Annotated in this window: 82 protein-coding genes and 2 pseudogenes (2 of these 84 cut by a window edge); 53 read left to right on the plus strand and 31 right to left on the minus strand. The window is 67.3% G+C overall.

The window, feature by feature from the left end; all coding sequences use genetic code 11:
• From AC0KTM_RS09040 to AC0KTM_RS09100, 13 genes are all read left to right on the plus strand, one after another.
• Positions 1–19: the 3' portion of a helix-turn-helix transcriptional regulator gene (locus AC0KTM_RS09040; RefSeq protein WP_472415460.1), read on the plus strand. Its footprint begins 2,690 nt before the window's first position; 19 of the gene's 2,709 nt are visible here — the last part of the coding sequence; its start codon lies beyond the left edge, outside the window; the stop codon is at positions 17–19.
• Between the two features lie 117 nt (positions 20–136).
• A complete protein-coding gene (locus AC0KTM_RS09045) occupies positions 137–331 on the plus strand; it encodes a hypothetical protein (RefSeq protein WP_472415461.1) in 195 nt (64 codons plus the stop codon).
• Between the two features lie 173 nt (positions 332–504).
• Complete coding sequence (locus tag AC0KTM_RS09050; protein WP_238958044.1) at positions 505–3,090, plus strand: helix-turn-helix transcriptional regulator; 2,586 nt, start codon at positions 505–507, stop codon at positions 3,088–3,090.
• A 575-nt stretch (positions 3,091–3,665) separates the two neighbouring features.
• On the plus strand, positions 3,666–3,899 hold the full coding sequence (locus AC0KTM_RS09055) for an MbtH family protein (RefSeq protein ID WP_225330361.1): 234 nt from the start codon (positions 3,666–3,668) through the stop codon (positions 3,897–3,899).
• Between the two features lie 17 nt (positions 3,900–3,916).
• On the plus strand, positions 3,917–21,757 hold the full coding sequence (locus AC0KTM_RS09060; RefSeq protein ID WP_472415462.1) for an amino acid adenylation domain-containing protein: 17,841 nt from the start codon (positions 3,917–3,919) through the stop codon (positions 21,755–21,757).
• Positions 21,741–22,025: a hypothetical protein gene (locus AC0KTM_RS09065; RefSeq protein ID WP_225341279.1), complete on the plus strand. Its 285-nt coding sequence runs from the start codon at positions 21,741–21,743 to the stop codon at positions 22,023–22,025. The genes AC0KTM_RS09060 and AC0KTM_RS09065 overlap by 17 nt, the downstream gene beginning before the upstream one ends.
• Positions 22,026–22,034: 9 nt before the next feature.
• A complete protein-coding gene (locus AC0KTM_RS09070) occupies positions 22,035–23,543 on the plus strand; it encodes an MFS transporter (protein WP_225326889.1) in 1,509 nt (502 codons plus the stop codon).
• A gap of 491 nt (positions 23,544–24,034) precedes the next feature.
• Positions 24,035–30,385: a sulfolipid-1 biosynthesis phthioceranic/hydroxyphthioceranic acid synthase gene (gene pks2, locus AC0KTM_RS09075; protein WP_472415463.1), complete on the plus strand. Its 6,351-nt coding sequence runs from the start codon at positions 24,035–24,037 to the stop codon at positions 30,383–30,385.
• Between the two features lie 19 nt (positions 30,386–30,404).
• Positions 30,405–31,718 carry a cytochrome P450 gene (locus AC0KTM_RS09080; RefSeq protein WP_238957912.1) on the plus strand — a complete coding sequence of 438 codons (1,314 nt, stop codon included), beginning with the start codon at positions 30,405–30,407 and terminating at the stop codon, positions 31,716–31,718.
• Positions 31,700–32,038, plus strand: coding sequence for a hemophore-related protein (locus tag AC0KTM_RS09085; protein ID WP_238957913.1), 339 nt, complete (start codon positions 31,700–31,702; stop codon positions 32,036–32,038). Before AC0KTM_RS09080 ends, AC0KTM_RS09085 begins: the two co-directional genes overlap by 19 nt.
• A 49-nt stretch (positions 32,039–32,087) precedes the next feature.
• Positions 32,088–32,855, plus strand: coding sequence for a siderophore-interacting protein (locus tag AC0KTM_RS09090; RefSeq protein WP_238957914.1), 768 nt, complete (start codon positions 32,088–32,090; stop codon positions 32,853–32,855).
• A 2-nt stretch (positions 32,856–32,857) separates the two neighbouring features.
• Positions 32,858–34,597 carry an AMP-binding protein gene (locus tag AC0KTM_RS09095; RefSeq protein ID WP_238957915.1) on the plus strand — a complete coding sequence of 580 codons (1,740 nt, stop codon included), beginning with the start codon at positions 32,858–32,860 and terminating at the stop codon, positions 34,595–34,597.
• 970 nt (positions 34,598–35,567) lie between these two features.
• Positions 35,568–36,443, plus strand: a complete 876-nt coding sequence (locus tag AC0KTM_RS09100; RefSeq protein ID WP_238957916.1) for an SDR family oxidoreductase — start codon at positions 35,568–35,570, stop codon at positions 36,441–36,443.
• Here AC0KTM_RS09100 and AC0KTM_RS09105 read toward each other — a convergent pair.
• Both AC0KTM_RS09105 and AC0KTM_RS09110 read right to left on the minus strand, forming a co-directional pair.
• Positions 36,440–37,885, minus strand: coding sequence for an amino acid permease (locus tag AC0KTM_RS09105; RefSeq protein WP_238957917.1), 1,446 nt, complete (start codon positions 37,883–37,885; stop codon positions 36,440–36,442). The two genes, AC0KTM_RS09100 and AC0KTM_RS09105, sit on opposite strands and share 4 nt — an antisense overlap.
• 131 nt (positions 37,886–38,016) lie before the next feature.
• Positions 38,017–38,919, minus strand: coding sequence for a PAC2 family protein (locus AC0KTM_RS09110; RefSeq protein ID WP_225326882.1), 903 nt, complete (start codon positions 38,917–38,919; stop codon positions 38,017–38,019).
• Positions 38,920–39,346: 427 nt separating this feature from the next.
• Here AC0KTM_RS09110 and metH point away from each other — a divergent pair, with 427 nt between their 5' ends.
• Positions 39,347–43,120 carry a methionine synthase gene (gene metH / locus AC0KTM_RS09115; RefSeq protein WP_225326881.1) on the plus strand — a complete coding sequence of 1,258 codons (3,774 nt, stop codon included), beginning with the start codon at positions 39,347–39,349 and terminating at the stop codon, positions 43,118–43,120.
• A 79-nt stretch (positions 43,121–43,199) separates the two neighbouring features.
• Here the strand turns inward: metH and AC0KTM_RS09120 are convergent, their stop codons facing one another.
• From AC0KTM_RS09120 to AC0KTM_RS09170, 11 genes are read right to left on the minus strand one after another with little or no spacing between them, the layout of a single operon-like run.
• Positions 43,200–43,493: a hypothetical protein gene (locus AC0KTM_RS09120; RefSeq protein ID WP_238957918.1), complete on the minus strand. Its 294-nt coding sequence runs from the start codon at positions 43,491–43,493 to the stop codon at positions 43,200–43,202.
• Between the two features lie 18 nt (positions 43,494–43,511).
• A complete protein-coding gene (locus tag AC0KTM_RS09125; RefSeq protein ID WP_275254687.1) occupies positions 43,512–44,276 on the minus strand; it encodes a mannan-binding family protein in 765 nt (254 codons plus the stop codon).
• The gene (locus tag AC0KTM_RS09130) at positions 44,276–44,947 is read right to left on the minus strand and encodes a tetratricopeptide repeat protein (RefSeq protein WP_472415464.1); all 672 of its coding nucleotides are present in this window, start codon (positions 44,945–44,947) and stop codon (positions 44,276–44,278) included. Before AC0KTM_RS09130 ends, AC0KTM_RS09125 begins: the two co-directional genes overlap by 1 nt.
• 30 nt (positions 44,948–44,977) lie before the next feature.
• Complete coding sequence (locus AC0KTM_RS09135; protein WP_238957921.1) at positions 44,978–46,237, minus strand: MlaD family protein; 1,260 nt, start codon at positions 46,235–46,237, stop codon at positions 44,978–44,980.
• Positions 46,234–47,472, minus strand: a complete 1,239-nt coding sequence (locus tag AC0KTM_RS09140) for an MlaD family protein (protein WP_238957922.1) — start codon at positions 47,470–47,472, stop codon at positions 46,234–46,236. Before AC0KTM_RS09140 ends, AC0KTM_RS09135 begins: the two co-directional genes overlap by 4 nt.
• Positions 47,469–48,584, minus strand: a complete 1,116-nt coding sequence (locus tag AC0KTM_RS09145; protein WP_472415465.1) for an MCE family protein — start codon at positions 48,582–48,584, stop codon at positions 47,469–47,471. The genes AC0KTM_RS09140 and AC0KTM_RS09145 overlap by 4 nt, the downstream gene beginning before the upstream one ends.
• Entirely contained in the window at positions 48,581–49,636 is a 1,056-nt protein-coding gene (locus AC0KTM_RS09150; RefSeq protein ID WP_472415466.1) for an MCE family protein, read from the minus strand. The genes AC0KTM_RS09145 and AC0KTM_RS09150 overlap by 4 nt, the downstream gene beginning before the upstream one ends.
• Positions 49,629–50,684, minus strand: coding sequence for an MCE family protein (locus tag AC0KTM_RS09155; protein ID WP_472415467.1), 1,056 nt, complete (start codon positions 50,682–50,684; stop codon positions 49,629–49,631). Before AC0KTM_RS09155 ends, AC0KTM_RS09150 begins: the two co-directional genes overlap by 8 nt.
• Positions 50,681–52,264 carry an MlaD family protein gene (locus AC0KTM_RS09160; protein ID WP_472415468.1) on the minus strand — a complete coding sequence of 528 codons (1,584 nt, stop codon included), beginning with the start codon at positions 52,262–52,264 and terminating at the stop codon, positions 50,681–50,683. The genes AC0KTM_RS09155 and AC0KTM_RS09160 overlap by 4 nt, the downstream gene beginning before the upstream one ends.
• Positions 52,265–52,287: 23 nt before the next feature.
• Positions 52,288–53,151 (minus strand): ABC transporter permease, encoded by an 864-nt coding sequence (locus AC0KTM_RS09165; RefSeq protein ID WP_014711536.1) that lies wholly within the window; start codon positions 53,149–53,151, stop codon positions 52,288–52,290.
• A 1-nt stretch (position 53,152) separates the two neighbouring features.
• Positions 53,153–53,995 carry an MlaE family ABC transporter permease gene (locus AC0KTM_RS09170; RefSeq protein ID WP_225326870.1) on the minus strand — a complete coding sequence of 281 codons (843 nt, stop codon included), beginning with the start codon at positions 53,993–53,995 and terminating at the stop codon, positions 53,153–53,155.
• Between the two features lie 304 nt (positions 53,996–54,299).
• On the opposite strand from AC0KTM_RS09170, the gene AC0KTM_RS09175 reads away from it, so the two are divergent.
• The 5 genes from AC0KTM_RS09175 to AC0KTM_RS09195 all read left to right on the plus strand — a co-directional run bounded on the left by AC0KTM_RS09175 (position 54,300) and on the right by AC0KTM_RS09195 (position 58,092).
• Positions 54,300–54,902 (plus strand): TetR family transcriptional regulator, encoded by a 603-nt coding sequence (locus AC0KTM_RS09175; protein ID WP_472415469.1) that lies wholly within the window; start codon positions 54,300–54,302, stop codon positions 54,900–54,902.
• A 46-nt stretch (positions 54,903–54,948) separates the two neighbouring features.
• Positions 54,949–55,230, plus strand: a complete 282-nt coding sequence (locus AC0KTM_RS09180; RefSeq protein ID WP_009953388.1) for a phosphoribosyl-ATP diphosphatase — start codon at positions 54,949–54,951, stop codon at positions 55,228–55,230.
• A gap of 2 nt (positions 55,231–55,232) precedes the next feature.
• Positions 55,233–56,087 carry an ATP phosphoribosyltransferase gene (gene hisG / locus AC0KTM_RS09185; protein ID WP_225326867.1) on the plus strand — a complete coding sequence of 285 codons (855 nt, stop codon included), beginning with the start codon at positions 55,233–55,235 and terminating at the stop codon, positions 56,085–56,087.
• A gap of 119 nt (positions 56,088–56,206) precedes the next feature.
• Positions 56,207–56,725, plus strand: coding sequence for a DUF4126 domain-containing protein (locus tag AC0KTM_RS09190; RefSeq protein ID WP_238957926.1), 519 nt, complete (start codon positions 56,207–56,209; stop codon positions 56,723–56,725).
• Positions 56,722–58,092 (plus strand): FAD-containing oxidoreductase, encoded by a 1,371-nt coding sequence (locus AC0KTM_RS09195; protein ID WP_472415470.1) that lies wholly within the window; start codon positions 56,722–56,724, stop codon positions 58,090–58,092. Before AC0KTM_RS09190 ends, AC0KTM_RS09195 begins: the two co-directional genes overlap by 4 nt.
• Positions 58,093–58,096: 4 nt before the next feature.
• Here AC0KTM_RS09195 and AC0KTM_RS09200 read toward each other — a convergent pair whose 3' ends face one another.
• Positions 58,097–58,993 carry a RecB family exonuclease gene (locus AC0KTM_RS09200; RefSeq protein ID WP_225326864.1) on the minus strand — a complete coding sequence of 299 codons (897 nt, stop codon included), beginning with the start codon at positions 58,991–58,993 and terminating at the stop codon, positions 58,097–58,099.
• Between the two features lie 74 nt (positions 58,994–59,067).
• Here AC0KTM_RS09200 and trmI point away from each other — a divergent pair, with 74 nt between their 5' ends.
• On the plus strand, positions 59,068–59,913 hold the full coding sequence (gene trmI / locus AC0KTM_RS09205; protein WP_472415471.1) for a tRNA (adenine(58)-N(1))-methyltransferase TrmI: 846 nt from the start codon (positions 59,068–59,070) through the stop codon (positions 59,911–59,913).
• Here the strand turns inward: trmI and AC0KTM_RS09210 are convergent.
• On the minus strand, positions 59,910–60,209 hold the full coding sequence (locus AC0KTM_RS09210; protein ID WP_225326862.1) for a DUF503 domain-containing protein: 300 nt from the start codon (positions 60,207–60,209) through the stop codon (positions 59,910–59,912). The genes trmI and AC0KTM_RS09210 overlap by 4 nt on opposite strands.
• Before the next feature lie 8 nt (positions 60,210–60,217).
• Entirely contained in the window at positions 60,218–60,856 is a 639-nt protein-coding gene (lppK, locus tag AC0KTM_RS09215) for a lipoprotein LppK (protein WP_225326861.1), read from the minus strand.
• Positions 60,857–61,174: 318 nt separating this feature from the next.
• Here lppK and arc point away from each other — a divergent pair, with 318 nt between their 5' ends.
• Together arc and AC0KTM_RS09225 are read left to right on the plus strand one after the other, a co-directional pair.
• Positions 61,175–63,004: a proteasome ATPase gene (arc, locus tag AC0KTM_RS09220; RefSeq protein ID WP_225326860.1), complete on the plus strand. Its 1,830-nt coding sequence runs from the start codon at positions 61,175–61,177 to the stop codon at positions 63,002–63,004.
• Positions 63,005–63,038: 34 nt separating this feature from the next.
• Entirely contained in the window at positions 63,039–64,844 is a 1,806-nt protein-coding gene (locus AC0KTM_RS09225; RefSeq protein WP_225326859.1) for a hypothetical protein, read from the plus strand.
• A 7-nt stretch (positions 64,845–64,851) separates the two neighbouring features.
• Here AC0KTM_RS09225 and AC0KTM_RS09230 read toward each other — a convergent pair whose 3' ends face one another.
• The gene (locus AC0KTM_RS09230) at positions 64,852–65,457 is read right to left on the minus strand and encodes a hypothetical protein (protein WP_225326858.1); all 606 of its coding nucleotides are present in this window, start codon (positions 65,455–65,457) and stop codon (positions 64,852–64,854) included.
• A 123-nt stretch (positions 65,458–65,580) separates the two neighbouring features.
• Between AC0KTM_RS09230 and dop the strand changes: the two genes are divergently transcribed.
• The 11 genes from dop to AC0KTM_RS09285 all read left to right on the plus strand — a co-directional run bounded on the left by dop (position 65,581) and on the right by AC0KTM_RS09285 (position 77,691).
• The gene (gene dop, locus AC0KTM_RS09235; protein ID WP_225326857.1) at positions 65,581–67,089 is read left to right on the plus strand and encodes a pup deamidase/depupylase; all 1,509 of its coding nucleotides are present in this window, start codon (positions 65,581–65,583) and stop codon (positions 67,087–67,089) included.
• Between the two features lie 118 nt (positions 67,090–67,207).
• Complete coding sequence (locus tag AC0KTM_RS09240; RefSeq protein WP_009953377.1) at positions 67,208–67,402, plus strand: ubiquitin-like protein Pup; 195 nt, start codon at positions 67,208–67,210, stop codon at positions 67,400–67,402.
• Positions 67,399–68,274, plus strand: a complete 876-nt coding sequence (gene prcB / locus AC0KTM_RS09245; RefSeq protein WP_238957931.1) for a proteasome subunit beta — start codon at positions 67,399–67,401, stop codon at positions 68,272–68,274. Before AC0KTM_RS09240 ends, prcB begins: the two co-directional genes overlap by 4 nt.
• On the plus strand, positions 68,271–69,044 hold the full coding sequence (prcA, locus tag AC0KTM_RS09250; RefSeq protein WP_225326855.1) for a proteasome subunit alpha: 774 nt from the start codon (positions 68,271–68,273) through the stop codon (positions 69,042–69,044). Before prcB ends, prcA begins: the two co-directional genes overlap by 4 nt.
• A 203-nt stretch (positions 69,045–69,247) precedes the next feature.
• Entirely contained in the window at positions 69,248–70,606 is a 1,359-nt protein-coding gene (gene pafA, locus AC0KTM_RS09255; protein WP_225326854.1) for a Pup--protein ligase, read from the plus strand.
• Between the two features lie 108 nt (positions 70,607–70,714).
• Positions 70,715–71,713 carry a helix-turn-helix transcriptional regulator gene (locus tag AC0KTM_RS09260; RefSeq protein ID WP_238957932.1) on the plus strand — a complete coding sequence of 333 codons (999 nt, stop codon included), beginning with the start codon at positions 70,715–70,717 and terminating at the stop codon, positions 71,711–71,713.
• Positions 71,710–72,681: a helix-turn-helix transcriptional regulator gene (locus AC0KTM_RS09265; protein ID WP_472415472.1), complete on the plus strand. Its 972-nt coding sequence runs from the start codon at positions 71,710–71,712 to the stop codon at positions 72,679–72,681. The genes AC0KTM_RS09260 and AC0KTM_RS09265 overlap by 4 nt, the downstream gene beginning before the upstream one ends.
• Before the next feature lie 95 nt (positions 72,682–72,776).
• The gene (gene tatA / locus AC0KTM_RS09270; RefSeq protein ID WP_238957934.1) at positions 72,777–73,055 is read left to right on the plus strand and encodes a Sec-independent protein translocase subunit TatA; all 279 of its coding nucleotides are present in this window, start codon (positions 72,777–72,779) and stop codon (positions 73,053–73,055) included.
• 55 nt (positions 73,056–73,110) lie between these two features.
• Positions 73,111–74,067: a twin-arginine translocase subunit TatC gene (gene tatC, locus AC0KTM_RS09275; RefSeq protein WP_225326850.1), complete on the plus strand. Its 957-nt coding sequence runs from the start codon at positions 73,111–73,113 to the stop codon at positions 74,065–74,067.
• Positions 74,057–76,855: a DEAD/DEAH box helicase gene (locus AC0KTM_RS09280; RefSeq protein WP_238957935.1), complete on the plus strand. Its 2,799-nt coding sequence runs from the start codon at positions 74,057–74,059 to the stop codon at positions 76,853–76,855. Before tatC ends, AC0KTM_RS09280 begins: the two co-directional genes overlap by 11 nt.
• 65 nt (positions 76,856–76,920) lie before the next feature.
• Positions 76,921–77,691, plus strand: a complete 771-nt coding sequence (locus tag AC0KTM_RS09285; RefSeq protein ID WP_238957936.1) for a DUF4333 domain-containing protein — start codon at positions 76,921–76,923, stop codon at positions 77,689–77,691.
• Here the strand turns inward: AC0KTM_RS09285 and AC0KTM_RS09290 are convergent, their stop codons facing one another.
• A complete protein-coding gene (locus tag AC0KTM_RS09290; RefSeq protein ID WP_225326847.1) occupies positions 77,692–78,648 on the minus strand; it encodes a 5'-3' exonuclease in 957 nt (318 codons plus the stop codon).
• Positions 78,649–78,767: 119 nt separating this feature from the next.
• Between AC0KTM_RS09290 and AC0KTM_RS09295 the strand changes: the two genes are divergently transcribed.
• The 4 genes from AC0KTM_RS09295 to AC0KTM_RS09310 all read left to right on the plus strand — a co-directional run bounded on the left by AC0KTM_RS09295 (position 78,768) and on the right by AC0KTM_RS09310 (position 84,170).
• A complete protein-coding gene (locus AC0KTM_RS09295) occupies positions 78,768–79,895 on the plus strand; it encodes a M24 family metallopeptidase (protein ID WP_238957937.1) in 1,128 nt (375 codons plus the stop codon).
• Positions 79,896–80,001: 106 nt separating this feature from the next.
• Entirely contained in the window at positions 80,002–83,046 is a 3,045-nt protein-coding gene (locus AC0KTM_RS09300; RefSeq protein WP_308193099.1) for a glycohydrolase toxin TNT-related protein, read from the plus strand.
• Positions 83,043–83,576 carry a TNT antitoxin family protein gene (locus AC0KTM_RS09305; protein WP_225326845.1) on the plus strand — a complete coding sequence of 178 codons (534 nt, stop codon included), beginning with the start codon at positions 83,043–83,045 and terminating at the stop codon, positions 83,574–83,576. The genes AC0KTM_RS09300 and AC0KTM_RS09305 overlap by 4 nt, the downstream gene beginning before the upstream one ends.
• Before the next feature lie 57 nt (positions 83,577–83,633).
• A complete protein-coding gene (locus tag AC0KTM_RS09310; protein ID WP_225326844.1) occupies positions 83,634–84,170 on the plus strand; it encodes a TNT antitoxin family protein in 537 nt (178 codons plus the stop codon).
• Positions 84,171–84,203: 33 nt separating this feature from the next.
• Here the strand turns inward: AC0KTM_RS09310 and AC0KTM_RS09315 are convergent, their stop codons facing one another.
• Complete coding sequence (locus tag AC0KTM_RS09315) at positions 84,204–84,614, minus strand: F420-dependent biliverdin reductase (protein WP_225326843.1); 411 nt, start codon at positions 84,612–84,614, stop codon at positions 84,204–84,206.
• Between the two features lie 35 nt (positions 84,615–84,649).
• Between AC0KTM_RS09315 and AC0KTM_RS09320 the strand changes: the two genes are divergently transcribed.
• Genes AC0KTM_RS09320 through AC0KTM_RS09335 form a run of 4 tightly spaced genes read left to right on the plus strand, consistent with a single transcriptional unit; the run spans position 84,650 to position 88,071 of the window.
• Positions 84,650–85,399 (plus strand): SDR family NAD(P)-dependent oxidoreductase, encoded by a 750-nt coding sequence (locus AC0KTM_RS09320; RefSeq protein ID WP_238957939.1) that lies wholly within the window; start codon positions 84,650–84,652, stop codon positions 85,397–85,399.
• A 25-nt stretch (positions 85,400–85,424) separates the two neighbouring features.
• Entirely contained in the window at positions 85,425–86,591 is a 1,167-nt protein-coding gene (gene cbiE / locus AC0KTM_RS09325; RefSeq protein ID WP_238957940.1) for a precorrin-6y C5,15-methyltransferase (decarboxylating) subunit CbiE, read from the plus strand.
• Entirely contained in the window at positions 86,588–87,343 is a 756-nt protein-coding gene (gene cobM / locus AC0KTM_RS09330; RefSeq protein WP_238958047.1) for a precorrin-4 C(11)-methyltransferase, read from the plus strand. The genes cbiE and cobM overlap by 4 nt, the downstream gene beginning before the upstream one ends.
• Complete coding sequence (locus AC0KTM_RS09335) at positions 87,343–88,071, plus strand: cobalt-precorrin-6A reductase (RefSeq protein WP_238957941.1); 729 nt, start codon at positions 87,343–87,345, stop codon at positions 88,069–88,071. Before cobM ends, AC0KTM_RS09335 begins: the two co-directional genes overlap by 1 nt.
• On the opposite strand, the gene sigC is transcribed toward AC0KTM_RS09335, so the two are convergent.
• Entirely contained in the window at positions 88,060–88,614 is a 555-nt protein-coding gene (gene sigC, locus AC0KTM_RS09340; RefSeq protein WP_225323297.1) for an RNA polymerase sigma factor SigC, read from the minus strand. The genes AC0KTM_RS09335 and sigC overlap by 12 nt on opposite strands.
• A 129-nt stretch (positions 88,615–88,743) precedes the next feature.
• Positions 88,744–89,535: pseudogene (locus tag AC0KTM_RS09345) on the minus strand (DUF2275 domain-containing protein); the annotation flags it as partial.
• 64 nt (positions 89,536–89,599) lie between these two features.
• Between AC0KTM_RS09345 and AC0KTM_RS09350 the strand changes: the two are divergent.
• Entirely contained in the window at positions 89,600–91,249 is a 1,650-nt protein-coding gene (locus tag AC0KTM_RS09350; protein ID WP_238957942.1) for a PPE family protein, read from the plus strand.
• Here the strand turns inward: AC0KTM_RS09350 and AC0KTM_RS09355 are convergent.
• From AC0KTM_RS09355 to cobG, 3 genes are read right to left on the minus strand one after another with little or no spacing between them, the layout of a single operon-like run.
• Positions 91,246–92,766 carry a precorrin-2 C(20)-methyltransferase gene (locus tag AC0KTM_RS09355; protein WP_238957943.1) on the minus strand — a complete coding sequence of 507 codons (1,521 nt, stop codon included), beginning with the start codon at positions 92,764–92,766 and terminating at the stop codon, positions 91,246–91,248. The genes AC0KTM_RS09350 and AC0KTM_RS09355 overlap by 4 nt on opposite strands.
• A complete protein-coding gene (locus tag AC0KTM_RS09360) occupies positions 92,763–93,389 on the minus strand; it encodes a precorrin-8X methylmutase (RefSeq protein WP_238957944.1) in 627 nt (208 codons plus the stop codon). Before AC0KTM_RS09360 ends, AC0KTM_RS09355 begins: the two co-directional genes overlap by 4 nt.
• A gap of 19 nt (positions 93,390–93,408) precedes the next feature.
• On the minus strand, positions 93,409–94,509 hold the full coding sequence (gene cobG / locus AC0KTM_RS09365) for a precorrin-3B synthase (protein WP_238957945.1): 1,101 nt from the start codon (positions 94,507–94,509) through the stop codon (positions 93,409–93,411).
• A 102-nt stretch (positions 94,510–94,611) separates the two neighbouring features.
• Between cobG and AC0KTM_RS09370 the strand changes: the two genes are divergently transcribed.
• The 4 genes from AC0KTM_RS09370 (at position 94,612) to AC0KTM_RS09385 (ending at position 98,649) form a co-directional block, all read left to right on the plus strand.
• Positions 94,612–95,439, plus strand: a complete 828-nt coding sequence (locus AC0KTM_RS09370) for an ABC transporter permease (protein ID WP_238957946.1) — start codon at positions 94,612–94,614, stop codon at positions 95,437–95,439.
• Positions 95,440–95,451: 12 nt separating this feature from the next.
• Positions 95,452–96,210 (plus strand): ABC transporter ATP-binding protein, encoded by a 759-nt coding sequence (locus tag AC0KTM_RS09375; RefSeq protein ID WP_238957947.1) that lies wholly within the window; start codon positions 95,452–95,454, stop codon positions 96,208–96,210.
• Positions 96,211–96,308: 98 nt separating this feature from the next.
• Positions 96,309–96,983: an alpha/beta hydrolase family protein gene (locus tag AC0KTM_RS09380; RefSeq protein WP_238957948.1), complete on the plus strand. Its 675-nt coding sequence runs from the start codon at positions 96,309–96,311 to the stop codon at positions 96,981–96,983.
• 151 nt (positions 96,984–97,134) lie between these two features.
• Positions 97,135–98,649 (plus strand): molybdopterin-dependent oxidoreductase, encoded by a 1,515-nt coding sequence (locus tag AC0KTM_RS09385; RefSeq protein ID WP_238958048.1) that lies wholly within the window; start codon positions 97,135–97,137, stop codon positions 98,647–98,649.
• A gap of 4 nt (positions 98,650–98,653) precedes the next feature.
• On the opposite strand, the gene AC0KTM_RS09390 is transcribed toward AC0KTM_RS09385, so the two are convergent.
• Positions 98,654–98,854, minus strand: a complete 201-nt coding sequence (locus AC0KTM_RS09390; RefSeq protein ID WP_238957949.1) for a hypothetical protein — start codon at positions 98,852–98,854, stop codon at positions 98,654–98,656.
• A 56-nt stretch (positions 98,855–98,910) separates the two neighbouring features.
• Between AC0KTM_RS09390 and cobN the strand changes: the two genes are divergently transcribed.
• Positions 98,911–102,486 carry a cobaltochelatase subunit CobN gene (gene cobN / locus AC0KTM_RS09395; RefSeq protein ID WP_238957950.1) on the plus strand — a complete coding sequence of 1,192 codons (3,576 nt, stop codon included), beginning with the start codon at positions 98,911–98,913 and terminating at the stop codon, positions 102,484–102,486.
• 82 nt (positions 102,487–102,568) lie between these two features.
• Here the strand turns inward: cobN and AC0KTM_RS09400 are convergent, their stop codons facing one another.
• The 4 genes from AC0KTM_RS09400 to AC0KTM_RS09415 are packed head-to-tail and all read right to left on the minus strand — an operon-like array spanning position 102,569 to position 106,412.
• Positions 102,569–103,372 (minus strand): SDR family NAD(P)-dependent oxidoreductase, encoded by an 804-nt coding sequence (locus AC0KTM_RS09400; RefSeq protein ID WP_472415473.1) that lies wholly within the window; start codon positions 103,370–103,372, stop codon positions 102,569–102,571.
• Positions 103,373–103,388: 16 nt separating this feature from the next.
• A complete protein-coding gene (locus tag AC0KTM_RS09405; RefSeq protein ID WP_238957952.1) occupies positions 103,389–104,036 on the minus strand; it encodes a TetR/AcrR family transcriptional regulator in 648 nt (215 codons plus the stop codon).
• 4 nt (positions 104,037–104,040) lie between these two features.
• Positions 104,041–105,186 (minus strand): sulfotransferase family protein, encoded by a 1,146-nt coding sequence (locus tag AC0KTM_RS09410; protein ID WP_238957953.1) that lies wholly within the window; start codon positions 105,184–105,186, stop codon positions 104,041–104,043.
• Positions 105,183–106,412 carry a DUF1214 domain-containing protein gene (locus AC0KTM_RS09415; protein WP_238957954.1) on the minus strand — a complete coding sequence of 410 codons (1,230 nt, stop codon included), beginning with the start codon at positions 106,410–106,412 and terminating at the stop codon, positions 105,183–105,185. The genes AC0KTM_RS09410 and AC0KTM_RS09415 overlap by 4 nt, the downstream gene beginning before the upstream one ends.
• Before the next feature lie 128 nt (positions 106,413–106,540).
• Between AC0KTM_RS09415 and AC0KTM_RS09420 the strand changes: the two genes are divergently transcribed.
• The gene (locus AC0KTM_RS09420) at positions 106,541–106,921 is read left to right on the plus strand and encodes a PPOX class F420-dependent oxidoreductase (protein WP_238957955.1); all 381 of its coding nucleotides are present in this window, start codon (positions 106,541–106,543) and stop codon (positions 106,919–106,921) included.
• Between the two features lie 3 nt (positions 106,922–106,924).
• Here AC0KTM_RS09420 and AC0KTM_RS09425 read toward each other — a convergent pair whose 3' ends face one another.
• On the minus strand, positions 106,925–107,632 hold the full coding sequence (locus AC0KTM_RS09425) for a dienelactone hydrolase family protein (protein ID WP_225326827.1): 708 nt from the start codon (positions 107,630–107,632) through the stop codon (positions 106,925–106,927).
• 73 nt (positions 107,633–107,705) lie between these two features.
• Here AC0KTM_RS09425 and AC0KTM_RS09430 point away from each other — a divergent pair, with 73 nt between their 5' ends.
• The 3 genes and pseudogenes from AC0KTM_RS09430 (at position 107,706) to lnt (ending at position 112,978) form a co-directional block, all read left to right on the plus strand.
• Positions 107,706–108,227, plus strand: coding sequence for an FxsA family protein (locus AC0KTM_RS09430; protein WP_238957956.1), 522 nt, complete (start codon positions 107,706–107,708; stop codon positions 108,225–108,227).
• A gap of 354 nt (positions 108,228–108,581) precedes the next feature.
• On the plus strand, positions 108,582–110,114 hold the full coding sequence (locus AC0KTM_RS09435) for an amidohydrolase (RefSeq protein ID WP_472417432.1): 1,533 nt from the start codon (positions 108,582–108,584) through the stop codon (positions 110,112–110,114).
• 268 nt (positions 110,115–110,382) lie between these two features.
• Positions 110,383–112,978: pseudogene (gene lnt / locus AC0KTM_RS09440) on the plus strand (apolipoprotein N-acyltransferase).
• 9 nt (positions 112,979–112,987) lie between these two features.
• Here lnt and AC0KTM_RS09445 read toward each other — a convergent pair.
• Positions 112,988–113,323, minus strand: a complete 336-nt coding sequence (locus AC0KTM_RS09445; RefSeq protein WP_007770897.1) for an RNA polymerase-binding protein RbpA — start codon at positions 113,321–113,323, stop codon at positions 112,988–112,990.
• Positions 113,324–113,495: 172 nt separating this feature from the next.
• Between AC0KTM_RS09445 and AC0KTM_RS09450 the strand changes: the two genes are divergently transcribed.
• Positions 113,496–113,846, plus strand: coding sequence for a hypothetical protein (locus tag AC0KTM_RS09450; RefSeq protein ID WP_225326825.1), 351 nt, complete (start codon positions 113,496–113,498; stop codon positions 113,844–113,846).
• Between the two features lie 362 nt (positions 113,847–114,208).
• On the plus strand, positions 114,209–115,343 hold the start of the coding sequence (locus AC0KTM_RS09455; protein ID WP_472415474.1) for a type I polyketide synthase. The gene runs 11,375 nt beyond the window's last position; the window shows 1,135 of its 12,510 coding nt (coding positions 1–1,135); its start codon is at positions 114,209–114,211; the stop codon falls past the right edge of the window.

Raw genomic sequence — 115,343 nt, forward strand, 5'->3', positions numbered from 1 at the left:
TCACCCTCGGACCGGCTGAGCTTTCATCGGCGACCTATGGAGTTCACGGGGCCGCCACTCTAACTCCGCGGGCACACCACTCGACTTGCGAGCGGATTCCGACGATGCCTGCTTGAGCGGCCATACGCTCCCGCACATGATTCGCAGTCGCAAGCGCACGGTCGCGATCGTCAACGACGAGGCCGACCCTCCCGGACCTGCAGAGACGATCCCGCCGGGGGAGTCGCTGATCGTCGAGGGCCGACACGCATCGGGCCGCTCGGGCACGACCTCGATCGCGTGTGACCCCTTCAGGCTTTATCTGGCGGCCGCGAATTCGGGGTTCATGTAGCGGCAGCGCGCTCAGGGCGTCTCGTCCGGCGCGTCACTGGCTCGCGGCCGCCGGTACGCGACCCAGCAACATTCTGGTCGCCGTGTCGGCGGCTTGGTGGGAGTGGGGAGACAGATCATTTGACACAGAGGGTCAATGGGTCGACATGGCCCATTGTGGGGCGCGATGTGGAGTTGCGGCGATCGCTGGCGGCGCTGAACAACGGCGAGTTCCACGGGGTGGCGCTGGTCGGCGACAGCGGTATGGGTAAGTCGACACTGGCGCGCATGCTCGCGAAGGCGGTGGAATCGGCGGGGCGAACGGTGCGATTTGCGCTGGGCACCCAAACGGGTTCGGCCGTGCCCCTGGGCGCCTTTTCTCGCGCGGTGAGCCTAGGGGTGGGCCACGAGCCGGCGATCATGCTGGCCGCCGCGCATCAGACCCTGAGTCAGGACAAGAACCTGGTGGTGGTAGTCGACGAGGCCCAGTTGCTGGATCCGTTGTCGGCCACCTTGGTCAATCAGCTTGCGGCCGGAAGCAGTACGCGGTTGATCGTGACGATCCGGTCCGGTGAGCCGGTGCTGGACGCGCTGACCGTGTTGTTGAAGGAGCGCCTGTTGTTGACCGTTCACGTCGACCCGTTCACCCACGAGCAGACCGAGCTGTTGGCGGGCACAGTCCTGGGGGGTCCGGTCAATCCGCGATTGGTTGACGAGTTGTACGAGTGCAGCGCGGGAAATCCGTTGCTACTGCGGGGCTTTCTGACCGCGGCCCGCGAAAGTGGGACCTTGGTTCAAACCGAGCAGGGCTGGCAACTTCAGGGTCCGCTGCGCGCGGATCGCGAACTTCACGACGCTTTGGAGTTCCGGTTGCAATCGCTGACTCCAGAGGAGTTGGAGGTGGTGGAGATCTTGGCCACCGCCGAGGTGCTGGAGTGCGAGATCCTGCGTGACGTCTGCGATGCCGACGCGATGGCACACCTCGAGCGTCGTGGCCTGATCCAGTTGGTCGTCGACGGATCCCACACCCTGGCGCAACTCAATCACCCCATGCTCGGTGAAGCGGCGACCCGCCATGCAGGGATAGTGCGTTCGCGGCAACTCAACGGAATCTTGGCGAAAACTCTTCGAAGGCACCTACGGGCAAGCGGGCGGCGCTCACATTTCTCCGATCCGCGCGGCCGAATCCGGTTGGCCCAGTTCATGATGCGAAGCGACCTGGAGCCCGACCTCGACGTGGCAATCAACGCGGCGGCCAGTGCCCTGGCGATGTCGAATGTGGTGCTGGGTGAGGAACTGGCCAAGTTCGCGGTCGATCGCGGTGGTGGTCTGCCGGCCGCTCTGGTGCTTGCCGAGGCGGTGAGTTGGCAGGGGCGCGGGGAGGAGGCCGAGTCAATCCTTCTGGGCGTCGACCTCAGTGACGCCGACGACTGGCTGATCGCGCGATGGGGCTGTCTGCGCGCCGCCAACTTGGCGTGGGGTTGCGGTGACGCCGAAATCGCGACACGCGTACTAGCCGAGGTGAAACCGCGTCTCGTGACCGAGGGCGCCCTCCAGCTGATCACCGCGCTGGAGATGTCGATCGGGTTCTTCCGCGGCGACGTTGAGACGACGCTCGAGCTCGGGCCCCGTCTGTGCGAGGCCGACGTAGCGCCGATCGCGACCGTGTGGGCGGCCGTCGCGACATGCGGCGCCCTGCTGGCGGCCGGGCGCTTTTCCGAAGTCAGCCGCATTGCCGCCGCCGGCGTCCGCGCGACGGCACTCTGCCGGGCGGGTGCACAGCGGTTCGCCATCGGATTGGCTGAGGTCATGGTGGCGACCGCCGCCGGTGACTATCCGGCGGCCGACCGAATCCAGAGGCGTTACGCCGCGCTGGCAACCGGTCTTCCCGCGGCGGAGGCCATGGTTGACGCGATGCTCGGGCTCCTGCAGGTAACCCGCGGCGAGCTGCCGTCGGCGTGCACCACACTTGCCCGGTCTATTTCCCTGCTGTCCCAGGGCTTTCCGTCGCCGTGGTTGCTCGTGGTGGCTGCCCTGCTGACGCAGGCCGAGGGGGCGCGGGGCGACGGCGCGGCGGCCGCCGCGGCGTTGCGGCGCGCGGAGGAAACGTATGGACCCCACGTTGCAGTCTTCTTGCCCGAACTCGAGCTGGCCCGGGCCTGGGAGCGGGCAGCTGCCGGTGACACGGCGGCCGCCCGTGCGCATGCGATGCAGGCGGCGGAAGTCGCGGGGGCGGCCAAGATGTACGTGGCGGAGATGCGGGCGCGCCATGCCGCCGTGCGCTTCGGGGACGGTTCGCAGGCCAAGCGAGTGGAGGAGCTCGCCCGAATGTTGAACTCGCCATCGGCCCAGGCGGTCGCCGACCATGCCCGCGGTCTGGCGGAACACGACGGCGATGTGCTGGATGTCGCCGCACACAAATTCGCCGATCTCGGCGCATTGGCTTTTGCCGCCGATGCGTCGGCCCAAGCGGCCACCGAGCACGCCCGCCGAGGGGAGCGGCGCAAGGAGGTCGAATCGTCGAGCTGGGCGCACGTTTTGGCCGGCCAGTGCGGAGTGCGTACTCCGGCGCTCGAGGCCGCGGCGCGCCCCCTTCCGTTCAGTGGCCGTGAACGTCAGATCGTGCTGCTGGTCGCTGCCGGACTGTCTAACCGTCAGATCGCCGACCGGCTGGTCATTTCGGTGCGCACGGTGGAGGGGCACCTCTACCGTCTGTTCACCAAACTCGGCGTCAACCACCGCGACGAACTCATCCGTCTGATCAGCCGAGATGCGTCGTGAAGCAACAGGTTGTCGGTGAGGCTGCCAGCAGGCAGCCTCACCACCGTGGTTCGTCCACCACCCGGTAGCCGCGACCAATTGAACAACGAAAACTCCTCCTGCGCAGGCGAATAGCGAGGTGTGGCTGTGTCACGCGCGCGTGTCACCAGCTCGTCCCGATGCCCATCTGGCACAGACCGGGACATAAGACGAGGTCAGCACGCCGCGCGAGTGTTCGGCACGAACCCGCACCGTCGTCTCGGGAGGTACCAGGGTTGCCTAGTCGGAGCCAAAGCCGACGGCGTCACGAAAATCGCTGTCACAGAATGTAATCCGTGCGAATGCGCCAATTTTCGGTTGCGTAATTTTCTGTATACGCCACAGCCACCACTCTGTCGGCTTGCGCCTACCACTCGATGTGCGGGCTCCTACTACGCTACCGACTTGATAAGCCTGACAACAGGATTGAAACCCACGACGCTCTGGATCATGCACTCCGTCGAGACCGGTTCCGTGGCAAGCCCCTGAGCGCCCGGTCGGAAACAGTTAGTGCACCGAACTGTTCGGCTCATGCCACAACGAAATTTGGAGGACCGGTGAGTATCAATCCGTTCGACGACGACACTGGCAGCTTTTTCGTCTTGATCAACGACGAAGAACAGCACAGCCTATGGCCGGCATTCGCCGAGGTACCAGCCGGCTGGGAGATGGTTTACGGCGAAGCGGATCGCGCCGCGTGCCTCGAGTACATCGAACAGAACTGGCCCGATATCCGGCCGAAGACTCTACGCAGCAGGCTGGCGGCACAGCGCCAGGCTTCCGGCACGTAAACCGCAAAGGCTATCCGATGACGATCGATGACCGGGCGCTGCCGCTTGGGCGCGAACAACTGACGGAACCTGATGGTGGGCCATTCCCGCTGACGCGCGGGCAACTGGATATATGGCTTGCGCAGGAAACGGATCGCCGCGGTGCGAGGTGGCAGCTGGGCTACCTTCTGCGAATCGCGGGCACCATAGACCCTTGGTTGCTCGAGCACACGATCCGTCAAGTGGTGCGCGAGGCCGAACCGCTTAGAGCCGCCTTTTTCCAGGTGGATGCCCAGGTTTTTCAAACGACGGTTGATTACCCAGATGTTGAGCTTGCTCGCTATGAGCTCATGGGCTCGCAGGATCCTGTCCAGGAAGCCTATCGGCTGGCATCCTCGATTCAGGGCGCGGTAATGCCGCTCAGTGGGCCCCTGTTCAAATTTGCGTTGATGCAGACGCGGCCAGATGAATTTTATCTCTACGTATGCTGCCACCATATAGTGGCCGACGGAATCGGCCTCGCTCTTGTCTGCCATCGGATCGGAGATGTCTACAATGCCATGGCTTCGGGCGCGCCGATTCCCCCCGCTTTTTTTGGGTCGCTAAGTGATCTCATTGCGTGCGAAGCAGAATACGAAGCGTCCACCGATTATCTCGATGATCAGGCCTACTGGACCAAGAACCTGCCGGCCGAAAGCGAACCGAGCTATCAGTTGGCGTCCGCCGCGGACGGACGTGATCCCTATGAACCATCTGCACCGGTGGAATTGGATCCTGTTGCCGTCGCCGGGATCCGAGAGTTGTCGCAGGCGTTGGGGGTGCGTCGCTCGTCGGTGATCGCTGCGGCATGCGCGCTGCTGGTGGGCGGGTGCGGCGTCGAGAGTTCGGACGTGGTGTTCGATTTTCCGGTAAGCAGGCGGGTGCGTCCGGAGACACAGACGGTGCCCGGAATGATTACCGGGTTCGTCCCACTGGCGCTGAAAGCCTCGCCGGGGTCCACGGTTGCCAGTTTTTGTGAACATGTCGACACGCGACTGCGAGAAGCGCTGGACCATCAGCGGTTCCCGGTCCACCTTATTGACTACAAGCGGCCCCGCGGCTCCGCCCAGGGCTCGAATCGCGTAATTCTCAATTTCATTCCGACCACAAATCTGGCGAATATTGCCGGTGCTACGATTTCGGGCACCCTGACCCATACGAATCTCGTCGATCAATGTGGGCTGGACTTTTTCAGCGACCATGATCGGCTGTTTCTCGGCCTGCAGCCGGGCGCGAAGACGAGTGGGTTCGGGGGCGCCGGGCAATGGCTTTCTCATTGTGACGTCCGCGATTTGACCGGCCGGTTGGAGCGGGTGTTGGTGGCGATGGCGGCCGATCCCGCCGGGCGGTTGTCGTCGCTGGATGTGCTCGGTGAGGGTGAGTGTGTCCGGTTGGGTGAGATCGGTAACCGGGCGGTGCTGACCGAGTCGGCGATCGCGCCGGTGTCGATTCCCGAGTTGTTCGCCGTCCACGTGACGCGCGCGCCGGATGCTGTGGCGTTGGTGGGCGAGGGTCTGTCGGTGACTTATCGGGAGTTGGATGAGGTATCGAATCGGTTGGCGCATGTGTTGGTGGGCCGGGGAGCGTGCCCGGGACAGGCTGTGGCGCTGCTGTTTTCGCGTTCGGTCGAGGCGGTGGTGGCGATCTTGGCGGTGCTCAAGACGGGGGCGGCGTATCTGCCGATCGACCCGGGAGTGCCGGCCGAGCGGATGGGGTTTGTGCTGGCCGATGCCGCACCGATCGCTGTGGTCACCGCCGGTGAGCTCGTCGAGCGTCTCGATGGGTATGACGTGGTGGTCATCGACGTGGGTGATCCCGCTGTTGCGGCCCAGCCCAGCACGGGGTTGGCGGGGCCGGATCCCGACGATGTCGCGTATCTGATTTACACCTCGGGCACCACCGGGGTGCCCAAAGGTGTTGCGGTTACTCATCGTAATGTGACGCAGTTGTTGGGGTCGTTGGATGCCGGCCTGCCTGGGGCGGGGGTGTGGGCGCTGTGTCATTCGTTGGCGTTCGATGTGTCGGTGTGGGAGATCTTCGGTGCGTTGTTGCGCGGTGGGCGGCTGGTGGTGGTGCCCGAGCCGGTGACCGCTTCCCCGCAAGAGCTGCACCGGGTGCTCGTTGAGCAGCGGGTCAGTGTGTTGACGCAGACCCCGTCGGCGGTGGCCGCGTTGCCGGTTGAGGGGTTGGAGTCGGTGGCGTTGGCGGTGGTCGGTGAGGCGTGCCCGGTGGAGGTGGTGGATCGGTGGGCGCCAAATCGGGTGATGGTCAACGCCTATGGTCCGACCGAGACCACGATGTGTGTGGCGATCAGCGCACCGCTGAAGGCCGGCTCGGGTGCGGTGCCGATCGGTGCGCCGGTTTCGGGGGCGGCGTTGTTTGTGCTCGACGGGTGGCTGCGCCCGGTGCCCGTCGGGGTGGTCGGGGAGTTGTATGTGGCCGGCGCCGGCGTGGCCACCGGCTATGTGGGCCGACCCGCACTGACCGCCTCGCGCTTTGTGGCGTGTCCGTTCGGGGCGCCGGGGCTACGCATGTATCGCACCGGGGATTTGGTGTGTTGGCGCGCCGATGGGCAGCTGGATTACCTCGGGCGTGCCGATGAGCAGGTCAAAATCCGCGGCTATCGCATCGAACTCGGGGAGATTCAGTCCGCATTGGCCGCCCTGGATGGCGTGGAGCAAGCAGTCGTCATCGCCCGCGAGGACCGCCCCGGCGACAAACGCCTCGTCGGCTACATCACCGGGACCGCGGACCCGACCGAGATCCGCCCCCAGCTGACCGAGCGGTTGCCGGAATACATGGTGCCGGTTGCGGTGGTGGTGTTGGACGCGCTGCCACTCACCCCCAACGGCAAACTCGACACCCGCGCTCTCCCCGCACCCGAATACCAGAATGCCGTTTATCGCCCTCCGGCCAGCGCGGTCGAGGAAATCCTGGCCGGCATCTACGGCGACGTGCTCGGCATCGAGCGCGTCGGGGTCGACCAGTCGTTCTTCGATTTGGGTGGCGACTCGCTGCTCGCGACGCGCCTGGTTGCCGCAATCAACACCAGCCTGGACGCCGATCTTTCGGTACCCACCCTGTTCGAGGCGCCCACGGTAGCCCAGTTGGCGCTCCGCATCGGTGGCGATGGGGGCCGACGCGAGCCGTTGGTGGCGGTGGAGCGGCCCGAGCTGATTCCGTTGTCGTTTGCCCAGCAACGGTTGTGGTTTATCGACCAATTGCAGGGGCCTTCTCCGATCTACAACATCCCGGCGGCGTTGCGGCTCAGCGGAAACCTGGATGCCGAGGCGTTGGGGGCGGCGCTGGCCGATGTGGTCGCCCGCCATGAGAGCCTCCGTACGCTGTTTGCGGCGCCTAACGGAACACCGCAGCAGGTGGTTATCCCAAGCGAACAAGTCGATTTCGGCTGGCAGATCAGTGATGCCACCGGCTGGTCGGCAGGGCGGCTGAGTGAGGCGGTTAACGCCGCAGCGTGTTACACGTTCGATCTGGCCACCGAAATCCCCTTGCGGGCAAGGCTTTTCCGCGTCGCCGACGACGAGCACGTGCTGGTGGCGGTGGTGCACCACATCGCTTCGGATGGCTGGTCGATCACCGCGCTGGTGCGTGATCTGGGACTGGCCTATGCCAGCCGGTGTGCCGGGCAGGCGCCGGGTTGGGCGCCGTTGCCGGTGCAGTATGCCGATTACACGCTGTGGCAGCGCGCGCAGCTGGGTGACGTGGCCGTCAGCGACAGCCCGATCGCTGCGCAGCTCGCTTATTGGGAGCACGAGCTGGCCGGGCTGCCCGAGCGCCTGGCGTTGCCCACCGACCGACCTTATCCGCCGGTGGCCGATTACCGCGGCGCCAGCGTGGTCGTGGATTTGCCAGCCGAGCTGCAGCAGCGGATTGCACAGGTGGCCCGCGAGCACAACGCGACCAAGTTCATGGTGATCCAGGCCGCCCTGGCGGTGCTGCTGGCCAAGCTCAGCGCCAGCAGTGATGTGGCGGTCGGATTCGCGATCGCCGGGCGGCGCGACCCAGCGCTCGACGAGCTGGTCGGGTTTTTCATCAACACCCTGGTGCTGCGCGTCGATGTGGCCGGCGATCCCACCGTGGCCGATGTGCTCGCGCACGTGCGGGCGCGCAGCGTCGCCGCCTACGAGCACCAGGACGTGCCCTTCGAGGTGCTGGTGGAGCGGCTCAACCCGACCCGAAGCCTGGCCCATCACCCGTTGGTGCAGGTGGTGTTGGCCTGGCAGAACTTCCCCGGGCACACCAGCGACCCCGCCGCCGGGCTGGACCTGGGCGATCTACAGGTCACGCGTTTGCCAGTGGCCACTCAGTCGGCACGCATGGATCTGACATTCACGCTGGCCGAACGGTTCACCGAGGCCGGTGACCCCGCCGGGATCGCCGGGGATGTCGAGTTTCGCACCGATGTGTTCGACGCGGCCAGCATCGAGGCGTTGATCGAGCGCCTGCAGCGGGTATTGGCGGCCATGACCGCCGATCCCACCCGGCGGTTGTCGTCGATGGATGTGCTGGATGCCGCCGAGCACGCCCACCTGGACAAGACCGGTAACCGGGCGGTGTTGGCCCGGACGGTCCCAACCGCGGCGTCCATTCCGGCGGTGTTCGCCGCTCAGGTCGCGCGCGCGCCCGAAGCGCTGGCGGTGACCTTCGAAGGTCACTCGAGCACCTACCGAGAGCTCGATGAGGCGTCGAACCGGTTGGCGCATCTGCTGGTCGCCCTGGGCGCCGGCCCGGGGGAGTGTGTGGCGCTGCTGTTGCCGCGGTCGGCCGAGGCGGTCCTGGCGGTGATGGCGGTGCTCAAGACCGGGGCGGCGTATCTGCCGATCGATCCGGCGCATCCGACCGAGCGGATGGAGTTCATGGTCGCCGACTCCGCACCGATCGCCGCGATCACCACCAATGGACTGGCCGACCGGTTCGACGGCTGTGGCCTGCCGGTTGTCGACGTCGGAGACCCGCGCATTTCCGGTTGCTCGTGCACGAGCCTGCCGGCGCCGGCCCCCGACGAGATCGCTTACCTGATTTACACCTCCGGCACCACCGGGGTGCCCAAGGGGGTGGCCGTCGCCCATCACAACGTGACCCGGCTGCTGACGGCGCTGAGCGCCGACCTGGAACTGTCGCCAGAGCAGGTGTGGACGCAGTGCCATTCGCTGGCCTTCGACTACTCGGTGTGGGAGATCTTCGGTGCGCTGTTGCACGGTGGGCGGCTGGTGGTGGTGCCCGAGTCCGTGACACGCTCACCCGAAGACCTGCACGCGTTGCTGATCGCCGAACAGGTCAGCGTATTGAGTCAGACGCCGTCGGCGTTTTATGCGCTGCAAACCGCCGAAGCGCGCGCACCCGAGCTGGGACCTCAGCTGAGGCTGGAGACGGTGGTGTTCGGCGGCGAGGCGCTCGAACCCCAGCGCCTGGGAACCTGGTTGGACCGCCACCGCCGATCACCGCGGCTTATCAACATGTATGGCATCACCGAAACGACGGTGCATGCCTCGTTCCGCGAGATCAGCGTCGTCGACGTCGACCGCAGTGTCAGCCCCATCGGGGTGCCGTTGGTGCATCTTGGCTTCTTTGTGCTGGATGCGTCGTTGCGTCCGGTGCCGGTCGGGGTGGTCGGGGAGTTGTATGTGGCCGGCGGCGGGCTGGCGTACGGATACTTGGGCCGGGCGGGTCTGACCGCGTCGCGGTTCGTGGCCTGCCCGTTCGGCGGCGCCGGAGCGCCGGGCCAACGGATGTATCGCACCGGGGACCTGGTGTGTTGGGGCGCCGACGGGCAGCTGGATTACCTGGGGCGTGCCGACGAGCAGGTCAAGGTCCGCGGGTACCGCATCGAACTCGGCGAAATCCGCACGGCGCTGGCCGCACTCGACGGGGTGGAGCAGGCGGCCGTGATCGCCCGCGAGGACCGCCCCGGTGACAAGCGCCTGATCGGCTATATCACTGGAGCCGCTGACCCGGCCGTTGTTCGGGCCCGGTTGGGTCAGCGGCTCCCCGCCTACATGGTTCCGGCGGCGGTGGTGGTGATCGACGCGCTGCCGCTGACGGTCAACGGCAAACTGGACACCCGGGCCCTGCCGGCACCCGAATACACCGAGGGCGATCGCTACCGCGCCCCGAGCACCCCCACCGAGGAGATCCTGGCCAACATCTACGCCCAGGTACTCGGCCTCGAGCGGGTCGGGATCGACGACTCCTTCTTTGATTTGGGCGGCGATTCGCTCTCGGCGATGCGGGTCATCGCCGCGATCAACAAGACCCTCGACGCCGGCCTTGCGGTGCGCACCGTGTTCGAATCGCCCACCGTCGCCCAGTTGGCGCCCCGTATCGGCTTGGACGGGGAAGGGCGCAAGCCGTTGGTGGCCGGCGCGCGGCCGACGATGGTGCCGTTGTCGTATGCGCAGAGCCGGTTGTGGTTCCTTGACCGGTTCGAGGGCGGGGTGGCGACCTACAACATGCCGACCGCGTTCCGGATCAGCGGGGCGCTGGATGTCGAGGCGTTGACGGCGGCCGTCGATGATGTGATCGCCCGCCACGAGGCGCTGCGCACCATATTTCCCGACATCGACGGTGTGCCGTTCCAGCAGGTGCTGCCGGCCGAGGCCGGGATGTGGCGGCGCGGGGGCCCAGCAGTGGTGTCATTGCCGGAGCAGGATCTGATCGGCGAATTGGTGGCGCTGGCGGGGTACCGGTTCGATCTGGCGACCGAGATCCCGATTCGTGCGCAGATCTATGCGGTGGGCCCCGGACAGCATGTCGTGGGGATTGTGGTGCACCACATCGCTTTTGACGGGTGGTCACTGGCGCCGATGGCCAGGGACATCGGCCAGGCCTATCTGGCGCGGCGGCGGGGCCAGGCCCCGCAGTGGGCGCCATTGCCGGTGCAGTACGCCGATTACACGCTCTGGCAACGGGATTGGTTGGGCGTCGAGTCTGATCCCGACAGCGTGATCGCCGGGCAGTTGGCTTATTGGCGGCAGGAGTTGGCTGATCTGCCCGAGGTGGTGTCGCTGCCGGCGGACCGGGCGCGCCCGCCGGTGCCCAGCTACCGCGGTGATGCCGTGGACATGCACCTCGACCCGAGACTGTGGGCGGGGATCAAGGCGTTGGCGGCGGCGCATAACGCGACCGCCTCGATGGTGTTGCAGGCGGCCATGGTGGTGGTGTTGCACCGGGCCGGGGCCGGCGAGGGCGTGACGATGGGCACCCCGATCGCCGGACGGATGGATGCGGCGCTCGATGAGCTGGTCGGGTTCTTCGTCAACACCTGGGTGCTGCGGGTCGGTGTCAACTCTGCACAGCGGTTCAGCGATGTGCTCGAGCAGGTGCGCCAGAAGGCGCTGGACGCCTACAGCAACCAGGATGTGCCGTTCGAGCGGCTGGTCGAGCAACTCAACCCCGTGCGCTCCACGGCGCATCATCCGCTATTCCAGGTGGCCCTGGCGTTCCAGAACAATGTGCGCCCCGAGGTGGCGCTCGACGGGGTCACCGTCGAGCCACTGGCGGTGGACAGCCGCACCGCCAAATTCGATCTGGATGTCGATCTGCGGGAGGTGCCCTCCGAGGACCCGACCGCGCCGATGGCCGCCGGGGTCGTCACCTATGCCACGGACCTGTATGACCGGGCCACCATCGAGCGCTTCGTCACCTGGTTCACACGGGTGATCGAAGCCGTCGTGACGGATGCGTCGGCGGTGGTGGGTGATCTGGCGTTACTGGATCCCGACGAGCGTGATCTGGTGCTGTCGCGGTGGTCTGGCGCCGGGGTCGGGGCACCGGCGGGGGTGGCGCCGGAGTTGTTGGACGCGGCGGTGGCCGCCGACCCGGACGCGGTGGCGGTCGTCGATCGCGCCCGGAGCTTGTCCTATCGCGAACTCGACACGTGGTCGACGCGGCTGGCGCGGGTGCTGATCGAGGCGGGGGTCGGCCCGGAACGCGCGGTGGGCGTGGCGATCGGCCGGTCCGCGGAGCTGGTGGTGGCGTGCTGGGCGGTCCTGAAAGCCGGCGGCGTGTATGTCCCGGTGGACCCCGCTCACCCGGTCGAGCGGATCGCCACGGTGCTGGACTCGGTGGGCGCGGTGTGCGTGTTGACCGGCGATGCCGACACCGTGGCCGGCGCCGGGGCGCGCCCGGTGCTGCGCATCGACGGCCTGGACCTGTCCGGGCGATGCGCCGAGCCGATCACCGACACCGACCGACTGGCGGCGTTGGGACCGGAGAACACCGCCTATGTGATCTTCACGTCGGGGTCCACCGGCACCCCGAAGGGGGTGGCGGTCACCCACGGCGGTCTGCCCGGGGTAGCCGCGGCGCACCGCGAACCGTTTGGGCTGGGCCCGGATACCCGCATGCTGGCTGTGCTCTCCCCGACATTTGACGCCGCGCTCGGTGAGTTATTGGTCGCGGTGGGATCGCGGGGAGCGTTGGTGGTTGCGCCGCCGGAGGTGTACGCCGGCGAGGCTTTGACCGCATTGCTGCAGGAGCAACGGGTCAACGCGGCGGTGATGACCCCGACGTTGCTGTCGTCGCTGGATCGGAGCCGGTTAGATGTGTTGTCCACCTTGATCGTCGGCGGTGAGGCCTGCCCCGACGAGTTGGTGGCCGCGTGGGCGCCGGGGCGCCGCATGTTCAACGGCTACGGCCCCACCGAGGCCACTATCTGGGCCACCACGGCGCCGCTGTCGGCGGGGCAGCCGGTCCGCATCGGCACCCCGCTCCCCGGGATGCGCGCACTGGTGCTCGACGCGCGGCTGAACCCGACCCCGATCGGGGTGGTCGGCGAGTTGTATCTGGGCGGACCGGCGGTGGCATGCGGCTATCTGGGCCGGGCGGGTCTGACCGCGGAACGGTTCGTGGCCGATCCCTACGGGCCCGCGGGCGCGCGGCTGTATCGCACCGGCGACCTGGTGCGCTGGGCGCTCGACGGAACCCTGGACTATCTCGGCCGTGCCGACGCACAAATCAAGCTGCGCGGACACCGCATCGAACTGGGCGAAATCGAAAACACCCTGCTGGGCTGCCCGCAGGTTGCCCGGGCGGCCGCCACCGTGCATGAGAGCGGAACCGGCTCGCATCTGGTCGCCTATGTCACCCTCGAGCAGACCACCACCGCCGAACACGACGCCGAAACCGTCGAAGCGTGGCAACACCTGTATGACGAGGCGTATGCCGCTGACGTGGACGCGCCGGAATTCGGCATGGATTTCCGCGGCTGGAACAGCAGCTACACCGACGATCCGATCCCGCTCGAACAGATGAGGGAGTGGCGTTCGGCCACGGTGGATCGGATCCTTCAGTTGCATCCCGCGCGGGTGCTGGAGATCGGCGTCGGTTCGGGGCTGTTGCTTTCCCAGTTGGCCCCGGTCTGCGCCGAGTACTGGGCTACGGACTTCTCCGCGCCGACGATCCAGAGGCTGCAGGCCGACGTGGCCGGGCAGTCGTGGGGGGATCGGGTGCGGTTGCGGGTGCAGCCCGCCGATGTCGCCGATGGGTTGCCGGAGGGCCATTTCGATCTGGTGGTGCTCAACTCCGTGGTGCAGTACTTCCCGAGCGCGCGGTATCTGAGCGATGTGCTGGCGGTCGCGATGCGGTTACTGGCAGCGGGCGGGGCACTGTTCATCGGCGATGTGCGCAACCACAGCCTGCAGGGCGCTTTTCAAACCGGCATCGCGCTCGCCCGCACCGCCGACGGCGACGCCGACGCCGACGAGATTCGCCAACGAGTTCAGCGCGCCATGCTCGGCGAAGCCGAATTGCTTTTGGCCCCAGAGTATTTCACTAACTGGGCTGCCGGCCATGCATCGGTGGCCGGGCTGGATATCGAAGTCAAGCGCGGGATGGCCGACAACGAACTCAACCGGTATCGCTACGACCTCGTCATCTATAAATCCCCCGCACCGGTGCGCTCACTGGCCGGCGCAGACAGCTGGGCGTGGGCCCAGTGCGCCGGCCTGCGCGGGCTGCACGACCGGTTGGTAGCCCAGCGTCCCCACACTGTCCGCATTACCGAGATCCCCCGCGCGGGACTGATCAGCGACGTCCACATCGAACACGCCCTTGTCGACGGACTGGCGCTTGCCGACGCATTGGCCCTCGCCGACGGTGCCGATGCCGTTGTCCCAGAACAACTGCACGGCCTTGGTGAGAGCGCCGGATATCACGTCGCGGTCACCTGGGGCGCCCAGCCGGGCACCGTGGACGCGGTGTTCATCACTGCGGCTGACGCTGAGCAGACCTCGGCGCTGACCGATCTGTATCTGCCGCCTGACGGGCCCCACCGAGTCACGAGTTGCGCCAATGACCCGCAGACCAACACCAAAATCACCGCGGTGCGTCAGCAGTTGAGCGCGTGGTTGCCCGAATACATGGTGCCGACGCACATTGTGGTGCTCGACGAGTTCCCGATGACATCCTCGGGCAAGATCGACCGAAAGGCCTTGCCGGCACCGGTGTTTGCCACCACGGCATTCCGGGCGCCGCAGACCCAGACCGAAAAAATCGTCGCCGGAATCTATGCCGAGGTGCTGGGGATCGACAAGGTCGGGGTCGACGACTCGTTCTTCGACCTGGGTGGGGATTCGCTGTCCGCGATGCGCCTGATCGCCGCCGTGAACACCAATCTGGATGCCGATCTTTCGGTGCGTGCCGTATTCGAGGCGCCGACGGTCGCCCAGTTGGCGCCCCTCATCGGTAAGGGAGGAGGACTGGAGCCGCTGCTGCCGGTTGAGCGGCCGCCGGTGATTCCGTTGTCGTTTGCCCAAAGCCGGTTGTGGTTCATCGACCAGTTGCAGGGGCCGTCACCGCTTTACAACGTCGTGCTGCCGTTGCGGCTCAGTGGGCACCTCGATGCCGACGCGCTGGGTGCGGCGCTGGTCGATGTCGTGGGCCGCCACGAGAGCCTGCGCACCATGTTCCGGGCGGCCGAGGGGATCCCGCAGCAGCTGGTGGTGCCCGCCGAGCAGGCCAACTTCGGCTGGGAGGTCATCGATGCCGCCGAGTGGCCGGCCGCCCGCCTGGAGGAAGCCCTCCGCGCCGCGGTGCGCTACCGGTTTGACCTGGCCACCGAAATCCCGTCGCGGGCATGGCTTTTCCGCGTCGCCGACGACGAACACGTGCTGGTGGCGGTCGTGCACGAAATCGCCGCGGATGGCTGGTCGACGACCCGGCTGGTGCGTGACATGAGTGTGGCCTATGCGAGCCGGTGCGCGGGGCGCGCGCCGGATTGGGCGCCATTGCCGGTGCAGTATGTCGATTACACGCTGTGGCAGCGCGCGCAGTTCGGTGATCTCGATGACACCGAAAGCCGCATCGCTGCGCAGCTCGCCTACTGGGAGCAGACGCTGGCCGGGATGCCTGAGCGGCTGCAGCTGCCCACCGACCGGCCCTACCCGCCGGTGGCCGATCAGCGCGGCGCCAGGGTGACCGTCGAGTGGCCGGCGTTGTTGCAGCAGCAGATCGCGCGGATGGCCCGCGAGCACAACGCGACCGGATTCATGGTGACGCAGGCCGCCCTGGCGGTGCTGCTGTCGAAGCTCAGCGCCAGCAGCGATGTGGCGGTCGGGTTCGCGATCGCCGGGCGCCGCGATCCCGCGCTGGATGAGCTGGTGGGTTTTTTCGTCAACACCTTGGTGCTGCGCGTCGATCTGGCCGGTGACCCCACCGTGGCCGAGCTGCTGGCCCAGGTGCGAGCACGCGGCCTGGCCGCCTACGAGCACCAGGATGTGCCTTTCGAGGTGCTCGTGGAGCGGCTCAACCCCACCCGATCGTTGGCCCATCACCCGCTGGTTCAGGTGATGTTGGGCTGGAACAACTTCCCTGGGCAAGTCAACGTCCCCGCGGCCGGGCTGACTTTGGGTGATCTTCAGGTCACGCCGCTGCTCGAGGATACCCAGACCGCGAAAATGGACCTGGTCTTCTTCCTCAAAGAATGCTGGACCGACACCGGCGAGCCCGCCGGGATTTCGGGGCAGGTCGAATTTCGCACCGACGTGTTCGACGCGGACACCATCCAGGCGTTGATCGCGCGGTTGGAGCGGGTGTTGGTGGCGATGGCGGCCGATCCCGCCGGGCGGCTCTCGTCGGTGGATGTGCTCGACGCGGGTGAGCATGCCCGGCTGGAAGAGCTTGGTAATACAGCGGTTTTAGCCAGCCCGCAGAGCGTTCCGATGTCGGTGCCGGCATTGTTCGCCGCCCACGTGACACGGACGCCGGATGCTGTGGCGTTGGTGGGCGAGGGTCTGTCGGTGACTTATCGGGAGTTGGATGAGGTATCGAATCGGTTGGCGCAGGTGTTGGTGGGCCGGGGTGCGGGGCCGGGACAGGCTGTGGCGCTGCTGTTTTCGCGTTCGGTCGAGGCGGTGGTGGCGATCGTGGCGGTGCTCAAGACGGGGGCGGCGTATCTGCCGATCGACCCGGGAGTGCCGGCCGAGCGGATGGGGTTTGTGCTGGCCGATGCCGCACCGATCGCCGTGGTCACCACCGGCGAGCTCGTCGAGCGTCTCGATGGGTATGACGTGGTGGTCATCGACGTGGGTGATCCCGCTGTTGCGGCCCAGCCCAGCACGGGGTTGGCGGGGCCGGATCCCGACGATGTCGCGTATCTGATTTACACCTCGGGCACCACCGGGGTGCCCAAAGGTGTTGCGGTTACTCATCGTAATGTGACGCAGTTGTTGGGGTCGTTGGATGCCGGCCTGCCTGGGGCGGGGGTGTGGGCGCTGTGTCATTCGTTGGCGTTCGATGTGTCGGTGTGGGAGATCTTCGGTGCGTTGTTGCGCGGTGGGCGGCTGGTGGTGGTGCCCGAGCCGGTGACCGCTTCCCCGCAAGAGCTGCACCGGGTGCTCGTTGAGCAGCGGGTCAGTGTGTTGACGCAGACGCCGTCGGCGGTGGCCGCGTTGCCGGTTGAGGGGTTGGAGTCGGTGGCGTTGGCGGTGGTCGGTGAGGCGTGCCCGGTGGAGGTGGTGGATCGGTGGGCGCCAAATCGGGTGATGGTCAACGCCTATGGTCCGACCGAGACCACGATGTGTGTGGCGATCAGCGCACCGCTGAAGGCCGGCTCGGGTGCGGTGCCGATCGGTGCGCCGGTTTCGGGGGCGGCGTTGTTTGTGCTCGATGGGTGGCTGCGGCCGGTGCCCGTCGGGGTGGTCGGGGAGTTGTATGTGGCCGGCGCCGGCGTGGCCACCGGCTATGTGGGCCGACCCGCACTGACCGCCTCGCGCTTTGTGACGTGTCCGTTCGGGGCGCCGGGGCTACGCATGTATCGCACAGGGGATTTGGTGTGTTGGCGCGCCGATGGGCAGCTGGATTACCTCGGGCGTGCCGATGAGCAGGTCAAAATCCGCGGCTATCGCATCGAACTCGGGGAGATTCAGTCCGCATTGGCCGCCCTGGATGGGGTGGAGCAAGCAGTCGTCATCGCCCGCGAGGACCGCCCCGGCGACAAACGCCTCGTCGGCTACATCACCGAATCGAGCACCGGGACAGTCGATTCCGGCGGGCTACGTACCGCGCTGATCGAGCGGTTGCCGGAATACATGGTGCCGGTTGCGGTGGTGGTGTTGGACGCGCTGCCACTCACCCCCAACGGCAAACTCGACACCCGCGCCCTGCCGGCCCCCGGGTATCAGAATGCCAGTTATCGCGCTCCGGTTAGCCCGGTCGAGGAAATCTTGACCGGCGTGTTCGCCGAGGTGCTGGGGTTGGAACGCGTCGGCGTCGACGACTCCTTCTTTGATTTGGGTGGGGATTCGCTGCTGGCGATGCGGGTGATCGCCGCGATTGAGATGGGTCTGAATGCCGATCTTTCGGTGCGCACCGTGTTCGAGGCGCCCACGGTAGCCCAGTTGGCGCTCCGCATCGGTGGCGATGGGGACCGACGCGAGCCGTTGGTGGCGGTGGAGCGGCCCGAGCTGATTCCGTTGTCGTTTGCCCAGCAACGGTTGTGGTTTATCGACCAGCTGCTGGGGCCTTCTCCGATCTACAACATCCCGGCGGCGTTGCGGCTCAGCGGAAACCTGGATGCCGAGGCGTTGGGGGCGGCGCTGGCCGATGTGGTGGCCCGCCACGAGAGCCTGCGCACCCTGTTCCCGGCGGTCGACGGGATACCCCAACAGGTGGTCATCCCGGCGGATCGCGCCGACTTCCGTTGGGACGTCGTCGATGCCACTGGCTGGCCGCCGGCCCGGCTGCAGGAGGCCATCGATCCCACGGTGCGTCACTCGTTTGATCTCGCCACTGAGATTCCGTTGCGGGCAAGGCTTTTCCGCGTCGCCGATGACGAACACGTGCTGGTGGCCGTGGTACACCATATCGCCGCCGACGGATTGTCGATGTCCCCGCTGGTGGCTGATCTGGGGGTGGCCTATGCCAGCCGGTGTGCCGGGCAGGCGCCGGGTTGGGCGCCGTTGCCGGTGCAGTATGCCGATTACACGCTGTGGCAGCGCGCGCAGCTGGGTGACGTGGCCGTCAGCGACAGCCCGATCGCTGCGCAGCTCGCTTATTGGGAGCACGAGCTGGCCGGGCTGCCCGAGCGCCTGGCGTTGCCGACCGACCGACCTTATCCGCCGGTGGCCGATTACCGCGGCGCCAGTGTGGTCGTGGATTGGCCAGCCGAGCTGCAGCAGCGGGTGCGCAGTGTGGCCCGCGAGCACAACGCGACCAGCTTCATGGTGATCCAGGCTGCCCTGGCGGTGCTGCTGGCCAAGCTCAGCGCCAGCAGTGATGTGGCGGTCGGATTCGCGATCGCCGGCCGTGATGATCCCGCACTCGATGGGTTGGTGGGCTTTTTCGTCAACACTTTGGTGTTGCGGGTCGACTTGGCCGGCGATCCCAGCTTCACCGAAACGTTGGATCAGGTGCGGGCGCGGAGCCTGGCCGCCTACGAGCACCAAGATGTGCCCTTCGAGGTGCTCGTGGAGCGGCTCAACCCGACCCGAAGCCTGGCCCATCAGCCGCTGGTGCAGGTGGTGTTGGCCTGGCAGAACATCGCGCGGGAGGATGGGGTCCCCGCCGGGTTGGCCTTGGGTGATCTGCAGGTCACACCGCTGGCGGCGGACACCCAGGTCGCCCGCATGGACCTGACATTCACGGTGGGCGAACGCTGGAATTCCGGCGGTGAGCCCGCCGGAATCGGCGGGTCGGTGGAGTTTCGCACCGATGTGTTCGACGCGGCCAGCATCGAGGCGCTGATCGAACGGCTGCAGCGGGTGTTGATGGCCATGACCGCCGATCCCAGCCAGCGGTTGTCGTCGGTTGACCTGTTGGATGCCGCCGAGCACGCCCACCTGGACAAGACCGGTAACCGGGAGGTGTTGACCCAGCCGGCGACGGGGCTGTCGATTCCGGCGGTGTTCGCCGCTCAGGTCGCGCGCGCGCCCGAAGCGCTGGCGGTGACCTTCGAAGGCCACTCGATGACCTATCGAGAGCTCGATGAGGCGTCGAACCGATTGGCGCACTTGTTGGCCCGTCATGGGGTGGGCCCGGGGCAGTGTGTGGCGCTCATGTTCAACCGTTGCGCCGAGGCGGTCGTGGCGATACTGGCGGTGCTCAAGGCCGGGGCGGCCTACCTGCCCATCGATCCCGCGCATCCCGACGCGCGCATCGAATTCGTCGTGGCCGACGCCGCGCCGATCGCTGCGATCACCACCACCGAGCTGGCAGACCGGCTTGACGGGTACGACCTGCGGGTCATCGACATCAACGACGCCGCTGTCGACGCCCAGCCCAGCACGGCACTGCCGGCGCCGGCTCCCGACCACATCGCCTACCTCATCTACACGTCTGGCACCACCGGTGTGCCCAAAGGCGTGGCCATCACCCACCACAACGTCACCCAGCTGTTCGGGTCGCCGGATATCCACCTGCAGGCACACTCGTGGGCGCAGTCGCATTCCTTGGCCTTCGACGCCTCGGTGGAAGAGATCTGGTGTTCGTTGTTGCACGGCGGGCGGCTGGTGATCGTGCCCGAGTCGGCTACACGCTCGCCGGAAGACTTGCACGCCTTGCTGGTTGCTGAACAGGTCGGTGTATTAAGCCAGTCGCCGTCTGCGGTGGCGATGCTCCCCCATGAGGGGTTGGAGTCGATGGCGTTGCTGGTGGCCGGTGAAGCGTGCCCGGCCGAGGTGGTGGCGCGGTGGGCGCCGGGGCGGGTGATGGTCAATGAGTACGGCCCAACCGAAACCACGGTGTGTGTGTCCAGGAGTGCGCCGTTGGCCGCGGGTTCGGGGGTGCCGCCGATCGGCTCGCCGTTACCGGGCGCGGCGTTGTTCGTGCTGGACCAGTGGTTGCGTCCGGTGCCGGTCGGGGTGGTCGGGGAGTTGTATGTGGCCGGCGCCGGGGTCGGTATTGGCTATGTGGGCCGGGCCGGGTTGACGTCGTCGCGGTTTGTGGCCTGCCCGTTCGGGCCGCCAGGGACACGGATGTATCGCACCGGGGACCTCGTGCGTTGGGGCGCCGACGGGCAGCTGCAGTATCTGGGACGCGCCGATGAGCAGGTCAAGGTCCGCGGGTTCCGCATCGAACTCGGTGAAGTGCGCGCGGCGCTGGCCGCACTCGACGGGGTGGAGCAGGCGGCCGTGATCGCCCGCGAGGACCGCCCCGGTGACAAGCGCCTGATCGGCTATATCACCGGGACCGCCGACCCGGCCGATGTTCGTGCCCGGTTGGGTCAGCGGCTCCCCGCCTACATGGTGCCAGCGGCGGTGGTGGGGATCGACGCGCTGCCGTTGACGGTCAACGGCAAACTGGACTGGCGCGCCCTGCCGGCACCGGAATACACCGATGTTGATCGGTATCGTGCCCCGGCCACCCTCACCGAGGAGATCCTGGCCGCCATCTATGCCCAAGTCCTCGGGCTCGAGCGGGTCGGTGTCGATGACTCGTTCTTCGATTTGGGCGGAGACTCACTATCGGCAATGCGCCTGATTGCCGCGATCAACGCCAGCCTGGATGCGAACCTCGCAGTGCGCACATTGTTCCACGCGCCGTCCGTTAGGAGCTTGAGCCAGCAGTTAGGTCAAGGTGCCACCGAGGTGGAAGTAGTCCCGGTTGAGTTCCTCAAGGAGGGTACCGGTGATCCGCTGTTCTGCATTCATCCCGGTAGTGGCCTGGTCTGGCCGTACTATGCGCTCGGTAATTATTTGGACTGCCCGATCATTGGAATTCAACAAAACCCGCAAAATGGCGAGGCTAGAGCTGCGTCAATCTGCGATATGGCGAAAAACTATGCCGATCGGATCCAAGCGGTTGATCCTACCGGGCCCTACAACCTTCTCGGCTGGTCGTTTGGAGGCGTTGTCGCCCATGAGATTGCCACCGAGCTCCAGCGACGTGGATGCTCGATCGCAAACCTTATCCTTCTCGACGCTTTACTCTTCATCGATAGCGGTGCCACTCTGCCAATCCTGAACGAGCAGGACGTGCTAGCAGAGGTTTTGCGGTTCTGTCGTATAGACCTTCCCGATCAGGATGAGCCGCTTACTTATGACCGGGTTGAAGAACTACTTCGCGAACAAGGAATAGTCGAATTTGCTCGGTACAAACCGCTTCTGGATTTGGGCGTTCAGAACATTGAGAATAATCGGGCGTTGTCTGAAGGCCACGAACCCGGTGTCTTCGATGGCGATATAACCATATTTTCCGCTGTGGGGGACGAGGGCGATCAGAGTTCGCCTCCTCTTCTGCAAAGTTGGCGTCCTTATGTCACGGGCGACATAAACAGATACCCGGTCGACTGTAGGCACCAAGAAATGATGGACCCCGCATCGCTCGTCCTGTATGGCCAACAACTCAAGATTCTCTTAGAACCTGAAGGTGCGCGCGCAGAATGATTGCACCGAAAGCGCTTTCCAGGATTCGGACAAGTCGGCATCACAAAGAGGGCCAGGTTCCATGCAAAGAATCGATTATGATTTGCTCGGCAACGTGGCAATGAGCGATGCGCAGCGGCGGGGATCCGTTGTGGGAGCGTGCATTTGGCTCTTTCAAACCGTACGAAACCTGCTCTTCCGGCTCGAAAACTTTTTCGGCCGGGCCTCGACGTACCGCGACAAAGAGCGTTTCGGCGCCATCCTCAGTCAAAGCGCCGCAGCGAAGTAGCGGTTCGAGATGTCCGTCGAACCGACCACGCTGCGCCCCACGAAAAGGCATTTGCCGGCTTTGCTGCGGTCTCGCCGGTTCGTCGCCCTGGTTGTCGCGATCGGCGGCATGCAGCTGATGGTGGCGATGGACGGCCCCGTCGCGATCTTCGCGCTGCCCAGGATCCAGAACGAGCTGGGCTTGTCGGACGCCGGGCGGAGCTGGGTGATCACCGCCTACATGCTGACCTTCGGTGGCCTGATGCTGTTGGGTGGCCGCCTGGGTGACACCATCGGCCGCAAGCGCGCTTTCATCCTCGGGGTTGCGCTGTTCACTTTCGCCTCGACCTTGTGCGGCATCGCCTGGGACGGGGGCACCCTGATATCGGCACGGCTGCTGCACGGCGCGGCTTCGGCGATCATGGCACCGACCAATTTGGCGCTGATCGCGACCACGTTCCCGAGGGGATCGGCACGTAACGTCGCAACGGGGGTGTTCGGCGCGATGTCGGGTCTCGGCGGGGTGCTGGGCCTGGTGGTGGGCGGGGCGCTGACCGACGTGTCGTGGCGGCTGGCGTTTTTGGTGAACGTGCCGATCGGGCTGGCGGTGATCTGCCTGGCCGCCATCATGCTGGAGGAAACCCAGAAGGAGCGGATGAAGCTCGACGCCACCGGGGCCGTCCTGGCCACGTTGACCTGTACCGCCGCGGTGTTCGGTCTGTCGATGGGCCCGGAGGAGGGGTGGCTGTCGACCATCACGATCGGTTCAGGCTTGGTGGCTGTGGCCGCTCTTGTGGCGTTCGTCGTGGCGGAGCGCACCGCCGAGAGCCCCATCGTGCCGTTCGGCCTGTTCTTCGACCGCAACCGGCTGGCCGCGTTCGCGGCCATGTTCCTCAGCGGTGGCGTCCTTTTCAGCCTGACCGTGCTGGTCGGCATGTATGTGCAGACCATCATGGGCTACAGTCCGCTGCGCGCCGGTGTGGCCTTCATCCCGTTCGGTATCGGGGTGGCCATCGGGGTGGGTGTGGCGTCGAAGCTGGTGATGTGGTTCCCGCCGCGTGTGGTGGTACTCGCCAGCGGCAGCCTGATCCTGATCGCGACGCTGTACGGTTCGACCTTCAACCGCGGCATGCCGTACTTTCCGAATCTTGTTTTGCCGCTCATCGTTTGCGCTATTGGTGTCGGCGCGATCTTCGTCCCGCTCACGCTGTCGGTGATCGCCAGCGTCGGCGTCGACCGGATCGGGCCGACCTCGGCGATTGCAGTAATGCTGCAGACCTTGGGCGGACCGCTGGTGCTGGTCATCATCCAGGCCGCCATCACGTCGCGCACACTGCGGCTGGGCGGCGCCGTAGGTCCGGTGAAGTCCATGAACGCCGCGCAGTTGCATGCGCTGGACCGCGGCTACACCTACGGCCTGTTGTGGTTGGCCGGGGTGGTCTTGCTGCTCGGTGGGGTGGCGCTGCTGATCGGGTACACCGCCGCGCAGGTGGCCCGCGCGCAGGAAGTCAAGGAGTCCATCGACGCAGGGGAGAGGTAGCTCTACGCCGGCTACATCTGCTGAACGCTGAGCGGCTGCTGCACGGCAGAGCCGCCTAGCCGGCGCGTTCGACGAAAACCACTGTTGCAGAACGCAATCCTCGCTAGCACCTTATTTTCGGTTGCGTAAACGTCTACGGCAGACACGGCCACCACTCGGTCGCCTTACGCCCGCCACTCTATGTGTCGGCCCTGACTACGCTACCGACTTAATAAGCCTGACAACAGGATTGAAACCCACGACGCTCTGATCATGCACATCGTCGAGTCCTTCCGGGCCATGCCTTAGAGCGCCCGGCCAGCAATAGCGAGTGCACCGATCTGTTCGGCTCATGCAAAAGCGAACTTTGGAGGACTGGTGAGTATCAATACGTTCGACGACTCTGGCAGCCGATCGCTCATCCTGCATGGCCGCCGTCTCCGAGTTCCATTTGCACCTGACGGTGTGCGCGCAACGGACAAGCCGCTCGGCCGTCGCTGTGAGGAGGCGAAATGACTACATACCCGATCGACGACGTCATGCAGCGCTCGCCCGCGGCCGAATCTCCGCCCGCGATCGGCACCGTTCCTGTCACTCCTGTTGCCGTGATCGGCATGGCGTGCCGCCTACCCGGAGCTATCGACTCGCCGGAGCAGTTGTGGGCGGCGTTGTTGCGCGGCGACGACCTGGTTACCGAAATCCCGCCCGACCGTTGGGATGCCGATGAGTACTACGATCCCGAGCCGGGTGTGCCGGGCCGGTCGGTATCGCGGTGGGGCGCATTCATCGACGACGTCGCCGGCTTCGATCCCGAGTTCTTCGGGATCAACGAGCGGGAGGCGACCGCGATGGATCCGCAACACCGGCTGCTTTTGGAGACCTCATGGGAGGCCATGGAACACGCCGGTCTTACGCGGGAGCGAATCGCCGACTCGCTGACCGGTGTGTTCATGGGATTGACGCATGGCGACTACCAATTGCTGGCCGCCGACGCCCACTCCGTGGAGGGCGCGTACGGCTTTTCCGGCAGCAACTTCAGCCTGGCGTCCGGGCGCATCGCCTACGCGCTGGGGGTCCACGGCCCCGCATTGACTGTGGACACCGCGTGTTCGTCCGGCCTGACGGCGATACACCTGGCCTGCCGCAGCCTGCACGAGGGCGAAAGCGACCTCGCCCTGGCGGGTGGCGCCACGCTGGCGTTGGACCCGCGGAAGTTCGCCGCGGGGTCAGCCGAGGGCATGCTGTCGCCGACCGGACGCTGCCACGCGTTTGACGTCGCGGCCGACGGGTTCGTGGGCGGCGAGGGCAGCGTGATGCTGCTACTCAAGCGGTTGTCCGACGCGCTACGAGACGGTGATCGGATCCTTGCCGTGGTGCGCGGGACGGCCGCAAATCAGGACGGTCATACGGTGAACATCGCCACCCCGTCGAAGACCGCGCAGACCGCGGTGTATCAGGCGGCTTTGGCCGCCGCCGGTGTGGACGCCGGCACGGTTGGCATGGTCGAGGCGCACGGGCCCGGCACCCCGGTGGGTGACCCGATCGAATACGCCAGCCTGGCCACCGTTTACGGCGTCGAGGGCCCCTGCGCGCTGGCGTCGGTGAAGACCAACTTCGGCCATGCGCAGGCGGCCTCCGGAGCGCTCGGGATGATGAAGGCGATCCTCGCGCTGCAGCATGGTGTGGTTCCCCGGAATCTGCACTTCACCCGGTTACCCGATGACCTAGCCAAAATCGATACGAAACTCTTTGTGCCGCAGGAGACTACACCCTGGGTCACCAACGGGCACCACCCACGAAGGGCGGCGGTGTCGTCGTATGGCCTGTCGGGAACCAACGTGCACGCCATCGTCGAACAAGCACCCGAACAGGCTGTGAAAACCGGTGTATCCCAGGCCGAATCGTCGACGACGGAACCGCTGATATTCCCGCTGTCGTCCACCTCGGCCGATGAACTGCGCCACACCGCCGGCCGGCTCGCCGACTGGGTGCGAGCACATGACGATCTGGCGTTGCCCGACCTGGCCTACACCCTGGCGCGCCGCCGCGCGCACCGCCCGGTACGCACCGCGGTCATCGCGGATAGCCGCGCCGGGCTCGTCGTGGCTCTGCGCGAGGTTGCCGACGGCGATGCTCCGTATCCGGCCGCGGTCGGACAGGACGACCGCGGGCCGGTTTGGGTGTTCTCCGGGCAGGGTTCGCAATGGGCGGCGATGGGTGCAGACCTGCTGGCGACCGAACCGGTGTTTGCCGCCACCGTCGCGCAAGCCGAGCCACTGATCGCCCGGGAGTCGGGATTCTCGGTGACCGAGGCGATTTCGGCGCCGCGGGTCGTGACGGGTCAAGACCGGGTCCAGCCGACGCTGTTCACCATGCAGGTCGCGCTGGCCGCGACGATGAAGGCATACGGAGTGCGCCCGGGCGCGGTGATCGGGCACTCCCTCGGCGAGGCCGCGGCAGCTGTCGTCGCGGGTGCGATATCGCTGGAAGACGGGGTGCGGGTGATCTGCCGCCGCTCGCGGCTGATGTCCCGCGTTGCCGGTTCCGGAGCCACGGCATCGGTGGAATTGCCCGCGCAGCAAGTGCTTTCGGAACTGACGGCACGCGGTATCAACGACGTGGTGGTGGCGGTGGTGGCCTCGCCGCAGTCCACGGTGATTGCCGGCGCCGCGCCAACGGTTCGCGACCTGGTCGCGGCCTGGGAGCAGCGTGATGTGATGGCGCGCGAGGTCCCCACCGATGTCGCCTTCCATTCGCCCCAGGTCGATCCGATCATGGGCGAGCTGACCGACGTACTCGCAGAGATCAGCCCGATGACGCCGGAAGTTCCCTACTACTCGGCGACATTGTTCGACCCGCGCGAGCAGCCAATCTGCGACGCCCGCTACTGGGCGAACAATATGCGCCGGATGGTGCGATTCGCCACGGCCGTGCAGGCGGCTTTGGAGGACGGCTACCGGGTCTTCGCCGAGCTGGCGCCACACCCCCTGCTGGTCCGCGCCCTCGAGCAGACCGCCCGCAGTCGCGAGATGCCGATCGCCGCACTGGCCGGTATGCGTCGCGAACAAGCGCTTCCGCACGGGCTGCTGGGCTTTGTGGCGGATCTGCACGGGGCGGGCGCCGCGGTCGATTTCTCCGTGCTCTATTCGACCGGGCGGCTCGTCGACGCGCCGCTGCCGACCTGGACGCACCGCCGGCTGTGGTTGAGCGGCGACGGTCAGGACTCCCCACCACATGGTGGTTGCACCGTTTCGGTACATCCACTGCTGGGCTCGCACGTGCACCTGCAGGAGGAGCCCGAGCGCCACTTGTGGCAGGCCGAGGTCGGCACCGCCGCCCAGCCCTGGCTCGCCGACCACCAGATCCGCAATGTGGTCGTGCTTCCGGGGGCCGCCTACTGCGAGATGGCGTTAGCCGCCGCGCGTACCGTGCTGGGCGAGACGGTCGAGGTTCGTGACATCCGCTTCGAGCAGGCGCTCCTGCTCGATGAGCAGACCACGATCGGCGCCTCGGCGTCGTTGTCCTCCCCGGGCGTCGTCGAATTCACCGTCGAGTCGAATCAGGGCGGCGAACACACGCGGCATGCTGCCGCAGTCCTCCGGGCCGCAGCGGATGAGCAGCCGCCCGCGTATGACGTGCCCGCGCTGCTCGCCGAGCATGGAAGTTGCGATGACGGCGCCGAGGTACGCAGGCGCATGGACCAACGCGGAGTTCAGTACGGTCCCGCGTTCGCCGGTCTGGGAGACGTCCACACCGGCGAGGAGGCGACCGGCACCGTCCTGGCCGAGGTGGCGCTACCCCGCCAAATCCGCTCGCAACAAGCGGCTTACGGCGTGCACCCCGCACTGCTGGACGCCTGTTTCCAGTCCGTTGAAGCTCATCCGGACGTCCAGGCCCTGGGCGAAGGTGCGCTGGGGTTGGTGTTGGGTATCCGTCGACTCCGCTCCTACAGCGCTGCCCGCAACGCTCACTACTGCTACACCCGCGTGACCAAAGCCGATACCTCCGGCGTCGAGGCCGACATCGACGTGCTCGACGAGCACGGGGCAGTCCTGGTAACCGTGCGGGGGCTGCGAGTGGGCGCCAGCGCGTCCGAGAGCGGCAATAAGGATCGCGTTATGGCCGAGCGGCTGCTGACCATCGAATGGCGGCAACGAGAATTGCCCGAGCCGGACCACACCGACGCCGGAAGCTGGCTGCTGATCAGCACTACCACCACCGCGGATGTGGGGGCCAGCACGTTAGCCGACGCCCTGAAAAACCATGGGGTGCACTGCACCACGATGTCGTGGCCGCAGCAGATCGACCACATCTCAAATGCGGAGCAGCTCGGAAATCATTTGCGCGCCGATGGATTCACCGGTGTGGTGATTCTCACCGGGCCGAAAAACGGCGACGCTGACGACCAGGGTGCGCTTCTGGGCCGGGACTACGTGCAACATCTGGTGCGCATCGCCCGTGAGTTGGCGGACCTTCCTGGCGAACCGCCGCGCTTGTATGTCGTGACCCGCAACGCCCAAACCGTGGTGTCCAACGACGAGCCCAACCTCGGGCAGGCCGGGCTGCGCGGCCTGGTCCGCGTGATCGGCATGGAACACCCGCATCTGGGCGCCAGCCAGATCGATGTGGACGAATCCACCGATGCCGAGCAACTGGCCCAGCAACTGCTCTGCGGGTCGGAGGAGGACGAGACCGCCTGGCGCAACGGCGCGTGGTACCACGCGCGATTGTGCCCTGCTCCACTGCTCCCCGAGGAGCGACAAACCGCCGTCGCCAACCACGAGTGCGACCGGATGCGGCTGCAGATCCGCACCCCCGGCGATCTGGAGTCACTCGAACTCGTTGCCTGCGACCGCGTTCCACCGGGACCGGGACAGATCGAGGTCGCGGTCAGCGCGTCCAGCATCAACTTCGCCGACGTTCTCGTCGCGTTCGGCCGTTACCCCGCTTTCGAGGGTCGGCTACCGCAGCTGGGCACCGACTTCGCCGGCGTGGTGACCGCGGTCGGACCGGACGTGACCGGCCACAAGGTGGGTGATCACGTCGGGGGCCTGAGCGCCGACGGTTGCTGGGGTACCTTCCTCACCTGCGACGCGCGCCTGGCTGTCACGCTGCCGGCCGGCCTGGCCGATGACCAGGCGGCGGCGGTGACGACCGCGCACGCCACCGCCTATTACGGGCTGCACGAGTTGGCCCGAATCGGGTCCGGTGACCGGGTGCTGATCCACTCCGCGACCGGCGGGGTCGGACAGGCGGCAATCGCCATCGCCCGGGCCGCGGGTGCCGAGATCTTCGCCACCGCCGGCACTGAGCAACGTCGACAATTACTGCGCGACATGGGCATTGAGCACGTCTACGACTCGCGAAGCGTAGAGTTCGCCGACCTGATACGCCGTGACACCGACGGCTATGGCGTGGACATCGTGCTCAACTCGCTCATCGGCGCCGCCCAGCGCGCGGGCATCGAATTGCTGGCATTCGGTGGACGATTCGTCGAGATCGGCAAACGCGACATCTACGGCGACACCCGATTGGGGCTCTTCCCGTTCCGGCGCAACCTGACGTTCTACGCCCTTGACCTGGCGTTGATGTCATTCAGCCACCCGGACCGGCTGCGAGACTTGCTGAACACGGTGTGCCGGCTCACCGCGGACGGCTCGTTGCCGATGCCGCAAAGCACGCACTACCCGCTTGCCGACGCCGCCACCGCGATTCGGGCGATGAGCGGCGCCCAGCACACCGGCAAGCTCGTGCTCGATGTCCCGCACACCGGCCGCAGCCGCGTCGTGGTGCCGCCGGAGCGGGTCGGGGTCTTCCGCCGCGATGGCGCCTACATCATCACCGGCGGGCTTGGCGGCCTGGGGCTGTTCTTGGCCGAGAAGATGGCTTCGCCTGGTTCGGGGGCCGGCTGCGGGCGTATCGTGCTGTCCTCGCGCTCGCAACCAACTCCCCAGGCGTGGGAGACGATCGAGCGCATCCGCGCGATCGGTGCCGACGTCGCGGTGGAGTGCGGCGACATAGTCGAGGCCGGCACGGCTGAGCGTTTGGTGGCCACGGCGACCGCCACCGGGCTTCCGGTGCGCGGCGTACTGCATCTGGCGGCGGTGATCGAGGATGCCACGCTGACCAACATCACCGACGAGCTCATCGAGCGTGACTGGGCGCCAAAGGTTTACGGTGCATGGAATTTGCACACCGCGACCGCTTCGCAGCCATTGGACTGGTTCTGCTCGTTCTCCTCGGCCGCCGCGCTGGTGGGGTCGCCCGGGCAGGGTGCCTACGCCGCGGCCAACAGCTGGCTGGACGCCTTCACCCGCTGGCGCCGGGCTCGGGGTCTGCCGGCCACCGCGATCGCGTGGGGTGCCTGGGCGCAGATAGGGCGCGGCACCGCCTTGGCCGAAGGCGCCGCCGCCATAGCTCCCGACGAAGGCGCTTATGCGTTGGAAGCGCTGCTGCGCCACGACCGCGCGTGCACGGGCTATGCCCCGATAACGGGCACACCGTGGTTGACCGCTTTCGCCCAGCGCAGTCCCTTCGCCGAAGCGTTCCGCTCCAACGGGCAAAGCGCAACGGGCACAAGCAAACTGCGTGCCGAGCTCGAGGAGCTGGCCTTGGACGAGTGGCCTACCCGGCTGCGGCGCCTGATTTCCGACCAGGTCAGCCTGATCCTGCGTCGCAACATCGACCCCGACCGTCCGCTGTCCGAGTACGGCCTCGACTCGCTGGGCGGCCTCGAACTACTTACCCGCATCCAGAACGAAACGGGCATCCGCGTGACGCCCGCCGACATCGCCGCCATTGGCACCATTCGCGGTCTGGCGGAACTGCTGTGCGAAAAGCTGGCGCCCGCGGACGCGGCGTGAGGCTGAAAGGGTTTGAATCATGGCTACTGATCACACGATCACAGGAAAGTCCGCTCGGAGCGGACTCGAGAACGTCGACTTCTTCACCGACAAGTCGGTCGTCGACGACCCGTACGACTACTACGACGCGATCCGTCGTTGCCCGGTATGGCGTGAGCCGGCGCACGGCGTGGTGATGGTGTCGGGATACGACGAGGCCCTCGCGGTGCAGCGCGACGCCGAGAAGACCTTCTCGGTATGCAATATCGTCAGCGGACCATGGTCGGGGATTCCGACCAAAACCGACAGCGACGACATCTCGGATGTGATCGAGCGGCACCGCAAGAGGGTTACGTTCGGCGACTACTTCATTACGTTCGATCCACCGAAGCACACCGCGCACCGGTCGCTGTTGAGCCGGTTGTTCACGCCGAAGCAGCTCAAGAACAACGAGGACTTCCTGTGGCGTCTTGCCGACGAACAACTCAACCGCTTCGTCGCGAAGGGCAAGTGCGAGATCGTCTTCGACTACAACTTCCCGTTCACGCTCGACGCGATCACCGACCTGCTGGACGTACCCGAGGCCGACCGCGAGCGATTCCGCAGCGCTGCGCGAGCCAGCAGACTCGAAGGCGATCGCAGCGGTTTTGTTGGCGTGAAAGAGGAGTGGTTCGTCGAGTACGTCGAGGAACGGCGACGCAATCCGCGCGACGACATCCTCACCGAGCTTGCGCTGGCAAAGTTTCCCGACGGCACGACACCCGACGCGATAGACGTCGCCCGCGTTGCCACCTTCATGTACGCCGCCGGCCACGGCACGACGATCGACCTGCTGAGTCTGTCGATGCTCACGCTGGCGGAGCGACCGGACTTGCAAGAGCAGCTGCGCGAAGACAATTCAAAGATTCCCGCCTTTATCGAGGAGATGCTGCGCTTCGAAAGTCCGATCAAATCGAATTTCCGCCTGGCGCGGCGCACCACCAGGATCGGCGACCTCGATGTGCAAGCCGGCACCAGCGTACTGGTGATGAACGGTGCGGCAAACCGCGATCCACGGCGGTTCGACGATCCTGACGAATTCCGCCTCGACCGCCCCAACATATTGCATCACATGGCGTTCGGCCGTGGTGTTCACACGTGCCCGGGCGCCCCCATTGCGCGCGCCGAAGTGCGCGTGAGCCTGGAACGAATCCTGGCCCGGACGCGCGACATTCGGCTTTCAGAGGCCGAGCACGGTCCCCCCGGCGCTCGTCGGCTCAATTGGGACCGCACCCTGTTGTTCAGGCGCCTCAAGGAATTGCACCTCGAGTTCACTCCAGTTCAGGAGGTGTCCAATTGGCCACGCCATCGTTGACCCGATTCGCTGTCGGGGTTTGCGGCCTGGCATTGTCGTTGACCGCCGGGGCCGGCCTCGCGACCGCCGATCGGGACCTGACTCCTTTCGTCAACACCACTTGCAATTACGGGCAGGTGATCTCGGCGCTGCAGGCGGCGGACCCGCAAGCCGCCGCGCAATTCAACTCTTCGCCGGAGAGCGTCTCCTTCTTGCGTCAGTTCCTCGCCTCGCCGCCGAGTCAACGCCAGCAGATGGCCCAGATGCTGGCCGGCCAGCCAGGCGCTGACCAGCAGTTTGACCTCGTCCAGCGCGTCTTCAGCACCTGCAACAACTACTGAGCGGACCGGCGCCCAACCGTCGACCACCGAAAACCTTTTGGAGTGCTTCGTGGCCACACTCATCGAACGTTTCCCGCTCATCAGTACGCTGCGAGACGCTGTTTTCCTCTCTGCAATCGTCAGCGAGATCGAAAGGCTGACACCAATAATGCGCCGCATCCGGTTCAGCGCCCCGCGGCTGCAGGGACTGACCTGGACGCCGGGTCAGCATGTCCGGCTGCAGGTCGCGAGTCTGCGTGATTCCGTTCTGCGGCTGCGCCCCTACCCGGTGCTACGCGCGTATTCCATCTACAACGTCGACCCCGACCTCGGCGCGCTCGACATCGTGATGGTCGACCACGACGGTCACCCGAAGGGCGCGACACCCGCCAGACGCTGGGCGACGGCCACCTCCGTCGGAGACCACGCCGAGTTCACCCGGCCCCAGGGCAAATTCGTCATCCGCCGCGACGCGCCCTACCACGTTTTCTCCGGCGAAGAAACCGCGTCGGTCGCGTTCGCCGCGATGCTTCGATCTCTGCACCCAACCGCCGAGGTTTACGGCGTGATCGAGGCCGCGACCGACACCGACCACCTTCCCCTGGCCGCCCCCCTGACCCGGGTCGAGCGCGGTGACGCCCCAGCCGCGAACTCTGCCGTGCTCGCCGACGCCCTACGTAGCCTCCCGCTGCCCGCCTATCCCGGTGTCGCCTACCTCGCCGGCGAGGCGCGCACCGTCCAGACCTTGCGCAAAATCCTGACCACCGAACGTGGTTGGGACCGACGCCAAATACGCACCAAACCCTTTTGGACCCCCGGCCGAGCCGGGATGGAGTGATCATGGTTGAAACGTCAATTTCGAACCTGCTGTGTGAACGCGCCAGCTTGCAGCCCAACGACACGGCGTTCACCTTCATTGATTACGAGCAGGACTGGAACGGGATTGCCGAAAGCCTGACGTGGTCTCAGCTGCATCGGCGAACGATGAATGTTGCACGGGGACTTCAGCATTACGGGTCGACGGGCGACCGTGCTGTGATAATGGCCCCGCAGGGGCTGGATTACATCGTGGCTTTCCTCGGCGCATTGCACGCGGGACAGGTCGCGGTTCCGCTTGCGCTTCCGCTGGGGGGCGTCAGCGATGAGCGCGTCGGTTCGGTGCTGCGCGACGCGTCGCCGACTGTCATTCTCACAACGTCCTCAGCCGCGGAAACCGTTGCCGGATACGTCAAGTCGCAATCCGGCGGACCCGTTCCATCCGTCGTTCAGGTCGACCGGCTGGGCCTGGACGCCCGGACAGGGTCCGGCGCCGGGGGCTCTGATCACCTAGGGCTGGCGTATTTGCAGTACACGTCCGGATCGACCCGTCAACCCGCCGGGGTGATGGTCTCGCATAGGAACTTGCTGGCAAATTTCGGGCAGGTCATGTCCGACTTCTGCGCGGAGTACGGAGGCGTCGCCCCACCAGACACGACCATTGTCTCGTGGCTGCCGTTTTATCACGACATGGGTTTGATACTGGGAGTGTGCGCACCGGTTTTGGGCGGAATTCGCGCTGTGCTGACGAGTCCGGTGTCGTTCCTGCAGCGACCAGCCCGGTGGATGCAATCGCTTGCCACGGAACGTCACGCATTTTCGGCGGCGCCGAACTTCGCTTTCGAATTGGCGGCACGCAAAACATCGGGCGAGGATATGGCCGGACTGGATCTGGGCGATGTGCTGGTCATCCTCAGCGGCAGCGAACGTGTGCATCCTGCGACGTTGCGGCGGTTCACCGAGCGGTTCGCGCGCTTCAATTTGCCCGACAAAGCGGTACGGCCGGCCTATGGACTCGCAGAGGCGACGGTGTACGCGTTGACCCGCACGCCGGCGCAGCCGCCGAAAATGGTGCACTTCGATTCCGAGAAGCTGGCCACCGGCACCGCGGCGCGCTGCGAACGCGCAACCGGGACAACGCTGATCAGCTACGGGGCGCCGCGGTCACCGATGATTCGCATCGTCGACCCCGACACCAGGATGGAGTGCCCGGAGGGAACCGTCGGCGAAATCTGGATTCACGGTGACAACGTTGCCATGGGCTACTGGCAGAAGGCCCGCGCGACTGAACGCACGTTCGGCGATCGACTGGCCGCACCGTTGGCCGGCGTACCCGAAGCGCCGTGGCTGCGAACCGGCGACTCGGGATTCTTTTTCGACGGCGAGCTGTTCATCATCGGCCGCATCAAGGATCTGTTGATCGTCTACGGGCGTAACCACTCACCCGACGACATCGAGGCGACGGTCCAGGAGATCACCCGGGGCCGGTGCGCGGCGATAGCGGTTCCGCAGGGGGGCATGGAAAAGCTTGTCGTCATCATCGAAGTCAAGAACCAGGGCGCGTCCCACGAAAAGGGGGCGGACAAGCTCACCGTCGTCGAGCGCGAAGTCACCTCGGCGGTCTCCAACTCGCACGGCATCGGCGTCGCGGATCTGGTTCTGGTGACGCCCGGTTCGATACCGATCACCACGAGTGGCAAGGTTCGGCGGGCGGCGTGCGTGGAGCAATACCGGCAAGGTCAGTTCGCCCGCCTGAACGCGTAGGCGGACGTCTCTTTATCGAGGGGATGGATGCTCGGCGGCTCCGCAGACCGTCTGGTCGGGGCGCGTAGAAATTTGGTGTGCTCCGCCCGCGCTGCCGATGTAGCTACGATTGCGTTGTTTTCTTCGTCTTTTAGCCGGCGAATTCAGTTACGTCCGTCATCCCGCAACGTTCTTCTTTGTCGCTGCATTCCACGTCTTTCCCACCGGGCGCCAGCAGAATAGGTTGCTGCCCTGACGATGCCAGAGATAGGTGTCAAGATCACCCAAGTTCGTATGGGACACAAATTTCCACACGGGAAGATTAGATGGAGTCGATTTTCTGGGCATCATCCCTCCCTTTACGAACTCAAGCCGACCAGGCGGATGCGTTGTTTAATCCGGCGCGCGGTGACTGGGTTGGCGGGGCCACCGCGCGCCGGTGGCTTAGGGGATATGGCCGAATTCGACTTAGTTTCGGTAACGTTCGGCGTTGCCGCCTGAACGGTCTACCGAGGTCGCTGGCGGTGGGGCCACGACGTCGATCGTGATCCAGCAGCCCCCGCCGACATGCGCAATTGCGTGTCATGCCGGGAGCCTACGGTCGGCTCTGGTGTCGTCGGGCAAGGTGAGAGCGAAATAGAGTAGTGGAAGCGCCGAGTTAGCGTAGTGGTTAACCCGGAAAACCGCCGCTGCGAAAGACTGGCCCCACCACTGGCCGGAGATCGGCATCGTCCATTGCAACACTGCGCGGCATTTGTAAGACGCGCGCTAAATAGAACGTGCTTTCGGTGGAGTCAATTTAATTGGGCGCTAATTCCATTCGTGCGTAATTTATCCGTCTGCTGATCCATGGCGGGCGGTGGCCGTGGGCGCAAATCTGTCGGCGCCGACCTTGGCCCACCCCGGTAGAGCCGGACCGAGGATGCCTCGCAGTTGGTCGAGAGCCCCGCGGGGGCCTTCACACGGACCACCGCGCGGTACGTTGGCGGTCATGACGTCGCTGGGGGACAAAGTCGTTTTCATCACCGGCGGTGCCCGGGGGATCGGGGCCGAGGTCGCGCGCCGGCTGTGCGCCAAGGGCGCCAAGCTCGTCCTGACCGATCTCAACGAAGCCGACCTGAAGGCGCTCGCCGCCGACCTCGGCGAAGACCGGGTGCTGACCGCGGTCGCCGACGTGCGCGACCTGTCAGCGATGCAGGCCGCCGCCGCTCGCGCCGTCGAGCGGTTCGGCGGCATCGACGTCGTGGTGGCCAACGCCGGCATCATGAGTTACGGGTCGGTGGCCCAGGTCGACCCCGACGCGTTCAAGCGGGTGCTCGACATCAACGTGCTCGGTGTCTTTCACACGGTCCGCGCCACCTTGCCCGCGGTGATCGAGCGTCGCGGCTATGTGCTGATCGTCTCCTCGCTGGCCGCGTACACGGCGGCTCCCGGGCTGGCGCCCTACAACGCCTCCAAGGCCGGCGTCGAGATGTTCGCCAATGCGCTGCGGCTGGAGGTGGCCCGCCACGGCGTGAGCGTCGGCTCGGCGCATATGTCCTGGATCGACACCGCGCTGGTCCGTGACACCCAGACCGACCTGTCCGCGTTCAACCAACTGCTGGCCAGCTTCCCGTGGCCGCTGAACAAGACGACGACCGTCGACAAATGCGCGGCCGCGTTCGTCAAGGGCATCCAGCACCGGCGCACCCGCGTGTACTGCCCGCGCTGGGTGGCCCTGTTCCGCTGGGTCAAGCCGGTGCTGTCCAGTTCGGTCGGCGAACTGCCCCTGCACAAATCCACCGCCGAGCTGTTGCCCCAACTGGACGCCCAGGTCGCCGCGCTCGGCCGCTCCACGAGCGCCTATAACCAAGGCCTCGGTAACTAGCCGGTCTGTGCCGCGCGCTGCGACGCGACGGCCGCCACCCGGTTGCGCACCAGGAACCATCCGGCGCTCAGCGCCGGGATGACCACCACCACCGTGCCGATGGTCCAGGTGCCGGTCTGTTTGTCGAAGGCCATCATGACCAGGACGGCGGCCAGGAACGCCAGTGTGAGGTAGCCCGAATACGGCGCCCACGGCATGCGAAACCGTGGTCGTTGCAACAGCCCGGCCTTGGCCAGCCGGTAGGCGCGCAGTTGACACAACACGATGGTCGCCCAGCACGCGATGATGCCCGGCGCCACGATGTTGAGCACGATCTCGAAGGCTTCGCCGGGATTGACCGCATTCAGGGCAATGCCGAACAGGCAGATGGCGGCCGCCATCGTGATGCCGACGTACGGCACACCGTTCTTGGACATCCGGGTCGCGAACCTGGGGGCGCTGCCACTCGAGGCCATCGAGTGCATGATGCGGCCGGTGGAATACAGCCCCGCATTCAGGCTCGACAGGGCTGCGGTGAGCACGACCACGTTCATCAGGTCCCCGGCGCCGTGGAAGCCGATCGTGGAAAAGAAAGTGACAAAAGGGCTTTCGGTGGCCTTGTAGGAGGTGTACGGCAGCAGCAACGCCAGCAGCGCAACCGATCCGACGTAAAAGATCGCTATGCGAACGATCACCGAATTGATCGCGCGCGGCATGACCTTTTCCGGTTCGGCGGTCTCCCCGGCGGCCGTGCCCACCAATTCGACGGCGGCATAGGCGAATACCACACCCGAGGTGGTCAGCAGCGTCGCGAGTACGCCTGAGGGAAAGAGGCCGCCGTGGTCGGCCCACACGCTCAGCCCGGTGCTGTGGCCGTCGACCCGATAGCGCCCCGCCACGAAGACGATGCCCACGACCAGGAAGGCGATGAGCGCGAAAACCTTGATCAGCGCCGCCCAGAATTCCAGCTCACCGAACCATTCCACCGAGATCAGGTTCATCGACAGCACGACGACGAGGGCCAGCAGCGCCAACACCCATTGCGGGATCGATTCGAATGTCGTCCACCGCCGCAGATAGGTGGCGATCGCGGTGGTGTCGACGATGGCGGTCATCGACCAGCCGAGGAAATACATCCAGCCGATGGCGTAGGCGGCCTTCTCGCCGAAGAATTCGCGCGCATACGACACGAACGAGCCCGACGACGGGCGATGTAGGACCAGCTCGCCCAGTGCTCGCAGGATGAAAAACACGAATATCCCGCAGACGGCGTACACCAGGAACATCCCGGGTCCCGCCTTGGCCAGCCGGCCGCCCGCGCCCAGGAACAGCCCGGAGCCGATCGCGCCGCCGATGCCGATCATCTGCACTTGCCGGGGCTTGAGCCCCTTGCGGTAACCGGCGTCTTCGCCGAAGTCCCCGACTACTTCGTGGGGGTTGCCGTCACCAGGCGACGCGGCCATGAAACGTCCAATCGGTAGGTCGCGAAGCGATGCTTCCGTAGTTGATCGGTCGCCGGCAAGTTCGCCGGCGCACCGTCAGTGTCGATGGTGGCGACCCGCTGCGCCCGGCTCCGCCGCGCTCGCGATCGCCACTAGCGCCCGTAGCCGGGGCGGCGGCGGCGCAGATAGCGCTCGAACTCGGCGGCCAGGGCGTCGCCGTCGATCTTGCCCAACGCGTCGTTCATGTCCACCTCGGCGTCGCCGCGCTGTTCCAGCGATTGCACGTATTCGGCGAGGTCCTCGTCCTCGGCGGCCATCTCGGTGACGGCCTGCTCCCATTCCTCGGCGTCCGACGGCAAGTCCGCCAGCGGAACCTCGATGTCGAGCACGTCTTCGACCCGGCGCAGCAGGGCCACCGTCGCCTTCGGGTTCGGCGGCTGGGACACGTAATGCGGCACGGCGGCCCAGAACGTCACCGCCGGGATCCCGGCGGCCACGCAGGCATCCTGAAACACCCCGGCGATGCCGGTGGGGCCCTCGTAGCGGCTTTCCTCGAGCCCGAAGCGCTTCGCGGACTCGGGGGAGTAGGCCGCGCCCGATACCGGAACCGGCCGGGTGTGCGGGGTGTCGGCCAGCAGGGCGCCCAGGATCACCACGGTGTCCACGTTGAGCTTGTCGGCGATGGCCACCAACTCGGCGCAGAAGGTGCGCCAGCGCATGTTGGGTTCGACCCCGTGCATCAGCACGACGTCGCGGTCACTGCCCGGGGGCCGGCAGTGCGAGATCCGCATCGCCGGCCACACCAGCTCGCGGGTCACCCCATCCACCTGCCGGATCACCGGCCGATTCACCTGGTAGTCGTAGTACGCCTCGTCGTCGATCTCCAAGATCGGGTCCGCTTCCCAGATGGCCTCGAGGTGTTCGAGCGCGTCGCTGGCCGCATCACCGGCGTCGTTCCAGCCCTCGAACGCGGCCACGACGACGGTCTGGTGCAGTTCGGGTAATGCGGCCTTGCCACTAGGGAGGCCAAAGGGGGGGCCGTCGGGCGGGGTCACAGAATTAGCGTACGGCCTTCCGCCCCGATCTTCGGGGCGCGGTGGCCGCGAATTGAGCCCCGCCGGGCGTTTTACCGGGAGCTTTACATAGGACGACTATTCTTATGGCGTGACTGCCGCTGACGAACACCGCTCCGACACCGACGCTGCGACGGGCATCCACAACGGCGTCGCGGCGGTCGAGGCGAAATACGTGCGGCTGCAATCTCGTTAACCTTGGTAACTACGACATTGCCGACACGATCCGCGAGCTGGGGATCGAGGGGCTCGTGGCCCCACGTGGATCGGGTCGAGCTGGGGGCGTCCAGACGTCGGGTGACGACGTAGACTTTCCACCGTCGAGAGGCGTTGCAACGGATCCGGGTACTGCCGGTTTCCGCCACGCTCGGCAGAGTCAAGGACGCCTTCCGCTACGGAAGGATTACACGTGACCGCCTTGGACACCTCCGCATCGAGCACCTTCGCGCCGAACGTCCGCCCCGACTGCACCGCCGCACTGACGGCTGCTCTGCGCCAGCGGATCATGGTGATCGACGGCGCGATGGGGACGGCGATCCAACGGGACCGGCCGGACGAGGCCGGCTACCGCGGCGATCGGTTCACGGAGTGGCCGACCGCTCTTCAGGGCAACAACGACCTGCTCAACCTCACGCAGCCGCAGATCATCGAGGGGATCCACCGCGAGTACCTCGAGGCGGGCGCCGACATTCTGGAAACCAACACGTTCAACGCGAACGCGATCTCGCTCTCCGACTACGACATGGCTGACCTGAGCTACGAGCTCAACTACGCCGGCGCCGCCCTGGCCCGCAAGGCCGCCGACGAGTACAGCACCCCCGAGAAGCCCCGCTACGTCGCCGGCGCCATCGGGCCGACGACGCGGACCGCGTCGATCTCGCCGGACGTCAACGACCCCGGCGCCCGCAACGTCTCCTACGACCAGCTGGTCGCCGCCTACCTCGAAGCCGCCAACGGCCTGGTCGACGGCGGCGCCGACCTCCTCATCATCGAGACGATCTTCGACTCGCTGAACGCCAAGGCGGCGGTGTTCGCCGTCGAGACACTGTTCGAGGACCGCGGACGCCGCTGGCCGGTGATCGTCTCGGGCACCATCACCGACGCGTCCGGGCGGACGTTGTCCGGTCAGGTCACCGAAGCATTCTGGAACGCGATCAGGCACGCGAAGCCGATCGCGGTGGGCCTCAACTGCGCCCTGGGCGCGCCGGAGATGAGGCCCTACATCGCCGAGATGTCCCGCATCGCGGACACCTTCGTCTCCTGCTACCCGAACGCCGGCCTGCCCAACGCCTTCGGCGAGTACGACGAGACCCCGGAGCGTCAGGCCGGCTACATCGCCGACTTCGCCGAGGCCGGCCTGGTCAACCTGGTCGGCGGGTGCTGCGGGACGGCGCCGCCGCACATCGCGGAGATCGCCAAGGTCGTCGAGGGCAAACCGCCGCGCGAGGTGCCGCAGATCGAGGTGGCCACCCGGCTCTCGGGCCTGGAGCCGCTCAACATCACCGACGACTCCCTGTTCGTGAACATCGGTGAACGCACCAACATCACCGGCTCCGCGCGGTTCCGCAACCTGATCAAGGCCGAGGACTACGACACCGCGCTGTCGGTGGCCCTGCAGCAGGTCGAGGTCGGCGCGCAGGTCATCGACATCAACATGGACGAGGGCATGATCGACGGCGTCGCCGCGATGGACCGGTTCACCAAGCTGATCGCGGCCGAGCCGGACATCAGCCGCGTCCCGGTGATGATCGACTCCTCCAAGTGGGAGGTCATCGAGGCGGGCCTGAAGAACGTGCAGGGCAAGCCGATCGTCAACTCGATCTCCATGAAGGAGGGCGAGGAGAAGTTCATCCGCGAGGCACGGCTGTGCCGCAAGTACGGCGCCGCCGTCGTCGTGATGGCCTTCGACGAGCAGGGTCAGGCCGACAACCTGGAGCGCCGCAAGGAGATCTGCGGGCGCGCCTACCGGATCCTGACCGAAGAGGTCGGCTTTCCGCCCGAGGACATCATCTTCGACCCGAACTGCTTCGCGCTGGCAACCGGTATCGAGGAGCACGCGACGTACGGGATCGACTTCATCGAGGCCTGCGCCTGGATCAAGGAGAACCTTCCGGGGGTGCACATCTCCGGCGGCATCTCGAACGTGTCGTTCTCGTTCCGGGGCAACAACCCCGTCCGCGAGGCGATCCACGCGGTGTTTTTGTTCCACGCCATCAAGGCCGGCCTGGACATGGGCATCGTCAACGCCGGCGCGCTGGTGCCCTACGACTCGATCGACCCCGAGTTGCGGGACCGCATCGAGGACGTCGTCCTGAACCGTCGCGAGGACGCGGCCGAACGGCTCCTGGAGATCGCCGAACGGTTCAACAGCACGGACCAGTCCGGGAAAGACGCCGCGGCGGAAGCCGAGTGGCGCAGCCTCCCGGTTCGCGAGCGGATCACGCACGCGTTGGTCAAGGGCATCGACGCACACGTCGATGCCGACACCGAGGAATTGCGCGCCGAGATCGCCGACGCGGGCGGTCGCCCGATCGAGGTGATCGAGGGCCCGCTGATGGACGGCATGAACGTCGTCGGTGACCTCTTCGGCTCGGGCAAGATGTTTTTGCCCCAGGTGGTGAAGTCGGCCCGGGTGATGAAGAAGGCCGTGGCGTACCTGTTGCCGTTCATCGAGGCGGAGAAGGAAGAGTCCGGCGCCGGGGCAGGCAAGGACACCAACGGCACGATCGTGATGGCGACCGTCAAGGGCGACGTCCACGACATCGGCAAGAACATCGTCGGGGTTGTCTTGCAGTGCAACAACTTCGAAGTGATCGACCTCGGTGTGATGGTGCCCGCCGAGAAGATCCTGGCCGCGGCGAGGGAGCACGACGCCGACATCATCGGGTTGTCCGGACTGATCACCCCGTCACTGGACGAGATGTCCAACTTCGCCGTCGAGATGGAACGTGAAGGCCTCGAGATCCCGCTGCTGATCGGTGGCGCGACCACCTCCCGCGCTCACACGGCGGTGAAGATATCGCCGCGCCGGACCGGTCCGGTGGTGTGGGTCAAGGACGCGTCCCGCTCGGTTCCGGTCGCCGCGGCCCTCCTCGACGACAAACAGCGGCCGGGCCTGCTGGAGGCCACCGAGAAGGATTACGCATCGCTGCGCGAGCGGCACGCGCAGAAGAACGAGCGCCCGATGCTCACGCTGGAGAAGGCCCGCGCCAACCGGACCCCGATCGAGTGGGACGGCTACACGCCGCCGGTGCCCGCCCAGGGTCTCGGGGTGCGGGAGTTCAAGGACTACGACCTCGCGGAGTTGCGCGAGTACATCGACTGGCAGCCGTTTTTCAACGCCTGGGAGATGAAGGGCCGCTTCCCCGACATCCTCAACAACCCGGCCTCGGGCGAGGCTGCCCGCAAGCTGTACGACGACGCCCAAGAGATGCTCGACACCCTGATCAAGGAGAAGTGGCTGACCGCCAACGCGGTGATCGGGTTCTTCCCGGCCAACGCGGTCGGCTCGGGTGTGGAAGACGTCGAGGTCTACACCGACGACACCCGCACCGAGGTGCTGACCACGCTGCACCACCTGCGTCAGCAGGGTGAGCACCGGGAGGGCATCCCCAACCGGTCGCTGGGCGACTACATCGCGCCCAAGGACACCGGCCTGGCCGACTACATCGGCGCCTTCGCCGTCACCGCCGGGCTCGGCAGCGGAGAAAAGATCGCGGAGTTCAAGGCAGCCCTGGACGACTACAGCGCGATCCTGCTGGAGTCGCTCGCCGACCGGCTGGCGGAGGCGTTCGCCGAACGGATGCACCAGCGGGTCCGCAAGGAGTTCTGGGGATTCCAGCCCGACGAGCACTTGGACAACGAGGCACTCATCGCCGAGAAGTACCAGGGAATCCGGCCCGCCCCGGGTTACCCGGCCTGCCCGGAGCACACCGAGAAGGCGACGCTCTGGAAGTTGATGGACGTTACGGAGCGGACCGGCATCGAGTTGACCGAGTCGATGGCGATGTGGCCCGGGGCCGCCGTCAGCGGCTGGTATTTCTCACACCCGCAGTCGCAGTACTTCGTGGTCGGCCGGATGGCCCAGGATCAGGTCGCCGACTACGCGAGGCGCAAGGGCTGGACCCTGAAGGAAGGTGAGCGCTGGCTCAGCTCCAACCTCGCCTACAACCCGGAGGACTGAGCCCGCCGCGGTCCACGAGCCCGGCGTGAGGCGAGCTCACCTATCGCGCTGACGGGCGGTGGCGTTCGGGGCCGAGTCATCAGTTGTCGTGCGCCGGAGAAACGCGCGCTTTCATCGCGGCGGCCAGGGAGCGTTCGGCGCGCCGGCGGGTGTCGCCGAGACCCACCATCAGGTTGACCGCCATCGGGGCCATCACGTCTTGCAGCCCTTGGGTGTCGATGAATCCGCCCATAGTCAGCAGGACGAATCCGTGTGTAGCACTGAGGATTTGGGTGGCCGCGGCGGTCGGATCCTGCGATCGGATCCGCCCGGCTTCGATGACCCGCTCGACCGCGGCCACCAGAACGGACAGCGCGTCGACACCTATCGACACGAGCGAGCCGACGCGCGCTTAGACGCGCAGCACGGAAGCCAAGGCGGACAGCGGAATATGCGCTTGCACGGTGCCCCCGTCCATGTACCACTGCGGCAGGCCGGGTGAGAAGTTGATCGGGCTGTCGTGGCCCACCGGGTAGTCCGGCATGTAGAGGATCAGCTCGTCGGGCGTCACCGCCCACGCCTTGTACGCCCCCGAATAGACCTCGTCCGGCGTCCAGCGGTCGACGACGAACGGGTAGGTTCCCGGGTCGTGCGGCGGCGGCGCCTGGTCGAGCGCGGTCTGGACAAACGGCTGGGCCAGTGGGGGAATGGCGGTCAGCGGGTCTGACGTCGTCAGGTCCGCCAGCTGCACCCGTCTTCCGCTTGCCATGTCGAATGTGAAGGTCCGATAGGCGTTGTTCGGCTGGGGGCCGTCGGCATGATAGTCCTCATGAAACACCGCGCTGAGCAGGTTGGCGTGCCGGAAGACTTCGAAGTTCTCCTCGCCGTAGCTGTCGGCGGCCATGCTGGAGTTGGCGTTTCGCCAATTGTTGACCAGGGTGTGCAGGTAGTCGCGGATCACCGGACCCGTGGTCGGATTGTCGACCAGATCCTCGGGCACCGCGACCTTGATGTCGCGCACGGCGTTGCGTTCCGAGGTCACCGAGGTGTGGCAATATTGGCCGTCCCAGTTCCCGCCGAGCTCGCCACAGAACGACGGGGCCGATGCGTGCGCAGCGGGGAAGGTGGGAAGCGTTGCGGCGGCTGCCAATACGGACGCCGCTATGAGCCGGCGCATCACAGCAGCTGCACTTTGCTTGCCCGCCAGCGGCCGTCGACCTTTTCCATGGTCATCTTGATCCTGCTGCGGTCGATGCGCGGGTCGGGAGCGGCCGTGTTGGTGACGGTCTGGTCGATGAACACCAGCACGACGACCTTGTTGGTGGATGCGGACTGGATGGCCGAGTCCACCACCACCCCATGCGCGGTGGCTTTGTTGTCGATCAGTAGCTGCCGAAGTTTCACACTGGACTGGGTGTACATGTCCTTGAACTCGCCGGTCGCGCCGTCGAGCACCTGCCTGAAGTTCTCGTCGACCTTATTCGAGTCAATGCTCGTCAGCACCTGCGCGTAAGCGATGGCCGCCTGCTGGGCCTGTTCGCCGGCCACCTTGACCTGATGGTCTTGCCACTGCCGCCATCCCAGGAACCCCGAAACCGCAAGCGAGGCAACGAGTAACAGCGGCAGTACGCTGCGGCGCAGGTATTGCTTCCAGGGCCGTTTGCCGCGTTCGGAGTCGGGACGCTTGCGTGTGAGAAGACCACCCTCGTCGGCCTGCTCCTCCGCCTCGGTCTCCCCGGCGGTCACGTCGTCGACATCGTCGGGGGCGGCTTCCGTCGATCCGACGTCCGGCTCCGTTTTGACGGCCTCGGACTTCGGATTCTTTTGGGAGGTCACGATCACGGTCATCTCCTAGGGATCGGCTCGGACGGTTCAGGCCTAGTGCGGCGGTTCGATCGGCAGCTGCGGGCCGCCGTAGGGGGTGGGAATGGTGTAGCGGCCCTTGGGGGTCGGATCGGTTCGCTGGCCCAGGTTCGCGCCCATCGGCGGGCCGGCGGTGTCGTCGCCGCCCGGGCGCGGTGCGTTCTTGGCGCCGCGGATCGAGACCGCGGGGTCGTCGTCGCGGCAGTAGGTGTACATGAACGGCTCGTAGTAGTCGGCGGCCGACGGTGGGTGCGAGGGAGTTCCGTAGTCGCACACGTAGCGGGGGTAGAGGTCGGCAATCGCCCAGACTCCGTTGTCGTGAAACGCGCTCGTCACCGCGTCCAGTACCGACCCACGATAGTCCGGGAACAGCGCGTTGAGCGCCGGGACCCGCAGATATAAAAGCTGCGACATGGTGGCCATGCTGCCCAGCAACTGCACCATCGTGTCGGAATTGTCGGCGAACAGATTGTCGACGGCCGAAAGTGTGCGCGGTGTCTGCTGGGTTAAACGGCGATAGCCAGCCTGCATCCGGGCGACGCCGGTCAGCGTTTGGTTGAGTTCTGTTGCGGCAGCGCCCAAGCCGGAGTTCTTGTCGCTCGCCAGGGTGAGCACGACCCGGCTGGTCTTGATGATGCTGGTGGTTTGCGGCAGCACCGAATCCAGCGTCGAAAGCAGGAAAGTGCCGCCGTCGACGATGGCGGTCAGCTTCGCCGGACCTTCCTTGCTCAGGCTCAGTTCCTTCTTGATCAACTCGATCTTGTGCGGGTCCACCTGGGCCAGCAGCCCGTCGGCGTCGCCCAGCAACTGCGCCAAGCTGACCGGGACCGTGGTGTGGTCCAGGGCGATGCGGCTGCCGTCGTGCAAATACGGGCCGGCGTCGGACGCGGCTTCGAAGTTGACGTACTGCTCACCGGCCGGCGAGAGCGCCGACACGTGCACGACGCTGTTCGCCGGGATCCGCACCTTCGACGTGATGGTGGCGACGGCGTTCACCCCGTGGTCGGTGATCTCCAGCGACTCGACCCGGCCGATGCGCACCCCCCGCAGCGCGACGTCCTGGTTGGGGAGGAGCCCGCCCGAATCGGCCAACTGTATGGTGACCCGGTAGGACGCGGCGAAGGGCTTCACCCGCAAGGCGCCGATCAGCAGGTAGGCAGTGGCCACGACCAGGATGAGCGCCAACCCGGCCACCGACAGCCACACCTGTTGCCGGTGGCCCGTACGCACCGCCCGGACAACGAGATTGGCGAAGTCGGCGATGGCGCGGATCATGAGTGCGGCCCCGGCGGCGGTTCGGCCGACCCCGGTGGCGGGACCGGTCCCGGCGGGGGTCCGGGGGCGACATCGATTTGGCCCGGGATGGTCGGGTCCGGGATGACGGGAACCTGCGGCGAATCCGGTCCCCGGCCGACCACCCGCTCCTGTAGCCGCCACAGGGTGTACTTGAGGGTGCCCACGAGCAGGTTCACGTTGTAGTGGTGGGGTCCGTGCAGCCCGATGTCACCGGGGTATCCGATATCGGGCAGCGAACCGAGCATGATCTTGTCCACGCCCACGTGCACCGAAATCGAGTTCCCCGCCGTCGATTTGACCAACGGAGGGATCAGCCGGTTCACCGACAGCCAGCTGGTGTCCGGGCTCACCGCGACGTCGTTGGCGGCCCCGGCGATGGTGTTCAGGTCGCGGATCACGCTGCGGCCGCTGGTGTCGGTCCCGCCGATCGACGGGAACCTGGCCAGCAACCGCGTGGTGTCGCCCACCTGGACGGCCAAATTGGAAAGCTGGGTGGTGTTGGCGGCCAGGGCCGACGTCGCGGGCCTGGCCGCCGCCATCAGGTCGCTGATCGTTTGATTCTTGGCGTCGAGTTGGTCGGCCAGCCGCGACAATTGGCTCAACGCGTTCTTGATCTGATCGGATCGCGAATCCAGCGTCCCGAGCAACTCGTTGGACTTGCGGATCATGTCTCCGAACGCCTGTCCCTGGTCACCGGTCGCCTTGCCGAAACCGTTGATGATGTTAGTGAAATTGCGTACCGCGCCACCGTTTACGAGAATCGCCGCCGAGCTCAGCACCGACTCGACGGTCGCGGCGGCCGCGGTGGAGTCCAGGCCGATGGTGTCGCCGTTCTTCAATAGCGGCCCGTCCCCCTCACCCGCGCCGGGCGGCTTCAACGCGACGAACACGTCGCCCAGTGGCGTCGCGGTGCGCAATTCGGCGGTGCTGCCGCGGGGCAGTTGCACGCCCTCCCTGATCCGCAGCCTGGTGAGGGCGGTGTAGTTGCGCGCAACCATCGACTCGAGTTGCCCGACGTCGGCCCCGGCGAGCTTGACCTTGGCGTTCATCGGCAGGTTGAGCGCGTTGGAGAACACGGCGTTCAGCGAATACCCTCCCGAACCCAGCCCCGGTGCCGGAAGGGGCAGGCTGGCAAGGCCGTTCGTGGCGCATCCTGCGGTGACCATGGCCGCGGCCAGCACCGCCGGCATTCCCCGCGTGCGCGCCGTCATCATTTCTGCCCCATGGCGGCCATGCCGTCGAGCACGTAGGTCAACCCGAAATCGGGGCCGAAGTCCTGGATGGTCCCGGTGCTGCAGCCCAGTTGACGAAGGCCCATCAGGTTGCAGATCTCTTTGGTGTACTGGCTGTCGAAGAGCAATCGGTCCGTCAAAAAGCGGGCGCGCACGGCACCGTTGGCCCGGTCGATCATGTTGTAGGCGTTGTCGGCCACCAGTGGAGCGAGATCCAGGAGCTCGGCCAGGTCGCGCCTCTGCTCGGTCACCGTCTTCAGCGCGGCATTGCCGTTGACGACCGTCTGCTTGATGTTGTCGCGGTTGGCGTCAAGCAGGTCGCCGGCCCGCTGGATGAGTTGGTCGAGTTTGCGTCCGGTGCTGCCACTGCCGAGATTTTCGTCCGCCATGATCTGGCTGACTTGGTGGATGGTGGAGGCGAATTCGCGCAATTTCGTGTCATTGGCGGCCACGGCGTCGAACAGCGTACTGATGTTTTTGACGATCGTGGTGATCTGCTCACGGGTCGTCGCGCCGCCGTCGCTGGACAGGCGCAGCGCCTTGGACAGTTCGCCCAGCGCCGCTTTGATCTTTTCGCCGTTGCCGTTGATCACCTCGGTCCCGCCATTGAGCACGTCGGCGATCGGGCCGCCGCCGCGGCCGTCGCCCTCGAGCGACTTGGTCACCTTGTCCAAGACGTTGAGGACGCTGCTGAATTCGACCGGTGTCTTGGTCCGGGGCAGCCCGATGGTGTCGTGGTTCTGCAGGGTCGGCCCGTCGTGGTAGGGCGGTGTGAGTTCGATCTGGCGGTCGGTGAGGATGGAGGTCGACACCGTGACCGCCTGCGCGGTGGCGGGAACCTTGACGTGGCGGTCGACGGTGAAGTCAACTTCGACGTAGCCGCCCTTGGCGTTGATCTTGGTGACCTTGCCCACCGGCATGCCGAGCACCGCCACCACGTTGCCCTCGTAAAGTCCTGAGGCGCTGTCGAATTGGGCGGTCACCGTGATCGTGTCCTCGTCGGAACGCAGGTACCACCAACCGACGCCGACCACCGCGCCGATGACCGCGGCCGCGGCGACGATGGCCAGCGCCCTGGCGCCGAATCCCCTCATTTGCAGTCCTTGAAGTACTGGATCATGCCGAACTGCTTGGCGCGGCCGCTGATCGCGCACATCCAGGAGTCGATCAGGGGCACGTTGGGCGCGTTGAAGTTGATCGCGTTGCCGTCACCGGTGAGGTTGGCCGCCTCGCGAAAGAAGATCGGGCTGGTTTGCAGCATGCTGTGCAGCAGGTCGTCGTGCGCGGACATCAGGTTGGTGAAGTCGCGCATGTCTTTGATCAGCGCGTCCAGACCCGAGCGGTCGTTGACCACGACCTGGCTCATGGTGTCGACAAGACTCGAGAGGGATTGCATCATCGCGTGGAAAACGGCGCGCCGCGCGACGAATTGGCCCAGCAGGTCCTGCCCCTGGTCGACCAGCGCGCCGATACCGGCCTGCTGGCGCCGCAGCGTGTTCGTCACCTGCTCGGTGCTGCGCAGCAGCTGTCCAAGCTGGTCGCGGCGCACCGCGATGATCGACGAAAGGGTGTTGATGTTCGTAATTGCCTGCGGCACCACGGAGGGCAGTCCCTCGAGTTGCTTGCCGAGCACCGCCAGCGACTGTGCGAACCTGTCGGAGTCGACCTGTTCGAAAGTGGTGGTGGCATCCTGCAACGCGGCCTGCAGGTCGTAGGGCACCTCGGTGTGCGCCAGGTCGAATGTGTTGTTGGGCAGGTGCGCCGGCCCGTTGGGTTCCAGCGCGAGGTAGCGCGACCCCAGGATCGTGGTGACCCTGATCTGCGCCCGGGAGTCCTTGCCCAGCTTGATGTCGTCCCGGACCTTCAGCCCCGCCTCGACGTGGTCGCCGACGAGTTTCATGCTCGTGACGTTGCCCACCGGAATGCCCGCGACCACGATGGGGTTGCCCGCCCGCAGCGAAGCCGCTTGCAGGAACTCGGCGGTGTAGTGCAGATAGCCGGCGCCGATGGCATGCACCAGCAGCATGACCCCGATGACCACCGCTACCACCGCGACCGCGATGAACCCCAGCCAGGTCTTGTTGTAGCTTTCCAGCGGCCGCTTCTTCATCCCCGAAAGCCGTTGCCGCACAGTCTTGTCAGCCATCGACCGTGCTCCTGCACCTCGGGGTGTGCCACGCCCTGTTTCCCGGCGTGGCGGCATTGATGATGATCGGCACGACATCGTTGAGCCCGGGGAAGAACCCCATGAAGTTCACGTCACACACGTAGGCGTTGCCGTAGGCGCCCTGATTGCCGACCCGGGTAAGGCCTTTCAGCAGCAGCGGGATGTTGTCGCCGAAGAACGCCACCTGCGGTTCGACGTCCATGATGTGTCTGGCGACACCGGGCTTGCGATCGATGAATTCGCGCAATGCCGGGTACACGTCGGTCGCCGACGTCGACAGTCGACCCGTCACCCGCGCCAGCGAACCCACCGAGGCGACCAGGTCGGGGCGCCGCTGGTCGAGCTCACCGACGACGCTGCGGGTCTGTGTGATGACCCCGTCGAGGTCGTCGTTTTGGGCCGCGAGGTTGCCCACCACCTTGTTGAGGTTGGTGATCACGCTGCCCAGGGCCTGATCCCGCCCCGCGAATGTCTCTGTGAGCGTGGAGGTCTGGCCGACCAGCGTGGCCAGCGATGACGTGTCACCTTGCAGCGAGGCGATGATGCCTTTGGTGAGGTTGTCGGCGTCGTGGGGGTTCAGCAGGCTGAACAACGGTTCGTAGCCATTGAGCAGCGTGGTGACGTCGAAAGAGGGTTCGGTGCGTTCCAGCGGGATGGTGCTGCCCGGCGGAAGCAGCTCGGGGCTGCCTTCCTTGCCCAACGACAGTCCCAGGTAGCGCTGCCCGACGATGTTCTGATACGTCACCGAGGCGAGGGTGTTGCCGAACAGCCGTTGTTCCTGCTGCACCACGAACGAGACTTTCGCCAGTTTCCCGTCCAGTTCCACCTTTTCGACCCGGCCCATGCGCACTCCCGCCATGCGGACGTCGTCGCCCTCGCGAAGCCCGTACACGTCGCTGAACACCGCCGAATACCTGGCCGTGTCACCGGCGACGTCACGCCGCAAGCTCACATACACCAGCCAGGTCACCGTCAGCGAGACGATCATGAACAGGGTCAGCGCGATGAGCGGGCCGCGAAATTTCATTTGGCCTCCCCGGACGGATGGGCTACCGACACCGTGGTGCCACGGGCGACCGGACCGAGCAGCAGCTCCGTGGCCGGCGTGGCGGGGCCGCCGGTGATCACACCCAACATGTTTCGTTCATACTGGCTCCCAACGGGTCCCACGTTCCCCCCGAAACGCGAGGGGCCAAACGACGCCTGCGGAATCCACGGCGCCTTGGGCGCCACCGGCGCGACCCACGGCTGATGCGGTTGTGGTGTCGCCGGCGCCCCCGGCGACGGGTTGTCGGGATTCGCGCTGCCGGGAACGGGCGGTGACGGCGTAATCCCTGGGGCCAGCGGGGGATTCGGATCGGTCAAATTCGGAGTCGGGTTGATCAGCGGCGGACCCACGGCAACCAGGTTTCCGTCCGGACCGATCACGGTGCCCGGCGGCGGAGCCAGATCCTTGGGGGGATGATAGTTCTGCGGCAGCAGCACCTCGGGCAGATCGGGGCGCACCGGGATCAGCGGCGCGGTAAAGCAGCTCGGCCCCTTCAGCTCGCCGTAGTGTGGACAGTCGGCGCGGGTGTAGGTGGAACTGGGCGTGAACGTCAGCATCGCGCGCATGTTGCCCAGATTCGTGTCCGGGTTCCAGACCTGCTCCATGAACTGGTTGGCAAGGTTGTCCAATTTCGTCACCGCGGGCACGAAATTGTTCGACTTCTGCGCCAACACACCGAACACCGGCGTGAAATCGGTGGTGATCCTGATGAGTTGGTCGATGTGGTTGTCGAACGATTGGCGCGTCGTGCCGACCGTGTCGTCGGCGCCCGACAGCAGCGAGCTCAGCTGTCCGCGCGTCTCGGCGAACGCCCGCATCGGCTCGACGGCCTGATGCAATGCGTCGAGAAGGTCGGGGGCCGTCTGCGCGAGCCCCGTCGTCGCATCGAGCAGCGCGGACACCGTCGACGGACCGGTGTCGGTGCTGACGATCGAATTGAGCTGGTCGAGAAGGCGATTCAACTGCGCACCGGCGTTGAGCAGGCTGACGCGGCGGTGGTCGGTCGCCGCACCCAGGGCGGCCAGGATCCCCACCGACCTGTCGTCACGGCCGCGCCCCGCGGCGGCCAGCAGGTCGCGCAACTTGCTGACCGTCGTCTGGAACAACACGGTCGGCAACCGCTTGTCCTCCGGAATATGCGCGCCCTGGCGGATTTTCGCCCCCGGGCCCTTTTGGTTTGGGGAGCCCACCAACTGCACCGACGACACGGCGAACACATTGCTCGGCACCACGCGCGCGGTCACTGCGGCCGGAATCGACTTGGCGTATTCGGGTTTGAGGTCGATGTGGACATAGTTGGGTTTGCCGTGCGCGGCCGGGACGACGTCGTCGACCATTCCGACGAGCACGCCGTGATATTTGACGTCCGATTTTTGCGGAAGGCCATCGCCCACGTTGACCAGATCGGCAACCACCCGCACGTAATTGTCCAGCCTGCCAGTGGATTTGACCAACATCGCGGCGGTGACCAGGGCGCTGACCACCACGACGGCGATGCCGACGCCGAACAGCTGGCGTTCGGAGGGGCCACGTCCGTCCAGCTCAAGGGAATTGGGCATCTTCCACCGACCTAGCCACGGGCCTAACCGCCAAACCTTGCGCCGGAGTCGACGCCCCACAGCGCCATGGTGAGCAGCATGTTCACGATGATCACGACCGTGATGCTGGCCCGCATGCCGTGCCCCGCGGCGACGCCGACGCCTTCGGGTCCGCCGCTCGCGTAATACCCGTAGTAGCACTGGATCGTCGAGGCGATCCACACGAAGATGACGGCCTTGATCAACGAGTAGACGATGTCCTGGCCGGCCAGCATCAGCGTGAAGTAGTGCAGGTAGGACCCGGTCGAGCCACCGCTGCCGATCCCCACCACCACTTGCGTGCTCAGGTAGCCGATCGCCAGGCACGCGGCGTACAGCGGGATGATCGCCACCACCGAGGCGATCAGCCGGGTGGTCACCAGGTAGGGGATCGGGCGGATCGCGATCGACTCCAATGCGTCGATCTCCTCGGCGATGCGCATGGATCCCAGCTGGGCGGTGAAGCGGCAACCGCCCTGCATGGCGAAGGCCAGCGATGCCATCAACGGCGCCAGTTCGCGGGTGTTGACCAACGAGGAGACGAACCCGGTGGCCGGGCCGAGGCCGAGCAGGTCGAGGAAGTTATAGCCCTCGATGCCGACGAGTGCGCCGACCGTCATGCCGAGCACCACCGCCACGCCGGCGGTGCCGCCACCGACCACGATCGAGCCGTTGCCCCAGGTGATGTTCGACAGGAGCCGCAGAAATTCGCCGCTGTACTGGCGCACGGCGAGCGGCACGGCGACCGCCGCCCGGACGAAGAAGACCAGCAGATGGCCGAGCCGGATGATCGGCACCTTGCCCCTGCGGTAGAGCCGGACGAGCGGCGTCGAAATCGGTGCGAAAGGCTCATACGCCGAGGCCGTCACGTCAGAGCCCCGTCCTGGGCGACAACAGGATGTAGAGCTGGCTGATGGCGACGTTGACGATCATCAGCAGCAGGATCGCCTCGACGACGGCGGCGTTCACCGAGTTCGCGACGCCCGTCGGTCCGCCCTTGGTGGACAAGCCTTTTTGGCTGGACACGACGGCCACGATCGCGCCGAACACGATCGCCTTCAGCAGCGCGAGAATCATGTCGCCGGTCGTCGCGAACGACGCGAACGTCGACACGAAGCTGCCCGGCGCGCCGTTCTGGAAGTACACGTTGAACATGTAGCTCGCGAAGAATCCGGCGAAGCACACGACGCCGGTGAGGGCCACACCGATCATCACCGCCGCGGCGAAGCGGGGGACAACCAGGCGCCGGATCACCGAGACCCCCATCACCTCCATCGCGTCGGTTTCCTCGCGCATGGTGCGCGAACCGAGATCGGCGGTGATGGCCGACCCGACGGCCGACGCCATGAGCACCGCCGCCACCAACGACGCGCCCTGCCGAATGACCGCGAGCCCGCTCGCCGCGCCGGCCAGCGAGGTGGCGCCGACCTGGCCGGCCAGCAGCGCGAATTGGATGGACAGGGTGACGCTGATCGGCAGCGAGACCAGGATCGTCGGTAGCACCGCGGTGCCGGCCATGAACGCGCCCTGCCGGACGAATTCGTGCCATTGAAATCGCCCGGTGATCAGGTCGACGAAGAAATATTGAACGGTGCGCACGCCCAGGACGAACTGTTCGCCCACCGTCGTCAGCGAGGCGACCGGATGACGTCTGACGTACCCGACCGACCAGTTCCGGATGGCGACAACGCCGTCAAGCTGTGCCGTCGTCATAGCGGCGCGACCCGCGGTCGGTCTAGCAAACCCGTGGCACAGGTCATCGCGTACCAGCTACCGCTCATCGGCCCTCTTCCCACCCCTAAGTCCTGAGCGCCGAGCAGAGGCCGTTGGGTAGCCGTTGGAACCCTATTTTTATTAAAATAGTGTCAACAAGCGCCAAGACTCTGCAGTTCATCGGTGTGTGCTGCATCACACTAGCCTATTTGATAGGGACTTTCAATAGTGTAGAGTCCCTCATCTGAGATCGTCGCTGGACGGCATCGCGGGGTTCTAATGTCGGATTGACGAAGGTGATGGCATGCCCTCAGCAAACACCGGTTCGTTGCGGGACCGACGCCGTGCTGAGCTGCTTTCCCAGATCCAGCAGACCGCGCACCAGCTCTTCGCCGAGCGGGGCTTCGAGGCGGTGACGACCGAGGACATCGCGTCGGCCGCCGGGGTCTCCATCAGCACGTATTTCCGGTATGCGCCCACCAAGGAGGGCCTGCTCGTCGATCCCGTTCGGGAGGCGGCCGCCGAGATCGTGGGTTCGTACAGCGCCCGGCCGCCACACGAGTCACCGGTCGAAGCATTGATCCAGCTGTTCGTCACGCACGCCAGGGATGTCAGCAACGTCGCCAACCTCGATACCTGGCGTCACGCCGTCGCCACCGCGCCCCACCTGTTGAGCAAATCCGTCTTGGTCAGCGAAACCGATCACGGCACGCTGATCGAGCAAGTCGCTCACCGGATGGGTGTCGATGCGGGGGTCGACATTCGACCCGCGTTGTTGGTCCACACCAGTTTGGCCACAGTCCAATTCGTCCTCGACGGGTGGCTGTCCTCGGATATCGGCGAAAGCCCGGCTTTTCACGAACAATTGGAACAAGCGCTGCGGCTCACTCTCGCCGGATTCGACTGAACCGGGCGGCCCCGACCGAAACCGCCGTGACTTTGCCGACCGCCGCGTGAAACAATCGCTGGCCGTGAAGACCTTCGAGGATCTGTTCGCCGAACTCGGCGAGCGTGCCCGCACCCGGCCGGCCGGCAGCGCGACGGTCGCCGCGCTCGACGGCGGCATCCACGGGCTGGGTAAAAAGATCCTCGAGGAAGCCGGCGAGGTGTGGCTGGCCGCCGAACACGAACCCGACGACGCGCTGGCCGAGGAGATCAGCCAGTTGCTCTACTGGACGCAAGTGCTGATGGTCGCGCGCGGGCTGTCCCTCGACGACGTGTATCGGAAGCTGTGACCATGCTGCGGGTTGCGGTTCCCAACAAAGGCACGCTGAGCGAGCCGGCCACCGAGATCTTGGCGGAGGCCGGCTACCGGCGCCGCACCGACTCCAAGGACCTGACCGTCATCGACCCGGCCAATCAGGTCGAGTTCTTCTTCCTGCGGCCCAAAGACATTGCCATCTATGTGGGTTCGGGCGAGCTGGATTTCGGCATCACCGGGCGCGACCTGGTGGGCGATTCCGACGCCCCGGTGCGGGAACGTCTGGCGCTGGGATTCGGGTCGTCGAGTTTTCGCTACGCCGCCCCGGCCGGGCGGGACTGGAAGATCGCCGATCTGGCCGGCAAGCGGGTGGCCACGGCGTACCCCAACTTGGTGCGAAAAGACTTGGCGGGGCGCGGTATTGAGGCGACCGTCATCCGACTGGACGGCGCGGTGGAGATCTCGGTGCAACTCGGTGTCGCCGACGCCATCGCCGACGTGGTCGGGTCCGGGCGCACCCTGAGCCTGCACAACCTGGTGGCGTTCGGTGATCCGCTGTGCGATTCGGAAGCCGTGCTGATCGAGAGCGACCACAGCAGCCGGTCCGGGACGCAGGCCGCGCGCGATCAGCTGGTGGCGCGCATCCAGGGTGTGGTCTTCGGCCAGCAGTATCTGATGCTCGACTACGACTGCCCGCGCTCGGTGCTGGACAAGGCCACCGCGATCACGCCGGGCCTGGAGTCGCCGACCATTGCGCCCCTGGCCGATCCGGATTGGGTTGCCATCCGGGCGCTGGTCCCGCGCCGGGGCGTGAACGAAATCATGGATGAGCTGGCCGCCATCGGCGCCAAGGCGATTCTGGCGTCCGATATCAGGTTTTGCCGGTTCTGATTGCACACGCGGTGCGACCGCCGCGGCTGTGTTAGCGTCCGCCTCGGGGGATTGCCCGGGTTGGCGTGTGGGCCGTCCCTGAAAAGGTCGCCGGCTGTTTCGTCCTCCAGGAGGTCTTCGTGACTCACGCGCTTGTTGTGTTGCTGGCTTTGTTGATTGGCGTCGTTGCCGGGTTGCGTTCGCTGACGGCGCCCGCCCTGGTCGCCTGGGCCGCCGCCCCCGCTCTTCTTGGTTGGATCGACCTGCACGGCACCTGGGCGTCGTGGATGGGAAGCATCGTCGCGGTGGTGGTCTTCACCGTCCTCGCCGTCGGCGAACTGATCAACGACAAGCTGCCCAAGACCCCGGCCCGCACGGCGGCGCCGATCTTCGCGGCCCGCATCGTCACGGGCGGTCTCGCGGGGGCGGCGCTGGGCGCCTGGCCGCACTGGACGTTTACCGCGCTCGGCGCCGGCGTCATCGGCGCGGTGCTCGGCACCCTCGGCGGCTACCAGGCGCGCAAGCGGCTGGCCGCGGTGGCGGGCAAGGATCTGCCCATCGCGCTGCTCGAGGACGTGGTCGCGATCGTCGGGGGATTCGTCATCGTGGCGGTGACGGGCCACGTGCTGACGGAGTACCTGCTGACGGCGGTTAAGTGACAGAACATTTCGACGCGATCATCGTCGGTGCGGGCCAGGCGGGCCCGCCGTTGGCGGGGCGGCTGACGGCAGCCGGGCAGCGCGTCGCGATCGTCGAACGCAAACTGATCGGCGGCACCTGCGTCAACACCGGATGCATCCCGACCAAGACGCTGGTGGCCTCCGCGCGCGCCGCGCACCTGGCGCGGCGCGGCGCGGACTACGGCGTCGGCACCGGCGAGATCAGCGTGGACATGGCGAAAGTCAAGGCCCGCAAGGACGAGATCATGCTGGGCGATCGCAAGGGCGTCGAAGATTGGCTCGAGGGCATGGACGGCTGCACCGTCGTCCGCGGGCACGCGGTATTCACCGATCCGCACACCGTGCGGGTCGGTGACGACGTGCTGCGCGCCGAGCGCATCTTCCTCAACGTCGGCGGCCGCGCCGTGGTGCCCGACATCCCGGGCCTGGACGAGGTCGAGTTCCTCACCAACGTGTCCATCCTCGAACTCGACACGCTGCCAACGCATCTCGTCATCGTGGGCGGCAGCTACATCGCGCTGGAGTTCGCGCAGATGTACCGGCGCTTCGGGGCGCGGGTGACGGTGGTGGAGCGTGGCCCGCGGTTGGCGTCCCGCGAAGACGAGGACGTCTCGGCCACCATCGAAGACATCTTGCGAGCCGAGGGCATCGACATCATCGTCGGTGCTGATGACATGCGAATCACCAAGACCGACAACGGGTTTGAGATCACCCCCCGCGACGGCGCCGCTCCCGTCCGGGGGAGTCACCTGCTGCTGGCGGTCGGCCGGCGCCCCAACACCGACGACCTGGGCCTGGAAGCCGCCGGTGTGCGGACCGACGCCCACGGCTACATCGTGGTCGACGACCAGCTCAAGACCAGCGTCGAGCACATCTGGGCGATGGGCGACTGCAACGGCAGGGGCGCGGTCACCCACACGTCATACAACGACTTCGAGATCGTCGCCGCCAATCTGCTCGATGACGACCCGCGGCGGGTGAGCGACCGCATCACCACCTATGCGCTCTACATCGACCCGCCGCTGGGCCGCGCCGGCCTGACCGTCGATCAGGTTCGCGCGTCGGGACGCAAGGCGCTCGTCGGCAAGCGGCCGATGACCAGGGTCGGCCGGGCGGTCGAAAAGGGTGAGACACAAGGCTTCATGAAAGTCGTGGTCGACGCCGAAACCGAGGAGATCCTGGGGGCCGCCATCTTTGGGGTCGGCGGCGACGAGGCCATTCACTGCATCCTGGACGTCATGTCGGCCAACGCGCCCTACACCACGCTCTCACGCACCATGCACATCCATCCCACGGTCAGCGAGCTCATTCCGACCGTGCTGCAGGAGATGTCGGCGCTCGACTAGACTGCTACGCCGCCGGCTCGCTCGAGCGTGAATCACTGTGCGCGTCAAATGATTCCGGCCAACCCGGGTAGGGCGGCGGTGTTCCACCGAAAAGCGGGCAGAGCTGCTGGTGGGGACACCAGTCGCACAATCGCGACTGGGTGGGACGGAAATCGCCGGTCTGGCCGGCGGATTGGATGGCGCGCCAGATCGCGATCAGGGTCTTCTCGAAGCGCAGCAACTCGTCGTGATCCGGCGAATAGTCCAGCACCTGGCCGTCGGCCAGGTAAATCAGCCGCAGCCGGGTGGGCGGCACACCGCGCGACCGCAACAGCGCCACCGCGTAGAACTTCATCTGAAACATGGCCTTGAACTCGGCCAGGGCCCGCGCCTCCGGTGGCGCCTTGCCGGTCTTGTAGTCGACCACCCGGAGTTCTCCGGTGGCCGCGACGTCGATGCGGTCGATGAAGCCCCGCAGCAGCGTGCCGTCGGCGAGTTCGACCTCCACGCGTTCTTCGCAGCATTGCGGGTCGAAACGGGTCGGGTCTTCGAGGCGGTAGTAGCCGGCGAGCAGCGCCTGGGCCTCGGCCAGCAGCTGGGTGCGCTGGGCCGGGTCCAGGTCGGCGGTGAGCTCCGGCGTCGCGGCCATCACCTGCTCCCACGCGGGCTGCACCAGCGACAGGGCGGTGTCGGGACCGCGCTGCGCGGCGGGCAGGCCGTAGAGCTGCTGGAGGGCGGCGTGAACGAGCGATCCGCGCAGCTGCGCCGGCGACGGGGCCTCGGGCAGGCGGTCGATGGCCCGGAACCGGTACAGCAGGGGGCATTGCTTGAAGTCCGCGGCGCGCGACGGTGACAGCGCGGGGCGGGACACCTGCCGCGCCCGGCCCGTCACCGACTGCAGGGCCTCCGGCTGGACGATCATGTCGGAAGCCTATGACCGGGCGCGGACAACCCCCAAGCACCCGAGGGGGCGAGTCGGCTGGCACGCTATACCGCGTGTCCGCAACCGGCCCGTTCACCGTGGGCGAGCGTGTTCAGCTCACCGACGCCAAGGGTCGGCACTACACGATGGTGCTCGCCGAGGGCGCCGAGTTCCACACCCATCGCGGGTCGATCCCGCACGACGCGGTCATCGGGCTCGAGCAGGGCAGCGTGATCAAGTCCAGCAACGGCGCCGCGTACTTGGTGCTACGGCCCCTGCTGATCGACTACGTGATGTCGATGCCCCGCGGGCCGCAGGTGATCTACCCGAAGGACGCGGCTCAGATCGTCCACGAGGGCGACATCTTCCCCGGAGCCCGGGTGCTGGAGGCCGGCGCCGGTTCGGGCGCGCTGACTTGTTCGCTGCTGCGCGCGGTCGGGCCCGGCGGGCGGGTGGTCTCCTACGAGCAGCGCGCCGACCACGCCGAACACGCCGAACGCAACGTGTCGGTGTTCTCCGGCGGCGCCGTGCCGGACAACTGGGAATTGATCGTCAGCGATGTGGCCGCCTCCGAGCTGCCGGACGGATCCTTCGATCGCGCCGTGCTCGACATGCTCGCGCCGTGGGATGTGCTGGAGTCGGTCGCGCGGCTGCTGACACCCGGTGGGGTGCTGATGATCTATGTGGCCACCGTCACCCAACTGTCACGCGCCGTCGAGGCGCTGCGGGCGCAGCAGTGCTGGACCGAGCCGCGGTCCTGGGAGACGTTGCAACGCGGTTGGAACGTCGTCGGGCTGGCGGTGCGGCCGCAGCATTCGATGCGGGGGCACACGGCTTTCCTGATCTTCACGCGACGGCTTGCGCCCGGGGTGGTTGCGCCCGCGCCGCTGGGGCGCAAGCGCGTGGGCCGCGACGGTTAGTCCATATCGTCGCTGCGCAGCAGGGAGCGTCGCACCGACAGCAGTTCGAACTCGGGATGCGCGGCCACCAGCCGCTCGGCCGCATCCAGGACGTCGACCGCGTGGCCGCGATCACCGGAGACCAGGGCGACGCCGATGCCGGCCCGTCGATACAGATCATGCGAACCGGTCTCGGCCGCCGACATGCTGAACCTGCGCTGCAATTCGGCGACGACGGGACGGATCACCGATCGCTTCTGTTTGAGTGAGCGAACGTCGCCCAGCAAGACGTCGAACTCGAGCCAGCCGATCCACATTCCGCGGGTCAACCTGGCGGGTTCTGGGAGGGAGCGGGTTCGGGCGGGGGCGGCGGCGGGGCCGGTGGCGCGGGGGATTCCGGTGGCGGCGGTGCGGGTTCGGGCGGGCCCGCGGGAGCTCCGGACGTCGGGGCCGCCGACGACTTGCCCAGGGCCAGCAGCATTTCGGCGGTGCGCCGGGAGAGCTGCCAGCCGCCTTGGAAGGGTGCGAACTCCATCGGGAAGGTGAAGTTGGCGTTGTTGGCCTGGGCGGTGTGGACGGCGATGCTGGCCTTCACATTCGACGGGTTCTTGTCCGACCACGCGATGTCGTTCGCGGCGAATGTCATGGGCAGGTAGCCGTTGTCCCGCAAGGCGTTGGTGAATTTGTCCAGCGTGGCCGCGCTCTCCGGCGTGGCGCCCTCCACCAGGCTCACCTTGGCGTCGCCGGGGACGTTCGGATCGGCCAGCCGGGCGAGGACGTCGGTGAGTGCTTCGGGGGGTGGTAGGGGAGCCGTGACGGGCGCGGCAACTGGACTGGACGTGGCCGGTGGCAGCGAAGAGACGGTCGACGACTCGCTCGCAGGGTGCTTCGACGAACACGCGGCGAGCCCGACCGCCGCCAGGACGGTGGCGGTGCTGAGCGCTACGGACAGTGGTCGGTGCATCCAGTCGGTCGGCCGGCTAGGCGGCGCTGGCCGCTTCGGGTGGGAGCGATGTCGCTAAGGTCGGGCCGATGGGTGCAACTGAAGTCACACCGGCGGCGCCGACGGTGACTGCGACGCGAGGCGAGCCTGTGGCGAGGCTCTTTGCGGTCACTCTGCCACCTCCCAAGGCCCTTTCGATCATCACGATTAGTGGCCGAGATTACCAGCGTGACGAAAATCTTAACTTTTCGTGGGTATTTGACTACGCACATCAATCGTCAATCGCCGGTAGCGTTGAAGTATCCGCCGCGCCAATTCGGGGTGGGAAAGGAGCGCAAGATGGGTAGCTCAGAGCGTTCTGAAGCATTCGGAACCCCCCACGAATCAGACATGTCCAGCGCCGACGAGGCCGAGTTGGAGCAATTACGCCGTGAGGCCGCGATGTTGCGCGAGCAACTCGATCATGCGGTCGGCACGCAAGGCGGCGCCCGCTCTGCCCGCGATGTGCATCAGCTTGAAGCGCGCATCGACTCCCTCGCCTCCCGCAACTCGAAGTTGATGGAGACCCTCAAAGAGGCCCGCCAGCAACTGCTGGCGTTGCGTGAGGAAGTCGACCGGCTGGGGCAGCCGCCCAGCGGCTACGGTGTGCTGCTCGGGGCGCACGAGGACGACACGGTCGACGTGTTCACGTCCGGCCGCAAGATGCGCCTGACGTGCTCGCCGAACATCGAAGTCGGGCTGCTGCGCAAGGGCCAGACCGTTCGCCTCAACGAGGCTCTCACCGTCGTGGAAGCGGGCACGTTCGAGTCGGTCGGCGAGATCTCCACGCTGCGTGAGCTCTTGGCCGACGGGCACCGGGCACTGGTCGTCGGCCACGCCGACGAGGAACGCATCGTCTGGCTCGCCGAGCCGCTGGTCGCCGAGAACCTGCCCGACGGTCATCCCGACGCTCTCAACGACGACACCCGGCCCCGCAAGCTGCGCCCGGGCGACTCGCTGCTGGTCGACACCAAGGCCGGCTACGCCTTCGAGCGCATCCCCAAGGCCGAGGTCGAGGACCTGGTGCTCGAAGAGGTGCCCGATGTCAGCTACCTGGACATCGGCGGCCTGACCCGCCAGATCGAGCAGATCCGCGACGCCGTGGAGCTGCCCTTCCTGCACAAGGAGCTGTACCGGGAGTACGCGCTGCGTCCGCCCAAGGGTGTGCTGCTCTACGGTCCGCCCGGTTGCGGTAAGACGCTGATCGCCAAGGCGGTCGCGAACTCGTTGGCCAAAAAGATGGCCGAGGTGCGCGGCGACGACGCCCGCGAGGCCAAGTCGTACTTCTTGAACATCAAGGGCCCCGAGCTGCTGAACAAGTTCGTCGGCGAGACCGAGCGCCACATCCGGCTGATTTTCCAGCGCGCCCGCGAGAAGGCGTCGGAAGGCACACCGGTGATCGTGTTCTTCGACGAGATGGACTCGATCTTCCGCACCCGTGGCACGGGGGTGTCCTCGGACGTCGAGACGACGGTGGTCCCGCAGCTGCTCAGCGAGATCGACGGTGTGGAGGGACTGGAGAACGTCATCGTGATCGGCGCCTCCAACCGCGAGGACATGATCGACCCCGCCATCCTGCGGCCCGGGCGCCTCGACGTGAAGATCAAGATCGAGCGGCCGGATGCCGAAGCGGCGCAAGACATCTTCTCGAAGTACCTGACCGAGGCGCTGCCGCTGCACGCCGACGACCTCGCCGAGTTCGGTGGTGACCGCACCACCTGCATCAAGGCGATGATCGAAAAGGTCGTCGAGCGGATGTACGCCGAGATCGACGACAACCGGTTCCTGGAGGTCACCTACGCCAACGGTGACAAGGAAGTCATGTACTTCAAGGACTTCAACTCCGGGGCGATGATCCAGAACGTCGTCGACCGGGCGAAGAAGAACGCGATCAAGTCGGTGCTGGAAACCGGTCAACCGGGCCTGCGCATCCAGCATCTGCTCGACTCGATCGTCGACGAGTTCGCCGAGAACGAGGACCTGCCCAACACCACCAACCCCGATGACTGGGCGCGGATTTCGGGCAAGAAGGGCGAGCGGATCGTCTACATCCGCACGCTGGTCACCGGCAAGAGCTCGAGCGCGTCGCGGGCCATCGACACCGAGTCGAACCTGGGTCAGTACTTGTAAACATTTGTCGGCGCCACCGGCTAGCGTCGCACCCGTGCGGCTCCGCTTTGAGGCTCCGGGTGACGACGACGCCTACGACCAGGTTCGTGGCGTGCTATTGGACGAGCTCGACGGTTGGTGGGCCGGACTCGACTCGGACCGGGAGGCGGTCGTCTCCGACGTCGCCGTCCTTCTGGACTGGCGTTACTTCGACTCCACCGGTGTTCTCGACGATTTCGCGCCCGGCGATATCGCGGAATTTTTGCTGGAGTGGTGTCCGCGACGGTTCGAAGGCCGGCCGGAGGACGCCGTCAGCCTGTGCTTCGCGGTCGGCGTATACGTCGACTTCATGGAGGCAACGGGGCGTCTGGTCGGCGGTGCCGACCGCGCCGCGAGGTTGCGCAGGCTGGCCGACGACCTTGCACCGACCCTGCTGGCCGAAGCACGCGACCCTACCGTTGTCGAGGATCTTCCGGACCCGGGCGACGCGCCGGAGCCCTTCGAACTGCCGTTCCTCTACGTTCCGCCGTCCGCGACCGACCTGGCGGCCGCCGCGACGGCGGTCCCGCTGCTCGCCAAACTCGATGCCTTGCGCGACTATCTCGGGCCGGACGGCAAGCCGCTCACCGACAAGGGCGAACTCGAACTTGCTGATGGTCGCGCGCTGGTGGAGCGCCTCGACACCGGCGACGTGTTGGATTTCGAGTTGGGCGAGCTGAAATATCCGGCCCGGTCGACGGCGGCGCTGCGGCGCCTGAATTTCCTCATCCAAGTGGCTATCGAGGCGGGCGCGGTGGACGTGCATCGCCACCGGGTGCTGCCGGGGCAGGAGTGGGGGACGCGCTCGCCCGTGGAGCGGGCGGAGTCGCTGTTCGCGGCGATCCTCTTGTCACGTCCGTTGCGGTCGTTGCATTGGGCGCAGCTCTATCCCGAGCAGAACGTCATGCACGACCTGCTCGACGACGGGATCGCGTGTTGGCTGGCGCCGCTGCTGCAAGACGGCGCGAAACTTCCCTTCGAATCCTTGCTGGAGTGGGTGCACGCGCTGGTTGCCGCGCAACGGCCGTCGCCGCGCTGGTATGCCGACGAGGAGGACACGCTGGAGGCATACGTCGAGGACGACATGGGCCGACTCTTCGACGTTCTGCGGCAGGCCGGTGTGGTGCACTGGACCGACGCCCTCGAACGGCGGCAGCCGCTTGGGCCTAGCAATTGGACCGGTGGGACTGTGGCACTGACCGCGCTGGGGCGTCACGTCGTGCCGGAATACCTGGAGGACGCCGGGTTCGCGCTGCGCCGTCTCGACCGAATCAACGACTGGGATGCGACGGACCTGATCGGCGCAATGTTGTTGGTGGGCAAGGACACTCAAGTGCCGTTGATAGCAAACTGGCGGTCCGACCGGCCGGCCGCCGAGCGGGTGCAGATGGTCACCGAGGCGGCCGCGACCATGGAGACCGCGGCCGGCCGGACGATGGGCTTCGTCGCCCTGAACGAGTTCGACCTCGACGTCGCCGAACCCTTCGTTCGTCAGCTGCTGGACAGCCCGGTCGCCGGCCACGCCGCGCTCTGGCTGATCCAGCGGGACCGCGCCGACGCCGAGACGCTCGCGAGCTTCGTCGACGTTGCCGTGCTCGTCGACGTCCTCGCGGAGTCGTTGGAGTCGCCCGAGGAGTTGTGCAGCCTCTTCGCTGGTTTATCCGACCCGTCCCAGTTGCTGGACGACATCTGGCGTCATCCGGCGCCGGAGACCGCGCTGGTCCTCGACGCGCTCGGCCGTCACCTGCCGGACCGAGCGCTGGCCAAGACCGCGCGCAAAGCGGCGGTGCGGCACCAGAGTTGGATGGCAAACCGCCTGTGACGCGGCGTCAGTCCAACTGGAGCGAGTAGCTGTTCGTCAAGTCGTCCTGCGTGACGTGAGCGGTACGGGTCCGGGTGTCCACCCGCAACTCCTCGGTCAACCGGCGCGGCTGGTAGGCCCACCCGTGCGGCAGGTTGAGCCGGGCGGCCAAGCCGGGCAGGTCGGCGCGCGACAGTGTGGGATCGGCGACCTGGCTCCAGGTCTGCATCACCCAGCGCTGCCCGCCGGGATCGAGGAGTTCGTAGACCTCTTCACCCGGGTTGAAGACGAAGACCGTGTGGCGGTTGACCTGATTGGCGGTATAGGGCGCGGGGTTCATCGACGACAGCAGGACCGTGGCCTGCTGAATCATCTCGATTCCGCCGAAGGTCTTGGTGATCTGCGGCCCCTGCTGCTGCTTCTCGATGGCGTTCATCAGCCAGTAGCGCGGACCGTTGAGCAACGCCGTGGCCGCCCCGTGTTCTTTTGCGATGGCCTGGGCGTCGAGCTTCGACCACAGCTCGGCCGGACAGTCGTTGAGCGGGAAGCTGTTGTAAACCGTGGCCTGCGGTCCGGCCTCCCCGGGGGTCACGAGAAGCACTTCGCCGTAACGCTTCCCGGATAGGTCGGTCATCCCGTGAAGCTAATCACCGCCGTCAGCGACGTCAACAGCAAACGCGATCACCGATGACCGGCGGCTGCAGGGCGCCGACGCCCGGGAGAAGGTCAATTCCGCACCTCGCCTAGTCTTTGAAGCATGCAAAGGATTATCGGGACGGAGGTCGAATACGGCATATCCTCGCCATCGGACCCGACGGCCAACCCGATCCTCACGTCGACGCAAGCGGTTTTGGCCTATGCGGCCGCGGCCGGCATTCAGCGCGCCAAGCGCACCCGTTGGGACTACGAGGTGGAATCGCCGCTGCGGGACGCCCGCGGCTTCGACCTGAGCCGCTCGGCCGGCCCGCCCCCGGTGGTCGACGCCGACGAGGTCGGCGCGGCCAACATGATCCTGACCAACGGGGCGCGGCTCTACGTCGACCACGCGCACCCCGAATACTCCGCCCCCGAATGCACCGACCCGCTGGACGCCGTGATCTGGGACAAGGCCGGCGAGCGGGTGATGGAGGCCGCCGCCCGGCACGTCGCCAGCGTGCCCGGGGCCGCGAAATTGCAGCTCTACAAGAACAACGTCGACGGCAAGGGCGCCTCCTACGGGTCGCACGAAAACTATTTGATGTCGCGGCAGACGCCGTTCTCGTCGATCATCGCCGGGCTGACCCCGTTCCTGGTCTCGCGGCAGGTGGTCACCGGCTCCGGACGCGTCGGCATCGGACCCTCCGGTGACGAGCCCGGCTTTCAGCTGTCGCAGCGCTCGGACTACATCGAGGTCGAGGTCGGCCTGGAGACCACCCTCAAACGCGGCATCATCAACACGCGCGACGAGCCGCACGCCGACGCCGACCGGTACCGGCGGCTGCACGTCATCATCGGCGACGCCAACCTCGCGGAGACGTCGACCTATCTCAAGCTGGGCACCACGTCGCTGGTGCTGGACTTGATCGAAGAGGGCCCCGCCCACGGAATCGACCTGAGCGATTTGGTTTTGGCGCGGCCGGTGCACGCGGTCCACGCGATCAGCCGCGACCCGTCGCTGCGCACCGCGGTGGCCCTGGCCGACGGTCGAGAGCTGACCGGGCTTGCGCTGCAACGGGTTTACCTCGATCGGGTGGCGAAGCTGGTCGACAGCCGCGACCCCGACCCGCGCGCGGCCGACATCGTCGAAACGTGGGCGCACGTGCTCGATCAACTGGAGCGCGATCCGATGGAATGCGCGGAGCTGCTGGACTGGCCCGCGAAACTGCGCCTGCTCGAAGGGTTCCGGCAGCGAGAAAACCTGAGCTGGTCGGCACCGCGGCTGCACCTGGTCGACCTGCAATATTCCGACGTCCGGCTGGACAAGGGCCTGTACAACCGGTTGGTCGCGCGGGGCTCGATGAAGCGCCTGGTGTCCGAGCACCAGGTGCTCGAAGCGGTGGACAGTCCGCCGACGGACACCCGCGCGTACTTCCGCGGCGAATGCCTGCGCCGGTTCGGCGCCGACATCGCCGCGGCCAGTTGGGACTCCGTGATCTTCGACCTGGGGGGCGATTCCCTGGTTCGCATTCCGACGTTGGAGCCGCTGCGGGGCAGCAAAGCGCACGTGGGGGCGCTGCTGGACTCGGTGAACAGCGCCGCGGAACTGGTCGAACAACTCACCAGCTAGACGCCGGTTCAGCCGGGGAACGTCGGGGTTGACCGGTAGGGTAGGAAAGACCAACGGGCAGCGTGGCTGGACAATTGAAAAAGCCATTCAACAAGCCCAGACAACGCAGGAGGCGGCGATGGCTCAGGAGCAGACCAAGCGTGGCGGCGGTGGCGGCGACGAGGACGACTTCGCCGGCAGCACGGCCGCGGGCCAAGAACGCCGGGAGAAGCTGGCCGAGGAGACCGACGACTTGCTCGACGAGATCGATGACGTTCTCGAGGAGAACGCCGAGGACTTCGTGCGGGCGTACGTCCAAAAGGGCGGCCAGTGACCTGGCAGTTCTCTGATCGCCTACCCATCAACTCCGCACTTCCGGGAAACCCCGCCATAGACCTCTCGTCGTTCGCCGACTTCCTGCGCCGTCAGGCGCCGGAGTTGCTGCCGGCCAGCCTCGGGGCATCCCAGTCGGAAGGCGCGGCGTCGCAGCTGCCCCACGGGACCACCATCGTCGCGCTGAAATACCCCGGAGGCGTGGTGCTCGCCGGCGACCGGCGCTCGACGCAGGGCAACATGATCGCCGGGCGCGACGTCAAGAAGGTGTACATCACCGATGACTACACCGCGACCGGCATCGCCGGCACCGCCGCCATCGCCGTGGAATTCGCCCGCCTGTACGCGGTGGAGCTGGAGCACTACGAGAAACTCGAAGGCGTGCCGCTGACGTTTGCCGGCAAGGTCAACCGGCTGGCGATCATGGTGCGCGGCAACCTGGCTGCGGCCATGCAGGGGCTGGTTGCGTTGCCGCTGCTGGGGGGCTACGACATCGACGCGGCCGATCCGGAAGGCGCCGGCCGCATCGTGTCGTTCGACGCGGCCGGCGGCTGGAACCTGGAGGAGGAGGGGTACCAGTCGGTGGGCTCGGGCTCGATTTTCGCCAAGTCGTCCATGAAGAAGCTGTACTCGCAGGTCACCGACGCCGATTCGGCGGTGCGGGTCGCGATCGAGGCGCTCTACGACGCGGCTGACGACGACTCCGCGACCGGCGGTCCGGATCTGGTCCGCGGCATCTATCCCACGGCGGTCACGATCGGCGCCGAGGGGGCGCTGGAAGTGCCCGAGGGCCGCATCGCCGAACTGGCTCGCGAGGTGATCCAAAGCCGTTCGCGCGCTGACACTTTCGGCCCCGATGGCGGTGAAAAGTGAGCTTCCCGTATTTCATCTCGCCCGAACAGGCGATGCGCGAGCGCAGCGAGCTCGCGCGCAAGGGCATCGCCCGGGGCAAGAGCGTGGTCGCCCTGGTCTACGCCGGCGGTGTGCTCTTCGTCGCGGAGAACCCGTCGCGGTCGCTGCAGAAGATCAGCGAACTCTACGATCGCGTGGGCTTCGCCGCCGCGGGCAAGTTCAACGAATTCGACAATTTGCGCCGGGGCGGAATCCAATTCGCCGATACCCGTGGCTACGCCTACGACCGTCGCGACGTCACCGGCCGACAGCTGGCCAACGTCTACGCGCAGACGCTGGGCACCATCTTCACCGAACAGGCCAAGCCCTACGAGGTGGAATTGTGCGTCGCTGAGGTGGCGCACTACGGCGAGACGAAACCGCCTGAGTTGTACCGCATTACCTATGACGGATCGATCGCCGACGAGCCCCATTTCGTCGTGATGGGTGGCACCACCGAGCCGATCACCACCGCGCTCAAGGACTCGTACGCCGAGAACGCCAACCTGCGCGAGGCCACGCGCATCGCCGTGAAAGCGTTGCGGGCCGGCAGTGAATCCTCCAACGGCGACCAGTCCACCCTGGACGTGGCGAGCCTGGAGGTCGCGATCTTGGATGTCAACCGGCCGCGACGGGCGTTTCGGCGGATCAACCGCGCCACCCTGGAAAATTTGCTGCGCGAGATGGATTCGAACGGGTCCGCCGAAGGCGACGGCGACGAGCCGGACTCGAACGGCGAATCGTCGGAGTAGACCGCGCGACCGGCGGCTTCCCACCCGCCGGTACTGGTGTGGCTGCTGGTGCTCAAGGTGCTGATGAGTCCTCTGGTCAGCACCGCGGCGTCGATCGCCCAGGCGCCCCGGCGTGGCCAGGAAACGGGCGTGCGACAAACTTCGTGGATCGATAGGCGCGGCTTGCCCACCGTCGCGCTCGGACAACCAGTACGCTCGATTACGTGCAGCGGCGAATCATGGGCATCGAGACCGAGTTCGGGGTCACCTGCACATTCCACGGCCACCGTCGGCTCAGCCCGGACGAGGTGGCCCGGTACTTGTTCCGGCGGGTCGTGTCGTGGGGTCGCAGCTCCAACGTCTTCCTGCGCAACGGCGCCCGGCTCTACCTCGACGTGGGCAGCCACCCCGAGTACGCCACCGCCGAATGCGACAGCCTGGTGCAGCTGGTCACCCACGACCGCGCCGGGGAATGGGTGCTCGAAGACCTGCTCGTCGACGCCGAGCAGCGGCTCGCGGACGAGGGCATCGGCGGCGACATCTACCTGTTCAAGAACAACACCGATTCGGCGGGCAATTCCTACGGGTGCCACGAGAACTACCTGATCGTGCGGGCCGGCGAGTTTTCCCGGATCTCCGACGTGCTGCTGCCGTTCCTGGTCACGCGCCAGCTGATCTGCGGCGCCGGCAAGGTGCTGCAGACCCCGAAGGCCGCCACGTTCTGCCTTTCTCAACGCGCCGAGCACATTTGGGAGGGCGTCTCCTCGGCCACCACCCGCAGCCGGCCGATCATCAACACCCGCGACGAGCCGCACGCCGACGCCGAGAAGTATCGGCGGCTGCACGTGATCGTCGGCGACTCCAACATGTGCGAGACCACCACCATGCTCAAGGTGGGCACTGCCGCGCTGGTGCTGGAGATGATCGAAGCCGGCGTGCCGTTCCGGGACTTCTCGCTGGACAACCCCATCCGCGCCATCCGCGAGGTCAGCCACGACGTCACCGGCCGGCGGCCGGTGCGGCTGGCGGGCGGGCGTCAGGCCAGCGCGCTGGACATCCAGCGCGAGTACTACAGCCGCGCGGTCGAACACCTGCAGACCCGCGAACCCAACGCCCAGATCGAGCAGATCGTCGACCTGTGGGGCCGCCAGCTCGACGCTGTCGAGAGCCAGGACTTCGCCAAGGTGGACACCGAGATCGACTGGGTGATCAAGCGCAAGCTGTTCCAGCGCTACCAGGACCGCTACAGCATGGAGCTGTCCGACCCGAAGATCGCCCAGCTGGACCTGGCCTACCACGACATCAAGCGCGGGCGCGGCGTGTTCGATCTGCTGCAGCGCAAGGGACTTGCGGCCCGCGTCACCACCGACGAGGACATCGCCGAGGCGGTCGACAATCCGCCGCAGACCACCCGGGCGCGGCTGCGCGGCGAGTTCATCAGCGCCGCCCAGGCGGCCGGCCGCGACTTCACCGTCGACTGGGTGCACCTCAAGCTCAACGATCAGGCGCAGCGGACCGTGCTGTGCAAAGACCCCTTCCGTGCGGTCGACGAGCGGGTCAAGCGGCTGATCGCCAGCATGTAGCCGCCGTCGGCGCACCGCCTGCCACGGACTGACGCGGCTCCTGCGAATTGCGCGACGCGGTGCGCGGCTGGAAGCGCCGGGCGGCGACCATCGAATAATCTGGTGCCAATGGCGACGTCAAAAGTCGAACGGCTGGTGAACCTGGTCATCGCCCTGCTGTCCACCCGCGGGTACATCACGGCGGAAAAGATCAGGTCGAGCGTGGCGGGTTATTCGGACAACGCCAGCGCCGAGGCGTTCTCCCGCATGTTCGAGCGCGACAAGAACGAGCTGCGCGACCTCGGCATCCCGCTCGAGGTCGGCAGGGTGTCGGCCTGGGACCCCACCGAGGGCTACCGAATCAACCGCGACGCCTATGCGCTCGCGCCGGTCGACCTCACCCCGGACGAGGCGGCCGCGGTGGCCGTCGCGACCCAGCTGTGGGAGTCGCCCGAACTCATCACCGCCACCCAGGGCGCGCTCCTCAAGCTGCGCGCGGCCGGCGTCGACGTCGATCCGGACGCGCCGGTCGCCATCGCGTCGCCGGCCGGAGTGCCGGGCCTGCGTGGCTCGGAGGACGTCCTCGGAATCCTGTTGTCCGCCATCGGCTCCCGGCAGGTCGTCCAGTTTCCGCACCGGTCGTCGCGGGCCGAGCCCTACGCCACCCGCACCGTCGAGCCCTGGGGCGTCGTCACCGAGAAGGGCCGGTGGTATCTGGTGGGCCACGACCGCGACCGCGACGCCACCCGCACCTTCCGGCTCTCCCGGATCGGCCCCGACGTCACGCCGGTCGGCCCGACGGGCGCGGTCACGGTGCCGGAGGGCATCGACCTGCGCAGGATCGTGGCCCAGACGGTCACGGACATTTCCGCGGCGCCGGCCGGCGGGCTGGCCCGCGTATGGGTGGCCGGCGGGCGGGCCACCGCGCTGCGCCGGGCCGGCAGGCCCGTCGGCGAACGGCGACTGGGTGAGCGCGACGGCGAGGTGATCGAACTCGACATCCGATCCACCGACCAGCTGGCCCGTGACATCGCCGGCTACGGCGCCGACGCCCTGGTGCTCGAGCCGCAATCGCTGCGCGACGAGGTGCTGGCCCGGCTGCGGGCGCATGCGGGCGTGTCCGCATGACCCCCATCTCCACCCGCCTGGTCCGGCTGCTGAACATGGTCCCGTACTTTCAGGCCAACCCGCGGGTCACCCGGGCCAAGGCCGCCGCCGACCTCGGGGTATCGGCCAAGCAGCTGGAAGAGGACCTCAACCAGCTCTGGATGTGCGGCCTTCCCGGCTACTTCCCGGGTGACCTCATCGATTTCCAGTTCTCCGGGGACACCATCGAGGTGACGTTCTCCGCCGGCATCGACCGGCCGCTCAAGCTCACCTCGCCGGAGGCCACCGGCCTGCTGGTGGCGCTGCGGGCGCTGGCCGACATCCCCGGCGTCGTCGACCCCGAAGCCGCGCGCAGCGCGATCGCCAAGATCGAGGATGCCGCCGGGGCCCTCGGCCACGAGGCCACCCACGCGGCGACCGCCGTCGACGAGCCCGCACCCGTCGAAAGCCGGGCCGCCGCCGCGGTGCGCGCGGCCGTGCAGTCCAAACACGCGCTGGCCATCGATTACTACTCCGCCTCGCACGACACACTCACCAGCCGGGTCGTCGACCCCATCCGGGTGCTGCTGATCGGCGGCCACAGCTACCTGGAGGCCTGGTCGCGGGACGCCGAAGGGGTCCGGCTGTTCCGCTTCGACCGGATCGTGGAGGCCAGCGAACTCGACGAGCCCGCCGCGCCGCCCGAGCCGGTGCTGCACGCGCCACCCGACACCTCGCTGTTCGACGGCGATCCCTCGCTTCCGTTCGCCAAGCTACGGGTGGCCCCCGCGGCGTCCTGGATGTTCGAGTACTACCCGATGCGCGACGTGCGCGAGTTGCCCGACGGATCCTGCGAGGCCGTGATGACCTACGCCTCCGAGGATTGGATGACGCGGCTGGTGCTGGGCTTGGGGCCCGCCGTGCAGGTGCTGGAACCGGAGTCGCTGACGCAGGGGGTCCGGGATGCCGCGGCGGCCGCCGTGACGGCCTACGACGCCCTGAGCTCATAAAAGTCCAGGCAATGTGGCCCGGGCGGCGCGGCGCGGGCCCACCGCCACGTGGCGCTACTGCGGTAGCATCGGGTCAACGTCTGGAGGTAATCAAAGTGGGCAGTCTCAGTCCGTGGCACTGGGCGATCCTTGCGGTCGTGGTGATCTTGCTTTTTGGTGCCAAGAAGCTCCCCGATGCGGCGCGTTCGTTGGGTAAGTCGATGCGGATCTTCAAGTCCGAGATCCGGGAAATGCAGAGCGAGAACAAGGCGGAGACGTCGGCTCTGGGGACCCAAGGCGACGCCGCTGCGGCGAACCCCACCCCCGTGCAATCGCAGCGGGTCGACGCCCCGAAGCCCAGCGAACAGGGGCACAGCGAAGCACGTCCGGCGTAGCCGCCGTCATCGTCGCGGTGCCCGAGCGCCCCTCACCGAGCCCTAGACGAGCATCGTGAAAGCATTCAAGGTTTCAGCGCGCACATCCGGCCTGCTGAAGCGCCTCAACCCGCGCAACAGACGCAGTCGCACCAACCCGGACGCGACCATGTCGCTGGTCGACCACCTCACCGAACTGCGCACACGGCTGCTCATCTCCCTGGCCGCGATCGTGCTGACCACGATTTTCGGGTTCATCTGGTACTCGCATCCGATCTTCGGGCTGGAAAGCCTCGGCGAATGGTTGCGCCATCCCTACTGTTCGCTGCCGCAGTCGGCGCGCGCTGACATCAGCGCCGACGGGCAATGCCGGCTGCTGGCCACCGCGCCGTTCGACCAGTTCATGCTGCGGCTCAAGGTGGGGCTGACGGCGGGGGTGGTGCTGGCCTGCCCGGTGTGGTTTTACCAGCTGTGGGCGTTCATCACCCCCGGGCTCTACCAGAAGGAGCGCCGTTTCGCCGTCGCGTTCGTGGTCCCGGCGGTGGTGCTGTTCGCCGCGGGTGGGGCGCTGGCCTACTTCGTGCTGTCCAAGGCGCTGGGGTTCCTGCTGACGGTCGGCAGCGACGTGCAGGTGACCGCCCTGTCCGGCGACCGCTACTTCGGGTTCCTGATCAATCTGCTGGTGGTGTTCGGCGTCAGCTTCGAATTCCCGCTGCTGATCGTCATGCTCAACACGGTCGGGCTGCTGACCTACCAACGGCTCAAGTCATGGCGGCGCGGTCTGATCTTCGCGATGTTCGTGTTCGCGGCAATATTCACGCCCGGCTCCGACCCGTTTTCGATGACCGCGCTCGGACTGGCGCTGTCCGTGCTCCTCGAGTTCGCCATCCAGATCGCCCGCATCCACGACAAGCGCAAGGCCAAACGCGAAGCCCAGGCGGAGATCCCCGACGACGAAGCGTCGGTCATCGATCGGCCCACCGCGATACCGGAGCCGTCGGTCACCGCCGGGCAACACGACGATGTCACCTGAACCGTCGGCGCCCCGTGAGGTCGCGGAGCTGGTCGAGCTCACCCGCTTCGCCGCGGAACTGCCCTTCGCGCTCGACGGCTTTCAGCATCGGGCGTGTGCGGCGCTCGAACGCGGCCACGGCGTGCTGGTCTGCGCGCCGACCGGGGCCGGCAAGACGGTGGTCGGCGAATTCGCGGTGCACCTGGCGCTGGCGGCCGGCGGCAAGTGCTTCTACACCACGCCGCTCAAAGCGCTGAGCAACCAGAAGCACACCGACCTGACCGCGCGCTACGGCCGCGACCGCATCGGCCTGCTCACCGGGGACATGTCGGTCAACGCCGACGCACCCGTCGTCGTCATGACGACCGAAGTGCTGCGCAACATGCTCTACGCGGATTCGCCTGCGCTGCAAGGACTTTCACACGTGGTGATGGACGAAGTGCATTTCCTGGCCGACCGGATGCGGGGCCCGGTGTGGGAAGAGGTGATCCTGCACCTGCCCGATGAGGTCCGCGTGGTCAGCCTGTCGGCGACGGTGAGCAACGCCGAGGAGTTCGGTGGCTGGATCCAGACCGTGCGCGGCGATACGACGGTCGTGGTCGACGAGCACCGGCCGGTGCCGCTCTGGCAACACGTGCTGGTGGGCAAGCGGCTGCTGGATCTGTTCGATTACGACAACGAGAAACCGGCCGCGGAGCGTCAACCGCGGGTCAATCCCGAACTGCTGCGCCACATTGCGCACCGCCGCGAGGCGGACCGCATGACCGACTGGCGTGGTCCCCGCCGGCAGGCGGGAAGGGGAGGCGCGGTACGGCCGTCGCGGCCCCGCTTCTACCGCACACCGGGGCGCCCGGACGTGATCGCGACCCTGGATTCCGAGGGGCTGCTGCCGGCGATCACGTTCGTGTTCTCGCGGGCGGGCTGTGACGCCGCCGTCCAGCAATGCCTGCGTTCGCCCTTGCAGCTGACCACTCAGGAGGAGCGCGCGCAGATCGCCGAGGTGATCGAGCACCGCTGCGGCGATCTCGCCGACGCCGACCTGGCCGTGCTCGGCTACTACGAGTGGCGGGAGGGGCTGCTGCGGGGTCTGGCCGCCCACCACGCCGGCATGTTGCCGGCCTTCCGGCACACGGTCGAAGAGCTCTTCACCGCCGGGCTGGTGCGGGCCGTGTTCGCCACCGAGACCTTGGCGCTCGGGATCAACATGCCCGCCCGCACCGTCGTGCTCGAGCGGCTCGTCAAGTTCAACGGCGAGCAGCATATGGCCCTGACGCCGGGGGAGTACACCCAGTTGACGGGGCGCGCCGGGCGGCGCGGCATCGATGTCGAGGGCCACGCGGTGGTGCTCTGGAATCCCACCGAAGAAACCACCGAACCCTCCGCGGTTGCCGGGCTGGCCTCAACCCGTACCTTCCCGCTGCGCAGTTCGTTCGCCCCGTCGTACAACATGACGATCAACCTGGTGCAGCAGATGGGCCCCGAGCAGGCACATCGCTTGCTAGAGCAGTCATTCGCGCAGTATCAGGCCGACCGTTCCGTCGTCGGGCTGGTGCGTGGCATCGAGCGGGGCACCGCGATGCTGGGCGAGATCGCTACCGGGCTGGGCGGCCCCAAGGCGCCGATCCTCGAGTACGCCCGGATGCGCGCGCGCATCTCCGAGATGGAGCGCGCGCAGTCGCGCGCCTCGCGACTGCAACGGCGGCAGGCGGCCAGCGACGCGCTGGCCGCGCTGCGCCGGGGTGACATCATCAACATCACCCACGGCCGGCGCGGTGGCCTGGCCGTGGTGCTGGAATCGGCACGCGACAGCTCCGACCCGCGGCCGTTGGTGCTCACCGAAAACCGCTGGGCGGGAAGGATTTCCTCGGCCGACTATTCGGGCGTGTCCGCGCCGGTCGGTTCGATGCCACTGCCGAAGCGGGTCGAGCACCGGCAGCCACGGGTCCGCCGCGATCTGGCGTCGGCGCTCCGCTCGGCGGCCGCCGAGCTGACCACTCCGGCCAGGCGCCGCGGCCGTGGGGACGGCGACGGCGAGTTTCATGACCCGGAGCTGGCGAAGTTGCGCGAACAGCTGCGCCGTCACCCGTCGCACAACACGCCGGGCCTGGAAGCCCAGGTCCGCGAGGCCGAGCGCTATCTGCGGATCGAACGCGACAACGCGCAACTGGAGAAAAAGGTTGCGGCAGCGACGAATTCGCTGGCCCGAACCTTCGATCGAATCGTCGGACTGCTCACCGAGCGCGGCTTCATCGAAGGCCGCGACGGCGATCCCCGCGTCACCGACGCCGGGCGGTTGCTGGCGCGCATCTACAGCGAAAGCGACCTGCTGGTCGCCGAATGCCTGCGCACCGGCGCGTGGTCGGGCTTGAAGCCCGCGGAGCTGGCGGCGGTGGTCTCGTCGGTGCTGTACGAGACCCGAGGTGGGGACGGGCCGGGCGCGGCGTTTGCGGCCGATGCCCCCACCCAGCAACTGCGGCAGGCGCTGCAGCAGACGTCGAGGCTGTCGATGGCCTTGCGCGCCGACGAGCAGTCGCACCGGATCGCCCCGAGCCGCGAGCCCGACGACGGCTTCGTCACCGTCATCTACCGTTGGGCCCGGACGGGCGATCTGGCCGCCGCGCTGGCGGCGGCCGACCCGGCGGGCACCGGCTCGCCGCTGTTGGCGGGCGATTTCGTGCGGTGGTGCCGGCAGGCGCTCGACCTGCTGGATCAGGTGCGCAACGCCGCCCCGGACGCCGAGGTCCGGACCACCGCGAAGCGGGCCATCAACGACATTCGGCGCGGCGTCGTCGCAGTTGACGCCGGGTAGGCTAGGCCGGAGCTACCGTTAAACGCCGATAGTTCATGCCGAGACACAAGGGGCTGAGGAGAAAGATGAGCGGACCGCAGGGATCGGACCAGCAGTGGCAACCGCCTGGCCAAGGTCAAGGCAGCGACCACTCGTCGGACCCGACCCAGGTGGCGCCGAGTTGGCAGGATCAGTCGACCCAGGAAGCCTCGTGGCAGGCCCCCGCCTACACGCCGCCCGCCGACTACCCGCAGTACCAGCAGCCGGCCGAACAGGCCTATCCCCAGCAGTACCCCCAGCAGCCGGGCTACGCCCAGCCCGGGCAGTACGGCCAGCCCGGCCAATACGGCCAGCCGGGTCAGTACGGGCAGCCGGGCCAGTACCCGCAGCCCGGCCAGTACCCGCAGCCGGGCCAGTACCCGCAGCCGGGCCAATACGGTCAATACGGCCAGCCGGGTCAGTACGGCCAGCCGGGCCAGTACCCGCAGCAGTACCCGCCATATGAGCAGCCCGGCAAGAAGCGACCGGTCGGGCTGATCGCCGGTGTGGGCGGCGGGATCGCGTTGCTGCTCGTCGTCGTCGTGCTGGTGCTGGGCTTCTGGCAGCCGGGCTTCTTCGTCACCACCAAGCTGGACGTCAGCAAGGCGCAGGCCGGGGTCCAGCAGGTCCTCAGCGACGAGACCAACGGCTACGGCGCCAAGAACGTCAAAGACGTCAAGTGCAACCACGGCCAAAACCCGACCGTCAAGAAGGGCGCCACGTTCGACTGCGACGTCAGCATCGACGGCGCCCCGAAGCACGTCACGGTGACCTTCCAGGACAACAAGGGCACCTACGAGGTCGGCCGCCCGCAGTAGTTACGTCGGCAGGGCGTCCAGCGCTTTCTGCAAGCGCGCGATCGACGAGCCGACACCCAGTTCGGTCGCCAGCGTGGCGGTTCGGCGGGGATCGGCGGCGACCAGCGGAAGTTTGTCGCTGGCGGTCGAGAAGGTGACGGGCGCGTCGGTGGCCACCCGCACCACGTGGCCGGCCGCCTCGATGTAGTCCAGCGCGCCCAGCAGTTTCGCCCGCAGACCCTTGGGCATCTTCGACTTCGGGTCGTGGGCGGCGGCCAGGATCTGTTCCAGCGACCCGTGCTGGGCGAGCAGCGCCGCCGCCGTCTTCTCACCGACGCCCGGAACGCCCGGCAAGCCGTCGGACGGGTCGCCGCGCAGCAGCGCGAGTTCGGCGTAGGCGGGCCCGGCACGCTCGACCGGCACACCATAGTGTTCGGCCACCTCGGCGGGCCCGAGCAGCGTGGCTTTGCTCAGCCCGCGACCGAGGTAGAGCACCCGCACCGGAACGGGATCGTCCGCCACCACCTGCATCAGGTCGCGGTCGCCGCTCACCACGACGACCGGGTCGTCGCGTTCCCGCGCGGCCAGCGTGCCCAGCACGTCGTCGGCCTCAAAGCCCTCCGCGCCCGCCGTGGGGATCCCGAAGGCGTCAAGCAGTTCGGCGATCATGTCGATCTGGGGTGTCAGGTCGTCGGGAACCTCCTCGACGTCCGGTTCGCCCGGCGGCTCGGGCTCGGCCACGCGGTGGGCCTTGTAGGACGGCACGAGGTCGACCCGGAACTGCGGCCGCCAATCTAGGTCGAGGCAGACCACCAGCCGGCTGGGGCGCTGCTGGGTGATCACAAATGCGACGGAATCGATGAATCCGCGAACGGCGTTGACGGGCCGGCCGTCTGGGGCGGTGATCGACGACGGCACGCCGAAATACGAACGGAACCACATGCTGGCGCCATCGAGCAGCACTAGTGGTCCTGGCATGCCCGCTATGGTCTCACGCCGCCCGCGGTCTCCCGCCGCCGAACGTCGACTCGCTGTCGACCCACGGGCGAAATCGGCGCAACGAGTCGACGTTCGGCGGGCGGGTTAGCCTGGCTGCCATGGAGTCACACCGCTTCGACGCAGCTGTGTATGCCCGCCGACTGGGCGCGGCCGCCGCCGCGGCCGCCGACGCGGGTCTGGCCGGGCTGGTCATCACACCCGGGTATGACCTGCGCTACCTCGTCGGGTCGCGCGCCCAGACCATGGAGCGGTTCACCGCGCTGGTGTTGCCCGCGTCCGGTGACCCCACGGTGGTGGTGCCGCGGCTGGAGCTGGCCTCGCTCAAAGGGTCGGCCATCGCCGAACTCGGGCTGGCTGTGCGCGATTGGGTCGACGGTGACAATCCCTACGACTTGGTGTGCGCCGCGCTGGGCGCTGCCCCCGCCGCGACCGCAGTGACCGATTCCATGCCGGCGCTGCATCTTCTGCCGCTGGCCGATGTGCTCGGCGTGCTGCCGGTTCTGGCCACCGATGTGCTGCGCACGCTGCGAATGGTCAAGGAGGAGTGCGAAGTCGACGCGTTGCGCAAAGCCGGAGCGGCCATCGATCGGGTCCACGCCCGGGTGCCCGAGTTTCTGGTGCCCGGCCGCACCGAGGCCGACGTCGCCGCCGACATCGCGGACGCCATTGTGGCCGAAGGGCATTCGGAGGTGGCGTTCATCATCGTCGGATCGGGGCCGCACGGTGCCGACCCGCACCACGGATATTCGGATCGCGAACTGCAGGCCGGCGACATCGTCGTCGTCGACATCGGCGGCGCCTATGAACCCGGTTACAACTCCGACTCGACGCGCACGTACAGCCTCGGTGAGCCGAATCCGGAAGTAGCTCAACAATATTCGGTGCTGCAGCGCGCCCAGCGCGCAGCTTATGAGTCGGTCCGTCCGGGCGTGACGGCCGAACAGGTCGACGCGGCGGCCCGCGATGTGCTGGCCGCCGAAGGCCTCGCCGAGTATTTCGTGCACCGCACCGGGCACGGTATCGGCTTGTCGGTGCACGAAGAGCCCTACATCGTCGCCGGCAACGACCTGCCGCTGACTGTCGGCATGGCGTTTTCCATCGAGCCGGGCATCTACTTCCCCGGCCGCTGGGGGGCGCGCATCGAGGACATCGTCGTCGTGACCGAGGACGGCGCGTTGGCCGTCAACAACCGGCCGCACGAACTGATCGTGGTTCCGGTCGGGTGACGCTGTGGATGAGTGAGTTGTGGCGCCCGGGTGGCGCGGCTAGCTTGGCGGCAGCGAGCATTGGGTGAGTAGCGACGACGGGCGGGCCTGAGCGAAAATTTCGCCTGTGGCTCCCTTGGCAGTTGATCCGGAGGCGATGTATGCCGCGGGCAGCGCCGTGGTTGCCGCCGGTGATGGCCTTGCCGCAAGTCTGAGCATCCTTACCGCTGGTTTCTCGGCCCACACCGGTGTGGACCGCGCCGGCGAGGTATTCGGCTTGGCGTATCAAGACACGGCGGAATCGCTGCTGAAGGCGATGGCGGCGGCCGTCAACGCGTGCCGGCAATGCGGGGCCGTCATCCAGCAGGGGGCGGCGAACTACTCGAGTGTCGATGCGGCTTCGACGCTGGGCGGCGGTGGCGGCGTATTGCAGTCGCCGTCTCCGCCGGCCGAGCTCGCGGCGCCCAAAGCTCCGGGAACGATGGGGCCCGGCGAGCCGCCACCGCTGCTGTGGGCGGTCGTGCAGTCGCTCGTCCTCGAGTTATGGCCCGACGGTGATGTGGCGGGCTTGCGTGGTGCCGCCTCGCGTTGGCGTGGCTTCGCTGGGGCGGCCCAAGGGGTTCAGGGAACTCTCAACGGGGCGAAGGCGCTGTTCGATAGCCAACACATTCCTGAAGGCGAACAGATCGATAACGCTCTGAACGAAATAGGTTCTGCGGCAGCGTCTATCGGAGAGCAGTGCGGCAAGCTCGCGACCACCATCGATAAGTTTGCCGACCGGGTCGACCATGCCCAGCATGCGATCCGGGACCTGCTGCACCGGATCGGATCTTTGGGCGACCTCGGTCACGACATCATGCTGATTATCGACGGCGACGCGTGGGACGAGATCAAAAAGATCGCCAAGGACATCAACGACGTACTCCATCATCTCGGACAGGAAGCGCGGGCCTGCGAACAGGGGATCAGGTTGCTCATGCAAGCGGCCGATCGCCAAGTCGTCACGTGCGAGAAGTACGCGCGGCGGGGTCTCGTCCAGTTCTTGGGTGAGGACGTCGGCAATCCGGTGGCGACCGTATTCGATACCTATATCAACGCCCATGAGGGTGTTCTCAAAGGCGCGGTCGGCATGGGGTTAGGCCTCGTCGACCTGAGCCCGCATTGGCTCGCCGTCGACCCTCAGGGTGCGGGCGCCACCTGGACCGGGCTGGCGAAGAACGCGTGGAAAGGGAGTTTGTTCAACGCTGCCCTCAATCCCGAGGAGTTCGCGGAAACGCGGCAGCAGGAGCTGAAAGGCCTGGTGCATGCCGAGGATTGGACCGGCGACCGGCCGGGATTGGCCGCCGGTGAAAACGTGTTCGACGTCGCCGCGCTGATCGCGCCCGGTTTTGGTGAGGCGGGCGCGGCGGCCGACGGTGCGGGTGCGGCGGCACGCGGCGCCGAAGCGGAGGCGGAGGCCGCCGGCGCCGCCGGGCGTGTCAGCGGAAAAGGGTCCGAAGCGCTTGGCGGGATCACCAGCGCGCGGGGAGCCCTGACCGACATCACAAAAACGGGCAGCGACCTGACCAAAAACCTTGAAGGAGTCACGAAGGACCTGCCGAAGGTTGAGCCTCCTGCGAGTGGCGCTCCGGTGGCATTGCCCGGCAAGCCGATTGAGCCGCCGGTCGAATCGGCGCCGCGGCCCGCCGATGGCGCACCGGCTGCGCCTCAAGGGTCAACGCCCGCGCCAACCTCCCCGGGTTCGGCTGGCCCGGCTGGCGATTCGCCGTCTCCCGCGGGCAGCCCCAATGGCAGTCCGCATGACCCCAGTTCGGCACCCGCCCCGGCGGCGTCGCCCGGTGGTTCTGGGGGCCTGCATGACCCGGCACCTGGGCCGGCTCCTACTCCTCCGCCGGGTGGTTCTGGTCCGCACGAACCGGCGACCGAGCCCGCTCCTCCGGCTGCGCCGACCGCTCCGGGCGGCCCGCACGATCTGGTGTCCACACCATCCGGCCGCCCGCACGAACCCGCGTCGGTGCCGGCGGAGGAGCCGCGTGAGCCGGTATCCGTGCCTGCCGGCGGCGCCCATGATCCAGTCGCGAAACCCCCGGGTGGCCCGCATGAACCAGCCTCGGCGCCCGCCGTCGGTTCACGCCTTCCGTCTGTGCAGGCTGCTGGCGACGGGCTGCCGTCGGCGACTCCGCAACTGCTCGAGCATTCGCCAGCACAGGTTCCGGTGTCGCCCAGCGGATCTTCCGGAGATGCCGCAGCTGTCTCCGCCCACTCGCCGGCGCCGTCGCCTTCATCGGCGGCGCCCCATTTCGAGGCTCCAGGCGGCCGCCCGGCAGAACTACCAACGCCGAGCGGCGGTGGCGCGCATGGGCCTGGCGACGGCGGCCCTCCGGGTGGACACACGCCGGGAGAGCCACGCGGCGGCGATGCCAGTGGACATGGCGATGGCAATGGGGGTCCATCGGGCGATCGGCCGGACGGCAAGGTCCCGAACGGTGACGACCCGTCGGGACACGGTCATGGCGACTCCTCCGGCGGCGAACGCCAGGATCCAGTCCATTCGCACGAGTCGTCTGGCGACGGATGGCATCGGTTGCCAGACGAGGAACTTGACCCCCACTATGGCGAGCCGCTGGACAATCATTGGGATTTCACCGACGATCCAGTCGACGCTTCCAAGATCGACGGCGATGTTGCCAAGCTGATTCGTGATCCCGAAGCGCCATTCGGTCGCGATCCCGAAGGGCATCCTTACACCAAAGAGCAATATGCAGAGCGCTTCAACAAAGTGGGGGATAACGGCGAGTCCTGGTTCAATTTTCCGCTTAACGACGGTGCTTTACCGGGGACGCGAGTCGCCTACGCGAACGCTGAATCCTATCTACGAGACTACGGACCTTTACTTGATCGCATCGGCAAGACAGATGGCAAGTATTTGGCGGTGGTGGAGGATGGCCAACCAGCTTCATGGGAAGAGCGGGCCCTTCACGTCAGTTCCCGTCGTGACCCGTACAACGCGTATACCTTCGGCGAGTTACCAGATGGCTGGACCATCGAAGTGTCGGAGGTCGGCCCTGGCGTAGGTCAACCGGGCGGCTCGATACAGGTGCGAGTATTCGATGACGAGGGTGCAGTGCGTCGCGTCGCAGATCTGATTAGGAAAGGGGTATTGCGAAAGTGACGACAAGTGTGGATCTAACTCCAGACTTACAAGCCTGGTTGCGCCTCGCCGACTTGGACTTGATACAAGGGTCGCAAACTAACGATAACCGGACCATCATTTGGAATAAGGGTGGTGAGGTTCGAAACTTTATCGGTTTGGTCGATGATTGGTACGTCGTCACTTCGTCTGACCGCATGGGACCCGAGACGTATGACCTGGCAGCAGAATCGATGCAAGTTATAGAAAAATACTTATACGGCGAACTGGGTTCTGTAGTCCGGGGTGACGAACTACCGTCTATCAGGGCGCCGTTTGAGCGCGACGAATTGCGGCCGGGATATGACATTAGCAAGGTAAATTTCGCCGGCCGAGAGCGGCGTGCTCTCATCGATCATGATGGAAGGGCAGTGGCTATTGCGGCAGTCGATAGGCTAGTGGAACTGTCGCACTATCTTGACGCATCTGTCGATGCAATCAAAAACTCCTACCTCTCGGCCGACGGCAAGCCGCTGTTTGGGCTTTGGAGCGATATTAAGAATACCGAGTGAAAGCGCTACAAGTCGGGTGCTCGAGATGGCCGCGTTCATGAAATTCGATGTGTTGAGATGATGGGCGGTATCGAAGCCTCCCAACGCCTTGAGCAATGGGCCAAATTGGCTGATTACGCACTCACATCTGGTTCGAATACACCTGACGGGCGGCCTGTATTTTGGTCGGCTCTAGGCGAGAATCGGCTCTTCATTGGAAGAAAGCAAGACGGCTGGTTAGTCATTACTGATTCCGATCGAATGGAATCTGAGGGCTTTGTTTTAGCCGCTCCATCCCTCGATGTGATTGAGAAGTACCTGTTCGGAAGGTTCGGTACATATATCCGCAGTGCACGGAGTCTGCCTCGGGTGGGCGTGCCAATGCCGGCCAACGAAGTATGCTCGAACTTCAGTATTGAAACGCGCGAATACGAAGGTGTCGAGCGCTTTGCTCTAATCGCTCCCGACGGCTCGACGGTAGCGATCGGAAGCGCCGACAAAATAACTGCCACGGCGGAACTAAAGAAACTCGCGCTGTATCTGTCGGCGACAATCGACCAAATCGAATCGTCGACGATCGATCCGGACGGAAAGCCGCTTTTCGAGCGTCGGTAACTAAATTGAAACTCTGTAGATTCGATCGGCGCGCTACGCGCCCCGGTCCAACAGATCCGACGAACCCAGCACCCGCTCCACCTGAACCTCGATGACGACGCGCCGCGGGTTGGGGCGCGGCGTGCGGTAGCGCTGGGCGTAGCGCAGCTCGGCGTCGCGCACCGCGTCCGCGTCGCTGTTGACCTTGGACCGGCCCTCCAGCGACAGCCACCGCGCACCATCGACCTGGCTCAGCACGGCCAGCCCGCCACGATCGGCGTTGACCGCCTTCTGTGAACCCCCGGTGGTGATGACCCGCGCGATGTGGGTCTTGGGGTCGAAGGTGAAACCGACGGCCACCACGTGCGGCGAGTTGTCGGCTCGCAGCGTGGTCAGCATGGCCAGATGGCGCTCCGACAGAAACGCGAGGGCCTCGTCGGTGAGCCGGGTAGTGGTATTCGCCATCACCGCTCACGCTAGCGCAGGTAATAATCGCAGCCGTGGACGACACGGGCGCGGGTCCGGTACTAATCCTGGGCGGACGCAGCGAAATCGGGGTCGAGTTGGCGCGACGCCTGGCCTCCGGGGCGACGGTGGTGCTGGCCGCGCGCCGCGCCGATCAGCTCGCTGAACAGGTCAGCGCGCTCAAAGCGGCCGGCGCCTCCGCGGTCGACACCAGGGAATTCGACGCCGACGACCTGGCCTCGCACGCCGCCCTGGTCGCCTCGGTCGTCGCCGACCACGGGCCCATCGGCACCGCGGTGCTGGCCTTCGGAATCCTGGGTGACCAGGCTCGCGCCGAGACCGACGCCGCGCACGCGGTCGCCGTCGTGCACACCGATTACGTCGCCCAGGTGAGCATGCTCACCCACCTGGCCGCCGCCATGCGCAACGCCGGCAAAGGCCGACTGGTGGTGTTCTCCTCGATCGCCGGTGCCCGGGTGCGGCGCGCCAACTACGTCTACGGCTCGGCCAAAGCCGGCCTGGACGGCTTCGCCAACGGTCTGGCCGACGCGCTGCACGGCACCGGGGTGCGGGTGCTGATCGCCCGCCCGGGATTCGTCATCGGGCGTATGACGGAAGGCATGACGCCCGCGCCCCTGCCCAGCACGCCCACGAAGGTGGCCGCCGCGACCGCGCGGGCACTGGCCAAAGGCCGCCGCACCGTGTGGATCCCATGGGCCCTGGGACCCGCGGCCGCCGTGATGCGATTGCTCCCCGCGTTCGTCTGGCGCAGGATGCCTCGATGATCCGCGAGCCGGGGCGGCGGCGCTCATGATCGTCGTCGTCGGAATCGGCGCCGACGGCATGGCCGGGCTCGCCGAAGCATCGCGCGCCGAATTACGAAGGGCCACAGTTATTTACGGCTCCCAGCGCCAACTTGGCCTGCTCGACGACACGGTGCCCGCGCGCCGCCGGGAGTGGCCCTCGCCGATGCTGCCCGCCCTGAAAGCGCTGCCGGTGGACGACGACATCCACGTGGTCGCCAGCGGCGACCCGCTGCTGCACGGCATCGGGGGCACGCTGATCCGCCTATACGGCCCCGAGAAGGTGCGGGTGCTGCCACACGTGTCCTCGGTGACGCTGGCATGCGCGCGGATGGGCTGGAACGTCCACGACACCGAGGTCATCAGCCTGGTCACCGCGCACCCGCACACCGCCGTGCGCCGCGGCGGCCAGGCGATCGTGCTGTCACAAAGCCATTCCACACCCACCGAGCTGGCCGCCCTGCTCACCGCGCACGGCCGTGGCGATTCGCAGTTCACCGTGCTCGAAAACCTCGGCGGCCCAGACGAACACCGCCGCGACGGCACCGCGCGGGACTGGGCCGACGGCGCCCCCGAACACGTCGACGACCTCAACGTGATCGCCGTGCGCTACCTGCCCGACGAACGCGTCTCGCCCCTGCCCGACGACGCCTTCACCCACGACGGCCAGATCACCAAACAGGGGATCCGCGCCGTAACACTGGCCGCCCTGGCGCCGCGGCCGGGGGAGCGGTTATGGGACGTCGGCGCGGGTTCGGGCAGCATCAGCGTCGAGTGGTGCCTGAGCGGACCGGGTTGCGGGGCAATCGCATTCGAACGCGACGAACGACGCCGGCACAACCTCGAATGCAATGCCGCGGCTTTCGGTGTCGGCATCGAGGTACGCGGCGACGCCCCTGGCACCTTCGATGGAGCCGCGCCGCCGTCGGCGATCTTCATCGGCGGCGGACTGACCCGGCCCGGCCTGCTCGACGCCTGCCTCGACCACCTGCCCACCGGCGGGCGACTTGTCGCGAACGTGGTCACCACCGAGTCGGAAGCCGCTGTCACGCAGGCATATGCGCGCCTCGGCGGCACGCTGCGACGCTTCCAGCACTATCACGGCACGGCGCTGGGCGCCTTCACGGGCTGGCAGCCGCACTACCCGGTCACCCAGTGGGCGATGACCAAATGACGGTGTACTTCATCGGCGCGGGCCCGGGTGCGGCCGACCTGATCACTGTCCGCGGTCAACGCCTCCTCCAAACGTGCCGCGTGTGCCTGTACGCCGGGTCGATCATGCCCGACGCCCTGCTCGCCCTCTGCCCGGAGAACGCGAAAGTCGTTGACACCGGCCCGTTGACGTTAGAGCAGATCATCACCGAGCTCAGCGAGGCGCACGCCGCCGGGCTTGACGTGGCGCGGCTGCACTCGGGTGACCCGTCGCTGTACAGCGCACTGGCCGAGCAGTGCCGCCGCCTCGACGCGCTGGGCATCGATTACGAAATCGTGCCGGGCGTACCGTCTTTCGCCGCCGCCGCGGCCGCCCTCAAACGCGAACTCACCGTCCCCGGCGTCGCGCAGACGGTGACACTGACCCGGGTGGCGACCCTGTCGACGGCCATGCCGCCCGGCGAAGACCTGGCGACGCTCGCCCGATCCGGCGCCACCCTGGTCCTGCACTTGGCGGCCGCGCAGATCGACGCCATCGTTCCGCAACTCCTCGACGGCGGCTACCGCCCCGAAACCCCCGCCGCCGTCGTGGCTTTCGCCAGCTGGCCGCAGGAGACCGTGCTGCGCGGCACCCTGGCCGGCCTCGCCGCCCAGATGCATGAGGCCAACATCACCAAGACCGCGGTGATCGTCGTCGGCGACGCGCTGACCGCGGGCGAATTCACCGACAGTTATCTGTATTCGACCGGGCGGACCCGGGGGAGCAGGCACTGATGCGCGTCCTGCTGCTCGGCGGCACCGGCGAGGCGCGCGCGCTGGCGAAAGCCCTGCACCCCCGCATCGACGTCATCAGCTCCCTGGCGGGCCGGGTGCCGGACCCGGCGCTGCCGGTCGGCCCCGTGCGCATCGGCGGCTTCGGCGGCGTGGACGGCCTGCGGCGCTGGTTGCGCGACGAAAGCATCGACGCCGTCGTCGACGCCACCCATCCGTTCGCGGCCACGATGACGGCGCACGCAGCCACCGCGTGCGGCGAATTACGGATACCCCACCTGATCCTGGCACGCCCGGCCTGGGATCCCGGCGCGGCCCTTGTCGTCGCGTCGGACACCCATGCGGCACAAACGGTTGCCCGCCAAGGCTATTCGCGCATCTTCCTCACCACCGGCCGTTCCGGCGTCAACGCTTTCACCGACAGCGACGCGTGGTTTTTGATCCGGGCGGTCACCGAACCGGACAGCGCCTCGCTGCCGCATCATCACCAGCTGGTCCTCTCGCGCGGCCCGTACCGCTACGACGACGAAGTCGCGCTGTTGCGCGAGCACCGCATCGACGCGCTCGTCACCAAGAACAGCGGCGGGCAGATGACGCGCGCCAAACTGGATGCCGCCGCCGCGCTCGATGTACCGGTGGTGATGGTGGCGCGGCCGCCGCTACCGGAGGGCGTGTCCACCGTCGGCACCGTGGCCGAGGCCGCCGAATGGGTTGGCGCGCTAGCCGGTTAGGTCGCTGCGCTCGCCGTCGGCCAGCAACGCATCGCGGGCCCGCGCGACCCGGGACCGGATGGTGCCCACCGGGCAACCGCACACCGCGGCGGCGTCGGCGTAGGGCAGCCCGAGCAACTGGGTGAGCAAAAGCGCTTCCCGCTGTTCGGGATTGAGGCCGGCGATCATCGTCGTCACCTCTACGAGGTCCTCAAATCCGCGTGCGTGGCGGTCGCCACGCACCACGTGTTCGGGATCGGCGCCCAGGGCGGCGCGCGGCCGCGACTGCAGCTGGCGGATGTGATCGGCCACGACCCGGCGGGCGATGGACAGCAGCCACGTCCGGGCGCTCGAGCGTCCAGAGAATCGCTCGATGGCGCCGATGGCGCGCAGGAACGTCTCTTGGGTCAGATCGTCGGCGTTGCCGGCATCGGACAGGTAGGCGACGAACCGCCACACGTCTTGCTGGGTGGCCTTGATGAACGCCTCGAGCGCTCGCGCGTTCCCGCGAGCGGCGGACAAAGCGAGCTCGGTTACCGCCTCGTCGTCGCTCGGCGCGATCATGCTCAACCACCTTAGTTGCGCGGGTTTTCCGATCCTACGACGGGTCGTCGTAGAGGGCGCGGTGTGGTCGCGCGCGGCGCGATTGATCGGCCGCAGATGCCCGCGCCTCCGACCGCTGGAAGCGTCGGCCGCCCAGGCGGGATCGTCGGCGTCGACCGAGCCATCGGAACCGTGCCGCCGGTGCGAGCCCACGCGCTCCCGCGCCACCAACAACGCGAATGCCAGACCCAACAACAGCGGCATGTGGCTGGCGATCCGGGTGGCCGTGACCTGTCCGTCGAAGGCGTCGACGATCACATAACCAAGCAGCGCAACGGAATACACACCGGTGATGGCCGCCACCCCCGACGCGGAGGCGGGCCAGATGCCGGCGGCGACCATCGCCAGACCCAACGCCAGCAACCACGCCGTGGACTCGTGCATCAGGTGCTCGCCCGACATCGCGCCGTGCATGTGACCCGACACCATGCCGAAATCGACCCCACTGATCTGGGCGGCGGCGATCGCCACCTGGAACAGGCCCACAGCGATCAGGCCCCAGCGTCGGTAGTGCGACCGCAACCAGCGCATCCAACTCTGGTGTCCGGAGGGCTGCTCGCCGATGCTCGCCATGATTTTGTCGACCAGGTCGGGTCCCTCGCCGGGCGCAACCGAGGCGAGCCGACGGGTCTGCGCCGCCGCCCCGATCAGCCAGGAGCGGCAACTGCGGCACGACTCGAGGTGCGCGTCGACCTGCTGCGCGAGCACCTGGGGGCGCTCGCCGTCCAACCGAGCCGACAGCGCCTCACGCGCAACGTCACACCGCATCGCTGCATCGTTGCAGCATGGCCGGTCCGCGCGCAAAGACTCCCGGAATTTGGTGCCCGAACGAAACGGCGGGGAACTAAACGGCCGTGGCAACCGACCTCTGGTCGTCCGCATCGCCAGCCCATCCACGAGATTTCACCGACGAGGTATCCGTGTCCTTCCCTGAAGGCCCCCGACGATGACCGCCCCGATCTGGGCGGCGTCTCCGCCCGAAGTGCACTCGACCTTGCTCAGCAGCGGCCCCGGCCCCGCCCCGATACTGGCCGCCGCGACGGCATGGACGTCGATGAGCACCGACTATGCGAACGCGGCGGCCGAGCTCACCGGGTTGCTGGGCACCGTGCAGGCCGGCGCGTGGGACGGGCCCAGCGCCGAGCAGTACGTGGCCGCCCACGTCCCCTACCAGGCCTGGCTGGTGGAGAGCGCGGCCAAGAGCGCAACCGCGGCGAGCCTGCACGAGACCGCCGCCACCGCCTACACCGCCGCGTTGGCCGCCATGCCGACGATGGGCGAACTCACCGCCAATCACGCCGTCCACGGCGCACTGGTCGCCACGAACTTCTTCGGCATCAACACCATCCCCATAGCGGTCAACGAAGCCGACTACGCGCGCATGTGGGTGCAGGCCGCCACGACGATGACCACCTACCAGGCCGTCAGTGAATCTGCGCTGGCCGCGGTCCCGCCGACCACTCCCGCGCCGACGATCGTCGTCCCGGGCGCCGAGGCGGGCACCGCCGGCGTCGCAGCGATGCAAGCGGCTGCCGTGGCGCCGGCGGCAAATTCCGGCTCCAACCTCAACAATGCCGACACGTCGAGCGCCCAGCAGCAGGCCACCACGCAGACCTACCCGTCCTGGATGGACCAGCTGACCAAGTGGCTGCAGCAGTACACCCAGAATTTCGCGTGGCCGGTGTCCAAGGACCTCAACCCCGGTGGGTGGCCCTTCCCGCCGGTGCCGTGGGTCAACAGTCTCGCCTCATTCTTCGGGCAGCTGGGACTGTCCCCGGCGCTGTCGATCGCGCTCGGCTGGGCCATCTTCCACACCCTGATGATCTTCTGGCCGTTTATTCAGCTGGCGATCCAGATGGCGGTGGTGCTCGCGCCGGTCGTCGTTGCCGCCATCGGGGCGGCCGCGGCCGGTGGGGCGGCGGCCGCGGTCACCGCGATCAGCGTCGGGATCCCGCTCGCGTCTGCCCCGCCCCTGCCGGCCGTCGCGGCGGCGCCCGCACCGGTGGTTGCTCCGGCGCCGACGATTGCCACCGCGCCCGCCAGTGTCAGCCACGTGCCGACACCGTCCACCGCGCCCGCGACGACGGTCGCCGGATCGGCCGGCGGCGGCCCGGCCGGTGGCGGACCGGGGGTCGGCTTCGGCCCGACGGCGACCGACGGAATCGGCGCCGGCCTGTCCAACGCCCTGTATGCGGTAGGGCTGTCGGGACTCTCGGCGCGCGGCAGCGCGAGCAGTCGGTCACGCCGAAAGTCGGAGGAGCCGTCCTCCGACGACCTCGACGCGCCCGCCGCCGCGGCCGCGGCCACCGCGGCCAAAAAGAAGGCCCGGGCCCGACGGCGCCGCGGCGGAACCGCCACCGAACGCGCCTACCGCTACGAATTCATGGACCTGGACTCCGATTTGGATCCGGGCGTCGATGCCGACGATCCGAACGCCGCCAGGCCCTCTGAGGACAGTGCGGGGCGGCTCGGATTCGCCGGTGCCGCAGCCAAATCCGACGCCCCCTGCGCCGCCGGATTGGCGACGCTGACCCGCGACGGGTTGAGCGACGGCCCCAGCGTGCCGATGATGCCGAGCACCTGGGACCGCGACTAGCCAGATGGCTGATAGTGCCGGGGAGTGAAGACCCGGTCGGTGGAATCCGTTGAATACCACTGGGTTTGCGACGAACCGACGATCAGCAGGCAGCGCATGTCGATCTCGGCGGGATTGAGATCGGCCAGCCGGACCACGCGGACGTCTTCGTCGTCGCCCGACACGCTGCGGCCGATCACCACCGGCGTGCCCGGTTCGCGGTGGGCCAGCAGAATGTCGCGCATCGCGCCGACCTGCCAGGTCCGCGTCTTCGACGCGGGGTTGTAGATGGCCAGCACCAGGTCGGCGGCCGCGGCGGCCTGCAGCCTCGCGGAGATCACGTCCCACGGCTTGAGCCGGTCGGACAGCGAGATCACCGCGTAGTCGTGGCCCAATGGGGCGCCGACCCGGCTGGCCACAGCCTGGGCGGCGGTCATCGCGGGAATCACCCGAACCCGCACGCCCGGCCATTGTTTGGCCTCTTCCAGCACGGCGGTCGCCATCGCGAAGACCCCCGGGTCGCCCGACGACACCACCGCCACGGCCCGGCCCTGCTCGGCCAGTGCGCAGGCCAGCCGCGCACGCTCGGGTTCGTCGCGGTTGTCGCTGGGGTGCCGCTGCTGGCCGTCGCGCACCGGCACGCGATCCAGGTAGCCGCCGTAGCCGATCAGGTCGGTCGCCGCGGCGAGCTCCCGCCGGCTCTGCGGTGTCATCCAGTCCATGTCGCCGGGGCCCAGGCCCACCACCGCGACGCTGCCGGCCGCCCGCCTATCGGGGGAGCGTCGGTGCAGCCGGCGGCCGCCCGGCAGCATGGCCAGCGAGAAGTACGGCACGCTGGTCTCGTCGACGTCCGCCGCGGGCAGGATGCGCTGCCCGGCGCTGCTGGCTCGTTCGACGTAAAACGTGTCGTCGAGCTGCCCGGACGCCGAAAGCGCTTCGCGCACAGCGTGATACGAGCGCCCCAACTTCAGGATCACGGCGGCGTCGGCGTCGGCCAGCCGGCGGGTCAGTTCCGCGACGGGCAACGTGCCCGGCAGCACCGACAGCACTTCGTCGCCGGCCACCAACGGCGTCGCGAGGGCCGCCGACGCGGCGCTCACCGACGTCACACCCGGAACGATGACCGCGTTGAATCGCTCGGTCAGCCGGGTGTGCAGATGCATGTACGAGCTGTAGAACAGCGGGTCGCCCTCGGCGAGCAGGGCCACGTTGCGGCCGGCCTCCAGGTGCGCGGCGATCCGTCGGGTGGCCTCGGCATAGAAGTCCTCGAGCGCGCCGGAATAGCCGCCCGGGTGGTCGGTGACCTCGGTCGTCACCGGATACACCAGGTGCTCCTCGATCTGGCCGGGCCGCAGATAGCGTTCGGCGATGCCGCGCGCGATGCTGCGGCCGTGCCGGGCGCTGTGATAGGCGACCACGTCGGCCTCACCGATCACCCGCGCGGCTTTGACGGTCACGAGTTCGGGGTCGCCGGGCCCCAGCCCGACGCCCCACAGTGTCCCCCTATGGGCGCTTCGCGTGGTCCCTTGTGCCGTCATTCGGCGTCGCTTGCGATCGCATTGACGGCGGCGGCGGCCATGGCGCTGCCGCCGCGGCGGCCCTGCACCACCAGATAGGACATGCCGCGCGGGTGGTCGATGAGCTCCTGCTTGGACTGCGCCGACCCGACGAATCCCACCGGCCCGCCCAGCACGCCGGCCGGCGGCGAAAGCCCCTCGTCGATCAGCTCGAGCAGCCGGAACAGGGCCGTCGGTGCGTTGCCGATGGCCAGCACGGCGCCGTCGAGCCGCTCGGCCCACAGCTCGACCCCGGCCGCCGAACGGGTGGTCTGCCGGCGTGCGGCCAGCTCGGCCGCCCGCGGGTCGGCCACCAGCGACACGACCTCGTTGCCCGCGGGCAGCCGGGCAGTGGTGATCCCGGCGGCCACCATCGACGAGTCGCACAACACCGGGGCGCCGCCCCGCAGGGCCGCGCCGACGCGCTCGACGACGTCGTCGGTGAAGGCGACGTGCTCGGCGACGTCGACCTGGCCGCAGGTGTGGATCAACCGGACGACGACCCGGGCTACGTCGGCGGGAAATCGCGCCAGGTCGGCCTCGGCGCGGATGGTCGCGAACGACTGGCGATAGATCTCCGCGGCATCGCGGATGTAGTCGAGCACCCGCTCACCCTAAGGGTTGTCAGGTTCGAAGCGTCCGGTATCCGTCGCCTGTGGCGACCAGCACCTGACCGGCCGGCGGGCTGCCGCACGCGCGTTCGCAGCCCACGAAGTGCCGGTGCAGCGTGACCTCGGCGTCCAGCGCCTGGGCGGCGTCGGCCCGCACGTCGGCGACCGAGTGCGCACACCCGGGACTGCCGGTGCAGGCGCTGACGGTCAGCCAGGGGGAGTTCTCGTCGAACACCAGTCCCAACGGGGCCAGCACGCGCAGCGCGGTGTCCGCGACGGATTCCTCGAGATCGCACACCAGCACCGAGCGCCACGGGGTGATCACCAGCGGCGCCTCGATCGCGGCCAGGTACTCCGCGACCCGCGCGGGCAGCACACCCAGCGGCACCGCGGCGCCCAGCGTCACCCGGCCGTCATCCTGATCGATCCATCCCACGGGCGGCTTGGTGACGACGGGAAAAGGTGTCCCGCCGGGCTCGGCGTCGGGTAGTAGCCGACGAATGTCGTCCAATTCCTGGACGCGCCAAGCGGTTTCGCGGATTTCCACGAAACGCGTCGCGAGAGCGACGAGCGTCTCGATCACCTCGCCGGCGGCCAGCCGGACGCCGGTGTCCCGTCCGGCCAGCAGCAGCGCGCAACCGTCCGGCGGCGCGTGCACGCCGATGTCGGCGCGCAGACCGGACACATCGGCCCGCCCGTCGTCGAGGCTGAACCAGAACCGGCCGCCCAGGTCCGCGAGTCGCGGCGCCGCGCAGATCGCGGCGTCCAGTTCGCCGACCCAGCCCCGCACGTCGACGTCGCCGCCGGCCCGCCCCGACAGCGGTGACGCGACGATGTTGCGGACGCGCTCATGCGTGGTCGACGGCAACAGGCCTGCGGCCGCCAGCGTCTCGGCGACGGCGGTGACGTCGGTCAGTCCGCGCAACTGCACGTTGCCCCGCGCGGTGAGTTCGAGCGTTCCCGACCCTGTCTGCGTGGCGGCGGCGCTCAGCGCCGCCAGCTGGGCGGCCGTGAGCATGCCCCCGGGTAACCGCACCCGGGCCAGGGCGCCGTCGGCGGCCTGGTGCACCTGCAGCGCACCCGGGCAAGCGTCGGTGTCACGCGTCCTGGCCACCCGTCCACGGTACGGCCACCGGCTGAACACGGCGGCCGACATTGGCTTCAGGCAGACGTAAACCCTTACTCACGGCAACGGTCGCGCCCTACCGTCGGCACGGTGAGCATTGCCACCGCGCTCGACGCTGCGCCGAAACAGCCTGGGAGCGTCCACGCCGGCGCGCCCGGTGGGTTATGGGCGCGCCGCAAATGGGAGATCGTGCGCATCGCTTCCCCGCTGGCGTTGCTGGCGCTGTGGCAGCTGGGCAGCGCGATCGGTGTCATCCCGCAGGATGTGCTGCCGGCGCCGTCGCTGATCGTCGAGGCGGGAGTCGAGTTGATCCGCGACGGCCAGCTCGCCGCCGCGCTGCAAGTCTCCTCTGTCCGGGTTGTCGAGGGGTTGGTCCTGGGTGGGGTGATCGGGGTCGGCGCGGGCGCGGCGGTCGGGCTGTCCCGCTGGCTCGAGGCCACGGTTGACCCGCCCATGCAGATGATCCGCGCGTTGCCGCACCTGGGTCTCATCCCGCTGTTCATCCTGTGGTTTGGGATCGGCGAGCTGCCCAAGGTCCTGCTGGTGGCCTTGGGCGTGGTCTTCCCGCTCTACCTGAACACCTTCTCCGCGATCCGCCAGGTCGACCCCAAAATGTTGGAAGCCGCTCAAGTGCTGGGCTTTTCGTTTGCCCAGCGGTTCACCCGGATCATCGTGCCCAGCACCGCGCCGCAGGTGCTCGTCGGTTTCCGGCAGTCGCTGGCGATCGCGTGGCTGACCTTGATCGTCGCCGAGCAGATCAACGCCGACAAGGGAATTGGCTTCCTGATCAACAACGCCCGAGATTTCCTACGCATCGACATCATCATCTTCGGACTGACCATCTATGCGCTGCTGGGCATCATCACCGACGCGATCGTCCGGATCATCGAACGCCGCGCCCTGCGTTACCGACACTGAAAGGTTCAGGCTTTGACACTCATCGCAGAACCCGACGCCATTCGGGTGCGGACCGAGATCGCCGGCGAGCTGCGCCACGTCGACAAGTGGTACGGCACTGCCCATGTGCTCAAAGACGTTTCACTGCGGGTGTGCAGCGGCGAGATCGTCGCGCTGGTCGGGCGCAGCGGCTCGGGCAAATCGACGGTCCTGCGGGTGCTGGCCGGCCTCTCGCCTGACCACAGCGGCGAACGCGTGGTGGCCGGCGCCCCGGCGCTGGCCTTCCAGGAGCCGCGGCTGCTCCCGTGGCGCGACGTGCGCACCAATGTCGGATACGGCCTCACCCGCAGCCGGCTGCCAAGGCCGCAGGTGCGACAACGCGCCGAGCGTGCGCTGGCCGACGTCGGGTTGACCGACCACGCCGGGTCCTGGCCGCTGACCCTGTCCGGCGGTCAGGCGCAACGAGTTTCACTCGCGCGGGCGTTGGTCGCCGAGCCGCGGTTGCTGCTGCTCGACGAACCCTTCGGGGCGCTGGACGCGTTGACCCGGTTGACGATGCACGCCTTGCTGCTGGATCTGTGGCGCCGGCACGGATTCGGGGTGTTGCTGATCACCCATGACGTCGACGAGGCGGTGGCGTTGGCCGACCGCGTGCTGGTGCTCGAGGAGGGCCGCATCATTCACACGCTGACGATCGACGAGCCGCGGCGCACACCCGGTCATCCCGGCGCCCATACCGAGCGGCATCGCGCCGAGCTGCTGGATCGACTTGGCGTGCAATCGTCAACCTAGAAACCGGCCGATCTTCGCGGCGTCGAGTTGACCTCCACCGCAAGGGCATCGCCTGACCCGCCGTTTGGGATCACGGTCCCCGGGGCACACTCGTGGCCGTGGACACGGTGGAATACGCCCCCGGACGCCTCGCCGACGTCTTCGGCGACTCCCGACGACCCACCGTCCTGCTGTGGCACGGCATGCAGACCGACGCCCGCGCGGCCTTCAGACCCCTGGCCGGCATGCTCAGCGAGCGCGGTGCGGCCGTGGTGGCGCCGGACTGGAATTCCCACGCCGACGACGGCGGCCGGGCGGATCTGCTGGGTTCGCTCGATTTCACCCGCGACTTCGCGGGCCCGGGCAACGGCATCGTGCTCGTCGGGTGGTCCATGGGTGGTTGCGCCGCAGCGGGTCTGACGCTCAACGCGGAGCGGTTCGACGTCACCCTCGTCCACACCGTGTGCCTGGCCGGCGCGTTCATGGTGCCCGACCCGCTCTCCGGTCAGGTGCCGACCGACGCACTGTCGGCCGGCCGCGCGGGCACGCCGTTCAAGCTGCTGCACGGGTTGGCGGACGACGCGGTCCCCGCCAGTACCAGCAGGGAGTTCGCCGCCGGCCTGAAAGGGGTGGGCTGGCCGGTCGAGTTGGTGGAGCTCGACGCCGATCATGGTTCCATCGCCGGCGCCGACTACGACCCGGTGGCGGATCGCTACGAGCCCGGCACGAGCGAGAAGGCGCTGCGGGTCGCCGGGGAGGTCGCCACGCGGATTGCGGCCCTGATCGGTCACTGACCGACGCGAATCACCCTCCGGCGAGGCTCAGACCCGGCGCGGGACGCTACCCGGCTCGATGCCACCAGCACTGTGCCGCAAGAGTTTTGCGGGGTTGGGAGAAAGCGCGAGTAAAGTGACTTCGGTGGCCGCGGCTTCGTCGAATGACCGGATGATCGCCGGGGTCGCCGCTGCGTCCGTCGCGCTCGGTGTCACCCAACTGGCCAGCATCCCCTTCGGTGCGCGGGCCGATGCCCGCGCCGCCGTGGGTTCCGCGGTCGTCGATCTGACACCGGGCCCCGTCAAAGAGTGGGCCATCCAAACGCTCGGTCCGCTGGACAAACCCTTCCTGGCCGTCGTCGTGCTCGTGGTGATCGCGACGATCGCGGCGATCGCCGGGACCCTCGAGACGCGGCGCCGCCCGTTCGGCAGCGCAGTGATCGCCGCGGCGGGCGTCCTTGGCTGCATCGCCGTGCTGTCGCGACCAGGCGGGACGGCACTCGACACGCTCCCCACCATCGTCGGCGCCGCGTGCGGCGTAGGGGTGCTGCGGGTGCTCACCCGACGGTTCTCGCCTGAGCCGGACGGCGACGCAGACGACCAGCAGCAGGCAGATCCAAGCCGGCGCAGGTTGGTCATGTACGGGTTGCTCGGACTGGGCGTCGTCAGTGGGGTAGTGGGGGCGTTCGGTACCCGGCTGGCGCATTCGGTGGAGGCCGACCGTAAGACGTTCGCCCTACCCCGGCCACGATCCCCGGCGCGTCCGATACCCGCCGCGGTGCAGCCGAAAGGCGTTGCGCTGCCGAGCTTTATCACTTCAAGTGCTGACTTCTACCGGGTCGACACCGCGCTGAGCGTTCCCCAGCTCAGCCGCGGCGACTGGCGCCTGCGTATCCACGGGATGGTGGACCGCGAGATCACCTTGAGCTTCGACGACCTCACCCGATTCGACATCGTCGAGACGGTGACCACGTTGACATGTGTATCCAATCCCGTTGGCGGAGATCTCATTTCAACGGGCATCTGGACCGGCTACCGGCTGGCGGACCTGCTGGCGGCGGCCGGTGTGCACCGCGATGCCGACATGGTGCTCTCCACCTCGATCGAGGGATTCACCGTCGGCACCCCCGTGCAGGCGGTCACGGACGGCCGCGACGCGTTGCTGGCGGTCGGCCTCAACGGTCAACCGCTGCCGGCCGAGCACGGCTACCCGGCCCGCATGGTGGTGCCGGGACTCTATGGCTACGTGTCGGCCACCAAGTGGGTGGTGGATGTGGAGCTGACCCGGTTCGACCGGGCCAAGGCCTACTGGACGCGGCAGGGCTGGGCGGCGCAGGCGCCCATCAAGACGGAGTCGCGGATCGACGTGCCCAGGGGCGGCCAGACGGTGCCGGTGGGGCCGGTGGTGTTCGGCGGCGTTGCGTGGGCACAAAATCGTGGCGTGCGAGCGGTCGAAGTCCGCATCGGCGACGGCGGTTGGCAACCGGCCGAACTGGGCGCGAGTTATTCCAATGAGACATGGCGGTTGTGGAGCTTCCCGTGGCAGGCGAAAAGCCCCGGGCGAGAAACCATCACCGTGCGCGCCATCGACAACACCGGTGCCGTCCAGACCGAAGAGCGCGCCAATCCCGTCCCCGACGGCGCCACCGGCTGGCACACGGTGAACTTCGCCGTCGTGCCGGCGTAGCAACCTATTTCGACGAGAGCTTCCGCCAACTGATCACCGCCATCGCTATCCCGACGAGCGCGGTGATCGGCCCGATGACCGACCAGGTGGTGGTGTTGCTCATCGGGCTGCCGCCAAGCACCCCGAACCCTTGCAATGCCCAGATCACACCGAACAACGCGATGATCAGCCCGACCGCGAAAGTGACGACGAATCCTCTGCTCATAGAGGGACCCTACGTGCCGATTCGGCCGTCCGAAGCCGCTGCGGTACGAATGACGGGTGGCTGAACCGAGCATCCTGCTGCTGTCGACGTCCGATACGGACCTGATCAGCGCCCGCTCCAGCGGGAAAAACTACCGGTGGGCCAACCCGTCGCGGCTGTCGGAGGACGAACTGCCCGACCTGCTGGCCGACGTCGCCATCGTGGTGGTGCGGATCCTTGGCGGCTACCGGGCCTGGCAGAGCGGGATCGACACGGTGATCGCCAGCGGCGTGCCCACGGTGCTGGTCAGCGGCGAGCAGGCCGCCGACGCCGAGCTGACCGGCCTGTCGACGCTGGCGGCCGGCATCGCGGTCCAGGCGCACATCTACCTGGCCCACGGTGGCGTCGACAACCTGCGCCAGCTGCACGCCTTCCTCTCGGACACCGTGCTGATGACCGGGTTCGGATTCACCCCGCCGGTCGTCACGCCGACTTGGGGCGAGCTGGCGCGGCCGGATGCGAGGGATATCGAGGGCCCGACGATCGCCGTCCTGTATTACCGCGCTCAACATTTGGCCGGCAACACCGGCTACGTCGAGTCGTTGTGCGAGGCCATCGAGGACGCCGGCGCGCGGCCGATGCCCGTCTACTGCGCATCGCTGCGCACCGCCGAACCCGAACTGCTGCAACGGCTGAGCGCCGCCGACGCCATGGTCGTGACCGTCCTCGCCGCGGGTGGACTCAAACCGGCCACGGCGTCCGCCGGGGGCGATGACGACAGCTGGAACGTCGAACATCTCGCCGCCCTGGATATTCCGATACTGCAGGGATTGTGCCTGACCAGCCGGCGCGCCCAGTGGTGCGAAAACGACGACGGCCTGAGCCCGCTCGACGTGGCCAGCCAGGTGGCCGTGCCTGAGTTCGACGGTCGCATCATCACGGTGCCGTTCTCCTTCAAGGAGATTGACGAAGACGGCCTGATCTCCTACGTCGCCGACGCCGAGCGTTGCGCCCGGGTCGCCGGGCTGGCGGTGCGGCACGCGCAGCTGCGCCACGTCGCCCCGTCCGACAAGCGGGTCGCGCTGGTGTTCTCGGCCTATCCCACCAAGCACGCCCGAATCGGCAACGCGGTGGGGCTGGACACGCCCGCGAGCGCCGTCGCGCTGCTGCAGGCGATGCGCGATCGCGGGTACCAGGTCGGCGACCTGCCCGGCGTCGAGGCGAACGACGGCGACGCCCTGATCCACGCGCTGATCGAACGGGGCGGCCAGGATCCCGACTGGCTCACCGAGGGGCAATTGGCCGGCAACCCGATCCGGGTGTCCGCCAAGGATTATCGCTCGTGGTTCGCGACCTTACCCGCCGAATTCACCGACGCCGTCGAGGCGCATTGGGGACCGCCGCCCGGGGAGCTCTTCGTCGATCGCAGTAACGACCCCGAAGGTGAAATCGTCGTCGCCGCAATCCAATCGGACAACCTGGTGCTGATGGTGCAGCCGCCCCGCGGCTTCGGCGAGAATCCGGTCGCCATCTACCACGACCCGGACCTGCCGCCCAGCCACCACTATCTCGCCGCCTACCGCTGGCTGGACACCGGATTCGGGGCGCACGCGGTGGTGCATCTGGGTAAACACGGCAACCTGGAATGGCTGCCGGGCAAGACGCTGGGCATGTCGGCGGCCTGCGCACCCGACGCCGCGCTGGGCAGCCTGCCGCTGATCTACCCCTTCCTGGTGAACGACCCCGGCGAGGGCACGCAGGCCAAGCGGCGCGCGCACGCGGTGCTCGTCGACCATCTCATCCCGCCGATGGCTCGCGCCGAAACCTACGGCGACATCGCGCGTTTGGAGCAGCTGCTCGACGAGCACGCCAACGTCGCCGCACTGGATCCCGGCAAGCTGCCCGCCATCCGCCAGCAGATCTGGACCCTCATCCGGGCCGCGAAGATGGACCACGATCTCGGGCTCACCGAGCGTCCCGCCGAGGACTCGTTCGACGACATGCTGCTGCACGTCGACGGCTGGCTGTGCGAGATCAAGGATGTCCAGATCCGCGACGGCCTGCACATCCTGGGGCAAAAGCCAACGGGGGAGGCCGAACTGGACCTCGTGCTGGCGATCCTGCGCGCGCGCCAGCTCTTCGGCGGCGAGCACGCCATCCCCGGCCTGCGGCAGGCGCTGGGCCTGGCCGAGGACGGCACCGACGAACGCACCAGCGTGGACGCGGCCGAGGCCGCGGCGCGGGCGTTGGTCGCCGCGCTGCAGGCCTCGGGCTGGGATCCCGATGCGGCCGAACGGCTCAGCGACAACGCCGACGTGGCACGTGTGCTCCGGTTCGCCGCCACCGAAGTGGTGCCCCGGCTGGGCGGCAGCTCCGCCGAGATCGAGCAGGTGCTGCGTGCCCTGGACGGACGATTCATCCCGGCCGGCCCCTCGGGGTCCCCGCTGCGTGGCCTGGTCAACGTGCTGCCCACCGGGCGCAACTTCTACTCCGTCGACCCCAAGGCGGTGCCGTCCCGGCTGGCGTGGGAAGCCGGTGTGGCACTGGCGGATTCGCTGCTCGCCCGCTACCGCGACGACCACGGCCGCTGGCCGCAGTCGGTGGGGCTGTCGGTGTGGGGGACCTCGGCGATGCGCACCGCCGGCGACGACATCGCCGAAGTGCTTGCGCTGCTGGGCGTTCGGCCCGTGTGGGATGACGCGTCGCGCCGTGTCGTCGACCTCGCCCCGATACCCCTGGCCGAGCTCGGGCGCCCGCGCATCGACGTGACGGTGCGGATCTCCGGCTTCTTCCGCGACGCCTTCCCGCATGTGGTGACGATGCTCGACGACGCGGTGCGGCTGGTCGCGGACCTCGACGAACCCGCCGAGGACAACTTTGTGCGGGCCCACGCCCAGGCCGACCTGGCTCAGCACGGCGATCAACGCCGATCGACCACCAGGATTTTCGGTTCCAAGCCGGGCACCTACGGCGCCGGGCTGCTGCAGCTCATCGACAGCCGCAACTGGCGTGACGACGCCGACCTCGCCGCGGTCTACACCGCCTGGGGCGGGTTCGCCTACGGGCGCGACCTGGACGGCCGCGAGGCGGTCGACGACATGAACCGGCAATATCGGCGTATTGCGGTGGCCGCCAAGAACACCGACACCCGGGAACATGACATCGCCGACTCCGACGACTACTTCCAGTACCACGGCGGCATGGTGGCGACGGTGCGGGCGCTGACCGGCCAAGCGCCGGCGGCCTACATCGGCGACAACACCCGGCCCGACGCGATCCGCACCCGCACCCTGTCGGAGGAAACCACGCGCGTGTTCCGGGCCCGGGTGGTGAATCCGCGTTGGATGGCGGCGATGCGCCGGCACGGTTACAAGGGCGCGTTCGAGATGGCGGCGACCGTGGACTACCTGTTCGGCTATGACGCGACGGCTCACGTGATGGCCGACTGGATGTACGAACAGCTCACCGAGCGTTACGTTTTGGACCCGGAGAACCGGAAATTCATGGCGGAGTCGAATCCCTGGGCGCTGCACGGCATGGCCGAGCGGTTGCTGGAGGCGGCGGGGCGCGGCATGTGGGCGCAGCCGCAACCGGAAACCCTCGACGGGCTGCGCCGGGCGCTACTGGAAACCGAGGGCGATCTCGAAGGCTAGTTCCCTGGCGAGCAGACGCGGAATCGCATTGCGCCAGTTCCTTCCGTGCGACTCTATGTCTGCTCGCGCGGGGCGCGCCGAGTCAGATGAAATCCGATCCGCCGTCCACGTTGACCGTCGCCCCGGTGACATAGCCATTTCGCCGCGATGCGAGGTACGCGGTGATGGACGCGACCTCTTCGGGAAGGCCGGCACGGCCGAGATCACAGGGCTGGTGAAAGTTCTTGTCGATCCAGGTCATGACGTCGACCGGATCGGTGGCATCGAGCCCATCGGCGGCGAGGATGCCTTTGAGGTTTTCGGTGAAGCTGGCGGTCACGATGGTCCCCGGACACACACAGTTGACCAGAATGCCTTCCCTGGCAAGGCTTTTCGACAGATTCTTGGTGATACTGGCCAACGCCGCCTTCGATGCCGTGTAGGCGACGATCCGCGGGTTCTGGCGCTGAATCGAGTGCGCCGAGAACGTCACCACGCGGGCCCAGTCCGAGGCGCGCAGCAGCGGCAGCGAGGCGCGGATTGATCGCACCGCCGACATCGTGCCGAGGCTGAACGCCTCGTCCCACTGGGTGTCGTCCATCTGCTCGAAATAGCCGTCGCCGGGCCCGATTGTGTGGATCAGGCTGTTGAGGTGCCCCCAACGGTCGGCGACGGCGGCGAAACCCGCGGCGATGGAGGCGGGATCGGTCATATCCACGCTGATCCCCACGGCGTCCGAGGCGCCGGCCTGGTGCAGCGACGCCACGGCGGCATCGAGCGCACCCCGGCTCCTGGCCATCACCGCCACCCTGGCCCCTTCGGCCGCAAGGGTTTCGGCGATGGCCAGTCCCATACCTTTGCTGCCGCCGGTGACCACGGCCGTCGATCCCGCAAGACCCAGGTCCATCGCTAGTCCCTTTCCATCACGTCGAACACACTTGTTCGATCGCTTCGTTCGCGGCGCCGAGCCCGCGCAGGCAGAACCGTTGAATGCCCCGGCGCAGGTCGTCGCGAGCGCCGGCGGCCTTCGTCCAGTGCCGGTCGATTCCCGCCCACACCACCCCATGGACGAACTGGGCGTCCGCCACCGGATCGACCCCGTGGAAGACGCCGTCGTGTAGGCCGCGCCGAATTGCGTCGCGCAGCGGCGCAAGCATCTCCGCATATGCGGGCTGAACCACGCCGGGAGACGTGAAGATCTGCGTTTGAGCCTCTAACGACAGGCGCCGCAGATCCTTCTTGAGGCGCTCATCGAATGCTAAGTCGAGTCTAGCGTCGATCCATGCCGCGACTGCCTCGATTTCAGTTGCAGCACCGGACATTCGACGTTTGAGCCGCCGCTTTTCGGTGTGCGCACTCTCCAGGAAGACCGCGGCAACCAGTTCGTCCTTGGAACCGAAATGCCGATAGAACGCCCGCGTGCTCAACGCGGCCCGTTTCAGGACGGCGGCGATGCTGAGTCCTTCGACTCCATGCTCGCGCAGCGTTGTCGACGCCGCAGCCAGGATCTGGCGGCGAACCGTCGGATCAGGACCCAACTTCTCGCGTCGCCGCGTGCGGGGAGCGCTCACCGGGTCACGCCGTCGCGTCATAGGAGGCGAGATAGTCCGCAAACCGTGCACGGACACCGTCGGGTGTCAGGCCGTAGTCGGCCAGGTCGTAGTCATGTGCGCCACGTGAGCCGGGTCGGCGATCCGCGGCCCAACGCTCGACGGAAGAACGGGTGCCATCGGTGAAGGTCAAACCAAGGGCGTCGTAGCTGGTTCGCAGCGTGCCTACCGGATCGGACTGCAGATCGGCAAACGAGACATCGGCGAAACGGTCATCGCCCACCCGGCCGCGGAAGTCCATGGCGCGCCGCACGCCTTCTGCCCAGCTGTCGACTTGCTCGGCGCCAAGTTCTTCGTCATCGGTGCGGTCGCTACTCCAGCTGCGCACATACCGGATCAGGCTGCAGACCGAGCCCATCACCTTGGCCGGATCGCGATGGCTCCAAAGGAATTTCGCATTCGGATACGCCTCGACTAGGGCGTCGAGGGCGAACATGTGCACTGGAGTCTTGAGGTGCCACAGCACCGGCGGGCAATGCCACTGCAGGAGCTTGAGCACCCGCCGATGGAATAGATAGGTCCCGCGCATGTCACAGTCCATCAGCCACGCGAGATACCCGGGTGCGCGAACCGCCCCGTCAAAGTGGAAGGTGCGAAAGCTCATTCCCATGAGGTCTTGGCATTCGGTCGGGGCCGTGGGCTCGGAGTTGTACAGCGTCTTCATCAACGGGAACATGTTGTCGAGCATCTTGAGACCGGCTTCGGCCTGCGCGATCCGGGGATCGCTGTGCTGGGTCGCGGCCTCCGGCGGCGGGACGGGTGCTTGGGATTCCCACATCCGAAGCGACCGGAATTGGGGATCGGCGGCCACCAATTGGCTCAGGGCTGTGGTGCCGGTGCGGGGCAACCCGATGACGAAGACGGGGCCACCGACCACCTGATCGTCGATCTCGGGGTGTTGCCGGTAGGTGTCCTCAACCTTGAGGCGCTGGATCAAGGCGTTGCTGACAGTGGCGTGCTGGATGACCCGGCCGATCTCGTTGAGGTCGGCCTCGGTGTTCAGCGCTTCAACGATGCGCTCGAGTCCGTCGCGGTAGTAGGGCGAGCCGAAGTCCTCGAGACCCGTTGCGGCACGGGCCCCGTCCTCCAATTCGTCGGCGTCGAACATCATGTGCCGAACCTTTCGTGCACGGCCCGGGCACGTGCCGCGAGCGTCACTTTCCGCTGTTCTCGGCTGACCCTTTCGGTATCCGAAGGCAATTCCGCGTCAAGATCGGCGAAGGGCACGAGTCGCGTCGTCGGTGTCGGTGCCGTCTTGGTTCGCACGCAACGAAGGATGATCGGGCCGTTGCTGTGACCGGCGGTGTCGAGCCAATTCGCCACGCCGGGATCGCGTTCACACAGCACCACGCGCACCAAACCATCGGAATCCACCACCGCCTGATGGGCATTCAGGCTCGACTGGTGGCGCCCGTAGTGAATCGTCTCCCACCACGGGTTTCCGATGGAAAAGCTCCAGTAAACGCCTTCTGGCGGTTCGACTTCCACGATGAGCGCCTGGTGCGGACGCAGCTCCCACCGCCCGATCACCGGCCTGTTCTCCGCCGCCCCGATATCCGTGCGGTCGATGGGGGGCAAAAAACCGTTGGCCGGTGCGGCGGCACCAAATTGCAGAAAGAACGTCAGGTTGTCGCGAACGAAGTCACCGAGGGCTTCCAGCTGCCTCGACAGCGCCACGCCGGGTTCGACCGGACGTTTTGTCGCCGCCATCGTGTCACCGAGCCGCTCGATGCGCAGCGACGATGCCACCTCGGCATCCCAGTCGTAGAAAAAGTGCCGCACGGTCAGCGTGGGATGTTCGCCTTCGATAGGCATCCAATTGCCTGCTCGCCCCGTCGGTTCGGAGGCCGAGAGCACCACCTCGAAGTTGCCGCGGGCATCAATCTCGAGCTCGTCAACCAGCTCGTTCGCTGTTGCCGCGATCCCATTCATTGTCTGTAGCCCGACGTAGCGTGCGGTGCCGCGATTGCCGAACAATCGATAACTCTCCCCGCCGCGAAGCACGGCGCGGGTGTAGATGCAGTCCGGACACTCCATTCCCCAGGTCACGACGTCATCTGTGCTGGTGCGTTGAACGCGCAGCGTCGGATCCGGATCGAACCGCAACACTTCGTCTATGCCCGCGGTGAGCAGTACCAACAGATGCCGGATTCCGGCGGCAAGGTCGATCTGATGGTGATTCGCCGGGTCGGATTCCACGATTTGGGCTGCTTCACGTAGCCGAGTGAGGAGATGCGACCACGCCAGAGCTAGATCGGCGCAATCGGATTCGGCCGACAACGCCGCCTCGCCGATGGAGAACGGCAGCCACGTCAGCGGCTTGTTGGGATCGCTCACGATTGCCCGTTTCTGTCGGTGCCATAACCTTAAATGAAAATAGCGTTTTCGTTTAAGTGTGGTTATGACTATCGCAGCGCAGCGGCGACGATGTCAACGCTGAGTCTCAACAGCGGTAGGTTGGCACCGTGACACCGACCTTCGCCGATCTCACCAAGGCGCAATACATCCTGTTGACCACCTTCACCAAGGACGGCAGGCCCAAGCCGACGCCGATCTGGGCCGCCCCGGATCAAGACCGGCTCCTGGTCATCACCCAGGAAACGTCGTGGAAGGTCAAGCGGATCCGCAACACCCCTCGCGTCACGCTGGCCACCTGCACGATGAACGGCCGACCGACCAGCGAGGCCGTCGAGGGGACAGCCGTCATCCTCGACAAGTCGCACACGGGCGCGGTCTACGAGGCGATTGGCAAGCGCTACGGCATCGTGGGCAAAGTGTTCAACCTCTTCAGCAAGCTGCGCGGCGGCATGGAAAACAACGTGGGGCTCGAGCTGAAAGTGGCTTGAACACTACGTCGTTGCCCCCGCCGCCAGGTGTTCGCCGAAGAACGCGAAAACGCGGCGCCAGGCGTCCTCGGTGGCGGCCTCGTCGTAACCGAAGCCGGTGATCCGAAGCAGGCCCTGGGCGGGCAGCTCGTTGGCGAAGCTGTGCCCGGCACCGGGATAGACCTTCACATCGGCGGTGATGTTCTTGTCGGCGATCGTCTTGCGCAGCTTCTCGGGCGCACCCCGTCCCAGCGGGTCGCGGCCGCCCAAGCTGGCCACGATCGGGCACGCCCCGTCGAGCGTCTTGTCGAGGTTGCGGGGCAGGGGAGTGCTGTAGAACGGCGCGGCGGCGCCAAAACCCTTGGGCGACATCACCAGTGCGAATTGTCCGCCCATGCAGAAGCCCGCGATGCCGACCTGGCCGGAACATTCCGGCATGGCTTTCAGGTGATCGCGCGCGGCGAGGATGTCATCGAGGGCTCGGCCGCGTTGCGTCTGCAGCTCCTTCATGACCCTGGAGATGCAGCGGATCCGGCCGCCGCGCGCGTACATGTTCGGGGTGAGCGCCAGATAACCCGCCCGGGCGATGCGGTCGTTCGTCGACTGCTTGTCGCGGCCGTAGCCGAACGCGTCGTGGATCACCACGACGCCCGGCCACGGCCCCTGCCCCGGTGGCGTGCTCAGTAACGCATCGATCGGTCCGTCGGGGGTATCGATCTGAATCGTCGTCATAGCGTCATCTAACTGCAATCGCGGGGGACAGCACCACGGGAACTCGGGCGCGGTCCACAGACGTTGGCCTGACATGGTGTCGCGGCTGTTGCTGATTTATGCCGTCGTCGAACTTGCGGTGATCTTCGCGCTGGTGTCGACGATCGGATGGGGTTGGACCCTGCTGACGCTGTTGGCGACGTTCCTGCTCGGGTGGGGCATCGTCGCCCCGATGGCAGGGTCCCACCTCATCCGTCGGATCGGGCAATTGCGCTCCGGATTCGCCGGATCACGCAACGCGGCCGGCGACGGCGCGCTGGTCAGTGTGGCCGCGCTTCTTGTTCTCATTCCCGGGCTGGTCAGCACGGCGCTGGGGTTGTTGCTGCTCATTCCGCCGGTGCGGTCTGTGGCCGGCCCCGGGTTGGGCGCCATCGCGGTGCGCACGTTGCGGCGCCAGATGCCGGGAATCAGTTACGCGACCACTTTCCGCTCGAATCCGTATCCGGCGGCGTCTTACCCGGGTGACGCCCGCGGCCACGGCGACTACATCGACGGCGAGGTCATCGACGTCCAAGACGTCGGGCCGGTGCGAACCCAGCGCTTCGACGGGCGCTGAGCCGGCGAGGCAAACCGCATTTGCCCTTGCACGTAGCTTTGGGCTGTGACCAATGGTCCCGCTCCTCCTCAGGCCGTTTCACGGCCTGCATCGTCACGGCACGTGACCGATGGTCCCGCTCCTCCTCAGGCCGTTTCACGGCCTGCATCGTCACGGCACGTGACCAATGGCCCCGCTCCTCCTCAGGCCGTTTCACGGCCTGCATCGTCACGGCACGTGACCGATGGTCCCCCTCCTCCTCAGGCCGTTTCACGGCCTGCATCGTCACGGCACGTGACCAATGGCCCCGATAGTCCGGTGACCCTGCTCATCAACGGCCGGGTGCACAGTCCCGCTCACCCCGAAGCGACCGCGATGGCGGTCCGCGGCGGCGTCATCGCCTGGCTGGGCAGCGACGAGGTCGGCCGCACCATGTTCCCCGATGCCGACATCGAGGACGTCGACGGCGGTTTCGTGGCGCCGGGATTCGTCGACAGCCACATCCATCTGACCGCTACCGGACTAACCCTGAGCGGGCTGGACCTGCGGCGGGCCGGCTCGCGCGCGCAGTGCCTGCAGATGGTCGCCGACTACGCCGCCGCCCATCCGGGCGAACCGGTGTGGGGGCATGGGTGGGATGAAACGTCGTGGCCGGACAACACCCCGCCCGGCACCAGCGACCTCGACGCCGTCCTCGGCGACCGGCCGGCGTACCTGGCCCGCGTGGACGTGCACTCCGCGGCGGCCTCGACGGGCCTGCGACGGCTCGTCGACGAACTCCCGTCGGCGACCGGTTTCAGCGCGGAGCGCCCGCTTGCCGGCGACGCACACCATCTGGTGCGCGCCGTCGCCCGCGACCTGCTGACCGCCGAGCAGCTCGCCGAGGCCCGCGCCGCGGCACTGCGGGCCGCCGCGGCGGCCGGGATCGTCGCGGTGCACGAGTGCGCCGGACCCCAGATCGGCGGGATCGACGACTGGCTGCAACTGCGTGCCCTCGATCAGGGTGTCGAAGTGATCGGCTACTGGGGCGAGCCGGTGCGCACCCCCGCCCAGGCCCGGGAGCTGATGGACGCGACCGGGGCCCGCGGGCTGGCCGGTGACCTGTTCGTCGACGGGGCGCTCGGATCGCGCACCGCCTGGCTGCACGAGCCCTATGCCGACGCGCCGGACCACACGGGCACCTCCTACCTGGACCCCGACGACGTGGAGGCCCACGTTCGGGCGTGCACTGAGGCCAAGATCACCGCCGGATTCCACGTCATCGGAGACGCCGCCGTCGCCACCGTGGTGGGCGCCTTCGAACGGGTCGCCGCGGACCTCGGGCCGGTCGCCGTCGCCCGCTGCGGCCACCGCCTCGAGCACGTCGAGATGATCAACGCCGAGCAGGCCGCCAAACTGGGCCAGTGGGGCGTCATCGCCAGCGTGCAGCCCAATTTCGATGCGCTCTGGGGCGGCGCCGACGGCATGTACGCCCGCCGGCTCGGCGCCGAGCGAGGCAGTCGGCTCAACCCGTTTGCGCTGTTAGCATCCCAAGGCGTGCCCCTCGCGCTAGGTTCCGACGCCCCGGTGACGGGTTTCGACCCGTGGACGAGCGTGCGCGCGGCCGTCAACCATCGCACCGCGGGCAGCGCGGTCTCGGCGCGGGCCGCGTTTGCTGCCGCCACCCGCGGCGGCTGGCGGGCCGCCGGTGTGCGCGACGGCAAGGCGGGCACCCTGACGCCGGGCGCGCCGGCGTCGTACGCCATCTGGGATGCAGGGGCGCTGGAGGTGCACGCACCCCGCGACACCGTGCAGCGCTGGTCGACCGATCCGCGTTCCCGCGTGCCCGCGCTGCCGCGCCTGGGCCCGAACGATGCCCTACCGCGGTGCCGGCGAACGGTGCATCGGGGCGCTGTCATCCATGGCTAGGCATTCGTCGGGCGGCGACGAACCCCCGGACCAAGGCGAGTCCCCGGACCCAACCGGTGGGACCGACCCGGTGGACGAGCAGATCGACCCGATCAGCGACGAGGCCGAATCGGAGCGCGACGACGAACCCGCCGACGTTCACCCCGGGGAACCGGAACGGCCCGGCGAACACGCGCGGTTGACCGATCGACTGCGGACCGGGGCGCGCCGGACGGCGACCGGGCTGGTCGCCGCGGTGATCGCGAGGTTGCCCGCCGCCCAGGCCGCGATGCTGCCACGGCTGACCCGGTTGATCGGCGCCGTGGTGGGCGGCCTGCTGCTGTGCGCCAGCTTCCCGACGCTGAACTGGTGGTGGGGTGCCGTCGTCGCCGCGGCGTTGCTGGCGTGGGTGCTGACTCACCCCGCGACGACGCCGGGCGGCGGGCTGGGCTACGCGTTCCTCTTCGGCCTGGCCTTCTACCTGCCGCTGCTGCCGTGGGTCGGGCTCCTGGTCGGTTCCGTCCCGTGGCTCGCACTGGCGGCCGTATCGGCGCTGTTTCCCGCCGCCTTCGGTCTGTTCGCCGTCCTCGTTCGTCGGCTGCCCGGCTGGCCCATCTGGTTCGCGCTGCTGTGGGCGGCCCAGGAGTGGCTGAAGTCGGTTTTCCCGTTCGGCGGCTTCCCCTGGGGGTCGGTGGCCTTCGGCCAAACGCACGGACCGTTCCTGCCGCTGGTTCAGCTCGGCGGCGTCGCGCTGCTGTCCATGGCGATCATGCTGGTGGGTTTCAGCGCGACCGCCATCGCGCTGGAGATCGTGAAGTGGTGGCGCTCGGGCCACCCGGTGCACGCCGCCGCCGACCCAGCGGAAAGTGAGCCGCCGCCGCCCGCGGTGGTGCTGCCCGGTGTCTGCATCTGTCTGGTGCTGTTCGCGTCGGTCATGGTCTGGCCGCAGGTGCGGCACGCCGGCACCGGCTCGGGAGGCGAGCCGTCGGTGACCGTCGCGGCGGTGCAGGGCAACGTGCCGCGGTTGGGTTTCGAGTTCAACGAGCAGCGACGGGCGGTGCTGGACAACCACGTCCGCGAGACGCTGGCGCTGGCCGACGACGTGCGCGCCGGGGCCGCTCCGCAACCGCAATTCGTGATCTGGCCGGAAGACTCGTCGGACATCGACCCGCTGGTCAACCCGGATGCCGCGCTGGAGATATCGCAGGCCGCGGCGGCGATCGGCGCCCCGATCCTGATCGGCAGCGTGCTCGAAGTCCCCGGACGCCCCCCGGAAGATCCCCACTACACGAACACCATGATCGTGTGGACCCCGGCCACCGGCCCGGCCGAACGCCACGACAAGGAAATCGTGCAGCCGTTCGGCGAGTACCTGCCGATGCCGTGGCTGTTCAAGCATCTGTCGGGGTACGCGGGCCGCGCCGGAACCATGGTGCCCCGGCCCGGTAGCGACGTGGTCCACATGGCGGGGGTTCCGGTCGGGGTCGCGACGTGCTGGGAAGTGATCTTCGACCGCGTCCCCCGACACGCGGTCCTGGGCGGCGCCCAGCTGCTGGCCGTGCCGGCCAACAACGCCACCTTCAACAAGAAGATGAGCGAACAGCAGCTGGCGTTCGCCAAGGTCAGGGCCGTCGAGCACGACCGCTACGTGGTGGTCGCGGGCACCACGGGAATCAGCGCCGTGATCGCCCCCGACGGCGGCGAGTTGGCACGTACCGACTTCTTCCAGCCCGCGTACCTGGACATGCCGGTGCGCCTCAAGACCAAGTTAACGCCGGCAACCCGCTGGGCGCCGTTGCTGCAGTGGGTCATCGTGGCAGCGGCCGGGGCGGTCATTTTGGCCGGGATACGGCACAATGGATGGTTCCCGCGTCGGATTCGTCTCAGGCCCACGCCCTCGGGTCGATCGACACGTCCTTCCAAAACGGCCGGTACGACCCCGGGCACACACCCGCCCGACGAGCACGACTCCGACACCGCGCCCGACGAGGGCGGGGATCGCACGCCGGCAGACGACGGCGGGTGACGACACTCCGTCCCACCGGGGACGGCCGACATTCTTTCGATTTCGGGCGACACAGAGGAGCTACATGACCACCGGCCAGCCGGCGCCCCACGCCCCGGGCAATCGTCCCAGCCAGCGCGTCTTGGTGATCATCCCGACCTACAACGAGCTGGAGAACCTGCCGGTGATCCACCGGCGGCTCAAGGACGCGTGCCCGCACGTGCACCTGCTCATCGTGGACGACAGCAGCCCCGACGGCACCGGCCAGCTGGCCGAGGAGCTGGCCGCGGCCGACTCCGGTCGCACCCACGTCATGCACCGCACCGCCAAGGACGGCCTGGGCGCGGCGTACCTGGCGGGCTTCGCCTGGGGATTGAGCCGCGACTACTCGGTGCTCGTCGAGATGGACGCCGACGGCAGCCACGCGCCCGAACAGCTACACCGCCTGCTGGACGCGGTCGACGACGGCGCCGATCTGGCCATCGGCTCGCGCTACGTCGACGGCGGGACGGTGCGCAACTGGCCGTGGCGGCGCTGGGCGCTGTCCTGGACCGCCAACACCTATGCGCGGCTGGCGCTGGGCATCGGGGTGCACGACATCACCGCCGGCTACCGCGCCTACCGCCGCGAGGTCCTCGAGGCCATCGACCTCGACGGCGTCGACTCCAAGGGCTACTGCTTCCAGATCGACCTGACCTGGCGGACCATCTGCAACGGCTTCACCATCGTCGAAGCGCCCATCACGTTCACCGAACGCGAACTCGGCGTGTCCAAGATGAGCGGTTCCAACATCCGCGAGGCCCTGGTCAAGGTGACCCGATGGGGCGTTCAGGGCCGCCGGTCGGGCGCGCGCGCCACCCGGGCCGACAACCGCACCTGAGCCGCGGGGTCAGCCCCGCCGACGGGTCTTGATGATCTCGAGGCGCTCCTTGAGCAGCTCTTCGAGTTCTTCCACCGAGCGGCGCTCCAGCAGCATGTCCCAGTGCGTGCGCGGCGGCTTGACCTTCTTCGGCTCGGGCAGATCACCCTCGATCAGGGTGCCTTCCAGGCCGTTGCGGCACAGCCAGGTGCCGGGGATTTCGGCGTCGTCGGCGAAGGGAACTTCGAACTCCTCGCCGTTCTCGGTGCGGTACTTCGCGAGCTGGCGCGGGGCCAGGTCGTGGTTGCGGTCGGTCTCGTAGCTCACGGCTCCGAGGCGACTGCCTCTCAGTACGCGATCGGCCATGGGTGCTACTCCTTTAAGTCGTATTCGGAGCCCTCCGGCTCCTGTAGTGCAATTCTCTCTCGACTAGCAACGCTGCGGCGATCTGCGCAGTTCCCGGCGGGGAGCCGGCATACGCGACGCGACCATCAATGATACCGGGATCGCAGGAGAATCCCGACTAAAGTCGGCAGGCGTGAGCCGCCGTACCCACCCGCAGCCCTGCCGCTGGTGCGGTCGAGACGTCACCGACGCGGGAATGGGCCGTCGCCGCCAGTATTGCCGGCAGTCGTGCCGGCAGCGGGCCTACGAGCAACGGGCCTCGTTGCACCGGCACGGCGCGGCGGCAGTGCCCGACGACGCGGTGGTGCTGTCGGCCGACGACGCGGCCGACCTCTCGGATCGCGTCTACCAAGTGCGGTGCGCCGCCGAGGACGTCGCCACCGCGCTCGAGGAGGGCGCCGGGGCCACCGAACTGCGCCAGTTGTGCGATGCGCTGATCCATGCCGCCCGGGCCGCCGACGGCTGGCGCCGAGCGGGTGTCTGACACTGCGCCTGACCACCGACGATGGCTCGCCGGGTACAGTCTCGCCATGGACCACGGGCCACGTCGACGGCGGACCGTTGTCCAGCGAGCTCACCGGGCTCTACGTGGCGCATCCCGCCGCAGCGGGGCGTCGCACCTGTCCAAGCCGGTCCTCCTGTAGCAGTCGGGAGTAGCGGACGTTTTGAAATCCAGTCGGAGTTGGCCATACTCACCAGCAACATTCTTGGGTCGGAGAGCAGCACGACGCTGGTCGAACGAAACACGGCGTCGCCTCGTGCAGCAAATCCCGTGAATCGGCGACAACCGCATCCGGCGGGACAAGACGCCAGGCATTAGGTGAGGGTTAGGGCGAGGTTTTAGTGATGGTGGACCAACTCCAGCATGCGACCGAAGCGCTGCGGAAAGCGCTGGTCCAGGTTGACCGCCTGAAGCGCACCAACCGCGCGCTACTGGAGCGGTCGAGCGAGCCGATCGCGATCGTCGGGATGTCGTGTCGCTTCCCCGGCGGCGTCGACAGCCCCGAGTCGCTGTGGCAAATGGTCGCCGACGGCCGCGACGTGATCTCGGACTTTCCCGCCGATCGTGGCTGGGACCTCGGGGCGCTGTATGACCCCGATCCCGACGCCCGCCACAAGTGCTACGTGAACACCGGGGGTTTCGTCGACGGCGTCGCGGACTTCGACCCGGCCTTCTTCGGCATCGCACCCAGCGAAGCCCTGGCCATGGATCCCCAGCACCGGATGCTGCTGGAGCTGTCGTGGGAAGCGTTGGAGCGGGCCGGGATTGACCCCAGCGGGCTGCGCGGCAGCGCCACCGGGGTGTTCGCGGGGCTCATCGTCCAGGGCTACGGCATGCTCGCCGAGGAGATCGAGGGCTACCGGCTGACCGGCATGACCTCCAGCGTCGCCTCGGGGCGGGTGTCGTATGTGCTCGGGCTGGAGGGCCCGGCGGTGTCGGTGGACACGGCGTGCTCGTCGTCGTTGGTGGCGTTGCACATGGCGGTGCAGTCGCTGCGCTCGGGGGAGTGCGATCTGGCGCTGGCCGGCGGCGCGACCGTCAACGCCACGCCGACGGTCTTCGTGGAATTCAGCCGGCACCGGGGATTGGCGCCCGACGGGCGATGCAAGGCGTACGCCGGTGCGGCCGACGGCGTCGGCTGGTCGGAGGGCGGGGCGATCCTGGTCGTCGAGCGCCTGTCGGATGCGCAGCGGTTGGGGCATCCGGTGTTGGCGGTGGTGCGGGGTTCGGCGGTCAATCAGGATGGGGCGTCTAACGGGTTGACGGCGCCTAATGGGCCGTCGCAGCAGCGGGTGGTGCGTGCGGCGTTGGCTAATGCGGGGTTGTCGGCGGCCGAGGTGGATGTCGTTGAGGGGCATGGGACCGGGACGACGTTGGGTGATCCGATCGAGGCGCAGGCGTTGTTGGCGACTTATGGGCAGGATCGTGGTGAGCCGCTGTGGTTGGGGTCGATTAAGTCGAACATGGGTCATACGCAGG

Source organism: Mycobacterium sp. NTMscope_Eco_3 (genome assembly GCF_976985685.1).

Excerpts from the sequence above, each read along its gene's own strand:
- AC0KTM_RS09045 (WP_472415461.1), top strand. The coding sequence starts at position 137 with ATGATTCGCAGTCGCAAGCGCACGGTCGCGATCGTCAACGACGAGGCC.
- AC0KTM_RS09355 (WP_238957943.1), bottom strand. The coding sequence starts at position 92,766 with ATGACGGCACAAGGGACCACGCGAAGCGCCCATAGGGGGACACTGTGG.
- arc (WP_225326860.1), top strand. The coding sequence starts at position 61,175 with ATGGGTAGCTCAGAGCGTTCTGAAGCATTCGGAACCCCCCACGAATCA.
- AC0KTM_RS09295 (WP_238957937.1), top strand. The coding sequence starts at position 78,768 with ATGGAGTCACACCGCTTCGACGCAGCTGTGTATGCCCGCCGACTGGGC.
- AC0KTM_RS09155 (WP_472415467.1), bottom strand. The coding sequence starts at position 50,684 with ATGAAATTTCGCGGCCCGCTCATCGCGCTGACCCTGTTCATGATCGTC.
- AC0KTM_RS09260 (WP_238957932.1), top strand. The coding sequence starts at position 70,715 with ATGGCGACGTCAAAAGTCGAACGGCTGGTGAACCTGGTCATCGCCCTG.
- dop (WP_225326857.1), top strand. The coding sequence starts at position 65,581 with ATGCAAAGGATTATCGGGACGGAGGTCGAATACGGCATATCCTCGCCA.
- AC0KTM_RS09335 (WP_238957941.1), top strand. The coding sequence starts at position 87,343 with ATGCGCGTCCTGCTGCTCGGCGGCACCGGCGAGGCGCGCGCGCTGGCG.
- AC0KTM_RS09285 (WP_238957936.1), top strand. The coding sequence starts at position 76,921 with ATGAGCGGACCGCAGGGATCGGACCAGCAGTGGCAACCGCCTGGCCAA.
- AC0KTM_RS09385 (WP_238958048.1), top strand. The coding sequence starts at position 97,135 with ATGATCGCCGGGGTCGCCGCTGCGTCCGTCGCGCTCGGTGTCACCCAA.
- AC0KTM_RS09425 (WP_225326827.1), bottom strand. The coding sequence starts at position 107,632 with ATGACGACGATTCAGATCGATACCCCCGACGGACCGATCGATGCGTTA.
- AC0KTM_RS09445 (WP_007770897.1), bottom strand. The coding sequence starts at position 113,323 with ATGGCCGATCGCGTACTGAGAGGCAGTCGCCTCGGAGCCGTGAGCTAC.
- AC0KTM_RS09390 (WP_238957949.1), bottom strand. The coding sequence starts at position 98,854 with ATGAGCAGAGGATTCGTCGTCACTTTCGCGGTCGGGCTGATCATCGCG.
- AC0KTM_RS09100 (WP_238957916.1), top strand. The coding sequence starts at position 35,568 with ATGACGTCGCTGGGGGACAAAGTCGTTTTCATCACCGGCGGTGCCCGG.
- lppK (WP_225326861.1), bottom strand. The coding sequence starts at position 60,856 with ATGCACCGACCACTGTCCGTAGCGCTCAGCACCGCCACCGTCCTGGCG.
- AC0KTM_RS09400 (WP_472415473.1), bottom strand. The coding sequence starts at position 103,372 with ATGGACCTGGGTCTTGCGGGATCGACGGCCGTGGTCACCGGCGGCAGC.
- AC0KTM_RS09290 (WP_225326847.1), bottom strand. The coding sequence starts at position 78,648 with ATGCCAGGACCACTAGTGCTGCTCGATGGCGCCAGCATGTGGTTCCGT.
- AC0KTM_RS09170 (WP_225326870.1), bottom strand. The coding sequence starts at position 53,995 with ATGACGACGGCACAGCTTGACGGCGTTGTCGCCATCCGGAACTGGTCG.
- AC0KTM_RS09240 (WP_009953377.1), top strand. The coding sequence starts at position 67,208 with ATGGCTCAGGAGCAGACCAAGCGTGGCGGCGGTGGCGGCGACGAGGAC.
- AC0KTM_RS09410 (WP_238957953.1), bottom strand. The coding sequence starts at position 105,186 with ATGATGTTCGACGCCGACGAATTGGAGGACGGGGCCCGTGCCGCAACG.
- AC0KTM_RS09310 (WP_225326844.1), top strand. The coding sequence starts at position 83,634 with ATGATGGGCGGTATCGAAGCCTCCCAACGCCTTGAGCAATGGGCCAAA.
- AC0KTM_RS09435 (WP_472417432.1), top strand. The coding sequence starts at position 108,582 with ATGGCGGTCCGCGGCGGCGTCATCGCCTGGCTGGGCAGCGACGAGGTC.
- AC0KTM_RS09140 (WP_238957922.1), bottom strand. The coding sequence starts at position 47,472 with ATGATGACGGCGCGCACGCGGGGAATGCCGGCGGTGCTGGCCGCGGCC.
- AC0KTM_RS09070 (WP_225326889.1), top strand. The coding sequence starts at position 22,035 with ATGTCCGTCGAACCGACCACGCTGCGCCCCACGAAAAGGCATTTGCCG.
- hisG (WP_225326867.1), top strand. The coding sequence starts at position 55,233 with ATGCTGCGGGTTGCGGTTCCCAACAAAGGCACGCTGAGCGAGCCGGCC.
- AC0KTM_RS09080 (WP_238957912.1), top strand. The coding sequence starts at position 30,405 with ATGGCTACTGATCACACGATCACAGGAAAGTCCGCTCGGAGCGGACTC.
- AC0KTM_RS09145 (WP_472415465.1), bottom strand. The coding sequence starts at position 48,584 with ATGAGGGGATTCGGCGCCAGGGCGCTGGCCATCGTCGCCGCGGCCGCG.
- AC0KTM_RS09265 (WP_472415472.1), top strand. The coding sequence starts at position 71,710 with ATGACCCCCATCTCCACCCGCCTGGTCCGGCTGCTGAACATGGTCCCG.
- pks2 (WP_472415463.1), top strand. The coding sequence starts at position 24,035 with ATGACTACATACCCGATCGACGACGTCATGCAGCGCTCGCCCGCGGCC.
- AC0KTM_RS09105 (WP_238957917.1), bottom strand. The coding sequence starts at position 37,885 with ATGGCCGCGTCGCCTGGTGACGGCAACCCCCACGAAGTAGTCGGGGAC.
- AC0KTM_RS09125 (WP_275254687.1), bottom strand. The coding sequence starts at position 44,276 with ATGCGCCGGCTCATAGCGGCGTCCGTATTGGCAGCCGCCGCAACGCTT.
- AC0KTM_RS09315 (WP_225326843.1), bottom strand. The coding sequence starts at position 84,614 with ATGGCGAATACCACTACCCGGCTCACCGACGAGGCCCTCGCGTTTCTG.
- AC0KTM_RS09130 (WP_472415464.1), bottom strand. The coding sequence starts at position 44,947 with ATGACCGTGATCGTGACCTCCCAAAAGAATCCGAAGTCCGAGGCCGTC.
- cobM (WP_238958047.1), top strand. The coding sequence starts at position 86,588 with ATGACGGTGTACTTCATCGGCGCGGGCCCGGGTGCGGCCGACCTGATC.
- AC0KTM_RS09210 (WP_225326862.1), bottom strand. The coding sequence starts at position 60,209 with ATGTGGATCGGCTGGCTCGAGTTCGACGTCTTGCTGGGCGACGTTCGC.
- AC0KTM_RS09200 (WP_225326864.1), bottom strand. The coding sequence starts at position 58,993 with ATGATCGTCCAGCCGGAGGCCCTGCAGTCGGTGACGGGCCGGGCGCGG.
- AC0KTM_RS09060 (WP_472415462.1), top strand. The coding sequence starts at position 3,917 with ATGACGATCGATGACCGGGCGCTGCCGCTTGGGCGCGAACAACTGACG.
- AC0KTM_RS09175 (WP_472415469.1), top strand. The coding sequence starts at position 54,300 with ATGCCCTCAGCAAACACCGGTTCGTTGCGGGACCGACGCCGTGCTGAG.
- AC0KTM_RS09280 (WP_238957935.1), top strand. The coding sequence starts at position 74,057 with ATGTCACCTGAACCGTCGGCGCCCCGTGAGGTCGCGGAGCTGGTCGAG.
- AC0KTM_RS09095 (WP_238957915.1), top strand. The coding sequence starts at position 32,858 with ATGGTTGAAACGTCAATTTCGAACCTGCTGTGTGAACGCGCCAGCTTG.
- AC0KTM_RS09160 (WP_472415468.1), bottom strand. The coding sequence starts at position 52,264 with ATGCCCAATTCCCTTGAGCTGGACGGACGTGGCCCCTCCGAACGCCAG.
- AC0KTM_RS09150 (WP_472415466.1), bottom strand. The coding sequence starts at position 49,636 with ATGGCTGACAAGACTGTGCGGCAACGGCTTTCGGGGATGAAGAAGCGG.
- AC0KTM_RS09430 (WP_238957956.1), top strand. The coding sequence starts at position 107,706 with ATGGTGTCGCGGCTGTTGCTGATTTATGCCGTCGTCGAACTTGCGGTG.
- AC0KTM_RS09350 (WP_238957942.1), top strand. The coding sequence starts at position 89,600 with ATGACCGCCCCGATCTGGGCGGCGTCTCCGCCCGAAGTGCACTCGACC.
- cbiE (WP_238957940.1), top strand. The coding sequence starts at position 85,425 with ATGATCGTCGTCGTCGGAATCGGCGCCGACGGCATGGCCGGGCTCGCC.
- AC0KTM_RS09135 (WP_238957921.1), bottom strand. The coding sequence starts at position 46,237 with ATGATCCGCGCCATCGCCGACTTCGCCAATCTCGTTGTCCGGGCGGTG.
- AC0KTM_RS09230 (WP_225326858.1), bottom strand. The coding sequence starts at position 65,457 with ATGACCGACCTATCCGGGAAGCGTTACGGCGAAGTGCTTCTCGTGACC.
- sigC (WP_225323297.1), bottom strand. The coding sequence starts at position 88,614 with ATGATCGCGCCGAGCGACGACGAGGCGGTAACCGAGCTCGCTTTGTCC.